Below are 114,353 nucleotides of genomic sequence, written 5' to 3' on the forward strand. Positions count from 1 at the left end.
TACGGCCATCCAGACATGCCTGACGATGAAGGTGCTGTTCGGTATGGCGCTCCGACAGACGACCGGGTTCGTCGAGAGCCTGTTGCGTTTGATCGGTTTGAACTGGGCGGTGCCCGACTTCAGCACGCTATTGCGCCGCCAGATAACACTGGCCGTGAACATCCCGTATCGTGGCTCTCACGACCCATTGCACCGGCTGATCCCCTCTCGGGACATCACTTCGTGATGCCCTGCCGGGCAGTGGACAGCACCGGTATCAAGGTCGAGGGTGAAGGAGAGTGGAACGCAGGCAAGCATGGTGGGCCCAAGCGGCGGGTTTGGCGCAAGATACATCTTGGGATCGACGAACAAACGCTGGAGGTTCGGGCCGTGGAGATCACCGGGCGCCACATCGGTGATGCGCCGGTGCTGCCAGATCTTCTGAACCAGATCCCGACGAACGAGACGATCAGCAGCGTCACCGCAGACGGCGCCTATGATACTCGCAAATGCCACGATGCCATCGCTGACCGCGGCGCCCATGCCGTCATCCCACCCCGCAAAAACGCCAAGCCGTGGAAGGCCGTCACCGCGGGTGCCGTGGCCAGAAACGAGGCCCTGAGAGCTTCGAAATACCTCGGCCGCGCAATCTGGCGAAACTGGAGTGGTTACCACCGCCGGAGCCGCGTCGTGTCCACCCTCTCGGGATCATGCTTTGCATAACCCTGCCGGGCAGCGGATGCATTGCGTTAAACTGCTGGGGCAGCGCCTCATGGCACGGGACTTTGACCGGCAGGTCGCGGAAGTCCAAATCCGCATCGCCGTCATGAACGGCTATACGGCGCTCGGCATACCCATTACCGAGGCCGTGGGATAAGCCCGTCCAGGGAAAGGGGAACTCTGTCTATCAGTGGATTTGTGCAACAGAGTCACGCCACGAACTTCCCGGCTCCAAACTCCGCGATTAGATCTCTTTGATTAGTATCTTTCCAAAGCTTCAAGTGTCGCAGGGCGCCTAGTATACTCAAAATAGTATTTTGGGAAAGCTTGGAGCGTAGCTCAACGGTGACAAAGAGTGTCGACCAATAGTCAGGCAGGCGGCTCTCAGCTTCGAGGTAGCTGAACCGTTTGCCACTGGAAAAAATGATGTTACGGTGTGTTAACACCCGCCCCGAAACCAACCAAAAATCTACATTTTCAATTGGCTTCGGAATCACTGCCTGATGTCAACCTTAAAAATATACATTTTTTAGGTTTTTGTTGTTTTTTATATATGTTTACACCCCAAAAAACTACATTTTGAGATTTTGTTTCCGCTAGAACGGGATTTCATCGTCGTCGATGTTGTGCGAGGGGCCGCTGTTGCCGCCGCCAAAGCCGCCGCCCTGTTGCGCGCCGCTGTCGTAGCCTCCGCCACCGCCGCCACCATAGCCGCCATCCTGGCCTCCGCCATAACCGCCGCCGCCGCCACCTGCGCCGCCGCCTTCGCCACGTCCGTCAAGCATGGTCAATGTCGAGCCAAAGCCCTGCAGGACCACCTCGGTGGAGTAACGGTCATTGCCGCTTTGGTCCTGCCATTTCCGGGTTTGCAGCTGGCCCTCGATATAGACCTTAGAGCCTTTGCGCAGATATTGCTCGGCGACGCGAACAAGACCTTCGTTGAAGATCGCGACCGAGTGCCATTCGGTGCGCTCGCGGCGCTCGCCGGTGTTGCGATCTTTCCAGTTTTCCGAGGTGGCAATGCGCAGATTGCAGACCTTGCCGCCATTTTGGAATGTGCGAACTTCCGGGTCGCGTCCCAGGTTGCCGATGAGGATGACTTTGTTGACTGAGCCGGCCATAGGGGGTCCGTCCTTATTCTTGTCTTTGGTTATGGTCGTGCGGGACAGGGCGGGATTCAGCCGAATCCCAACCGCTGGATTTTGGCCACAGTACAGACCTGTGCGCTGCGAGGAAAGCTCTCCTCTGATTGCATCGGTCTTGCGCTTTGGGGCAGGGTGGTTGGGGGTGCGAGGTCGACCTTCTGCCCGGACACCGGCGTAGATTTGCTGGTGGCCAGCGGCTGTGTGAACCTGTTTGCTTTCATTTGATGCAAATCCGGCTATAGTCCTGCCAGAATTCAGCTGCGGCACGGGGTGAGGGGCGGAATGCGGTCACTGAGAAGTGGGATTATTGGCGGTTTTATTGGGCTGGGAGCCTTTTGCGCGACATCTGTGCAGGCGGATATGTTCAGCACCAAAAGCAGACGCGATCTGTTTTCGGCCCATACCCGTTTGCTGGATACGCGTGCTTCCCAACAATATGAGGATTCCGCCCGTTTGCGGCCCGACGTCATTCCGAACGTATCCTCGGTTAGCCCGCGTTACACCGGAAAGTACCGTGGCGAATACCTGACCATGGCGCGGGAAGCGGCGCGCAAACATGGGGTGCCCGAGGATCTGTTCCTGCGTCTGGTGCAACAGGAAAGCAACTGGAACCCAAATGCGGAATCGCACAAAGGCGCCTTGGGGTTGGCGCAGTTAATGCCGGCGACTGCGCGCCGTCTTGGTGTGGATCCGACTATTCCCAAACAGAACCTAGAAGGTGGCGCCCGCTACCTGTCCAAACAGTTCCGCAAGTTTGGCTCCTGGCGCCTGGCGCTGGCCGCCTATAATGCGGGGCCACAGGCGGTGCGTAAATATGGTGGCGTGCCCCCCTATGAAGAAACTCAGAACTACGTGGCCAAAATCTGGGGGAGCTGATCCGCCGTTGCGCGGTGGCAAGTTCCTGGAGATAGGCCGCAGGGGTGAAGCGTTCCCACTTGTAAGTATCTATTTTAAATTTGAAAACTTGGTTTGGATCCAGGGGCCTGCGCCCTGGGATAGGCTCAGACTCTGAAACTTGCTGGTTGCGTTAATGAATTGTCAAACTCTCTTAATGCCACGTTAACTTCTCCGCTTTGCCATTAATCAGCCTTAATTTTTGATGAATTTGCCGGTGATTTCAGGAGGAATTCACGTGACAAGCAGAAGCTTTGACGATCGGCTCGAACGCATTCAATGGACACCCGGAGCGGTGCCATCACAAGACGTGATTGATAGCGTGCTGGGGGGACAGCGTGGCCTGGCCAAGGCCCGCAGCGTCGGAGCCACTCTGCTTGGCGCGATTTCAGGAATTTGCATTGGTTTTGGCGTCAAGGGGATGACACTTGTTGGCTCTCCCTGGGGGCCGGATACGGGGCTGGCTGGCATGATTGGGGGCGGTTTGTCCCTGACAGCTCTGGCGGTCTCGATGGCCCTGGCGATCTATGTTGCGCTGCGCAGCCATAGACACCCTTGGCTGATGCAATTTGCCTCAATGAACCTCCTGATGATCGTGGTCCTGCTGCTGAGTTGACCACACTGGCCTTGTGCGGGCGCTGATATCTCATCTGCTGTGGGAGTGGGGGGAGAGGGTTCCTGATTTTTTTAATCAGGAATTGCGCTACATCAAGGTTCTCATTATGGGTTTCGGGGATTACAGGCACAGCCGTTTTTCCCGGAGCCCATGATGCAGTTTCCAATCTCACCCCGAATGACACTGTCCAGCCTTTGCGCCGCTTTGGCCCTGTGCATTGGCGCGACAGCACAGTCAGATCCGCTGACACTTGAGCGCCTAGGAGATTCCCTGTTTCACGACGAAAACCTGTCGATGAATCGCAGCCAGTCCTGCGCCAGCTGTCACGATCCCGAGCAGGGGTTCAGCGATCCGCGGCGCTCAGCGGATGGGGCCTTCTCGCTGGGGGATGATGCTGAGTCGCTGGGCAACCGAAATGCGCCAACGGCTTCATATGCTGCCTTTGTTCCGCCGTTTCATCAAAACGCAAATGGCGAATGGATTGGTGGGCTGTTTTGGGACGGACGGGCAAACAGTCTCGAAGATCAGGCGGGTGGGCCGCCCTTGAACCCGGTCGAGATGGGCATTCCAAACAAGGCAGTCTTGTTGCAACGCCTGCGCGAAAACCCGGACTATGTGGAACGTTTTGCAGCGCTGTTCTCGGAGACTGTGCTGCAGGAGGAAGAGGCTGCGTTTACGGCGATGACACAGGCGATTGCGGCGTTTGAACGGGGCGAGCAGTTTGCCCCCTTCAGCAGCAAATATGACCGTTATCTCGCAGGGACGGCAGAATTGACCCGGGAAGAGGAGCTGGGGCGCACGTTGTTTTTCTCGGAACAGTTCACCAATTGTAACCTTTGCCACCAGCTGCGTACAAGCCAGATGGATCCACAAGAAACCTTTAGCGATTACAGTTTCCACAATATCGGGGTGCCGCGAAATCCTGCAACCGTCGCCGAGGCTGGCATGCCGTCCGATTTTGTCGATGATGGCCTATTGGCCAACCCACAGGTGACTGATCCGGCCCAACGCGGCAAATTTCGCACGCCGACCCTGCGCAATGTCGCGGTGACTGGCCCCTATATGCACAATGGGGTTTTTCAGGATCTGCGCACTGTGGTGCTGTTTTACAACCGGTACAACAGCAAGGCAGAAACCGCGCAGATCAATCCCGAAACCGGTAGGCCCTGGGGGGCGGCTCCAGTGCCTGGTACGCTGTCTGTTCCCGAACTCACCCATGGGCCAGCACTTGAGGCGCGTCGCGTCGATGCATTGGTGGCTTTCCTCAAGACCCTGACGGATGAACGCTACGAAGATCTATTGGAAGCGGCGCACTAAGGCGCAGCAGCCACCCCGTTCCTGCGAGGAACGGGGTGGCCCCAGGGTCTATTCTGCGGCCAGTTTGATCACGGGCTGCATACGTTCCAGAACCTCATCGCTCAGATGGCACTTGATCTGGTGACCTGCTTCCAGGGTCCGTGTCGGCGGCACTTCTTGGTCACATAGCCCGCCAGCAACCTCGCCCTTCCAACGGCAGCGGGTCTGGAACGGGCAGCCAGAGGGCGGATCCATTGCCGAGGGAATATCTCCCTCCAGAACGATATGTTCCTTTTCGATGGAGGTATCCGCAATCGGAACCGCGCTCAGCAGCGCTTCGGTATAGGGGTGATAGGGCGGCGAGAAGACCTGATCAGTATCGCCCAGCTCAACCACATGGCCAAGATACATCACCATGACCCGATCGCTGAGATAGCGCACAATGGACAGGTCATGGCTGATGAACAGCAGAGTGGTTTTCTCCGTCCGTTGGATCTCCATTAGCAGATCCGTCACCGCGGCTTGAACGGACACATCCAAGGCCGAGACCGGCTCATCGGCAACAACGATCCGCGCCCCTCCCGAGAAGGCCCGGGCAATGCCCACGCGCTGTTTTTGCCCGCCCGAGAGCTGGCGCGGCATGCGTTCTGCAAAGGCGCGCGGCAGTTTCACCAGATCCAGCAGCTCCAGCATACGCTGCTTGCGATCCTGATCCGTGTCGCCAATGTCAAAGATTTCCAACGCCCGAATGATCTGCCGTCCCACTGTCATTGAGGGATTCAGCGTATCAAAGGGGTTTTGAAACACCATCTGCACATCCGAAACCGTCTGTGTATTGCGGGCCTCAATGGCGGTTTGCTCGATGTTTTTGCCATCTAGCAGGATCTCGCCCTCGGTCGCGGTTTCCAATCCCATCAGCACCTTGGCAAAGGTGGATTTACCGCAGCCGGATTCGCCAACAATGGCCAGAGTTTCGGACTCTCTGGCTTCAAAACTCAGCGTTTCGTTGGCCTTGACCACCTTTTTGACTCCGCCTCCAAACAGGGCATTGGCCGCCACCTCATAGTATTTCTTCAGGTTGTCGATCTTCAGGACCACCTCACCCGGTTTGGTCTTTTCTGTCTGATCGCCAACAACAATCGGCGCGTTCCAATCAATTTCCTGATAGCGCAGGCAGCGGGTGGCATGGCGGTCATTGCCCGCCACATCTGCCATCTGGATCTGGCCTTGATCACAGCGGCCGGCTTCAAAATAATCACATCGCGGACCAAAGTTGCAGCCAGGTGGGCGCTCATGCGGCAGCGGAAAGTTGCCGGGGATCGCCACCAATGGATGCGCGTTCTTATCGGCACCTGGCAGCGGGATCGAGCGAAACAGCGCCTGGGTATAGGGGTGTTGCATCTCGTCAAAGACATCAGCGATAGAACCGCGCTCCACCGCTTCGCCGGAATACATCACACAGAGCCGGTCACAGGTTTCCAGGATCAGCCCCAAGTTATGGCTGATAAACAGCATTGAGGTGCCGTATTTCTTGCCCAGATCCCGAACCAGCTCCACCACTGCCGCCTCAACTGTCACATCCAGCGCGGTGGTCGGCTCATCCAGGATCAACAGCGAAGGCTTTGACATCAAGGCCATGGCAATGACAATCCGCTGTTGCTGCCCGCCCGAGAGCTGGTGCGGATAGGAGTTCAACATCCGCTCAGGGTCCGGCAGCCGCACATCCGTAACCACCTCCAGCGCGCGCGCATGGGCTTCCTTCTCCGAGACCCCCTCGTGGATCATCGGCACTTCCATCAACTGGCGTCCGATTTTCATCGCCGGGTTGAGGCTGGCCATGGGCTCTTGGTAGATCATCGCGATCTCATTGCCACGAATGTCGCGCAATTCCTCGCGGCTCATCTCGGCCAGATCGCGGCCCTTGAACTTGATCGACCCGCCAACGATGCGGCCGTTCTTGCCTAGATCCTGCATCACCCCCAGCGCCACGGTGGATTTGCCACAGCCGGACTCTCCCACCAGCCCGACGGCCTCACCGGGCTGCACCGAGACGGAAAAATCCATCACCGCCGGGATTTCCCTTAGCCGGGTGAAAAAGGAAATCGACAGTTTATCGATCTCAAGCACCGGTCCATCATAGTCTGACAGTTTGTTCATTACATGTGTCTCCCTGCCGAAACCAACAGAGCTTTCGCCCTTTCATTTGGCCTCAAATATCCCGGGGGTCCGGGGGCTGGCCCCCGGTCGCCCTGGTGTGGATTAATCCTTCAGGCTCTCTTCGCGCAGCCCATCCGCCAATAGGTTCAGCCCCAAAACCATGCTCAAGAGTGCAAAGGCCGGCGGCAGGGCGGGGTGCAGATAGATCGCCAAGAGCTTGCGCCCCTCATTGATGGTCGAGCCCCAATCCGGGCTTTCGGGGGGCAGGCCGAGGCCAAAGAACCCGAGTGTTCCCAAAAGGATGGTGGTGTAGCCGATGCGCAGGCAGAAATCGACGATCAGCGGCCCGCGCGCATTGGGCAGCACCTCCCAGAGCATGATATACCAGGGGCGCTCCCCGCGGGTCTGGGCGGCGGCGACATAGTCGCGTGTCTTGATATCCATCGCGAGCCCGCGCACGATCCGAAACACCGTTGGCGAATTCACAAAGACCACAGAGACAAAAACCACCAGGATGCCGCCAGGGATGTCGATCCTGTCCAGCACAGCTGGCAAAAGATTCACTTTTGAGCCGGGCTCGTTCACCACCATCAGATAGAGGATCAGCATCGGCAAGAGCACTGCGGCAAGCCAAAGATAGTTTTTGGCAGGCTGGGTGCGATAGCGCGCATTGATCAACACGTAGAAAAAGATCAGCGGAAAGGCGAACAGGACAATGGCCATATATTGCGGCAGCCCGGTCTGCACGATTTCCGGGGTCACCAGCAGGTAAAACAGCAAGATCACTGGAAAGGCCAGGATCAGGTTGGCCAGGAAAGACAGGAAGGTGTCGAGCTTTCCGCCAAAGTACCCGGCAGGCAGGCCCAGTGTGATACCAACCATAAAGGCAAACAGGGTCGCCAGCGGCGCAATCTTGACCACCTCCCAGGCGCCTTTCACCATGCGGCTAAAGACATCGCGGGCCAGGTTGTCGCCGCCGAGCAGATACCATTGAAAGTCGCCCTCTTGCGGATTTCGCAGCGCGGTGCCCGGCACCTTGTTCTTTAGCCCCGAGACCTGCGCCAACGGATCATGAGTGATAATCAGATCAAAGGCGCCAAAGATGCCGGTGAAAACCCAAAACATCACCAGGCCAAAACCGATCATGCCAATGGGGCTGTCAAACAGCTTGCCATAAAGCCCCAGGCGTCTTTTGTAGCGGATCGAGAGGGTAAACAGCAACACCAGGGCAATCCAGACCGGGAGAAACTGCTGGGCAATGGCGCCTACAATGCCAGCCCCTGTGCCCATAATCAGTCCGAGAACCAGATAAGACAAAAGCAGCGCAGTTGTGGCCATCAGCGCGGCCTTGACCGCCAGGGTTGCCAGGTCGCGCGGACCAGAGCTGAGGCTGGCGCCGCCAGCCGTTACATTGATGGCGCGGTCTTCCGGCAGCACTATGCTGAGCAGTACCCAGACCGCAACCGAAGCAGCCAGCAGTCCGAGGGCTAAGAAAAGAAAAGGGTCGAGGAAGGCGATTTTGCCGGTCCAGCTGAGGGGATCCATGTCAGTCTCCTTCCGTTACGAGATGCGAATGCGTGGGTTAAGAAAGACATAGCCGATGTCAGATATCAGCTGGGTCACGAGGACGACAAAGACCGAAACAACCGAGATCGCCAGCAGCAATTCAATGTCGTTATTGCCTGCGGCCTGCACAAGTATCCATCCGAAGCCTTTGTAGTTAAACAAAGTTTCCACGATGACCACGCCGTTGAGAAGCCAGGGGAACTGCAACATTATGACGGTGAATGGGGCAATCAGCGCATTGCGCAACGCATGCTTTAGAACGATCTTAGGGAAGCTCACCCCTTTGAGCCGGGCCGTGCGGATGTATTGCGCTGTCATCACTTCGGTCATCGAGGCACGTGTCATGCGGGCGATATAGCCCATGCCATAGAGCGCGATTGTCAAAACCGGCAGAAAAAAGTTTTCAAAGGTCGGGTTCTCCGTGGCGGCAGTGGCCGAGCCCTTGAACCATTTCAACCCGACAGTGGAAGAGGTAAAGATCGCGATAAAGACCACACCCGAGACATATTCCGGGGTGGCGGTGGTCAGGATGGAGACCGTTGACAGGCTGCGATCAGTCACCGAACCCTCGCGCATACCGGCCAAGACACCAATGATCAGTGCCGAGGGCACCATCAGCAGCAGCACCCATCCCATCAGCCGCAGCGTATTGCCCAGGCGTTCCCAGACAACATCGGAGACATCTTTTTGCAGAACGGTTGAATGCCCCCAATCGCCCTGCAGAATGCCACAGAAGCGCGGGAATTCTCCGGCCTCAGTCTCCGTCACGACGCCGACAATGCATCGGCCTGTAACCCCGTCGTCGCTGTCATAGGTCCAGCCGGGAAGTACCCCCAGCCATTGACCATATTTCACAGCCATCGGCTGGCTGTACCCGTTTTTGTCGAGCCAGCTGGCCACCGCCTCGTCGGTCATCCGGAAGTTGCCCTGCGTTTTGGCGAGCTTTTCCAGGTTAGGGTAGAGGTTGGTGAGCGAGAAAACGATGAACGTCAGGCATAGCGCCGTCAGGATCATCACGCCTGAGCGGCGTAGAATGAACAATCCCATAGGGTTCCCTGTTGGTCTGGCGTAAAAACCGGCGCGGCCATTTCGGCGCAGCCTTGGTGGTTTTGGCTACCCCGAGCCGCCCTGTTGTTTGGCGGCTCGGGGAAAGGGATATGTTGGCGCGGCAGGTTCTAGGCCGACCAACCCCATTTGTAGTGGTGATGTTCAAAGGTGACATGCATATCGGCATTGGCAACACCTTCACGCATGTGGCGATACAGCGAACGCCAGTAAGGCTGGATGGTGACGCCCTCTTCCTGAACAATCATCTCCATCTTCTTCATCACTTCGCGACGTTTGTCGGCATCGGCAATGGAGAGCGCCTGGGTCAGCAGAGTGTCAAACTCTTCATTGGCCCAGCCAAATTCGTTCCAGGCCTCGCCCGAACGATAGGCCAGCGCATGGACCTGAACGCCAAGCGGGCGCGGGTTCCAGTTGGTGGAGCTGAAAGGATATTTTGACCAGTCATTCCAGAAGGTAGATCCGGGCAGAACTGTCCGCTTTACCTTGAAACCGGCATCGCGCAGCTGAGCGGCAACGGCATCGGTGGTGTTCTTGCGCCAGTCATCGTCGATCGAGATGATTTCATGTTCGAAATCCATCATCCCGGCTTCTTCCATCAGGGCGCGGGCACCAGCAGGGTCGAACTTCTGCGGTGGCAGTTCGGCATATTCGGGGTGGATTGGCCCGACATGGTGGTTTTCGGCGGCCTGACCCCGGTTGCCATAGCCAAGCTCGAGACAGACCGAATTGTCCACGGCCATCTGGATGGCCTGACGCACCCGTTTGTCGGCATAGGGACGCTTGCCGTCAACTTCGGCCAGCTGGTTGGGGCGCACCACAACTGTCGCCATGGTGACAACTTCGGACTTGTTATAGCCAAGGGCATCCATCACATCGATGAACTCACCGACCGATTCATAGAGCATGTCGACTTCATCGGATTCCAGCGCCGCGAGCCAAGAGGAAGGGTCGGTGCCAAAATCGGTATATTCGATACGATCCAGCGCGGGTGTGCCATAGACGGCGTCCCCCCACCATGTATGGTCCGCATTGCGCTCCAGTACGGCCTTGACGCCGACTTCCAGTTCACTCAGCAGATAGGGGCCGGTGCCGATGTTTTTGGTAAAATCTTCGGTCTGGAAACTGGAGTGCATGATCGCAGCGGGATAATCGGCCATGCCGGCGATCAGCGAAATATCCGGGCCAGGCAGGTTCAGGCGTACGGTGTGGTCATCGACCACTTCGATGCCGCCCTCAATGGCGACATTTGTTTCAGGATCGACCAGCGTGCCAAAACGGCCTGCCATCGAGTTGCCCTCTAGCCCTTTGTCGCACCAGCCCGTGATGTTGCGTGCAACGTCTTCGGCGGTGAAGGCGTCGCCATTGTTCCAGGTGACACCCTTACGCAAATTAAGGGTATAGACCGTGGCGTCGTCATTCACCTCCCAGCTTTCCAGCAGCATGCCCCGGATTGTACCGTCGTTGTTGTATTCAACGAGGTATTCATTGGTGCCGCGAGTCTGGTTGGCCATCTGTGACCAGTCATAGGTGCGCGGATCCTTCAGAGGGCGAACTTCCATCTGCACCCGCAGCGTGCCGCCGGGTTTCATTTCGGTAGCTGCTTGGGCCGCTGGTGCGGTCAGGCCAAGAAGCCCATAGGCAGCGGCGGCACTCACACCCAGCCCCGTGGCGCGGGTCAGGAATTCACGGCGGTCTAGTTTGCCTTCGAAAACTTCGCGAGCATGCATTTTTGCAGCCCAATGTGGAGTCACATCTGTCTTGGATTCGTGGGTCATTCGGGTCTCCCTTTGGTGCACCGCTGGAGAGATCTTCTCCATTTGGACATTGCCAATGTGTTTCTGAAACGTGGCACAGAAACGGTGCGGTTTTGGCTTGTTGCCTTTTGATGAGCTCATTCGGCCCTAGATCAGGGGAGAGGTCAATGCACAGAATCGGCGATGAGGGAGGTAAAAGCGACATTTTTGGTGTCGGCTTTGAATTATTTGCTCCACTTGGGAGGCGATACTGGGCACAAGTGCCCAGTTCTCTGACCTGCCGAGAGGGCCTGTCTGGCGAGTCGTGGAAATGAGTCGCATGCCGCAGGACGGTCATCTAGGCCAAAAAATCACCACTGGGAAAGAGCTGCTGCCAGCTGCGTCATAACGCGACCCAATTGCGGGTGGCCAGGATGGCGATTGTGAGCGTTCAATGCCGCTTGCGCGACATTTTCCGCAGGGAACTCGGCGTTTGGCCGGTGTGCTGGTTGATGAACCGGGTGAAATAAGCAGGGCTGCCAAACCCGATCTGCTCTGCAATATCGCGCATGGTCAAATCCGAGAAGGCCAAGAGGCCGCGCGCTGCATATAGCTGGCGTTCAGTCAGCAAGGCGGCGGCAGTTTTGCCAGTTTCTGATTTGCAGACACGGGTCAGATGGGTCGGGGTCACATTCAAGGCTGCGGCGTGATCTGCCATTGTGATACGGGCATCAAAATACTCACTGACCCTCTGGCAGTAGGATTGCGACAGGCGCCGTGCAGCTGATGGCCGTTCAGGCGGCAGCGGTCCAGAGGGCGGCAGGCGCCGCAGCTGAATGCTGATCAACTCACTATAGGACTGCAGGGCTCTGCGCCACAGCGCCGGGTGGCCGTTTTGTTCTTGCACCATAGCCTCAAGCAGCGCGTTCAGCCGTGCCTGTTCGCGCGCATCAGAAATCTTTAGATGCAGGGGTTTGTCAGGGGTGGCGACGGGTGCTGAAACGGGAATTTTCAGCGCCTGACCCAGGCATTGGCGCCCGAACTCAACGGACCAAAGCGAGCGCGCCGGGAAAAATAAAGCGCTATGGGCGCTGAAGCCGCGCTGGTTGCCATCCATCAACATCCGGCCCTGACCCCGGGTGACCCAAATCAGCAGATGTTCCCCGCGGTCATGGGCAAGCTCCGTTTGCCAGGCGCCATAGGGCACCAGCTGCGACAGTGGGACAACCTGTATTTCTTCGCTAGGACTTGGATCAAAGGGCATATAGTGAGGATAACTTCGCTAACTGGTTCAAATTTTAACAAGCAGGCCATGAATTTTTGATTCGGGCAAGTTCTGCGGATAATTGTCTTTGCGTATAGGGGGTTGGATTTGATCCGGGGGCAGAGGTTTAGGCCGGACCGCTGAGGTTACAGATCACCTGATTCTACAACCTCCCACTGCTTCATTCGGGCGCGAAACCAGCTGCGTTGGCGTTTGGCATAGCGGCGGGTCGCAATGGCCGCCTGTTCGCGCGCCTCCTCCAATGTCAGCTCCCCACAGATGTAGCCCATCAGTTCGGGCACACCAATGGCTTTGCACGCGGGCAGGGCGGGGTCATAGAGGTCTCGCATCTCTTCCACCTCCTCCAATGCGCCCTGTTCGATCATCAAATCAAAGCGTTGACGGATGCGGGGTTCCAGCCATTCTTTGGGGCTGTGCATGACCAAGGCGTTGCAACTGCCAAGTGGCAGAACGGGGGGCGGGGTATCGTCCTGCCACTCGGCCAGGGAGCGCCCCGTCGCCTGCAGCACTTCCCAGGCCCGCTGGACCCTGGCGCGATTATTCAGATCTATGCGTTTGGCGGTCTGCGAATCAAGTTGGCTCAGAAGGCTATCAAGCGTCAGGGAATCACCAAGGCTGCGAATCTTGTCGGGGGTTGGCGGGATCTCGGCCAGACCTTCGGTGAGCGCAGAGAAGTAGAGCCCGGTTCCACCGACGATAATGGGGCGCTCGGACCCGGCCAAAAGGGGTTTGACCTGGCGCAGCCAGTGGCCTGCGGAATACTGCTCATCATAGCGGATATGACCATAGAGATGGTGCGGCAGGCTTTGTTCCTCGCTGATCGAGGGGCGAGCTGTGACCACACGCCAACAGTCGTAAATCTGACTGGCATCTGCATTGACGATCACACCGCCTTGTTTTTCCGCGATTTTCACCGCCAGGCTAGACTTTCCCGAAGCCGTGGGGCCGGCCAAAAGCACGGGTTTGTCCGGGTCAAGATCGGGCAACATCATGAGAGGTCCATCCAGCAGTTTGCGAGTTTATGCCAATAGCAGGCCGGGGCGAGGCCCAGGCCAGGTCAGGAACAGGTCAGAAACAGATGGGAAAGCGCGCTAGCCGCATTGAATCTCGTTGCATTTTGCTCCATTTTGCCGCGCAAACTAACCCCCTCATATGCCGGAGCGCAACATGCCCCTTGATCTCGAAACGCTGGATACTGCTCCAGACGCTACCTATAACCGTGTCATGCTGAAAATCTCCGGCGAGGCGCTGATGGGCGATCAGGGGTTTGGCCTGAATCCTCCCACAGTTCAGCGCATCGCCCGCGAAGTCAAAACCGTGCATGACATGGGCGTCGAGATCTGCATGGTGATTGGCGGCGGCAATATTTTTCGCGGATTGTCTGGCGCAGCCCAGGGGATGGAGCGCACCACGGCTGACTACATGGGGATGCTGGCAACCGTCATGAATGCCCTGGCCATGCAAAGCGCTTTGGAAGATCTGGGCGTCTTCTGTCGGGTGATCTCGGCCATTCCGATGGATCAGGTCTGCGAGCCCTACATCCGCCGCCGCGCCGTGCGCCACCTCGAGAAAAAGCGGGTCTGCATCTTTGCCGCCGGAACCGGAAACCCCTATTTCACCACCGATACCGCAGCCACCCTGCGGGCCAATGAAATGGGCTGCGAAGCGATCTTTAAGGGCACCAAAGTTGACGGCGTCTATGACAAAGACCCGGTGAAATTTGACGATGCCAAACGCTATGACACCGTCAGCTTTGACGATGTGCTGGCAAAACGTCTCGGGGTGATGGATGCTTCGGCTATTGCCTTGGCGCGGGACAACAATCTTCCCATCATCGTGTTCTCCCTCGATGAGCCCGGCGGGTTCCGGGGCATCCTGGCGGGCGAGGGAACCTACACCAAGGTTCAGGGCTAGTAGGCTGTCTTTTGCGACGGCTGAACATCTTTGCGCCCTGCGGGAAGAGTTTTGGATGTCATACTGCTGATACGTTGCATCGCTAGCCTAAGGATAGGCATCATTCACAGGACGTGAAACCCGGAAGAATTCTTCCCTTTCGGGGGTGCTATGGTCCCCCCTGGACCCAATAGATATCTGCGCGTGATGGCTCGCCATCGCGCGCAATTTCGTTTCTGGGATGGCGCCAAGCTCGGGTTCAGGGCTGTGGTTTCAAACCATTGCGCCACAGAAATCCCTGTCATGATCGCTATACATTGACGGGCCAATGGCTTATGAGCGGATCAAAGACTGTCTCAAGTCAGCGGAGAGAATAGAATGTCTGACGATTTCGAACTGGATACCGACGATCTGAAACGCCGCATGGATGGCGCGATGGCGAATCTGAAAACCGAATTTGCCTCGTTGCGCACCGGCCGCGCGTCGGGTTCTATGCTGGAACCGGTCATGGTCGAAGCCTATGGCTCGATGACGCCAATCAACCAGGTTGGCACCGTGAACGTCCCTGAACCCCGCATGGTTACCATTAATGTCTGGGATAAGGGCCTGGTTGGCCCGGTGGAAAAAGCCATCCGTAACTCGGGTCTGGGCATCAATCCTCAGCTGAATGGCACCATCATCATGCTGCCAATCCCGGAGCTGAACGAAGAACGCCGCCGGGAGCTGGGCAAGGTCGCCGGACAATATGCTGAACATTGCCGGGTCTCGATCCGCAATGTGCGCCGTGACGGTATGGATCAGATCAAAAAGGCCAAGGCCGACGGCATGTCCGAGGACGATCAGAAGTTCTGGGAATCCGAAGTCCAAGATCTCACGGATGCGATGATCAAAGCTGTTGATGACGCGCTTGAGCACAAGCAGGCAGAAATCATGCAGGTTTGATCCGCTAGATGCCCCGTGTTTCCAAGACCAGTGCCAGTACCTCGCCCTCAGAAGAGCCCAGTTCTTCTGGACCACGGCATGTTGCCATCATCATGGATGGCAATGGTCGATGGGCCCAAGCACGTGGTCGGCCGCGACTGTTTGGGCATCATGCCGGCGCGCGACGGGTGCGAGAGATTGTTGAATGCTGCCCACAGTATGGGGTGAAATACCTGACGATTTTTGCCTTTTCGACAGAGAACTGGAAACGGACTCAGGTTGAAATCTCCGGGTTGATGAGCCTGTTTCGCCGCTACATTTCAAAAGAAATGAAAGCCCTGGCCGCGCGCAATGTCCGGGTCCGCTTTATTGGTGATCGCCTGCGGCTTGATGCCAAACTGGTCCAGCTGATGGATGAGCTGGAGCGGGAAACCGAGGTGAATGACGGCATTCATCTGACCATTGCCTTGAACTATGGCGGTCGGGATGAAGTTGCCCGTGCCACCAAACGACTGGCCCAGGATGTGGCTACGGGGCGTTTGCACCCCGAAGACGTGAATGAAGAGACCCTGCCGCGGTATTTGGACACCCATGTTTTGCCTGACCCAGATCTGGTGATCCGCACCAGCGGCGAAGCCCGGATTTCCAATTTTCTGCTGTGGCAGTCCGCCTATGCGGAATACGAGTTTATTGACACGCTATGGCCTGATTTTTCCTCTGAGGAACTGGGGCGGCTCTGCCAAAAGTACGGGGCCAGAGATCGCCGCTTTGGCGCTGTGTCCTCATGACGGGTCCCAAGGCAGCTGGCCCCGGTGGGCAGGGACGTTGGGGGGATTTGACGCCTCGGATCCTCTCTGCTCTGGTCATGGTTGCAGTGGCGCTTGCGGCGATCTGGGCCGGAGGGCTGATCTTTGCCTTGGTGATTGCACTGTGTTGTGGCGGGATGGCTTGGGAGCTTTCCCAGATGCTGGCCCCGCGCCGCTCTGGACTTGCGCTGCAACTGGGGGCGGCGACTGCAGTCGCAGTTTTTGTGGCCGGAGTGCTGCCTATGTCTTTGGGCCTGGCCTTGCTGCTGGTGCCGGTTGTACAGGGCTGGCTGCAGGTCGCTCCAACGGCAAAGACACGGTTTGCGGTCTTTGCTCTGTGGATTGTACTGGCGGGATATAGCTTCATCTGGGTGCGAAGCAGTCTGGGTGCGGATTGGTTGATCTGGTTGGCGGTGGTGGTGGTGGCCACGGATGTGGCGGGCTACTTTGCCGGGAAAACCATAGGCGGGCCGAAATTCTGGCCGCGTATCAGCCCCAAGAAGACCTGGTCGGGCACATCGGCCGGTTGGGTCGCGGCAGCTCTGGTTGGAGCGGCCTCTGCGCCAATTTTTGACATGGGCTTTAGCCTGGTGATTGCCTCTGTGCTGGTCTCGATGGCCAGCCAGGCGGGGGATGTGGCTGAAAGCGCGCTGAAGCGCCAGACTGGGGTCAAGGATTCCAGCGGGCTGATCCCTGGACATGGTGGGCTTCTGGACCGCTTTGACGGGATGCTGGGTGCTGCGGCCATGTTTTTGTTTCTCTTCACCTTTCTGGGGTAGCCTGAGAGGGCGAAAATGCAAAAAATCTCTATTTTTGGAGCCACAGGCTCGATCGGTCAAAGCACTATTGATTTGATCCGGCGGGATTTGAGTTCCTATGACGTGGTGGCCCTGACAGGCGGGCGAAATATTGCCCGGCTGGCGGCTGATGCCATTGAGCTGGGTGCCGATCTGGCCGTTACCGCCTATGAGGAGGCGCTTCCGGAACTGCGCCAGGCGCTGGCTGGCAGCGGGGTCGAGGCGAGCGCGGGGCAGGCGGCTTTGATCGAAGCCGCGGCGCGGCCTGCGGATTGGATCATGTCTGCCATTGTCGGGGTTGCTGGGCTTGCGCCGGGGCTCAAAGCGCTGGAACAGGGCACGACGCTGGCGCTCGCCAATAAGGAGTCGCTGGTCTGCGCCGGGAGGCTCCTGTTGGATACCGCCAAGCAGTACGGCGCACGCCTGCTGCCCGTCGATAGCGAACATTCGGCGGTGTTTCAGGGGCTGGTGGGCGAAGACATCTCGGCTGTTGAACGTATTGTTATCACAGCCTCGGGGGGCGCCTTTCGGGATTGGCCGCTGGAGAACCTAAAAACGGCCACCTTGGCCCAGGCTTCCGCGCATCCCAATTGGGATATGGGGCAACGCATTACCATCGACAGCGCATCGATGTTCAATAAGGCCTTGGAAGTTATTGAAACTCGTGAATACTTTGGAGTGGAGCCAGAGCAGATCGAGGTTCTGGTTCATCCTGAATCCCTGGTGCATGCGCTGGTTGGGTTTCGGGATGGGGCTTTGATGGCACATCTGGGGGCTCCGGATATGCGCCATGCAATTGGTTATGCGCTACATTGGCCCGAGCGGCGGGATCTGCCTGTCGCGCGGCTGGATCTGGCCCAGATCGGCCAGCTGAATTTTTCCACGCCCGATCTGATCCGCTATCCGGCACTGTCGCAAGCAAGCGGTGTGATGCAGCGCGGCGGGCTGATGGGGGCGGTGTTCAACGCTGCCAAGGAACGCGCGTTGGATCATTTTATTGCCGGTGACATCGGTTTCACCGATATGGCCGAGATCACGGCACGGGTTCTGGAACGGGTTGAGACGCAAAGCGGCCTTATTGATTCCGCAATGACCCTTGATAACGTCACACAGATTGACCACATCGCCCGCAAGTCTGCGGATGTGGCCGCAGCTCAAACCATAGGGTAACGCTTTGGACCTCCTCTCCCTTCTCCCGCAAATCAGCGGGCTGTTCTATACCATTGTCAGCTTTGTGGTGGCGCTTTCGGTCATCGTCGCGGTGCATGAATATGGCCATTATATTGTGGGGCGCTGGTCTGGCATCCACGCCGAGGTCTTTTCGCTGGGATTTGGTCCGGTACTGTGGAGCCGTCACGATAAACATGGCACCAAGTGGCAAATTGCGGCGCTACCGTTTGGGGGATATGTCAAATTCCTTGGCGATGCTGATGCGGCCTCCGGCAAAGACCTGGATGTGATCGAAGCGGCTGCAGCAGATCCGGTGCAACTGCGCCGGACCATGCACGGGGCGCCGCTTTGGGCGCGCGCTGCGACCGTTGCTGCGGGACCGGTGTTCAATTTTGTCATGTCGATTGCCGTCTTTGCCTCTTTGGCTCTGTACTTTGGTATGGTCCGCACCCCCTTGACGATTGGGTCTTTGGTGCCTGTTCCCGGGGTGGAAAACACGCTGCGCCCGGGGGATGAGCTGCTTGAAGTTGGCGGCATTGTGCTTCCGGAACTCGGCGATACGGCGGGCTGGACGGCGTTTCGCGAGGCCCTGCCTGTAACCCCCAGTTTAGACTATCTGGTCCGTCGCGACGGTGTTGAGCACAGCCTCGTAGATACCCATTTTGCCCCGGCCTATGTGTCGTCTGTGACACCGCGCAGTGCCGCTGCGGATGCTGGGGTTCTGACGGGGGATTTCATCACTGCTGTAGATGGTGAACCTGTTTTTGCTTTTGGGCAGTTGGTTGCCAAGGTCGCAGAAACCAAGGGGGCTGAGCTCTCTCTTGAGATTATGCGCGACGGGACCAAGCTGGAGATGACCTTGTCGCCGCGCCATGTGGACCTGCCAAACCCCGAAGGTGGGTTCACCAGCCGCTGGCTGATCGGGATTGGTGGTGGTAGCCTGATAGACTATCAGACGGAACCTGCCAGCATTGGCCATGCGCTCAGCACGGGGACAGAACAAGTCTGGACTGTGATCCGCTCATCGATTTCTGGGCTGACACATATTATCAGCGGGGCCATCAGCACCTGTAACCTGTCAGGTCCGATCGGCATCGCCAAGGCGTCCAGCGACACGGCGAGCCAGGGGGCTGCCAGCTTCATCCGCTTTATTGCGGTCCTGTCGACGGCCATTGGTCTGCTTAACCTGTTTCCCATCCCGGCGCTGGATGGCGGCCATCTGGTGTTTTACGCCTATGAGGCGGTTGTTGGTCGCCCGCCCAGTGATCGCGCAATTCAGATCCTGATGACCGCAGGTATTGTGATGATCCTGTCTTTGATGGTCTTTTCGCTGAGCAACGATATTTTCTGCTAAGGGCAGACCTAAACCGACTGCCCCATAGCCCGCCCTCTGATCCTGAGGGCGGGCTTTTGCTTTTGTCATGGCTGGGGCTTTGCCGCTTTGGCGATGCCCAAGTTCTGCCCTTGTCTCGCGATGCCCAACTGATGCCACATTCGCCAGTTAATGAATTGGTAATCTGCATTAACGCGCAGGATCGGACAGGGTCCCATGCCAGGACTTAAGTTTTTGCTCCGCTTCTGTGCTCTTTGTCCTGGGGGATCAAACCATGCAAAGCTACATGATGGCGCCGAATGAAACCGAAAACGGATTTGCACTTTTGCTACGCCTGAACTGGGATCGTGCGCTTGCAGCGGGCTTCATTCTGCTCTCGCTTTGGCTGGGCAGTTGGCTGGCCGCTTTGTAATCTCATCATAAGTCTAAATTTTTTAGTCAAGACGGCGCGCGGGTTCCTGCCTGCGTGTTTTTTTGTGGGTTTTGACAACCGCCCTCAAACCCGCTACGCACTGTGTTAAGCTGCTATTAATTTCGGGTAAACACTGATGGTCTGGGGCAAGAACGTGGGCATATCCTGCGGTAAGCGCGAAAAGCGTACCAATATTTTGTATCGGGGCGTATCTGTCGTCGCTCTGACGGTTACTTTCGGATTTGGGCTGTCACCCAATTTTGCCGAAGCTCAAAACTACCGCTTTAATCGGGTGCAGGTAGAGGGCAACCAACGTATTCAAAGCTCAACAATCGTTGCCTATACGGGCATTGAACGGGGCAAGACGGTATCGGCTGGCAAGTTGAACGATGCCTATCAGAACATCATCGACAGCGGTGTATTTGAATCGGTTGATCTGGTCCCCAAGGGGAACACCCTGGTTATCAAAGTGACCGAATTCCCGACCATCAATAAGATCAACTTTGAAGGCAACCGTCGGATTAAGGATGAGAATCTCTCTGGGATTATCGAATCGTCCCCACGACGGGTGTTCGATCCTGCGGTGGCCGAACGTGACGCCGCCGCCATTGCCGAAGCCTATGGCGTGCAGGGCCGACTTGCCTCTCGGGTGACGCCGCGGATCATCCGCCGCAGCGACAACCGCGTTGATCTGGTGTTTGAAATCTCCGAAGGGGATACCACCGAGGTGGAACGCGTTTCCTTCCTGGGCAACCAAGTCTATTCCGACCGCAGGCTGCGCAGGGTTCTGGAGACAAAGCAGGCAGGCTTTTTGCGGGCCTTTATCAACAAAGACACTTTGATCGAGGATCGCGTCGAGTTTGACAAGCAGATCCTGCGTGATTTCTACCTGTCGCGCGGCTATGTCGATTTCCGGGTCAATAGTGCCAATGCTGAAGTCACTCGGGAGCGGGATGCGGTTTTTCTGGTTGTTGATGTTACCGAAGGCCAGCAGTTCTCTTTTGGCGACATCACAGTCACCAGCGAAGTTTCCGAAGCGGATGCAGATGTCTTCCGGCAGGCCCTCAAATCCAAGCCGGGGGTGATTTATTCGCCGACAATCGTAGAGACCGAGATTGAGCGCATGGAAACGCTGGCTCTGCGTTTGGGCATCGATTTCCTGCGGATCGAACCTCGGGTGACACGGAATGATCGCGACCTTACTCTTGATCTCGACTATGTGCTCACACGCGGCCCACGTGTTTTTGTTGAGCGTATCGATATTGAGGGCAACACAACCACTCTGGACCGGGTGATCCGCCAGAAATTCCGCACCGTCGAAGGCGATCCTTTCAACCCGCGTGAAATCCGGCGTACAGCCGAACGAATTCGCGCGCTTGGCTTCTTCTCGGAAGCGGATGTCGATGTGCGTGAAGGTAGTTCGCCGAGCCTCGTTGTTGTGGACGTTGATGTCGAAGAACAGCCAACAGGTTCTTTGAGCCTGGGTGGGTCATACTCGATTGATTCCGGTTTGGGGCTCTCCATTGGCTTGACGGAGAACAATTTCCTGGGACGTGGCCAGCGGCTTTCCTTTGCTATCGCAACTGCGACAGAAGAAGACGAATATGTCTTGGGGTTTGTTGAACCTCATCTTCTGGGGCGGGACCTTCGCTTCAGCTTAGATCTTGGTGTTGCAGAGTCGGATTCGAGTTTTTCTCAATACGACACTAAGCGGGCTTTCGTCACTCCGGCCCTCACCTTCAACCTGAGTGAGAGCACTGCGCTTCAGCTGAGCTATTCGTGGCAGAGTTCCGAGATGATTGCTCGGGCTGATGTGTCAGATACCAGCATAGTTCCAACCAATGTCTATGCATCTGCCTCACCGACCGTTGTAAATGAGATTTCCCAGGGCGAGCGCAGCAGTAGTATTGTCGGGTTTAAGTATACCTATGACAGCCGTCTGATCGGACTTGATCCAAATGCGGGTTTCTTGTTTGAATTTGGCGCTGACTATGCGGGTCTCGGTGGCGACAACGAATATGTAAAAACCACCACCAAGTTTGTTGCCCAAAAGATGGTTTTCAACGAAGAGGTCACCCTGCGGGCGACTCTGGAAACCGGAGCTTTGCACTGGCTTGGCAGTAACAACAGCAGATCTTTGGATCGGTTTATCCTATCTCCGTCGATCATGCGTGGCTTTGAACCTGGCGGCATTGGCCCACGGGACCAGAGCGCCTACCCTGGTGGCAGCACCGGAAGCTATGATGATTTCCTGGGGGGCAATCTGTTTGCCGTTGCACGTTTTGATGCTGAGTTCCCGCTGGGGCTGCCAGAAGAGCTTGGGCTCCGAGGCGGGGTTTTTTACGACATCGGCAACCTTTGGGGGCTTAACGATGTGGACACATCTGGCAGCTCGAACATTGTCGGCCGAGATGGTTCATTCCGCCATGTTGTCGGCTTCTCGTTGCTTTGGACTACCGGGCTTGGCCCGCTACGGTTCAACTTTTCAAAGGCGCTACGCAAAGAAGACTTTGATAAGGAACAAAGCTTCGATCTGACCCTACAGGCACGGTTCTAAACCTGTGATCGGGAGTTTGGCAAAATCTCTGCCGTTTCAAAAACCACCAGCGCTGGCCTTCGGGCTGGCGCTTGTTACCCTGATCACCGGAACATTGCCGACGCTCGCCCAGCAATCACTGCCGATGACAGGGTTTGAGATGGGGCGGGACGTTCAGCTGGGAACGCCTCAAAGCGGTCTTTTGACGATCCAGCCCGACCGGCTTTTCTCGGAAAGCCTATTTGGCAAGCGCGTCACCCGTGAAATCGAAGCCGAAGGGGCGGTCTTGACTGTTGAGAACCGTAATATCGAAGCCGAGTTACGGACCGAAGAACAGGAATTGACCGAGCGGCGCAGTCAGATGGAAGCCGAGGCCTTTCGGGCTCTTGCAGATGCCTTTGACCGCAAGGTTCAGGAGACGCGCAATACTCAAGAACAAAAGCTTCGTGAGATCACGCAGTTGGGAGAGGATGCGCGGCGCGAGTTTTTCGCCGCTTCCTTGCCTGTGCTCGAGGGGATTATGCGGGAAACCGGGGCCGGGGCGATCCTGGATCACTCTACGGTTTTCCTAAGCGCAGATGTCGTGGATATCACTGAACTTGCCATCAGCCGGATCGACAGGGTGCTTGGCGACGGGCTGGGGCAGGCGGGTGCAGACGACCAATAGGCTGTCGAAAGCTTGCTCAAAACGGGCCTAGTTGATAGGGACGTTTCAAACCATTCAAAGACAGGAAGAATGCCATGACCGCTGAGCTGCAGAGCGCCGATATCCACCTGATCCAGCGGATCCTGCCGCACCGCTACCCCTTTCTCTTGGTCGATAAAGTCGTCGATATTGATGGTATGAAATCGGCACGCGGCATCAAGAATGTGACCATGAACGAGCCGCATTTTCAGGGGCATTTCCCTGGGACGCCAATCATGCCAGGGGTCACAATTGTCGAAGCCATGGCGCAGACCGCAGGTGTCATGTTGGGGGTGGCCCTTGATATGGCCGATCGGGACCTGCTGATCTATTTCATGAATATCGACAAGTGCAAATTCCGTCGCAAGGTCATCCCCGGAGATGTTCTGGAGATGAATGTGGAAGTCCTGCGCGGCAAGCCAGGTGGTAAAATCTTTAAATTCAAAGGGGTTGCCACGGTAGAGGGTGAAGCTGCGGCCGAGGCCGAGTTTACGGCCATGGTGGATATTCAAAAGGATTGAATATGATGAGCCAGATTCATCCCAGCGCGGTGATTGAAGAGGGCGCCAAGATTGGCGAGGGATGCGAGATCGGTCCCTTTTGCCATATTGGCCCCGAGGTTGTTCTGGGAGACCGCGTGACGCTTAAGTCTCATGTGGTTGTCACCGGGGACTGCGAAATTGGCGATGACACGGTGGTCTTTTCCTTTGCCGTGCTTGGCGAGATCCCTCAGGATCTCAAGTTCCAGGGCGAAAAAAGCCGTACTGTCATTGGCAAGCGCAATCGCATTCGGGAACATGTCACGGTCAATGCCGGCACCGAAGGTGGGGGCGGTGTGACCCGTATCGGTGACGATGGGCTGTTTATGGCGGGCTGTCATATTGCCCATGATGCTATTGTTGGTGACCGGGTCATAGTGGTGAATTCCGCAGCCGTGGCCGGCCATTGCGTGCTCGAAGACGATGTGATCATCGGCGGGCTCTCTGGTATTCATCAATGGGTGCGTATCGGCCGCGGTGCCATCATTGGCGCGGTGACCATGGTGACCAATGACGTTATCCCCTATGGGCTGGTGCAGGCGCCACGCGGTGGGCTGGACGGTCTTAATCTTGTTGGGCTCAAACGCCGGGGTGTCACCCGCTCAGATATCACCGCCCTGCGAGCGGCCTTTCAGATGTTGGCCCAGGGAGAGGGGACGTTTCAGGAACGGGCCCGCCGGTTGGGCGAGGAGACCGAGAGTGCCTATGTGGAAGAAATTGTCTCTTTTATCACGGGTCAAACAGATCGCTCTTTTTTGACCCCCGGAGGATGACCCTATGCTCGCAGTGATTGCCGGGACCGGGCTGTTGCCAAAAGAAGTTTCTGATCGCCAAACCAAACGGCCTCTGATCTGTGCGATGGAGGGCTCGGAGCCCGATTGCGTGGATGCTGAAATCTCGTTTCGCATTGAACATTTAGGCAGTTTTCTGGCGCGGTTGCAGGCGGCCGGGGTGACAGAGGTTTGCCTGGCCGGGGCGGTTAGTCGCCCAGCCATTGACCCCACCGCGATTGATGCGGCGACTATGCCCATGGTTCCGGTGATCCAAGCGGCGTTGGGGGCTGGGGATGATGGCGCGCTGCGCGCAGTCATGGGGCTAATCGAGCAGGCAGGGTTCACCCTGCGCGCCGCACATGAGGTTGCCCCTGAACTGCTGATGCAAGAGGGGGTGCCGACCCAGGTACAGCCCGGCGCCCTGGACAAGGCAGATGCGGATCGCGGTGCTGCAGTGGTTGCGGCCATGTCGGCTGCAGATATTGGTCAATGCTGCGCCATTCGTGCGCGCCAGGCCATTGCCGTGGAGGGCGCTTTTGGCACCAATTGGCTTTTGCAAAGCCTCAACCAACGCCCCGACGGGCAGGGCGGGCTGTTGTTCAAAGCGCCCAAACCGGGACAGGACAGACGGGCAGATCTGCCTGCCATCGGCCCAAGGACCGTTGAACTGGCTGCCAAGGCCGGACTGTCAGGCATTGTGCTGGAGGCCGGAGGAGTCATTGTGCTGGAGCAGGAAAAGGTGATTGCAGCCTGTGATCGCCTGGGCCTGTTTCTCTGGCTGCGCGCCTCGTGAGCCTGAAGGTCTTTATTCTGGCCGGAGAGCCCTCCGGGGACCGGCTGGGGGGGGCTTTGATGGCAGGGCTCAACACCCTGAACCCGGATGTGACTTTTGACGGGATTGGTGGCGCACTCATGCAGGCGCAGGGGCTGCGCTCTCGCTTTCCGATGGAAGAGCTGTCGGTGATGGGGCTGGCAGAGGTTCTGCCAAAGTACCGCCATCTCAAGCGTCGCATCCGCGAAACGGCTGAGGCGGTGATTGCCCAGAAACCCGACGTGTTGATCACCATCGATAGTCCAGATTTTTCACTGCGGGTCGCTGCCCTCGTTAAGGCGGGCAGCGATATTCGCACCGTCCACTACGTGGCGCCCTCGGTCTGGGCCTGGCGGCCCAAGCGGGCGGTGAAGATGGCCAAGAGCATTGATCAGGTTCTGGCCTTGCTTCCCTTTGAGCCTCCTCTGATGCAGGCGGCGGGGATGGATTGCGATTTTGTCGGTCATCCGGTTGTGGCAGAGCCCCTGGCCACCGAGACAGAGATCCGCGATTTCCGACAAGAGTTTAACCTGGGGGATCAGCCGCTGGTTCTGGCGCTGCCAGGATCACGACGGTCCGAGGTCACGCGACTTGGCCCCGTTTTTGGCGAGGCCTTGCAGGCCTTTGCCCATTTCCACCCCGGTTATCGGGTGGTTGTACCCTGTGCCGCTCCGGTGGCGGATCTGGTACGGTCGCAGGCCGAAGATTGGCCCGAGGATACCCTGTTTCTGGACCCAGCCGCCTATGACGCAGAGCGCTACGCGGCAATCAAACGCGCGGCCTTTGCGGGGCCAAGCCTAGCGCTTGCTGCCTCCGGGACGGTCTCGCTGGAATTGGCGGCGGCAGCAACGCCGATGGTCATTGCCTATCGATTCCAGTGGCTCACCTGGCAGGTGATGAAACGCATGGCGCTGGTGGATACGGTGACGCTGGTCAACCTGGTCAGCGAGACCCGCGTGGTGCCGGAATGTCTGGGGCCCGATTGCACCGCAGAAAATATTGCCGCCAAGTTGGATGAGCTGGCCCAAGCGCCAGAGCTGCAAAACGCGGCTATGGCGGTCACCATGCAACGCCTGGGACTGGGGGGCGAAGATCCTGGCTTGCGGGCCGCCAGGGCGGTTTTGAACCGCCTCTAGCACACGTTTCTGTAGTGCCCATGGGGCGGAGCTTAGTAGCCGCGCCAGATCCAGCCGCCGCCAAAGATGCGGCTGCTGTCGGAGTCGTAGAACACACAGGCCTGCCCGGGCGAAACCCCTTCTTCCGGTGTCAGAAGTTCCACTTCGGCGGTTGTGGCACTGAGCGGGCGAATTATTGCCTCGCGCGGGGGGCGGGTGGAGCGCACCTTGACCATGACAGTCCACTCGTCTCGACTCTCAAAGGGGTCATCCCCCAGCCAGTTGATTTCGCGAACTGGTATCGTGCGGGTCGCCAGCAGCTCTTTTGGACCCACAATCACCTGTTTTTTGTCCACATCCAAACGCACCACATAGAGCGGCTCGGTCAGGCCGCCGATGCCCAGACCGCGACGTTGGCCGATCGTATAGTGAATGACGCCGGTATGCGTTCCCAGCACGCGGCCATCTGCATGTACGATTTCTCCGGGCTCAGCTGCGCCTGGACGCAATTTCTCGATAACGGAGGTATAGTTTCCATCTGGGACAAAACAAATGTCCTGGCTGTCGGGTTTATCGGCCACCGCAAGCCCATATTGCGCTGCCATCTCGCGGGTTGCGTCCTTGGAGGGCAGATGGCCCAGAGGGAATCGCAGATAGTCGAGCTGCTCAGGCGTGGTGGAAAACAGGAAATAGCTCTGGTCGCGGTTTGCATCCTCGGCGCTGTGCAACTCGGCGCCCTGTGCACCCATTTTGCGCTGGATGTAATGGCCGGTTGCCATGCAATCGGCCTCCAGGTCGCGGGCGGTTTCCAAAAGATCCTTGAATTTCACCCGCTCATTGCAGCGAATACAGGGCACAGGTGTCGCGCCTGCCAGATAGCTATCGGCGAACTCATCAATCACCGCGTCTTTGAAGATGTTTTCATAATCAAGCACATAATGCGGGAAGCCGCGTTCTTCGGCCACGCGGCGGGCATCATGGATATCAATGCCGGCACAGCAGGCACCTTTTTTCGCCAGTGCAGCCCCGTGATCATAGAGCTGCAGCGTGACACCGATCACATCATAGCCCTGATCGGCGAGATAGGCCGCAACAACGGAACTGTCGACGCCCCCGGACATCGCCACCACCACGCGGGTTTCAGCGGGCGGTTTGGCAAAGCCAAGGGAGTTCAGTGGAGTATCTGTATCCAGTGCCATCAGGCAATTCCTTAGATCAAGGGGGCAAGCATCGCAGAATATATGAAAATCCTACAGACTCTCAAGGGGGCAGGTTCATGGCTCATTAAGTAGACTGCGCATTAGCTGTTGCTGAGCAAAGAAATGATGCACCGAACAAGGGAAAAGGCATGTTCCTGAAGAAAGTCGAAGGTCCGCGCGCTGTAACACTGCCTGATGGCAGTACGATGACGCGTGCTGACTTGCCACCAGAAGACACCCGCCGTTGGGTGGCCTCCCGCAAGGCAGCGGTCGTGCGTGGCGTTCTCTATGGCTTGATTCCCCAGACCGAAGCCCTGCGCCGCTATGGGCTGAGCGAGGAGGAGTTCCGCAGCTGGATTTCGGCGGTGGCGGACCATGGCGAAGAGGCGCTGAAAACCACCCGACTAAAAGAATACCGTAAACACTGAAGCCATTTTAAACTGAAGACTTGAGTCAAAGTTGATAATTAACGATTATGGTAACGGGCCATTAACCTTTTTCCATCAGGGTTAACGCAACCTAAGGGAAACAGTTACAGGCGGAGACTTTCACATGCGTATTCTTCTGGTCGAGGACGATCCAACAACAGCAAAAAGCATCGAGTTGATGCTGACCCATGCCAACCTCAACGTCTATTCGACGGATCTGGGCGAGGAAGGGATCGATCTGGCGAAGCTATATGACTACGACCTGATCCTGCTGGATCTCGGCCTGCCGGATATGAATGGTCACGAAGTCCTGCGCCAACTGCGCATGGCCCGTATCGAAACGCCGATCCTCATTCTGTCCGGTGCGGACGATACGGACAATAAAATCAAAGGTTTCGGCTTTGGAGCGGATGACTATCTGACCAAACCTTTCCATCGCGAAGAGCTGGTGGCCCGGATCCACGCGATCATTCGCCGCTCCAAAGGTCACTCCCAGTCGATCATCAAAACCGGCAAGATTGCCGTTAACCTGGATGCAAAGACCGTTGAGGTCGACAGCAAGACTGTTCACCTGACTGGTAAAGAATATCAAATGCTGGAACTCTTGAGCCTGCGTAAGGGGACGACCCTGACCAAGGAGATGTTCCTGAACCATCTTTATGGTGGCATGGATGAACCCGAACTGAAAATCATTGACGTTTTCATCTGCAAACTGCGCAAAAAACTCAGCACTGCAACGGGCGGCGACAACTACATCGAAACCGTTTGGGGCCGGGGCTATGTTTTGCGGGACCCGCAGGATGATCAGATGTCCGGTGGTCATCGCATGGCCGTAGGCGCCTGAGACGACGCAGTCTGATCGCAGCGGTTGCAGTCCCAAATAGCCTGGGGCAGGTCAAAGTGTAGATCTGCCCGGCTTTGTGAATGTCCGGATAGTGAAATTTAGGTTAATGCTGCGCGCGTGTGCAGCACAGAAGAACCCGCTTTTGGCGGGTTTTTTGCTGTTTTGACCGGGCGGCCTGTGTTGAGGCGCTTTCCTGTGTCACGGTCACTAGACGCGACGGGATACCCGATTTATCACCTAGGGCATACTAGGACGATGGGTGCCGCGCGTGACACAGAACCAAACACATGATCCCTCAGGGCTTTCTCAGGAGCAGGCGAAGGTAGAGCTTTTGCAGCTGCAGGCTCAGCTCATCGCGGCCGATCAGGCCTACCATCAGGATGATACTCCAATCTTGAGCGACGCCGATTACGATGCTGCGAAACGACGCTACCAAGCGCTGGTCACGGCCTTTCCCAGGCTGCAGGAGATCGCAACCCAGCTGGACACTGTGGGCGCACCGGTCGGCTCGGGCTTTGGCAAGATCCAGCATGTGGTGCCGATGCTATCCCTTGGCAACGCCTTTGATGACGGGGATGTGGCGGATTTTGACCGAAGCATCCGCAGCTACCTGGGCTTGGATGCCAACCAGCCGCTCGCCTATACCGCCGAACCCAAGATCGACGGGCTGTCGCTCTCGCTTCGCTACGAAAAGGGGGTCTTGATACAGGCTGCGACGCGCGGAGATGGGGCAACGGGTGAGAATGTCACCGCCAATGCCCGCACGATCGCCGATATCCCGCAGCAGCTTCAGGGCGCACCGGAGGTTCTGGAAGTGCGTGGCGAAGTCTATATGAGCCACGAAGATTTTGCTGCGCTCAACGCCCGCTACATGGAACGCGGTGGCAAGACCTTTGCCAATCCGCGCAATGCGGCAGCAGGGTCGTTGCGACAGCTTGATGCGGAAATCACCCGGGAACGACCTTTGCGATTCTTTGCCTATAGCTGGGGAGACCTATCTGCTCCTTTGGGGAATACGCAAAGCGAGGCCATCGAGCGGCTGCATGAATTGGGCTTTCAGACCAACCCGCTGACACAGAGCTGCGCCTCGGTGGCGGAGATGATTGCGCATTACCGTCATATTGAGGCACAGCGCGCCACTTTGGGCTATGATATCGATGGTGTGGTCTACAAGGTGGACGCGCTGGCGCTGCAAGCGCGTCTTGGTTTTCGCTCGACAACGCCACGTTGGGCTATCGCCCATAAGTTCCCGGCTGAACTGGCCTGGACTCACCTTGAGGCCATCGACATTCAGGTGGGGCGCACCGGCGCACTCAGCCCTGTTGCCCGTCTCACTCCGGTGACGGTAGGCGGGGTGGTGGTCTCCAACGCCACCTTGCACAATGAGGACTACATACGGGGGCGCGACAATAAGGGCGAAGAGATCCGCGATGGCAAGGATATTCGCGTTGGCGATTGGGTTCAGATCTATCGTGCCGGGGATGTTATTCCCAAGGTGGCCGACGTTGATTTGACAAAACGCACCGGAGAAGACGTGCCATTTGATTTCCCTGAGACCTGTCCCGAATGTGGGTCTCCGGCGGTGCGCGAAGAGGGTGATGCGGTCCGCCGTTGCACGGGCGGCATTATCTGCCCCGCGCAAGCTATTGAAAAACTAAAGCATTTTGTCTCCCGCAAGGCCTTTGATATCGAAGGTCTCGGCGCCAAGCAGCTGGAGATGTTCTATGGTGATCCTGATCTACCCATTCGCACGCCGGTGGACATCTACACCTTGGAAGAACGCGATGCCGGCCAGTTGGCAAAGTTGAAAAACCGCTCCGGTTGGGGCGATCAAAGCGCTGCCAATCTCTTTGCCGCGATCACGGAGAAACGCAATATTGCTTTGGGGCGGATGATCTTTGCGCTTGGCATTCGCCATGTAGGAGAGGTCGCTGCCAAGGATTTGGCACTGCATTTTGGCAGCTGGGATGAGCTAGCAAAGGCGCTTGATCTGGCACGCCCGGCAGCACTTGCTCATCGCTCTGCGGATATGGCAGAGGATCAGGAGCGCGCCGAGGCCAACCGTGAGGGGCGGCGCGCCAAAATCAAGGAAACCCGCGAGGCTGTGCTGTCCCGCCTTGAATTGCATCTCGCGGCGCGCGAAGCCTGGGAAGATCTGGTTGGCATCGATGGCATTGGCGCGACTGTTGGTCTGTCGCTTTCGGATGCTCTGGCCAATGCCCAGGAACGGGCGGTCTTTGATGATCTGGTGGGGCATTTGAATATTTCGGCTCCGGCTGCCCCAACGCAGGAAAGTCCGGTGGCTGGGCTGACCGTTGTTTTTACCGGCAAGCTAGAGAAGATGACACGGGACGAAGCCAAAGCGCGGGCGGAAGCCCTGGGCGCCAAGGTCTCGGGCTCGGTTTCAAAAAAGACCGATATTTTGGTTGCCGGGCCGGGGGCTGGCTCAAAGGAGAAGAAGGCGCAGGATTTGGGCATTCGCATCCTGGATGAGGACGGTTGGCTGGCGGAGATTGCGCCAAAATGAGCGGCCGCCCGGAGATCCTGTTTCCGCTCTTTGCCGATGCAGAGACCCTGAAGGGGGTGGGGCCAAAGACCGCGCAAAACCTGGCGCAGATCGGGTTGGAAACCCCGCGGGACCTTGCGTTTTCGCTGCCGCATTCGATTCTGGACCGCCGTCGCCGGTCCTCGATCAAGGGGCTAGATCTGCCGGCCATCGCCACCGTTGAGGTTGAGGTGGGGAGCCACAAGCAAGCCCGCAATCGGGGCGGCGCCTATCGGATCAATGTGACGGACCAAGAGGTTGAATTTCAACTGGTTTTCTTTCATGGGCGGAGCCGCTACCTGGAGGCCCAATGCCCAGAAGGTTCGCGGCGTCTGGTGTCCGGCAAGGTCGAATTGTTCGACGGTATTGCCCAAATGGTACATCCGGAACACATGGTGCCCCTGGCCGAGGCTGCGGATATCCCGGAGTTTGAGCCGGTTTACCCGCTGACCCATGGGGTGACCCAGAAAACCATGACCAAGGCGGTGCGCAGTGCCTTGGACCGGCTGCCGGACCTGGAAGAATGGATCGACCCGGAGCAGGTCAAGCGCGAGGGCTGGCCCGACTGGAAGGATGCACTGATTGCAGCGCATCACCCGGAGGGGTTGGAGGATCTATCGGCTGAGGCCCCGATCCGGACCCGGCTTGCCTATGATGAGCTTTTTGCGCATCAGCTGACCCTGGCGTTGGCGCGGCAGGCCGAGCGCAAATCACGCGGTATTGTCAGCCGGGCAACCGGGCGTTTGCAGGGGCCGGTGCTGGCCTCGCTGCCCTATCGTCCCACCGCTGCGCAGGCCCGTGCGATCGCGGAAATATCTGCGGATATGGCCTCAGATCGCAAGATGAACAGATTGCTGCAAGGTGATGTAGGGTCAGGAAAAACTCTGGTTGCCTTTATGGCGCTCTTGGTCGCGGTTGAAGCCGGCGGCCAGGGGGTGATGATGGCTCCAACCGGGATCCTGGCCCAGCAACATTTTGAAGGGCTGCGGCCGCTGGCGGAGGAGGCCGGGGTGGTGCTCGAATTGCTGACGGGCCGCGACAAGGGGGCTGAGCGACGGGCCAAATTGGCGGCTCTGGAGGCGGGGGATATTCAGATCCTGGTCGGCACCCATGCGGTGTTTCAACAGGATGTGCAGTTTCACCAGCTGCATCTGGCGATTGTTGATGAACAGCATCGCTTTGGGGTGCGCCAGCGCATGGAACTGGCGGAAAAGGGCAAGGGGGCGGATGTTTTGGTGATGACGGCGACGCCAATCCCGCGCTCGCTGGCTCTGGCGCAATATGGCGATATGGATGTATCGGTGCTGGATGAAAAACCGCCCGGGCGCAAACCGGTAAAAACCGCGGTGCTGAGCACCGAGCGGATGGAGCAGGTTGTTGATCATCTGCGCGGGGCCATCACTGAGGGACGCCAATGCTATTGGGTGTGCCCGCTGGTGGGCGAATCCGAAGTCATGGATCTGATCGCCGCCGAGGAACGTTTCAAACATCTGCGGGCAATTCTGGGCGAGAGCCTGGTTGGCCTGGTGCATGGTCAGATGCCGCCGGCAGAAAAAGACGCGGCCATGCAGGCCTTTCAGCGGGGAGAGACCAAGGTTCTGGTGGCCACCACGGTGATCGAGGTCGGGGTCAACGTGCCCAATGCCTCGATCATGGTTATAGAACGCGCCGAGATCTTTGGTCTGGCACAGTTACACCAGCTGCGCGGCCGGGTGGGGCGCGGCAGTGCGGAATCGACCTGTCTGCTCATGTACCAGCCCCCTCTGAGCGAAGGTGGACGCCGACGGCTGGAGGTGCTGCGCGAAAGCGAAGATGGATTTAAGATCTCGGAAACCGATCTGCAGATGCGTGGCGCAGGCGATGTGATTGGGACGGCGCAATCAGGTTTACCGCAATTCCGTATCGCAGACCTAGAGCGGCAGGCCGCCTTGATGGCCGTGGCCCAAAGCGATGCCCGATCGCTCTTGGCGATGGACCCGGAGCTGTCGAGCGCGCGGGGCCGCGCGGCGCGTGTTCTTTTGTGGCTTATGAAGCAGGATCAAGCTATTCGTTTGATTTCAGTCGGTTAGGCCAATTTTTCCTGAATTTCCTCTCGCAAGTTCTGAAAAAGTTCGCAAATGTTCTCAAAAAGTTCTTTACAGGGCTGGCGCAAAATGAGAACAAAAGAGCAACAAGAGGCCGACGGAGAGCGGCGAGGTTAAAGCCTGAACCCTGACAGAGAGTAGTGGAGACAAATCTGATGATGACCCAGTTGAAGACAACCCTACACAATGCCCAACCGACCCTTCTTCAGGATGCGCTTGGCGCCGCTGCGCTGGCCGTCATGCTGGTTGTTGCGCTTCATCTGCCGGGGTTCCTGTAATCGCGCAACCGTGATCCCACGATCTCTTTTTTCAACCCCTTGAATACCTATTTCTAGTTTCTGCCTGCTGTCTTTATGTCAGATGCGCTGACATCCACCCCGGTGTCATTGGATCCCCGCCTGACTTTATCCACCCGGTTGCGCCTATCAACCGGGATGCGCTCTGATCCCCGCATAAAGACGCATTTCCTGCCGCCACCATCTGCCCGGATGTGTGGCGGCTTTTTTTGTGCCACAGCCTAGGAGGTGATCCCCATGCGGACACCGCCCCAATGGCGTGCCCCAACAAAGACCGGAGCCGACAGGTCCTTCATCATCACAAATTTGCCGCCGCCCATGTCCCGGCGGTAAACCTGCATCAGGAAGGGTTCGGAATTGCGACCCGCCTTGAGCCCCACCCGATCATCAAAGATCCGCCGATTTCGACAATTGGCGGTGTTCCACTCAGGATCACTGCCCTGCGGGTGGGAGAATTTTTTGTTATGGGTCGGCAAATAGCCATTGGTGTCGATCGCTGCACAAAACACCACACGCGGGTCAAAATCGAGGGCTGCCTCCAAAATCGGGGGCAACGTGGCATCTGTGAGGGACAGGAAGGAGGTGGTGTATTGCTCGGGGTTGCTGCCCGGGATCAGTTTGTAATTCTTGTCAAAAAGAGCGCTGGAGGAGATTTTTCCAGCCTCCAGAGCTCTTTCAAAAATGGTTCCAACCTTTTGGCTCAGCTCGGTGACATAGGAAATCAGCTTTTTATCCGTGGATTGCCCGCCAAGGGCAACGGTCCCCTGCACCAATTGTTCCGAAGAGGAAATCAGATTCTCAACCCGCGTATGGGTGTCGTGAATGCCTGTAGTGGTCTGCTCGACAGATTTTCCGATGCGGTTGATATTGGGGGCAAAGCTGTTCACCGCCTTTTTGACCACCGCCGCCTTGTCGAGGATGCGGGCGGTCTGGGCGTTTACCTCGGTTGCCTTTTCTTCAATACTCACCAGTGAACTATCCGTTTCCCGGGCCTGGCCCAGGATTTTTTCGGCAGATTGTGAAATGTCGACGGTTTCATCGTGAAGCAGAGTGACCCATTTCGACAGGTTTTCGATATTCATGCCAATTTCCTGCGCAGCACTTTGGGTGCGTTTTGAAAGGTCATTGATTGCTTCGGCCACCACGGCAAAACCGCGCCCAGCGTCTCCGGCCCGGCTGGCCTCGATCTTGGCATTGATGGCCAAGATATTTACCTGGGCGGCAATATTGGTGATCATTTCGTTGTTTTTGCGAACGGCTTCAACTGTCCCGCCGATTTGATCGGTGCGTTCTTCCAGATCGTTGACCCATTCAGCAACGGCCTGGCTGCGTCCGCTGTTGTCGCGGACAAATTTGACCGAGGTCTGGACCGATTTCAGTGTCTCCTCGGTGGTTACCGATACCGTCTGAATGGTGTCCAGAACTTGCCCATTAGAGGTGACTACCTGATCTGCCTGGCGGGTGAGATCCCTGAGGGCAGAGAGCTGACCCTGAGATTGTTGATCCATCTCGTCCAAAAAGCCCGCAATATCGACAATCTCATATCCCAGTTGCGAGGAGAGCTGGGTCAGATGGTTGAGTTGCAGGTTCTGGGCTGCGGTCTCTTGCGAGAGCGCGGTTTCATTGGCGATCATGGCTGCTGGATGTGTCGCTGCCGCTGCCGTGGACTGGGTGTGTGACTGCATGATTTGGGCCTGTTTTGAATCAACAAGCCCGTTATATTTGATTAAAATAAAGGTGAGGTTAAGCGCAGTTTTTCTGCAAAGCCGCTTCGAACGCCTCCAAAGATGCCTCGAGGCAGAGCAGAATAGAGGCGTGGCGGTTTTTGAATTCGCGTGCTGGAATAAGGACTTCCAAATCGGCAAAGGGGGTATTGGGGGCGGCTGCGCCCTGCTGGAGCATGGCTTTCAGCTCATCCCGGGCGGTTTTGACCTCGGCAAAAGAGCGGCCAATGATGTTTTGTCCCACCACCGAGGCCGAAGCCTGCCCCAGAGCGCAGGCCTTGACGTCCTGGCCAAAATCGCTGATCCGCCCCTCGGCCAGTTTGAGGTCCACGGTAACGGTCGATCCACAGAGCGGCGCGCGTTTTTTTGCCGTGGCATCCGGGGCTTCCAGCCGGTCGAGATAGGGAATATCTGCGGCCAGCGCCAAAATGCGGGAGGAATAGAGCTTGATGAGATCGGATTCGCTGGACATCTGTGGCCTTGGGCTTTCCCTTGGAGTTTCTTCCCCATACATAGGCACGCATATCCCAGATGCAAAAGGTTTTTGACATGTCCTTTGATCCCAACAGCCTGACCTTTGACCCGGCCGGTCTGATCCCCTGTATTGCGCAGGATGAAGAGAGCGGTGAAGTTCTGATGATGGCCTGGATGAATGCCGAAAGCGTTGCAAAAACGCTGGAGACCGGCAAGGTGACCTATTGGTCGCGTTCGCGACAGGCTTTTTGGGTCAAGGGCGAAAGCTCGGGCCATGTGCAAAGCCTGGTGGATTTGCGCTTGGACTGTGACAGGGATTGCCTGTTGGCCCTGGTGCGCCAGGTGGGGCCGGCTTGCCACACCAACCGTCGCAGCTGTTTTTACACAGCTATTCGCGGGGGGGGAGAGCAGGAATTGATGTCCCCGATGGTGTGAGGCCCGCAGCGAGAAGGGCGAGAAGGGAAGGGGGCGGCGCTGCAGCGCCGCTGCCTCCGGCGGGAATATTTATGGAAAAGTGAATGTGAGCTGTTGCGCAGATCAGGCCTGTGTGTGGCCTGAGTTCAAACCGGATCAGTCCAGTCCGACAAGGGCGCGGATATCTGCAGGGGATGCGCCATCCTCTCTGTATTTGGCAATCGCCCGGGCATCATCGCGTTTGGCGAGCCGTTTGCCTGTTTCATCGCGGATCAGGCCGTGGTGGTGATAGGTTGGCTGCGACCAGTAGGTCTTGATCTCCCCGTCAAGCAGCCAGCCGATCAGGCATTGTATGATGGTGGCCTCCAGTAGATCCGCGCCGCGGACAACATGGGTGACGCCCTGTTGCTGATCGTCGACGACGACTGCCAGGTGATATGATGCGCCCATGTTCTGGCGTGCCACCACAAAATCCCCAATGTTTTTAAGAATATCCTGCATAGAGAAGGTGTAGTGACCCGCCGGGCTATTGGCTCTTGGACCTGTTTCACAAAAGCAGGCGGCGCGGGGGGCTTCTCCGCCTGTTGGGGAGAAATGGCCGCCTGCGTGCAGCGGGGTCAGGGCTTTGTGCACATCCAGCCGCAGCGTGACGTCTTGAGGTCGCGGTCCTGAGGGACTGCGGCGAGGCCGGCAGGTGCCAGGGTAAATGAGACCATCGGGGCCAAGCTGCGGCTGGCCTTCTTGCGGGGCGGATTGTGCCTCTTTGATATCGCGCCGGGTGCAGGTGCAGCTGTAGAGCAGTCCTTTCCGCCAGAGCACATCCAGGGCGGTATCGTAGTCCGCCTGGCATTGGCTTTGCTTTCGTACCGGCGTTTGCCAGCTGATGCCAAGCCAGGCCAGATCTTCATAGATCTGTTCTTCCCAGGTGGCGCGTGATCTGCTTTGGTCCAGATCATCTATACGCAGCAGGAATTTGCCGCCCCGGGCCTGGGCCATGTCGTGGCCCAACAGCGCGGAATAGGCGTGGCCCAGATGCAGCGGACCAGTGGGCGAGGGGGCAAAGCGGGTGATGAAGGTCACAGGAACTGCCCCCTTGGTTTGATTCAGGCGAAGCTTTCCAGCCAGTTGGCCCAGGCTGCTTTGGCACGATCCGTATAGGCCTTGTAGCGGTCCTTGCGGCCGCGACGACCGCCTTTTAGGCCCTCAACCGGTTGGAACAGACCAAAGTTCACGTTCATCGGCTGAAAGGTCTTGGCCTCGGCGCCACCAGTGATGTGATGGATCAGCGCCCCCATGGCACTGTCCTGGGGTACCTGGGGTAGCTCAAGCCCGAGGATCTCAGCGGCGGCCATACGGCCTGCCAGCAGTCCCATGGCCGCGCTTTCCACATAGCCTTCAACCCCGGTGATCTGGCCGGCAAACCGCAGATGCGGCTTGGATTTCAGCCGCATCTGATCGTCCAGCAGGGTGGGGGAGTTGATGAAGGTATTGCGGTGGATACCGCCAAGCCGGGCAAAGCTGGCCTGTTCCAGCCCTGGGATCATTTTCAGAACCTCAGTCTGGGCGCCATATTTCATTTTGGTCTGGAAGCCGACAATATTGAACAGAGTGCCAAGCGCATTGTCTCGGCGTAGCTGCACCACGGCATAGGCCTTTTCCTCTGGCTTGTGCGGATTGGTCAGGCCCACGGGTTTCATCGGGCCAAAGCGCAGGGTCTCGCGACCGCGTTCTGCCATGACCTCGATCGGCAGGCATCCGTCGAAATATCCCGCTGTTTCGCCCTCGTGGAATTCGGTCTTGTCAGCCGTCAAGAGCGCGTCGATGAAAGCCTCATATTGGTCTTTGGTCATCGGGCAGTTGAGATAGGCGGTGCGTTCTTCTTCAGTTTCACCCTTGTCATAGCGCGACTGCATCCAGGCCTGCGACATGTCGATGCTGTCAGTATAGATGATTGGCGCTATGGCATCAAAGAAGGCCAGTGCCTCAGCTCCGGTCTCTGCCTGAATGGCCTGGCCAAGGGTGCCAGAGGTCAAAGGTCCGGTGGCAAAGATCCAATGGCCGTCCGCGGGCAGGGCGGTGATTTCCTCATAGGAGACTGAGATATTGGGGTGCGCCTTCAGCTTGGCCGTCACCGTCTCGGCAAAGGGGTCGCGGTCCACGGCCAGGGCGCCGCCGGCGGGCAGGCGGTGCTCTTCGGCGGTGGCCATGATGAGGCCATTGGCGGCGCGCATCTCCCAATGGAGCAGGCCGACGGCGTTTTGCTCGTCATCGTCGGACCGGAAGGAATTGGAGCAGACCATCTCGCCCAGATTGCCGGTCTGATGGGCAAAGGTTTCCACTTTGGGCCGCATCTCGTGGATCACCACGTTGACGCCCATGTTCGCAGCCTGCCAGGCCGCCTCGGACCCGGCCATGCCGCCGCCCACAATATGCAATGTCTCTGTCATGAGGGGCAAATAGGGCAGACCGGGCCGTTAAGCAATATTGTGCAGGCGCAAATGTGGCAGCAAAGGGGCGGAATGGGGCAAAGATGTCAGAGGCAGTTTGCCGGACCCTCATCGGCGCGGAGGCTGATGGTCAATGGTCGGAAATCGCAGGGTGGGACACAGTTGTATCAATACCGGGGTATCGTTTCTGTCCTGCGTACAATCGGGCAGAAACAGGGGCCGTATATCCCAAAGTATGGGTCTATGATCTAAAGGAGAGGGGAATTTGGGGCCGCTGAGCGGGAATGTCGACCGGGGAGAGAGATTCCCGGCTGGAGGGACCTTCCGCTTCAGCGGCCCAAATTGTGACGGGGTCAGAACATCTGTCGTAACCCGTGCCCAATCTTTGCCACGATCTTGCCCAGATTAAAAGGCCTGATATAGAAACAATAATTCCTGAATGGTAAACAAAGCCTAAAATTTTCTGACAAATTGTTATTATTCCCAGTCAGGGCGCCTTTTTTCGATAAAGGCCTGCATGCCTTCGACTGTGTCGGGCTGCATCAGGTTGGTGACAATCACCTCACTGGTATAGGCATAGGCCTCTTCGATTGGCATCTCCAGCTGCTGGTAATAGGCCTCTTTGCCGACCTTCACGGCTGCGCCGAGTTTTGAGGCAATCGTGTCGGCCAGGGCGCGGGTCTCGGACTCCAGTTGTTCTGCAGGGACCGCACGGTTGATTAGCCCCAGTTCCGCAGCGCGCGTTGCGGACATGAACTCACCAGTGGTGAGCAGCTCAAAGGCGTGTTTGCGCGGGATGTTACGCGACAGGGCAACCATAGGGGTGGAGCAGAACAGACCTATGTTGACGCCATTGACGCCAAAGCGGCAGTCATCAGAGGCAACCGCCAGATCACAAGAGGCCACCAACTGGCAGCCCGCAGCAGTGGCGATGCCATGAACCTGGGCAATGACGGGCTGTGGCAGGCGCTGCAGCCCCAGCATCACAGAGGTGCAGCGGGCAAAGAGCCCTTCGAAATAGGATTTTCCTTTGTCCTCGGCCTCTCGCCCGGCTGTCATCTGGCGAATATCGTGACCGGCGCAAAAGGCCTTGCCATTGCCAGAAAGGATCACCGCTTTGATGCTGCGATCTTCTTTTAGGGCGTCAATCTGTTCTTGCAGCGCCGCCAGCATCTCGTCCGACAGGGCGTTTAGCCGCTCGGGTGCATTCATTTGCAGATGGGCCACTGCATTTTTGTCGTGACGTTCCAGAATTGACATCTTGCTCTCCCTTGATGTTCCGGGTGAACACTAGGGCGCAACGAGGGAGAGGAAAAGCATGGGTTTGGCATTTGATGTCGCAGGGCTAGAGGCCTATATGGAGGCAATCTTTCCACAGGTCGCAAATGACTTCGCTATTGATGCTCTGTCGATGGGGGGCATCACCATGCGCCTAAAAGTGGCAGAGCGTCATCTGCGGCCTGGTGGGACAGTTTCTGGGCCGTCGATGTTTTCGCTGGCGGATGTCACCGTCTACGCGCTGGTGTTGTCGCGGCTGGGGCCCAAGGCGCTGGCAGTGACCACCAATTGTTCGCTGGATTTTATGCGCAAGCCCGAGGCCGGGCGCGACATTATCGCCAAGGGACAGCTGCTGAAACTGGGGCGCAGCCTTGCGGTGGGGGATGTTCATATGGTCTCAGCAGGATCAGACAAGCTAGTGGCGCGCTCCACTATGACTTATTCAATCCCGCCAGAGCGTTAAGCAATTGCGCGCGCCAGAGGCTGGCCAACCTTGACCAGCGTCTCGCGCCCCTGAGCGCTATTGGCCACAAGATCCTCGCTAAAGGAAATTTGGTCGGGTTGAAACACCACAACGACGGTGGAGCCGCCAAATTTGAAGTAGCCCTTTTCCTGCATCTTGCTGACCGCGCCTGTTGAGGTGGTGTTGATGATAGATCCAACCCCAAAGGCGCCGACTTCGCTAAAGCAGTAGGTTCCGATTTTCTCGTTTTTGATTAGGGTGTTGCAGCGCTTGTTTTCGCCAAAAACATCTGGCCCTGCGCCCAGGGCAATCGGGTTGACCGAGTGCAAGGCGCCGGGGATGTCCTGACTAGACAGAATCTGACCACCTGCGGGGAAATGGTAGCGGTGATAATCTGCCGGGCAAAGCCGTACGATCGCCAATGCACCACCCAAGAATTGCTCCGAGAGCCCGGGCAGCATTGAGGTGATCGACATCGGATGGCCTTTGACTGGCACAAAGACATCCCTGTCCAGCTTGGGAAAGACCAGAACCCGGCCATCCGCCGGAGAGACAACCTCGTCCGGATCATCTGAATAGGGGCGCGCTTCGGGTTTCAGGTGACGGGCAAAGAAATCATTAAACGAGCTGAAATCAGCGGCGGGTCTCTGGGCTTCAGCCATATCAATGGACAGCTCATCAATCACCGCCTTGATCTTGCCGCGCGACAGAGCGCTGTCATACCACAGGCCAAACAATCGGCTCATCAGGGGGGAGCGAAACAGCAGCCGCTCCACCAGGCTGGAACTGGTGTCCTGATAGGCCCAGCGGATCCATTTTTCACCGAGGATGACTTCGTCAAAAACCTGACCTGTGTCCCGGTTGACCACTTGAATGGGGGTGTTTTGCATGGGGTCCGCCTTGCTTTGCCTTACCCCTCGCCGCCTAACAGAGGCAAGTACCGGGCCTCAAGGGGATTTTGGCGCGGCAGGCCTGCCCTAAGGCGGGTGCCTGAATGTGAGTATAGATTTTGGCAATAATTATCATTCCCGTTATCTGTTTGTCCAATGGGGGTGAGCTGTGCAAGCGTCTCCCAATAGAAGCCAGGGGGCAGAGACGCAGGGCGTTTTCCACCCCGAGAGAGCAAAACGGAACCGACAAAGGAATGAACCATGACCACACGTAGAACGCTTTTGAAAACCACACTGGCCGCCGGCTTTGCCTTGGTTGCCAGCCTCTCTACTGCCAGCTTTGCAATGGCCGAAGAGCTGGGAAAGATCAAAGAAGACGGCGTAATCCGTATCGCCATGAGCGGCGCTTACCCTCCCTTTAACTTTGTCAATGACAGCAACGAAGTGGTCGGTTTTGATCCTGCTGTGGGCGCCGAGATCGCCAAGCGTATGGGCGTTGAAGTTGAAATCGTCACCACCGCCTGGGATGGCATCATTGGTGGCTTGCTGGCCAACAAATACGATGCCATCGTCGGCTCCATGTCGATAACTGAGGAACGCCAGCAAGTGGTTGATTTTGTTGGGCCCTATTACACCACCAAACGCGCCATCTTTGCCAAACCCGGCGGCATCACTTCGGCGGCCGCTTTGGGCGAAGCCAAGGTTGGTTTGACACTGGGCGAAACCCATGAGGCCTGGGCCCGTGAAATGGGCTATGACGTGCGCACCTATAAAGGCCTGCCCGAACTGCTGTTGGAGCTGGAGCACGGTCGCGTTGACGTCATCGTCAATGACTCGATTGCGGCCATCCTGGCGATGAAAGAAACCGGTCAAGACTATGTCATGATTACCGATTTTGAGACCGAAGAATTCGGCGCTGGTATCGCTATTCGCAAGGGCAACCCAGAGCTGGCTGCGGCCATGCAGGGCGCGCTGGACGCGATGATGGAAGATGGCACCTATCTTGAGATTGCCAATAAATGGGTTGGCGGCGACATTCGCTAAACCCCTCAAGACGCAGCCCCGCTCAGGTTTCTCTGCGACACACCAGGGCGGGGCTGTTTAAAGCGCGGCGGCTTTGCCCTATCAGCGGGGCAGCAAAACAAGCGCGGTTCGAGGAGACAGACGACAGTGGACTATGCCCTGATGCAGCGGGTCTTTCCCTTCTTTTTAGAGGCGGCCTGGATAACCATATTGCTGTCGGTGCTCACCGCCATTCTGGGCCTGACCTGCGCCATGTTGGGAACCGCAGCGCGATTGTCGCGCTTCCGGGTTCTGCGTTTCCTTGGGGCGGCCTATGTCAGTGTGTTCCGGGGCACCCCGGCGCTGATCCAGCTGTTTATTCTTTACTTTGGTGGCCCGCAGATCGGCATCCAGCTGGATGCCTTTGAGGCCGGTGTCATTGGCTTGGGGATCAATGTCGGCGCCTATATGACCGAAACCATGCGCGGCGCCATCATTTCCGTCGACAAGGGGCAGGGCGAGGCGGCCCGAACCCTGGGGATGAGCAAGTGGCAAGCGATGCGCAATGTGATCCTGCCGCAGGCGATGCGCCTGATGATCCGCCCGCTTGGGGTGAACCTCAATACGCTGATTAAAAGCACCGCATTGGTCGCCGCCATTTCCGTGGTTGAGCTGACCTACACCGCGCAGCGCTACATTGGCTCCACCTATAAACCCTTCGAGATGTTCCTGATTGCAGGGCTTTTGTACATGATCATCATCTATGTTGTGGGACTGGGCGTGACCTGGGCCGACCGCAAAGCCCGCCTGAACTGATCGGGGAAAGGACACGCCATGGGACTAGATTTTAGCGTCATTCCAAAATACCTCGATATCGTCCTTCTGGGCGCGCTTTGGACCATTGCCATCACCCTGGGGGCGGCCATTGTCAGCTTCTTTGGGGGCATTCTGCTAGCGGTGATCGCGCTCTATGCGCATCCTGTGGTGCGCTGGCCGTTTCGGGTCTTTTCCTTCCTGTTTCTGGGCACGCCGCTGCTGCTGCAGCTGTTTCTGATCTATTTTGGCCTGGTACAGATCGGCATTGATGTGCCGGCCTTTGTGGCTGGGGTGATCGGATTGGGGTTGCATTTTGCCGTCTATAACTCTGAGCTGTTTCAGGCCAGCATTCTGGCCGTCGACAAAGGCCAGATCGAGGCCGCCCGCACCCTGGGCCTGTCGCGGATGCAGGCGCTGCGCAAGGTGGTGGTGCCACAGGCGGTGCGCGATGTGATCCCGCCGATTGGCAACAATATGATCGCGCTGCTGAAAGATTCCGCGCTGGTCTCGGTTATCGGTGTCTCTGAACTGACCCTGTCGGCGCAACGTGCCATTGGCAGCACCTATCGTCCCTTTGAATTCTACGTCCTGGTGGCGGCCATCTACTACATTATCAACCTCGGCATGGAGGCGGTTCTGCGCCGCGTGGAACGCCGCATTCAGGCCTCGAAATGACCGGGCAGGAGAGAAACATGAGCGCCCAGAAACCTTTCATCGACATTCGTCACGCCAAGAAAAGCTTTGGCACCCTGGAAGTGCTGAAAGACATCAACCTGCAGGTGGACCGCGGCCAGATCGTTGCCATCATCGGCCCCTCTGGGTCCGGCAAAAGCACCCTGCTGAGGGCGATCAATGATCTGGACCCGCTGACGGGGGGCGAGATCTGGCTGGAGGATAAACAGATCAATATGGATCTGCCGCACCGCCAGTATGAACGCCATATCAATGAGGTGCGTCAGGAGATTGGTATGGTTTTCCAGCACTTCAACCTGTTTCCTCACCTAAAGGTGCGTGAAAACGTGACCCTGGCGCCCAAGATGCTCAAAGGTCTGTCCGATGCTGAGGCCAACGCCCTGGCAGAGGAGCAGCTGACCAAGGTCGGCATGATCGAGCGGATTGATTATTACCCCTCGCAGCTCTCGGGCGGACAGAAACAGCGGGTTGCCATTGCACGCGCTCTGGCGATGAAGCCCAAGGTGATGCTGTTTGACGAGGCCACCTCGGCTCTGGACCCGGAACTGGTGGAAGAAGTCAATCTGGTGATGAAACAGCTCGCCGAAGAACATATGACCATGATTATCGTCACCCATGAAATGGGCTTTGCCGAAAGCGTCTGTGATCGGGTCTTGTTTATGGATCAGGGCGTGGTGGTCGAAGAGGGCCCGCCAGAGGTGATCTTTCGCAATCCCAAGAGCGAGCGGACCCAGAATTTTCTGCGCAAGCACCTGGCCGGGCAGCAGGCCTAGCTGTAGCTGCGGTCCTCGATCGGGGTCTCGTCGATTGCCGCGATCAAACGATCCAGCAGGATCTGCTCGGCCCGGTTCTTGGTCGCGTTTTCGCTCCAGACCAAGTAAACGTCGATGGGGGGCAGGTCCTCAAACGGGGGGACCTGCCAGAGCTGCCCATCGCGCACATCCCGGGCGGCGACGTGGATGGGAAGGGGGCCGACACCTAGCCCAGAGACGATCATCCGGCGAACCTCTTCCAGATGGCTCGAGACACCAGTGATTTTCTGGCCCAAAGCGGCCTGCGCCCGCATCACGGTAATGGGTTTCAAAACATCCTGCAGTCGATCGGTTTCAAAACTAACCGAGGAATGCCCCTCCAGGTCGGCAGTGGTCAGGTCGTCCCGGCCAAACAGCGGGTGCGGTGGGCCGCAGAACAGGCCAAAATACTCGCGAAACACCCGTCGATATTCCAGGTTGGGGTTGTGATCCCCGACCAGACAAATGGCAAAGGAGGCGCGTTTTGCCGCCACTTCGGCAATGGCTTTGGAGCTGGATAAGATGTCAATCTTGAGCGTGGCCAGCGGGTGTGCGTGATGAAAACCGGTCAGGGCCTGATCTATCAAGGGGCTGACAACATGGCTTGCCATGGCGATATGCACATGTCCACGGACATCATCGGTCATTTCGCGCATCAGCGTCGATAAGCGCAGCACCGACCCATTGATTTCGACCGCCTCGCGATACAGCAGGCGCCCAGCTTCGGTTAGGGCATAATGCCCAGGCGAGCGGTTGATCAGCTTGCGGCCAACCCGATCCTCTAGGCGTTTTAATGCAGTAGAAACAGAGGGTTGCTTCAGTCTCAATTGGCTGGCCGCATCGGTGACGGAGTGGCTTTCAGCGAGCACCACAAAGGTCCGCAACAGGTTCCAGTCCAGCTCGCGGGCGATCCGCTCTGGGGCGTAGTGGGGGTCATCCTCCCGCATAGCTCACCTCTATATCAGGAATTCCAATTATCTATTTGATCTATAGTAGCGGCTCTCGCATGGTTCCTACAAGCCCGCATTCCGGCCATTTGCAGTATCCGCGCAGCCAGACTGCGCAGCGGTGTTTGAGCTGGGCAACACAGCGGGAGGGAGTTGGAAAGCAAAGAATGAGCAATCTGTTTTATCAGGCGCAGGGGCGCAGGCCGGTGTTGGATCAGGCGCGCGGCGTCTATATGTGGGACAAGGACGGCAAGCGCTATCTGGATGGGTCCTCTGGTGCGATGGTCTGCAATATCGGTCATTCCAACGCCGAGGTGCTGACCGCAATGCGCCGCCAGATGGAAAAATCCACCTTTGGCTATCGGCTGCATTTTGAAACAGAGGCGTCAGAGCAGCTGGCGCAGAAACTCGCAGGCCTGATGCCAGGGGATCTGAACCGGGTTTTCTTTGTGTCTGGTGGGTCCGAGGCTGTTGAGAGCGCCATCAAATTGGCCCGGCAATATGCTCTTGCCAGTGATCAGGCCAGCCGCTGGAAGGTCATTTCGCGCAGCCCCAGCTATCATGGTTGCACGCTGGGGGCCCTGGCGGTGACCGGTTACACGCCGCTGACCACCCCTTTTGAACCGATGATGCGGGCGATGCCCAAGACTCCTGCTCCGCGCGCCTATCTGGATGGTTTGGACGCCAGCGACCCGGCCACGGGCCATCATTATGCCGATATGTTGGAGGCGCAGATCCTCGCCGAAGGCGCCGACACCGTACTGGCCTTTCTGGTCGAGCCAATCGGAGGCGCCTCGACCGGCGCGCTGGTGCCACCGGCGGGCTATATGGAGCGGGTCCGGGAGATTTGTAGCCGCCATGGCATCCTGTTGATCATGGACGAAGTGATGACCGGCGCCGGACGCACTGGCAGCTTTCTTGGCTCGGACCATTGGCAGGCACAGCCAGATATTGTGGTCATGTCCAAGGGCTTGGGGGCCGGCTATGTGCCCTTGGGGGCGGTCATCGCAGATGAGCGCCTGGTCGCACCGGTGTTGGCGCAGGGTGGCTTTGCCCATGGGTTCACCTATGCGGGCAATCCCCTTGCCTGTGCGGCAGGGCTTGCCGTGGTGAATGTTATTGAAATGAATGGGTTATGTGCCAATGCTGTCCAGATGGGGGAAGTGCTTCTGGCACGGCTTTCTGACCTGATGCAGAAATATGAACTGATCGGCGATGTGCGGGGCAAGGGGCTGCTCACGGCTTTTGAGTTTATGGCAGATCGCCACAGCAAGGCTCCGCTTCCGGCCAGTTTGAACGCCCATCAGCGCTTTGTTGATCTGGCCTATTCCAAGGGTTTGATTGTTTACTCGCGGCGCACACGAGATGGAACCGAAGGAGACCACATCCTTGTGTGTCCACCTTTGATTGTGAACTCGGATCATATTGACGAAATTATTGAAGGTCTGGATGCCAGCCTGGCGCGATTCAGCCAGGACATTCACGGCGAACTGAAAGCAGGCTGACCCATGAGCAAAATTTTGATTACCTGTGCTGTCACCGGGTCGATCCACACCCCGTCAATGTCGCCATATCTGCCCGTTACGCCTACGGAAATCTGTGACCAGGCACGGGGGGCGGCAGAGGCCGGGGCAGCCATCCTGCATCTGCATGCGCGCAACCCGCAGACGGGGCAGCCCTCGGCGGGGGAAGAGGATTTTATGAGCTATCTGCCGCAGTTGAAGCAATCTTGTGATGCGGTGCTCAACCTTTCCACCGGGGGCAGCGCCGTGATGACCCTGGACGAACGTCTGGCCGCGCCCAAACGGGTCGCGCCTGAGATGTGCAGCCTCAATATGGGCAGCATGAACTTTGCGCTCTACCCGGCGGCGGCGCGGATTTCCGAATGGAAACACGGTTGGGAACAACCCTTTCTGGAGAATTCGGATGATCTGGTGTTTAAGAACACACCGCGCGATATCGCCCGCATCCTCACCGAGCTGGGGGTGGAGCGCGGGGCCCGGTTTGAGTTTGAATGCTACGATGTTGGGCATCTCTATATGCTCAAGCATTTTGTGGATCGCGGATTGGTGCAAAAGCCTCTGTTTATCCAGTTCGTGTTTGGGGTGCTGGGCGGCATGGGGACCGATCCGGAAAACCTGATGCATATGAAGGTGATCGCCGACAAACTGTTTGGCGATGACTATATGTTTTCGGTTCTGGCCGCCGGGCGTCAACAGATGCCTCTGATCACCATGGCTGCTGCCATGGGCGGGCATGTGCGGGTTGGGCTGGAAGATAGTCTGATGATTTCGCGCGGCGTTCTGGCCAAGGATAACGCAGAGCAGGTGCGCAAGATCCGCCGTATCGTCGAGGAGTTGGGCCGCGAAGTCGCAAGCCCGGCTGAGGCTCGCGAGATGCTGGGTCTCAAGGGCGCTGACCGCACTGAAATTTAAAAAAACAAGGCAGGACAGTGAGATGAAAGCATTTCTTGATGCGCGCCAATGGCAGCATGACCCAAAGCACTTTATGGCCAATGGTCGGGCACAACCAAATCCCGAGCAGCCCAAGCGTATCGAGGTGCTGCAGCAGGGCGCCTTGGCGGCGGGCTGCGTCTTTACCGAACCGCGCGACGCCGGGCTGGGTCCGATCGCAGCGGTTCACACGGCCGAGTATCTGACCTTTCTCAGGAATATTTATCGCCGCTGGCAGTATATCCAGGATGCCGGCGAAGAGGTGATCCCCAATATTCATCCCGCCAACCGCAGCGACAGCTACCCGAAATCTGCCACCGGCCAGTCCGGGTATCACCAGGCGGATACGGCCTGCCCAATCGCCAAGGGCACTTGGGAGGCGGCCTATTGGTCCGCGCAATCCGCCATCGCGGGTGCGGATTCTCTGCGCAAAGACGGTCAGTCTGCCTATGTTCTGGCGCGTCCGCCTGGGCACCATGCCTTTGCTGATTTGGCCGGGGGGTTTTGTTTTCTCAACAACTCCGGCATCGCGGCGCAACGCTTGGCTGCGGCAGGGATGCGTCCAGCGATTGTGGATGTCGATGTGCATCACGGCAATGGCACTCAGGGCATGTTCTACGACCGCGACGATGTCTTGACGGTATCTCTTCATGCCGACCCGGACCGGTTTTATCCGTTCTTTTGGGGTCATGCGCAGGAGCGCGGCGCAGGTGCGGGGCTGGGGTACAACCTTAACCTGCCACTGGCGCGTGGCACCGAGGATGACGCCTTCCTAAAGGCGCTGGATGTTGCGCTGGAACGGGTGACGCTGTTTGGCGCGGATGTGGTGGTGGTGGCCTTGGGCTTGGACGCCGCGATTGATGATCCGTTTCAGGGGCTCGCAGTCACGAAGCAGGGCTTTTCCCGCATCGGCGTGGCTTTTGCGCAGCTTGGCTTGCCGGTGCTTTTTGTGCAGGAAGGCGGCTATCTGAGCGACAGTCTGGGGGAAAACCTGACCCGTTGCCTCACCGGCTTTCAGGACGCCACCTGACCTGCCGTCCGCCCAAAACCTGAGCCAAAGAAAGTACGCGCCATGACGACCGCTCTCTCTGTCAACACCTTTACCTACCTGCAGTCCCTGCGGCAGGCTTTGCACCAAATGCCCGAGATCTCTGGCGAGGAGGAGAAGACCGCCGCCCGGATCACGCAGGAGCTGGAGCAGGCTGGGGCGGATAGGATCTGGACCGGGTTGGGCGGGCATGGCGTGGCGGCAGAATTCACCGGCGCGCAGCCAGGCCCAACGGTGATGATCCGCTGCGAGCTGGATGCACTGCCCATTCAAGAGATCTCACAGCAGGCTTACCGTTCGCGTATTGAAGGCAAGGGGCATCTTTGTGGCCACGATGGCCATATGGTCATGGTGCTTGGTGTTGCATTGGCCATGAAAAAACGGCCCCCGTGCGGCCGGGTGATCCTGCTGTTTCAACCTGCCGAAGAGACCGGTGCCGGCGCCTTCTCTGTGATCAAAGACCCACGCTGGCCCGAGCTGCGCCCGGATTTTGCCTTTGCCTATCACAACGTGCCCGGGCGCCCCCTGGGGGAGATCGGTCTGTGCAATGGGGTGAGCAACTGTGCCTCGCGGGGGATGAAAATTCGCTTTACCGGCAAGACGTCGCATGCGGCAGCCCCAGAAGACGGGGTTTCCCCCGCCACAGTCCTCGCGGATCTCATGCGCAGCTTACCCGCTCTGGGAGCGGGGGGTGACATGGGGGCAAATTTTGCGCTGGCCACGCTGACCCATGCTCAGCTGGGAGAGGCAACCTTTGGCATTGCGCCGGGGGCGGGTGAATTGCGCATGACCCTGCGCAGCCAGACCGATACCCGCATGGATCAGCTGGTTGGCGAGGCGGAGCAGCAATTGCAGGCCGCGCTTTTGCGAGCGGCGGAGCATCTGGGAGAAATCTCTGCTGATGTGACCTGGCACGACATCTTTCTTGCCACGGTGAATGAGGGCAGCGCCGTCGGCGTCGCCCGCAAAGCCGCGGATCAATTGGGTCTGCAATGCACAAACATGGATCAGCCCATGCGCTGGTCCGAAGATTTTGGTCGTTTTGGGCTGGACGGGGCAAAATCCGCAATGGTGTTCATTGGCTCGGGCGAGGCGCAGCCACAGTTGCACAACCCGAATTTTGACTTCCCCGATGCCTTGATACCAGTTGGAGTGACATTGCTGGTTGAAATTTTGCAACAGATTCTTGGGCAGTCTGCCCCGGCTGTTGTTCAAACTGCCGTTGGGTTGGATTGACCGCAATGCCCCTGCCCGTAACCGAAAGCGCTTGGTGTGAGATCTCGCAGGGGCAAATCGCGCAAAATCTGCGCCACACCCTGGCGCGGTTGCCGGACCAAACCCGGCTCTGTGCGGTGGTCAAGGCGGATGCCTATGGGCATGGCATTGAAAACGTGGTGCCTCTGGTCATTGGCCAAGGGGTGAGCCATATCGGCATTTCCTCCAACGCTGAAGCCCGTACCGTGCGCGCTGCGGGCTTTACCGGCAGTATTCTGAGGCTGCGGACAGCCACCCCCGACGAAGTGGAGGGGGCTTTGCAATATCGCGTAGAGGAATTGGTGGGGTCAGAGGAAGGCGTGCTGGCGATCCTGGACCGGGTGGGGCAACGGCGGTTGCCGCCGCTGCACATATCGCTGAACGCGGATGGCATGTCCCGCGACGGGCTGGAGCTGTCAACGCCTGCAGGGCGCGGTGCCTGTGCCAGAATACTGGAACTGGCAGATGGACATATTGTTGGCCTATGTACCCATTTTCCTTCCAACCACCCGGATGAGCTCGGCGAGAATATCGCCAGATTTCAACAGGATTTGGCCTGGGTCTTTGCCCATAGCTCTTTGCAACGGCAGGAGGTCCTGACCCATGCCGGCAGCACCTTGACCTTGGCAGCCGGACTGGATCCGCAGGTGGATATGATGCGCTGTGGTGCAATCTTATTTGGAATTGCGGCGCCAAGCCACGTGTTTCATCCCGCGCTGACGCTGAAATCTCGGGTGATCAGTATCGGCTCTTACCCCAAAGGCAGCACCATCGGCTATGATCGCACAACGGTGTTGCGCCGGGACCGGCTTCTGGCCAGCGTCGCTCTGGGCTATGCCAATGGCTATTCTCGTCAGCTGTCCCAGGGGGCAGAGGTGCTCATCCGGGGGCAGAGCTGCCCAGTGATGGGGGCGATTTCGATGAATACCATTGTGGCTGATGTGAGCGCCCTCCCAGAGGTCGCCATTGGCGATGAGGTGGTTGCCTTTGGGCGTCAGGCCGAGCAAGAGATCCTCTCAGAGGCGATGGAACGGCAGAGCGGCACCATTATGGCTGATCTGTTGACCGATTGGGGGCAGCGCAACCCGCGCATTCTCTGCGATTTTGCCGCTCAGAATCCCTAGGTGCGCGATTCAGGGCCGTCAGGTTTTGAGACTGAGGCTCTAGGCCTTCTCGCCCGACAGCTCGGCACCACGGAGCAGTTCCCGCACGGCTATGTCTTCGGTCTCAAAGGCTGCTTTGAACACATCAACGGCTTTCCAGGGGTCGGCATCGCCACACATAAAGACATCAAAAGCACCATATCCGATCTCCGGCCAGGTGTGCACGGTCATATGGCTCTCGGCCAGGACGGCGACACCAGACACTCCTTGGGGTGAGAATTTATGAGTGTGGATGTGCATCAGGGAAGCGCCGCACAGCTCTGCTGCTTTGCAAAAGGCCGCTTGAATGCGGGGCTCGCTGTCGAGCCCTGTGGCTTCCATTACCTCGATGATCAGATGGGTGCCGGCAAAGACCCGGTTGTCACGGCGGATGAAGTGATCGGTGCGATCGGCCTGAACCATAGCCTCCAAAGCTGCAGCGGAGGCCCGGAGCGGGCGCTCGGCCCCGGTTGTCCCGGGCTTTGATCGCACGTCGGGCTGCCTATCGTCGGTGTCACTCACGGTGTGGTCCTGCGACTTCCAGAAATTTGAATGGTTTCATCAAACGCGGGGCTCTTGGACATGCGGAAGGTTGGACGGGATGGGGGCATGAGGTTTGAATGAAGGATTTGGGCATAAATTCGTGGCCCTGCCTAGCATGTGCCATTGACGCGCCGCAAGGGAGCTGCTGGGGCTGTGCGGCCAGGCTATGCCAACCGCAGCGCGGTGCGGCTCCGTGGAATGGGCATAAAAAAGGCCGGGGACAAGCCCCGGCCACCAGTTGGTTCCGTTGCCCAGGGGATCAAGGGCGCCAGAACGGAAGAGTTCCTTGATAATGGGCCTCCTGACGGGAGATCCCAATGTCTTTTAGCTGGTCTGCGCTGAGATGGCGCAGCTCCTTTCGCGTCTTGTGGCGGATGGACCATTTGGTGACGAGGACTGCAAAGGCGACAGCTGCCTGTGCCAGCACTGGCAGGGCAGGGCGGCTGTTCAGGTAGGAGGTGTTTGAAAGGCTCGAAGTTGCAGATGTGGTCATGGTCGTGATCCTATATTGTGTTGATACAATCCCAGTTGTCTGTTACAAGAAAATTGATACAATGGCTGAACGTGACTGTCTAAGGATGGATTGTAATGGGTACAATTTGGGCGCCGGATCTCGATGGGAAAACGGGACCAAAATATCAACGGGTGGCAGATACGATCCGCGCCGCGGTAGATGATGGGGTCTTAAAGACTGGCACAAAGCTACCGCCGGTGCGGGAGCTGGCCTATCAGCTCGAGATCACACCGGGCACTGTGGCGCGCGCCTATACATTGCTGACGGACGAAGGGTTGCTGCAGGCAGAGGTGGGGCGGGGGACCTTTGTGGCGGAAAAGCAGACCCGTGTCCTGGATGATGTCTGGTCGCGGGAACTGCACCTGCAGGAAGCCAAGGATCCCCATCACGTCAGCCTGTTTAGCCCGCGAATTGTGGATGTGGGTCAGGTCGCTGCGCTTCGTGAGGCGATGGATCGTGTGGCCAAGGGCGATCCGTTATTGTTTTTGAACTATCCAACGCGGGATGCCTATTACCCGGTGAGACAGGCCGTTTTGCAATGGCTGGAGGGGCAGGCATTGGGGCCATTGGGGGAATCGGATGTTGTTTTGACCCACGGGGGCCAAAATGGCATCCTCACCGTGTTGCAGACTGTGCTGCGCGACCCGCAGCCGGTGATTTTGGTTGAGGACCTCTCTTATGCAGGGTTTCGGCGCGCCGCTGAACTCCTGAGGGCCAAAGTGGTGGGGGTGGCCATGGATGACCATGGCATTGTACCAGACTCACTCGAGCTTGCGATCCGAAAATCAGGTGCCCAGGTTCTTTGTACCAGTCCGGAAGTGCACAATCCGACATGCCTATTCACCCCTCTGGAACGGCGGCAGGAAATCGTCAAAATCGCCCGTCGCCATGGGGTCCAGATCGTAGAGGATGACTGCTATCGTATGGGGGAGGCCAAAGCGCCGAGCTATCGCGCCTTGGCGCCGGACATGACCTGGCATGTGTTTTCGATTTCAAAAAACCTGACGCCCGCGCTGCGGGTTGGCTTTGCCCTGGCGCCCACGGGGCGGTCGCAGGATCTGCGTCGGGCGGCTGAATACAGCTATTTTGGCCTGGCGCAGCCCCTGGCGGAAATCACCCGCATTTTGTTGTCAGACCCCCGCACCAAGCAGTTGGCCCTAGAGGTGCGCCGGGAGATGGCGAAGTACATTCGGGTTGCTGTGAATGCACTGGGCGGGTTTGAGCTGGTCTGGAATGACGAAGTGCCGTTTTTGTGGTTGAAACTGCCCGCAGGCTGGCGATCAGCCGCCTTTACCCGCGCTGCAGAGGCGAAGGGGGTTCAGATCCGTTCGGCGGATGAATTTGCCCTGCGTGATGGGCGCGCGCCTAATGCGGTGCGCATCTGCGTCAACGGACATGTCAGCCTGAAACGGTTCGAAGAGGCCATGCTGCGGCTGCGCGCGCTCCTGGATAATCCGCCAGAACAGATCAGTGTCTGACGGTCTGGACTATGCTTCGCTTTGATAATGCTCGGCAATTTTGGCGATCTCGTCAGCCTTGTCGAGCCCATTGATGACTTTGCGCGCATTGACAAAATCGGTGCTCTTGCGATTGACGAACTGTTCCAGTGTTCGTCCTGTGAAGGTCCCGGTTTTCATCCCATGCCCTAGCACAAACAGGGCGACATCCGGCTGCATGGCGAGATCCGGATCCCCGATCAGATCCAACCCCAAAATGCCCCCATACATCCGATAGTTATTCTCCCAGGTCAGCTGCACATAGCCGCGACCATAGTAGGGGTAATAGCGGAGGTTTTTCTTGCGCCAGGATTCTGACAACCAAAAGGCCTCCCGGACCGGTTTGAAAGTATGCGCTGTCTCCCATTGGGTAGTAGCAAGCCCATAGGCGATCTGAGTGCTGAGGGGCAGGCCAATGAATTTGAACATCGCGGCAATCTGAGCCTGCACCTCTTCTTCTGTAGAACTGGGGCTGGCCAATATCGCAGTCAGCTCCTTCTTTTGGGCCTTCATATAGTTGAGGACATCTTCCGAGACTATGGCGGGGTTGCCGTGTCCGATATCGGAGACCAGCTCAGCAAAGGCATTGCGCGTTTTAGGGCCATGGAGCCCATCCACTTCCCCGATCGGGTAGCCACAGATGGCAAGCCCGCGTTGAACGGCCGACAGCTTGGTTTTATTGAGATCCGCCAGAGCGGTTCCTGGATCAATTTTGTCCAATGGCTTAAGGTCCAGCATGCAATGTTCCTATCGTGTTAAATCAGTTTCAGCGGTTATCTTTCGTTTTTGGAGAATGTGACGGGGGTAATATCGCATAGGTTGCGTTGATTTTCAAATCTGAGCGTCAAATTTGTGGGGTATTGTAATACCTATTTGATAAGCTTATGAAATTGCTCAATTTAAACTTTGTTCCGCGTGTTGACCCGACGCGTGCTAAGCCTTAGACCCCTCACATCAAATCGGACGTTGGACCTTTGTCCTGCGTCATCACGACAAACAGGATTGACCTGCCATGAAAACCTTCTCTGCTACACCAGCAGATATCGACAAGAAATGGATCATCATCGACGCCGAAGGCGTGGTGCTGGGCCGTCTTGCTTCGATCATTGCCATGCGCCTGCGCGGTAAGCACAAAGCAACATTCACTCCGCATATGGACATGGGTGACAACGTCATCGTGATCAATGCTGAAAAGATCCAGATGACCGGCAAGAAGCGCGAAGAGCACTTCTACTGGCACACCGGCCACCCAGGTGGCATCAAGTCCCGCACCAAGCAGGAAATCCTGGAAGGCAAGCACCCCGAGCGTGTTGTCTATCAGGCGGTCAAGCGCATGCTGCCAGGCAACCGCCTGTCGCGTCAGCAGATGACCAACCTGCGCATCTACGCTGGCACCGAGCACGGCCACGAGGCTCAGTCGCCCGAAGTTCTGGACGTAAAGTCCATGAACAAGAAAAACACCCGGAGCTGATATAGATGTCTGATCAGATCAACACTCTCGAAGAGCTGGCAGCTGCAACCGGTGTGGAAGCAGTCGCTGAAGAAATCATCTCCCGTGAGCCCGTCCGTGACGAGCTGGGTCGTTCCTATGCCACTGGTAAGCGTAAAGACGCTGTTGCCCGTGTCTGGATCAAACCAGGTTCCGGTAAGGTCGAAGTGAACGGCAAAGAGATGAGCAAGTACTTTGCCCGTCCGGTTCTGCAGATGATCCTGCGCCAGCCGTTCACCGTTGCCGGTGTCGAAGACCAGTTTGACGTCTACGCGACTGTCAAAGGTGGCGGCCTGTCCGGTCAGGCCGGCGCGGTTAAGCACGGTGTTTCCAAAGCTCTGCAGCTTTATGATCCCGCTCTGCGCGGTGCTCTGAAAGCCGCTGGCTTCCTGACACGCGACAGCCGTGTTGTAGAACGTAAGAAGTTTGGCCGCCGTAAAGCGCGTCGTTCCTTCCAGTTCTCCAAGCGCTAATTCTACCGCTTTTCCAGATTTGGGGGGTCGCCTTTGGGCGGCCCTCTTTTTGTTTCTATTGCGTAAAACACGACCAGCAATTCAGGGAAATTTGTTCAGTGCCCTCGGGAATACAAACATAGGAAACTATTGTGTGAACGTCCCGGTAGAAATTACCACAGATTCTAAAGACCGGCACGCCTATGAGGCCTGACCCCCTTTTGTGAGAGCAAGGAAGCCGTCGCAATTGGCACGGCTGATTTCTCCAAACTCCCGCTTTATCACCCTGATTTGAACCCGGTTCTGAATCGTATTGCTTGCACCCATTGCGGTCATGAGTTCACCAAGGTTTTTTTACCGATGAGGCAGCCGCTCTGGTCGCGACACGAACAAGCGACAAGCAGAAGGTTGGACACAATATTGAGGTCCTGCGGGCGATCTCTGCGGACGGGGTTGAAAACGTGCGCTGCCACGTCCAAGGTGGTCAGTGGCTGGCCATAGGGTTTGGCAATGGAGTACTGCTGATGGCGGCGGGTGAATTTGGCTTTCCCCCCATTGGGCTTGATCTACGCGCGGACAATGTCGAACGACTGAAAACCTTTGGCATCGAGGCGCATTGCAAGGCTCTCGATGATTTGAAGCTTGAGGAAAATGCGATGTCATCAGCATGATGGATGTTGTGGAACATGTTCCATTCTCAAAGCCTTTTCGAAAATCGCCAATTGCACATCTGGCGCCAGGGGCCAATGTCTCGGTCGGTTCCTTTTGTTCCATCTCGGAGGGAACCCTGCAAATTTCCAGAAAAAGCGCTTTGAAGACGAGGTGATTGCAGCGCTTCAGAAGTTGGCCTGGTGGAACCTGCCTGAGGCATTGATCAAGGAAATGGTGCCACTCTTGTCGATGGCGCCGAATACAGCTCTGATTGAGGGTTTGAAATCCATCGTCGCGGATCTGGTTGTTTTTGAGGATGAAACCGCGGCCTAAGGGCTGGAACACAGCCTGGAGTGTGAAAAAAAGACCCAAGTTTTCTTGGGTCTTTTTGTGGTCTGGTCATGCTGCAAAGGCGTGGTCAGATGTCCCTGTCGATCAGTCCCAGGCCACGCAGATAAATGCCGATGCCCGTTTCCAGCAGATCTTCGGGTGGAAACGGGGATGTGGCTCCGGGGGTGTTTCGGGCATAGAGCTCAACGACACCGTGGCTCATCGCCAGAATATGGGCTGAAAACATCGAGGCCGGCGGGCGTCGGTCTTCGGGGATATGTTTGCTCAGGTCTTCGGCGGCGCGCTCCAAGATATTGCGGGCACGATAGGCGGCATTGGCCAATTCCGGGGTGCGATTGCTGGAGATGCCGCTCTCGAACATGGCGATGTAATGGCCGGGATGTTTGCGTGCAAAGGCCAGATAGGCGCGGCCTGTGGCCTCAAAGGCAGCCAGGGCCGAGGGCTGGTATTTATCATAGGCGTGCTGCATCAGATCGGCAAACATCAAGAAGCCCTGACGTGCCGCCTCGGCGATCAAATCTTCCCGGCCCTCAAAATGGCGATAGACGGCTGCTGGGGTAACGCCGGCCTGCTTGGCCGCCTCCGACAGAGTAAAGCCGGTGGGGCCTTTCGTCTCGATCAGACGCAATGCGGCCTCAACCAAAGCCTGGCGCAGGTTGCCGTGATGGTAGCCGCGTTTAGGCATCCCAGTTGTCCGGCCCGATACAGATCATGTCATTCAAAGGGCCGATGGCCTTTCCATCTTTGTTTTTATAGTCAACGGCATGCAGGACTGTTCGGATTGCCGCCAGTCGGGCCCGGCGCTTGTCATCAGAGCGGATCACCACCCAAGGCGCATGGTCTCCGTGGGTCTTGCTGAGGGTCTCTTCGATAGCCTGGGAGTAGTCATCCCATTTCTCCAGACCTTTGACGTCAATCGGGCTGAGCTTCCATTGCTTGAGCGGATCTGCCTCGCGCGCCAAAAAGCGGCGCAGCTGTTCGGGGCGGCTGACATTCAGCCAGAATTTGAACAGCAAGATCCCATCATCCACCAGGGCTTCTTCAAAACTTGGCACCTGTCGAAAGAAGCGGTCGCGCTGCTCTGGGGTGCAAAACCCAAAAACATGCTCGACAACACCACGGTTGTACCAGCTGCGATCAAAAAAGGTGATCTCGCCACCTGAGGGCAGGTGATCAATGTAGCGCTGAAAATACCATTGGCTTTGCTCAGGCTCACTTGGTTTGGACAGGGCCACCACGCGGGCGCCGCGCGGGTTCAGGTTTTCGCGAAACCGCTTGATCGTGCCACCCTTGCCAGCCGCATCACGCCCTTCAAAGACAATGGCAATGCGCGCGCCACTCTCTTTGACCCAGGCTTGCAATTTGACCAGTTCGATTTGCAGAGCTTTGATTTGTTTTTCATAATCCTTGCGCCCCATCCGTTCAGAATAGGGAAAGCCGCGGGCCAGGATGTCACTCTTGCCACTCTCTTTGATGCTCTGCGTAACCTCATTCGGAGCTTTGTTTTCAAAAAAGCTGCTGATGGCACCGTCAAATGGCAGTTTCATGGCTAAATCCTTCTGTCCTCACCCCTTTATAGGGCCAAGACGGTGCAAATGTGAATCGCTTTTACTCAGGTGCTCGCGTCACAGTGAACCAGGGGCGTCAGATCAGGTGCGGCAGCAGGCGCCTCTAGGCAGCCTGTTGCCCTGTGTCATTGTCTTCAGGCCCGCAGATCCGTCGTTTCGACCCCGATCCGGTCAATCTCGTAGGGGGTCGTCTCATAGATCTCGTTGATCCAGTTGCCATAGAGCAGATGGGCATGACTGCGCCAGCGGTTCTGTGGCACCCTTGTGGGATCATCATCGGGGTAATAGTTCAGTGGCACATTGATTTCGGTGCCAGAGGCGACGTCGCGGTCGTACTCCTGCTTGAGCGTGTCGCTGTCATATTCAAAGTGGTTGAAAATATAGAGCGCACGGTGGTCAGGATCCTCGATCAGGCAGGGGCCGGTTTCATCGCTGCCCAGCATTGTGCTCAGACCAGGGCAGGCCTCCACTTCCTCTTGGCGAATTTCTGTCCAGCGGGAGACGGGAACAACGCAATCATCAGAAAATCCACGCAGATAGGGCGAGGCCGGCGTCATGTTCTGATGGCGAAAACAGCCAAAGGCCTTGTGATCCAGCATATGCTTTTTCACACCGTTGAAGTAGTTGATCATGGCCATCCCCCCCCAGCAGACGCCAAAGGTGGAATGGACATTGGTCTGGGTCCAGTCAAAGACCTCGCAGAGCTCATCCCAATAGGTGACCTCCTCAAAAGGCAGGTGCTCGATCGGGGCGCCGGTGATCAGCAAGCCGTCGAATTTCTGATCCTTAACCTCTTGGAAGGATTGGTAGAACTCAGCCATATGTTCAGCCGCTGTATTGCGCGTCTGATGCTCGGTCATGCGGATCAGAGTGAGATCAATCTGCAAAGGTGTGGCGCCAATCAGACGGGCAAACTGGTTCTCCGTCTGGATCTTTTTGGGCATCAGATTGAGCAAGCCGATGCGCAGTGGCCGAATATCCTGGCGCGCTGCCTGATCCGGCGACATGACCATGACGCCTTCGTTCGTCAGAACGTCATAGGCCGGCAGGTCAGAAGGGATCTTAATAGGCATGGGGTTTTCCTGTTTATCGGATGATAGTGCGGTATAGCGGAAACTGACACATAGTCGTCTTAGCTGCGGGCCTCAAGGGCTCTGCCGATCAACTGATTGAAATCGGCCTCGCTCTGGACGCTGGAAACCTGATCTGCGGTCACGGTGACGCCCCATTTTTTAGCCATTTCCGCATAGCGGGGCTGGCGATGGGCCAGGGCTTGGGAATAGGTCCAGCGGATAAAGTCATCAGGATCAACATCCTGCTCTGATACGCCCATTTGGTTGAGATAGTCTTCCCAGGCCTGCGCCAGAAACTCGGGCTGGTATGACATCGGCTTGGGGGCGCGATCAAACCGTCGGATCAATTCTTCGGTATGGGCGGCGTCGCCCTTGATCCAGACCATCAGGCACTGGGCCGAGAGTTCGCGCAGCACGGTATCATTGGGGTCTGCGGCATCCACCCATTCACAGATCGATCCGCCAGTGTCGCAGATGAAATTGGGATAGCCATAGAGCCGCTTGGAGCGATCAGCAAAATAGGCGGTATCCATCAGCGCGTGAATTTCGGCGGTGCGAAACTGATCCTGACGTCGGCGGTACTCGTCGATCGCCAGCCCGCCCTTGCGGCTATCCCCAGGCTTGCCCAGGTAGGAGGAAACCGGTGTGAGGTTTTCAAAGGTGATATTGGAGCCGATATAGATCGAATCTGAGAGCAGGAGGTCCCGTAGAAAGGGGTTCTTCATCGCCTCTGCCTTGGCGTTATCGGCAATATATTCGCCCATGTAGCGGGTGCCGATGCGATAATCGATTGAGTAATGAAACCAACTGCCCGCGCCGCGCAGAATATTGCTGACATAGGTTTTGCCAAGGCCAGACATGCCAAAGAACAAGACCCGTTTTTGTGGCGCGTCGAGCCACTCCTGTGCGGAAGAATAGAGCATAGGCGTTCCAGATTGTTTTGGTTTCACGCCTTGCTAGTGCTCTGGACTGGTCTGGTCAATTCCCACGCGGAAATTGCTGCCCTGGCTGTCGGGAATTTCTGGCCTAGCCCCCCAATAAAATAAGCCCCCGCCACATGGGCGAGGGCTTGTTGGAGGTTCTGATCGGGCAGTAAACGAAATTGGCCTAGAAGTAGTAGCCAACCTTGATGCCAAAGCTCACAGCGTCGCTGCCGGTGAAGCTGGCGCGCGCCACATCTGGCGTGCCGGTTTCTGCGAAGGCATCGCCAAGTTTGGTGTAGCGTATTCCGCCGGAAACCTTGAACTTGTCTTGAGTGTATTGCAGGCCAATGGCGATGCTCTCAAAACCATTGGTCGGGGCGAGCGGAGAGACAAGATTGTCATCACTGGCCTCTTCATATTCCAATAGAATGGAACCGGACCAGTTTTTATTGAAACGACGGGCCACCCCAAGGCTGAAGGTTGTGGAATCTTCCAGGTCAATTAGATCGACCCCCGCAAGGGTGGGTCTCAGCTTGGTTTCGCTATGATCCGCCCAGCGAATGCCGCCCATCAACAGGGTATTGGGGGCGATACCAGTCTGGAAGTCCAGGTTCACCGATTGGGGCGTTTTGGTTGTGGTTGTCGTTGTGATCGCCGGGTTGAGATTCTCGGTTGTTCTGAATTCATGTTCGATTTCAGAGTTATACGTTAGCGCGACCCGGAGGGCGATATCTGGAATCTCATAGGCAGCACCCGCAACCCAGCCCAGAGCGCGGTCTCTTTCAATCCGGACAGAATAGCCAGACAGCCCAGCCGGAGGAGCGCCACCATAGGCGGCCCCATTCAGGGTAATATTGCCTTCGACTTGCTGCCAGCGCAGGCCACCATGGATACTGAAGCGGTCGTTGAATTTGTAGCGCAGCAAGCCAGTGATCGCATCTGATTCAGCAAAGGCCTGGGTACCGCCCAGCAGGGCAGACCCTGGGGTCAAAGGATTGGCATTTGCTGCCGGATAGCTGATGTCAGAGCCCCAGGGTTGATCATAGATCATGGCAAAGGACAGCCGGTCGTTGATATCGAGCTTGAACCCTGCACCAGCCTGATTGAACGCCTGCGCCACATTCCCGCTGGGGGTGCGCGCGGGATTGAACGCTGCAACGTCGCGGCCATTGAGGTTGGGGTCTGCGCGACCAATTGAAAATTCGGCGTAATTTCCTTTTTCGAATAGTATGTCTATGGATTGGCCTGTTCGATCCAACCCTCCCGCCTGGGCAGCACTAGAGAGTGCTGCCAATGCCAAAGGCACAGCAACGTAGTTTTTCATGTATTCCTCCCAAAGACAGGCCTTTTGGCCTCTTTTCCAGAGGTTAGGGGGAAGATGTATTTCGGATCAATGTTAACCAGACGGCAACTTTGTGCGCATTGGGCTCACGTTTTGGCGAATTTCCGTGATTTCTCAGCTCTCAAGTTCAGCAGATTCGCCGCGCAAATCACTGCGGCGCCAATAAAAATCCACAGATCTAAGTCTTCACCATATATAAGCATTCCCAAAACTGCGATCAGAGGGAGGCGCACAAAGTCGATCGGCACTACGGAGGTCGCAGGGGCAAGGGACAGTGCTGTGGTGAGGCAGAAATGAGCGCTAAGGCCCGCCAGGCCAATCACGACCACCCAGGGTAAAACCCGAGCATCTGGCAGCGCAATGTCGCCGTCCCAGCCTGCCATGATCAATCCCATGACCAGTTGCATTGAGGTCAACCAGAAAAGGATCGAAGCGATGCCTTCATAACGGGTCAGTCGTTTGGTGATAATGACTGTCAATGCAAAGAAAATCGCGCAGCTGGCCGCTGTGATGATCCCGGCATTGAAGGTGTCCGGAGAGGGGCGGGCAACCATCAGGATGCCTACAAACCCAAAAACCACCGACAAGGCCCGGATCAGCGTCAGCCGCTCGCCCAGCAACAGCGGAGACAATACAACCACCCAAATCGGTGAGGTGAATTCCAGCGCAAAGACCTGCGCCAGTGGGATCAGCGTCACCGCAAAGAACCAAAGATTTTGGCCGGTGAAATGGGCCAGATTGCGCAGAAGGTGGGTGCCAAGCCGTTCAGTTTTCACCTGGCCCCAGTGTTTTGTAAAGGTGATCAACAGGGCCACGATGATCAGCCCGACAAGGCTGCGATAGCTCATGATTTCAAAGGTATCGAGGCTGTGCCCCGCTTCACGGCCGGCAATCGCCATGGAGGAAAACGACAGGATGGCTCCAGTCATCCAAAGCGCTGCCTTACCTACCTCGCCCCTTTGATGCGACATCCCGTACCTTCCCTCATGTCCAGGCGGCAAGAAGGTGGTAAATCAACGAGAAGGTCAAGCCAAAGGGACGATATCAAGAGGCTAATTGGCTCTCCGACAGCGCCAGGCTTTGGCTGGCCTCTAGATAGTCCGATACGATTTGTTCAGGACCAAAACCGCGATTGGTCAGCAATCCTGCGTTGCTGTCGACCAATTGCTCATCGGTTGTGACGTTTGCATTGTATTTGGGTGGTAAGAGGGGCTCCCGGACATGGCCTAGATCAGCCGGAAGCCTGACCGCGCCACCGGGCTTTCCTGCGTCCTCGAGTTGAACCTTGATAAAGCGGACCCGATCGCCATAGCTGCGCTCAAAATAGTGCTGCAAGCCATCCCTCTCTAAGTGTACCAAATTGCAACGCCATTCACTCCCAGTGGTTCATGGATGGCTGTGCCCCCAGGTTGGCCTCTATTAATTTGGCCAACCAGCCTGTGCCAGACCGACCTACAGTGAGAGTGAAAATCCTCTGTGTCACATCGGCCTTCACTGGTTCCTTCAGCCATTCCAAAATTGGTTTCCGATTTCGCGGCGGAGGGCTGCACCAAAGCCAACTTGGAAGAATGAACAGTTTCTTGGTTTTCAAAAAGAACCGAGTCAAATTCAGCCTGTCAGGGGTGCGCAACTGGTGCAATGACTGGCACGCGAAAAAAACATCCCGGTCGGGATACCGACCGGGCTGCAAATCTCAGCTTTCAGCAACGACAGTTTGCTGCATTATTCCCATTCGATGGTGCCTGGGGGCTTCGAGGTGATGTCATAGGTACAGCGGTTGATGCCTTTGACTTCGTTAATGATCCGGGTCGCGGTTTCGCCTAGGAATTCATGGCTGAAGGGGTAGTAATCCGCTGTCATCCCATCCACCGATGTCACCGCGCGCAGGGCACAGGCAAAATCATAGGTGCGGCCATCGCCCATTACGCCAACGGTGCGCACGGGAAGAATGGCAACAAAGGCCTGCCAGATCTCATCATAGAGACCATGCTTGCGAATCTGGTCGATATAGACGGCATCGGCCTCGCGCAGGATCTCCAGCTTTTCGCGGGTGATCTCACCAGGGCAACGGATCGCAAGGCCAGGGCCAGGGAAGGGGTGACGCCCAATGAAACTCGCCGGCAGCCCAAGTTCACGTCCCAAAGCGCGGACTTCGTCCTTGAACAGCTCCCGCAGCGGTTCAACCAGTTTGAGCCCCATCTTTTCGGGCAGGCCGCCCACATTGTGATGGCTTTTGATCGTCACCGAGGGGCCGCCAGAAAAGCTAACAGATTCAATCACATCTGGGTAAAGTGTGCCCTGGGCCAGGAACTCGGCACCCTCAATGCTATTGGCGTGTTTCTGGAACACATCAATGAACAGCTTGCCGATGATCTTGCGCTTGGTCTCTGGGTCGCTTTGACCTTCCAGCTCGCCCAGGAACAGGTCCTGTTCATCAGCGTGAATGAACTGCATGTTGTAGTTGTCGCGGAACATAGTGACGACTTCGTCGGCCTCACCTTTCCGCAACAACCCATGGTCAACAAAGACACAGGTCAGCTGGTCGCCAATGGCCTCGTGCAGCAGCACGGCTGTAACCGAACTGTCGACGCCGCCGGACAACCCGCAGATGACCTGTTTGTCGCCGACCTGCTCGCGGATGGCGGCAATCGCCTGCTCGCGGTAGGCACCCATAGTCCAATCGCCGCTAAAGCCGGCCAGACGGACAAAGTTTTCATAGAGCTTGGCGCCATTGGGGGTGTGATGCACCTCTGGATGGAACTGCACCGCATAGAAGTTCCGCGCTACATCGGCGGTGATCGCATAGGGGGCATTGGGGGAGGTTCCATAAACCTCAAACCCTGGGGCGATTTCACTTACGTGGTCACCGTGACTCATCCAGACCTGTTCGCGGTCTTCGTCATCCTGGAACCAGCCTTGCAGCAGGGGCAGGGAGGCGACGGAGGGTTTGACATAGGCGCGACCAAATTCGGCTGTGCCATGGCCGCTTTCGACCTTGCCGCCAAGCTGATGCATCATCACTTGCTGGCCGTAGCAGATCCCGAGGATCGGCACGCCATAGTCAAAAATCTCTTGTGGGACGCGGGGGCTGCCGTCGCGAGTCACACTGTCTGGGCCACCGGAAAAGATCACGGCCTTGGGCGCCATCTGGCGCACAAATTCCATTGTGACATTCTGGTAGGGGTGGATTTCGCAATAGACATTCAGCTCACGCAGGCGGCGCGCAATCAGCTGCGTTACCTGGCTGCCAAAGTCTATGATTAGGAGGCGGTCATGGGATGTCTGGCTCATATCTACGCGCATAGGCCGGGATGGCTCAGGTTTCAAGTCCCATTCCGTGCCGCGGTGTATTCGGCAGTCTAGAGCACGCCTTGTACGCGCCTAGGGGGAGGGGATGGAGAGCGGAATTAATTGCAGGTTGAAACCAGGAAAGTCGCGCCTGGTTTATGGGGAAAAGTAACGGTTTTTGCCCATGGATTATGGAGCGTTCTCACGGCAAGCGGCCTCCATGAAATTCTTAGTTCCGTACCTGGTTCCGCGCGGCAGTGTTCAGTTCGCGCTCCATTATCTTCTTTGGATGATCTTTATCATCTCCCTCTATCTCCTGCAGAAGTTCTTCTTTGATGGGGGATTGGAATATGGCTATGTGCAGCCCCTGCGGACGGTCTTTGTGATCGCCAGCCCCTGCTTGATCATCGGTTTGACCCTGGTCGCAAAACTGGAGGCTCAAAAGGACGAAATTTCTCGGTTGTCGCGAACGGATGTGCTTACGGGGTTGCTCAATCGTGGAGCAATGGACGCGGTGCTCGCCAACGAACTCCCAAACCTACCCGGTTGCCTGTTGCTGATTGATATCGATCACTTCAAATCGGTGAATGATGACTTTGGACATGCGGCCGGTGATGAATGTCTGCGCGCCGCGGCTCGGTTTTTGCGCCGGGTCCTGCCAGAGGATGCTGAACTGGCCCGTTGGGGCGGTGAAGAGTTTGTTGTCTTGGTACGGCACCAGCAGGTGTCAGAGGTTGCGCCTTTTGCCAATAGGTTGGCCAAGGGGGTCTCTCTTCCGATTACAGGGCGTAACCGACCCATCAGAATCACCTTTTCTATCGGTGTGGCAAATCTCAGCGAAGTTGGCCCCGTCGATGCGCTTCTCAAGCTGGCGGATACGCGGCTTTATCTCGCTAAATCCTGGGGGCGGGCGCAGTGGGTTGGCCCGGAAGCCGAGCCCTTGGAGCCCTGACCTTACTCGTCAGCCTTGGAGAAGGCCGAATTCAGCCCATTTGGACAGGGTAAATGTCGCTTTCCAACCGGATAGGCCGTTATCCTTCGGCGGAGCGCTTGGGAGCCGGGCTAGATATCTGACAACGAAACTCCTTCAAGAGGACAGACCATGGCTGAAGCAGCACCACGTCGTCGGAGCCGGGGTGGCGGGGGAGCCGCCCGTCGCGCAGAACGTACAAGCATCAAGATCGAGACCGCCAAGTACATCGAGCGCAATATTCCCAACTTCGAAGTTCTGTCCGAAGAGGCCTTGGAGATCATCGAGACCAACGCGGATATCATCCTCGAAGAGGTGGGGGTCAATTTTGTAGATAACCCGGCGGCCTTGCAGCGCTGGCGCGATGCCGGTGCCGATGTCCAGGGCGAGCGCGTGCGCATCCCGCGTGGCTTGGCGCGTGAGCTGTGCAAAACAGCCCCTTCCGAATTCACTCAGCATGCGCGCAACCCTGAAAAGTCAGTGGTTGTTGGTGGCAAGAACATGGTTCTGGCGCCTGTCTATGGCCCTCCGTTTGTGCGTGATGCCAAGGGCGGTCGGCGTTATGCTACGATGGAAGACTTCAATAAATTCGTAAAGCTGGCCTATATGTCCAAGTGGCTGCACCACTCGGGTGGCACCATTTGCGAGCCAACAGATATTCCGGTGAACAAACGCCACCTGGATATGCTGCTGGCCCATATGACCCTGTCGGACAAGCCCTTTATGGGATCGGTGACCGAGCCAAGCCGGGCGCAGGATTCGGTTGATATGTGCGAAATCCTGTTCGGCAAAGAATTCGTGCAGAACAACACCGTGATGACCTCGCTGACCAATATCAATTCGCCAATGACTTTTGACGATGTGATGATGGGCTCCCTGGAGATCTATGCCGCCAATAACCAGGCCTGCATCATCTCGCCCTTTATCGTGGGCGGAGCCATGGCACCGGTCTCGATCGCGGGCACCTTGACCCAGGTTCTGGCCGAAGTCATGGCGGGCGTTGCCTATAGCCAGCTGGTGCGTCCAGGCGCACCTGCGATCTTTGGCGCGATGGTGACATCTATCGATATGAACTCGGGCGCGCCGACCTTTGGCACCCCGGAGGCCTCGCATATTACTTATGGCGCTGGCCAGTTGGCGCGCCGCATGAACCTGCCGTTCCGTTCATCTGGGTCTTTCTGTGGCTCCAAGATCCCGGACGCCCAGGCCGCCTATGAAACTGCAAACTCGCTCAACATGGGGTTGCTTTCTGGCGTGAACTTCATGCTGCATTCCTGCGGCTGGCTCGAAGGTGGTCTGGTGGCGGATTTTGAAAAATTCGTTATGGATGCCGATCAGCTGGGCGTTCTGCATGGCCTGGCCAAGGGCGTGGATATGAGCGAAGACGCCCAGGCAATGGATGCCATTCGTGAGGTCGGTCCAGGTGGGCACTACCTGGGCTGCGACCATACCCAGAACAACTTCAAAACCGCCTTCTGGAAATCGGACCTTCTGGACTACAAACCCTTTGAAACCTGGGAAGAAGAGGGCGCTCGCGACACCTATTCTCTGGCAACCAACCGGGTCGATTACCTGCTGTCAAACTATCAGGCACCTCCGCTTGATCCAGAAATCAAGCAGGCCCTGGAAGCCTTTGTTGCAGAGAAAAAAGCGGCCTCGCCGGACACTTTCATGTAGATTTGATGGTGTCATAAAAGAGCCAAATACTCCCGTATAGGGTGAATGGATGCGGGCGGTGACAGTTATGGTCATCGCCCGTTTTCGTTTTGATCCGTTTCGGCCCCAGCGGCGATACTTCCTTGTGCCTGGGGGCGGGTGTTCGGTGGGGCCAACAAGGCCGCCTCGCCAACCAGGGCGACCAAGATTTCCACATGGCAGATGAGGCTATAGCTGGAATCTCTGCTTAGACGCTGCTGGTTTATCTCGGACTCAGAGTCCAAAAGCCACACGATGGCGGCTGCGGGTCTGGGGGGTTTTCCATAGTCCATAATCCGGCTTAGATCCCGGCTGCGGCTGTAGGTTGCGGCGCCAATACGTGCGGTTCTTACCAGAAGTCTGGGACGCCGAAGGCTTTTCAAACGGCTGAGGAGATCCTGCATTTGGCTGTTCCTTTTTTCTGCGTGTGAGATTGTCCTTAACACAACTATTACGGGTGTTGCCTGCAGGTACTTTTCGCCGTGCGGTCTATTGTTTGTTGATTGATCAATTTTTGGAAACAATGATGGATAACTCAAAGTTCTGTTCAAAATCAGACAGGTAAACTCTCCATCCCTGTGGGAAACCTTGGGGGCGGAATGTGGACGAATGCCTGGCTGACGACCGGAGATCTTCATCCATGCAGCGACACTCGGCACAGCCTTTCCCGGAATGGGTCCCACCTGAAGTTCAGCGATATCTGGAGCACACAGAAGGCGGCTACTCGATCCGCCAACTTGCAAGGGGTTTGAAATGCCATCCTTCGACGGTGCTGCGGCAAATACGTCGGGTGGAAAACCGCAGAGATGACCCATTGATCGACTGCGTGCTGTGCGATTTGGCGGCTGTTTGTTTTAATGGCCAAGGGACGTCAAAACACCAGGGTATTGCCGATGCAGCCCTGTTGAATGCGGCCGCATTAGAGATCCTAGCCCGGCTTTGTCAAAGTGGTGCGGTGCTGGCCGTCGCTGAGGGTATGGAAAAAGCCGTGGTGGTAAAGGAGGGCGAAACCGCCCTGGATAAGCTTGTCGTTGAACAGGAACTTGCGGGACATCTGGCCTTGCTGGGATGGATCAGCTGTACCCGTACAGGCCGGTTGCGCCGGTATCACATCACCCCCATGGGCCGTTCCGTTTGCAATCGTTTGATGGCGGAGCGCGAGAACAAGGCCCGGGCAAATCTGGAGCAAGGGTTCGGGGAAACCCAAAGCAAGTTTTGTCATGGCCGAGGTAAAAGAGCCAAAGAGCGCCGCACCCGCTATGGTCTTGGAGAAACCCCGCTGGATATGTTGGCGCGTCTTCAGGACAAAAGTGGTGAGCCGTTTTTGCCCCGGGAGCTGGTGGAGGCAGGAAAGCGCCTGCGCGAAGACTTTGAGCTCGCACAGGTTGGCGACCATTTGGCGCAAAGCCGCGCCTATTTTGCCGCTTCAGATCGCTGTGGTGCTATAGCTCCCCCAAAACAGAGCGCGGCCTCTGTGGCGGCAAAGCAGCGGGCGACCCAGGCGCTCGAGGTGCTGGGGTCGGGGCTCAACGATATAGCCCTACGCTGCTGTTGCCACCTGGAGGGGCTGGAAGCGGCGGAGCGTCAGCTTGGATGGTCGGCGCGCTCGGGTAAGATTGTTCTGCGCATTGCATTGGCGCAACTCAGGACATTCTACGACGAAATGGATGAAAGCCATGGAGGGGCGCGCAGCAACCAGATGATCGGTTAAAGTGCCGACTCTTGAACAAGCCCCTGCAAAAGGCGAGAGGTGCGCTTGGGTGCTGCGCATTCTCATAATTTAAGATTGAATTATCTTAGCGATTTGATAGGGGAATTTTATGAGTTTCACCCTTCGCCAACTTGGATATTTCAAAGCTCTGTGTGAGCACCGCAATTTTGGTCGCGCAGCCGAAGCCTGCCACGTGTCGCAGCCTGCGCTGTCGGTGCAGGTGAAAGCACTAGAAGATCTGATGGGAGGGATTCTGGTCGAGCGCCGGGCCAGGGATGTGGTTCTGACCCCGCTGGGGCGCGAGGTCTTGGCGCAGAGTGAAGCGATCCTCATGGCGGCCGCGCAGTTGGACCGGCTTGCACGGGATCAAAACAGTGGCCGCAAGAGCCTGTCTCTTGGGGTTATTCCCACCATCGCGCCCTATTTGCTGCCGGGCTTGCTGGCGGATCTGCGTGCCCATGATCTTCAGCTGAACATTCAGGTGCGGGAGGCCAGAACCGAGCGCCTGCTGGAGGCACTGCAAAGCGGCGCGCTGGATGCCGCCATCATGGCCCTGCCCAGCGGTGGATCCGGCCTGGTCGAGGCTGAACTGTTTGAGGATCATTTCTTGCTGGCAGGCTCTGCCAACCGACTGGCCCAGGTCAATGCTGGGCATCCCAGGGTAGAGCCTTCGGATTTGCAACCCGATCAATTGATGCTGCTAGAAGATGGGCACTGCCTGACCGATCAGGCATTGGAGGTCTGCGGCGTGGCGCGCTCGGCAGCGGGGATCAACATGGGGGCGGGGTCGCTGGCGACCCTGTCGCGGCTTGTAGCTGCCGGCTTTGGCCTGACCTTGATGCCGGAGCTTGCCCTTGCTGCCGAATGCACTGCTGCGCAGGGGCTCTGTGTGCAGCGCTTTAGCGCACCACAGCCTAAACGTCGGATCGGGCTGGTCCGCCGGGCCAGCACGGCCGAGGCAGATTGGTTTCAGGAATTGGCCCGGGTGGCGCGGCAAACGGGACTGGGTATTCTAGAGGTAGCCCAAAACGACTACGGGCCCGCCACTGGCGAGCCCGAGCCTTAAGAGAACTTGCAACACCGCGGGTTTTAGGCCGCTGCAGTTTCTTTTGCCGCCTGCAGATGCTTCATCACATTCTCTGGCGAGGAAACGCCATAGGGGTCTTCGCCGTGGTTGTCGCACAGGCCGGGCTCTTCGAACCAAGCTTCAACAACGCCATCGTTGACGATGGCGGCATAGCGCCAGGAGCGCGCGCCAAAGCCGAGGTTGTCCTTGGCCACCAGCATGCCCATTTTGCGGGTGAACTCGCCGGAGCCGTCAGGAATAACACCGACGTTTTCCAGGTTCTGCGATTCGGCCCATTTGTTCATCACAAAGCTGTCGTTCACGGACATGCAGTAGATGCCGTCGATGCCTTCGGCCTGGAAATCGGCAAAGCCTTTTTCAAAGCCAGGCAGCTGGTAGGTCGAGCAGGTAGGAGTGAAGGCGCCGGGCAGGGAGAACAGGACAACGCGCTTGCCTGCAAAGTAATCCGCAGTGGTTTTGTCTTCCCAGCGGAAGGGGTTTGTGCCACCCACAGCTTCGTCGCGTACGCGGGTTTTAAAGGTCACGTCGGGCAGTTTTACGCCAGCTTTCATCTTACAACTCCATGGATGATGAACCAGTTTGGCAGCCGTTTATAATAGTTCTAAATTGAGCGCAACCACCCTCGGACCCTGTTATGAAACTGTCGTAAAGGGATAGGGGAAAGAATTGAAAATACGCACATATTTTGAAATTTTGCGCCGAAAATTGGCGCAAATGGACCCCATCAAATCTGCAATGATTTCTGAACGAAATAGGAGTAAGACCGAGTGTTATGCGTCCCCTGCATTGCCGATATCTCAATGTCGCGGTGACGCCAAGGAATGAACGTGCTAAGTCACCTATGAACACAGGCCAGAAGCGGACCCACCATGCGTGATCTCAAAATTCCCGAGCAACGGCATCCCGAAAAGGCAAATCGCCCGGACAATGCCCAGCCAAAGAAACCCAGCTGGATTCGGGTGAAGGCCCCCGGCGGCAAGGGCTATGCGGAAACCCATAAGATCATGCGCGACAATGGGCTGGTCACTGTCTGCGAAGAAGCAGGCTGCCCCAACGTGGGGGAATGCTGGAGCCAGGGTCACGCCACCATGATGATCATGGGCGAGGTCTGCACGCGCGCCTGTACCTTCTGCAACATCGCTACCGGCAAACCGCCCGAGGATCTGGATGCCTTTGAGCCGGGCCGCGTTGCCCATGCCGTGCAGAAGCTGGGATTGAACCACGTTGTGATCACCTCAGTCGACCGCGATGATATTTCAGATGGCGGCGCCGAGCATTTTGCCCAGACCATCCGCGCGGTGCGCCACCGCAGCCCCAAGACCACCATTGAGATCCTGACGCCGGATTTCATCAAATGTGATATGGCGGTGATTGAGCAGATCATCGAGGCGCGCCCCGATGTGTTCAATCACAATCTGGAAACGGTGCCTGGTCTGTATCCCGAGGTGCGCCCCGGTGCGCGCTATTTCCACTCCCTGCGTCTGTTGCAACGGGTGAAAGAGCTGGATCCGTCGATGTTCACCAAATCCGGCATCATGGTTGGTCTGGGTGAGGATGAACAGGCCGTGCGCCAGGTGATGGACGACATGCGCGCTGCGGATATTGATTTCCTCACCATTGGCCAGTACCTGCAGCCGACGCCGAAACACCACGCTGTGGATCGCTTTGTGACCCCCGATGAGTTCAAATCTTATGAGAAGGCCGCCTATGGCAAGGGGTTCCATATGGTTTCAGCCACACCGCTCACACGTTCATCCTATCATGCGGGCGATGACTTTGCCCGCCTGCGTGACGCGCGCAATGCCAAGCTGGGCCTGGCCTAACCAATCTTGGGTCTGCGATGGGCCCCCTATTTCGTGGAGTATTCCTAAGATAGGGGGCCTTTTCGTTTTTTAATCTGCGTTGCCCCGGTCGCGTGGATATTGTCGCATATCCGCGAAGGATGGCAGCCAGGCTTCGCGGCGCAGGCACCAGAGCTCATAGCTGGGGATCAGCCGGTCTGGCTGATCCAAAATACCCAGGTGCAGCTCGATCTCGCCTGGGCTGCAGGAATAGACGGAGGACCCGCACCGAGGGCAGAAGTGACGGCCCTGATAGCTGTTGGTCTCCCCCTGCACGGTTACGACCTGCTCCTGAAAAACGGCAGAGGCATGAAACAGGGCACCATGGTGTTTGCGGCAATCCCGACAATGGCACAGGCCCACCCGGTCAGGCGCGCCCTGCGCCAAGAGCGTGACAGCGCCACAGAGGCAGCTTCCTGAATGATCCGTCATCCGGCTTTCTCCAGTTCGGGCGCGGGCAAGAGGTTTGACTGCGGGGCTTTAGGCCTCGTCGGTAAAACGGACCTTGCCGATATGGGGCAGGTTGCGATTGCGCTGTGCAAAATCGATGCCATAGCCCACAACAAATTCATCCGGGATTTCAAATCCGATCCAGTCGGAGCGGAAGTCCACCTCGCGCCGCGATGGTTTGTCCAACAAGGCGATGGATTTTAGCCGCGCCGGTTTGCGGCTCTCCAGCAGTTTGGTGACATGGTTCAGGGTGTGGCCGGTATCAACGATATCTTCCACAACCAGCACGTCTCGCCCTTCAATAGCGCCACGCAAGTCTTTGAGAATACGGACTTCTCGGCTGCTTTCCATGCCGTCACCATAAGAGGAGGCCTCGAGAAAATCGACCTCAATCGGCAGGTCCAGCTCGCGCACCAGGTCGGCAATAAAGACAAAGCTACCGCGCAACAGGCCAACAACAACCAGTTTATCCGTATCGCCAAATTCCTGTGCGATTTCATCGCAAAGCTCTTCGATACGTGCTGCAATGGTTTTGGCTGAAATCATCACATCGATGACATATGGACGCTGTGGCATGCCTGACCCCTTGAAATTCCCGCGCGTTCATAGGACATGACGCGGCACGATCATAGCAAGAAAATAGATGCCGCCCATGCCAGTTCACTCAGAAAACCGCTCAATGCCTTATTCCGCGCAGCAGATGTACGGGCTTGTGGCGGATGTGGCGCAATATCCCAAATTTCTGCCTTGGTGCGCCGCTGCCCGTATTCGCAGTCGCAGCCCGCAGGGCGCCGCTGAGGTGATGGAGGCGGATCTGGTAATCTCGTTCAAGGTGTTTCGCGAGCGTTTTGGCAGCCGGGTGACGCTTTATGCGGATGAGATGAAGATCGATACCGAATATCTGGACGGTCCCTTTCGCCACATGAAATCCAACTGGAGCTTTGCCCCGCGCGAGGACGGCACCTGTGACGTCAAATTCCATGTGGATTTTGAGTTCAAAAATGCGGTGTTGCAGGGCATCATCGGGGTTGTCTTTAACGAGGCGATGCAGCGTATTGTAAAAGCATTCGAGCGCCGCGCGGCTGAGCTTTATGGCTAGGCTGCCCTGAACACAGGAAGCCTGAACGATGAGCAGTACTTTCACGGGCCAGCTGGCCGCTTTTGCGACATCTGAGATCGAGCCCAGCAGCTTGGCCCGGCAAATGGCACGATTGTCGGCTCTGGATTGGCTGGCTTGTGGCATTGCCGGGGGCGAGGAACCTGTCGCTCAGATCCTGCGGCGGCAAGCGCTGTCAGAGGCCGGGGCGGCGCAGGCGAGCCTGTTTGGCGGAACGCGGGTGCCCGCGCGTATGGCGGCGCTGGCCAATGGTACGATCTCTCACGCGCTGGACTATGACGATACGCATTTTGCCCATATCGGCCATCCCTCGGTGGCAGTGTTTTCTGCGGCTTTTGCCCTTGGGGAGGCCGGTAACTTGGGGCTGGCAAAGGTCATAGAGGCGGCTTTGTTTGGCATGGAGCTCTCTATTCGGGTGGGGCTCTGGCTGGGGCGGTCGCATTACCAAACGGGGTTTCATCAAACGGCCACAGCCGGGGCCTTTGGGGCGACGGCTGCTGCGGGGCGCCTTCTGGGGCTGACATCGCTGCAGATGGAAAAGGCACTGGGGCTCTGCGCCACCCGCGCGGCGGGGTTGAAGGCGCAGTTTGGCACCATGGGCAAACCCTATAACGCAGGCCTTGCCGCCACCGCCGGGGTCGAAGTGGCCCAGCTGGTTGCAGCGGGATTCGAGGCAAACCCCGAGGCCCTAGAGGGGGCTCTGGGGTTTGGCGGCACCCATCACGGCGAGGGCAATAGGGATGCAGCCCTGCAGGATCTGGGGCGGGACTGGCTGTTCGAAGAGATCAGCCACAAGTTCCACGCCTGTTGTCACGGGCTGCATGCCGCGCTTGAAGCCGCCCGCGCGTTGGATTTGGCCGCGCCTGAGATCGCCAGTCTGACGGTGCGCACGCATCCGCGTTGGATGACCGTATGTAATCAGATGGCGCCAGAGACAGGTCTCGGGGCCAAATTCTCCTACCGGACGGTCTTGGCGCTGCAGGCGCTTGGCAAAGATACCGCACGGCTGGACAGCTATAGCGATGGGCTGTGCCTTGATCCTCGTCTTATTGCTTTGCGTGAATTGATCCATGTGCAGGCTGACGAAGCCCTGACTGAGACGCAGGCCCATGTGGCGCTGGTGCGCCGGGATGGCAAACGTCTGGAGGCCAGCCATGACCTGCAGGCTCCGGTGGCCTATGAGATCCGCGAGGCGCGGCTTATGGCCAAAGCGCAGGCTCTGTTGGGAGCGGACCGCTGTGCCGAGCTGTGGTCGGTTCTTCAGGGAGCTGGGTCTGCAGGGGATCTCGCCGCGCACCTGTGATCTCACTTGGGGCGGTGAGGACAAAAATACGGGCTTCCCGAAATGTAGGAAGCCCGTCGATGCGTCGTTCTGCATCTCTGCCTTTTGAGTGGTGGCATCTGGATGGAGCGCCCCCGTCACAAAAAGGGGGGGGGCGACACCTGAATTAGCTGGTCATATCGTAGGCACGTTCGCCATGGACAGAGATATCCAACCCGTTGGTTTCAGTTTCAGCATCAACGCGCAGGGATGTGAAGGCGCCGACGAGTTTGATCAGGGCGATGGTGACAACGGTGGTAAAGATCCCAACCAGTGCCAGGGCGCCCAGTTGCGCAAGCCAGCTGCCTTCGCCAAAGACGGCGATCATCACGGTGCCAAAGATGCCGCCAACGCCGTGTACGGCAAAGACATCCAGGGTGTCGTCGATTTTCAGCTTGTTGCGGACCAAGTTCACCAGCTCCTGACACAGAATGCCAGCGATACCGCCGATGATCAGTGCTTCAACGGGGCCAACAAAGCCGCTGGCCGGGGTGATCGAGGCGAGGCCTGCGATGGTGCCGGTGACCAGACCCACAACCGAGGCCTTGCCGTATTTGATCTTTTCCCACAGCGCCCAGGTCAGCGAAGCGGCGGCGGCTGACAGATGAGTGACGGTGATGGCCATGGCTGCACCGCCATCAGCGGCCAACTGCGAACCACCATTAAAGCCAAACCAGCCAACCCAGAGCATCGCGGCGCCAATGACGACATAGCCTGGGTTATGGGGGGGGGTGGTACGGTTTTTGCGTGGCCCAAGGAAGATCGCGATGATCAGCGCTGCCAGACCGGCGGTTTCATGCACCACGATGCCACCGGCAAAATCCTTAACGCCGATTTCGCCAAAGATGCCGCCATCTGCCATGATGCCGCCGCCCCAGATCCAATGCACAACTGGCGCATAGCACAGCAGCATCCACAGGCCAGAAAAGGTCAGCACAAAGGCAAAGCCAACGCGTTCAACATAGGCGCCGACAATCAGCGCCGGGGTAATGATGGCAAAGGTCATCTGGAAGGCAAAGAACAGAACCTCGGGCAGGGTGCCGCTGAGACTATCTGCGGTGACCCCATTGAGGAACATCTTGTCGAGACCGCCCCAATAGCCGCTTTCACCGGGACCAAAGGCAATGGTGTAGCCAAAAGCGAGCCAGAGAATGCTCATCAAACAGGCAATTGCGTAGCATTGCATAAAGACGCTGAGCACATTTCGTGCACGCACCAAGCCGCCGTAAAACAGGGCAAGCCCTGGCAACGTCATAAACAGCACCAGGGCCGTTGCTACAATGATCCAAGCTGTATCAGCTCCATTCATGGGGTCGTCCTTCCATCCCGCTTGCGTGGTTGGAAGGTCACAGACCCGATCTGGAGTGAGGAAAAAAGCGTCACGAGGCGCAAAAGCGCCAAAAACATGGGCTTTTGCGAAATTGATGAAAAAAGAGGCGATCCTTAGGGGGCTTTGCCTAATCCGCGCTCAATTTGAGAAAGGGCCGTGTGAAGCAGCAAAAGCGCATGGATCAGGCTGGCGGCACGGACATTTTCGCGCCCCAACGCACCGAACTCCAGGGTTTCCACTAGGCAGTCCTGCCCCTCTCGGGCCAGGCCAAAACAGACGCGGCCTTCGGGTTTGTGGTCAGAGCCTCCGGGCCCTGCAATGCCGGTGATCGATACCGCCAGGTCAACCCCTGCCTGGTGCAACGCACCTTCGCACATCTCGCGGGCCACTTCTTCGCTGACCGCGCCAAAGGCGGCTAAGGTTGCTTCGCTGACGCCCAGCATCTCCTGTTTGGCGCGGTTGGAATAGGTGACAAACCCACGGTCCAGCACGGCGGAGGAGCCGGGGATATCCGTCAGCGCGGCGGCGACCATGCCACCGGTGCAGCTTTCTGCGGTTGCGATGCTGAGCCCCAGCCGGGTGGCTTGGGCAATGAGTGCAGCAACATCCGGGTGGGCGTCACTGGTGTTCTGAGGGGAGGATTCGTTCATAGGCCCAAAACTCCGTGACTGAACCCGGCAAGGGCAATAACGCCAAGGGCCGCCAGGAACCCGGCAATGACATCATCCATCATCACCCCGACAGGGCCTTCTTTGCGATCGGCCCAACCCACAGGGCCTGGTTTCCAGATATCAAAGAGGCGAAACAGCACAAAGGCCGCAATCCAGCCGGGCCAGAGCGCGGTGATCTCGATCCCCTTGGACCAGGCCGGATAGGAAATCGCCCAGATCGCCAGCCATTGGCCCGCAACCTCATCTACTACAATCTCTGAGGGGTCGTGATTGGCCTTGCCTCTGGTCATCTCAGCGGTGGCCCAGATGCCAAGAACAGTGCAGATCACGGTGGCAATGGCCAGCAGGGGAAAGCCCCCGAGCTGGTGCAACCCGTAAGCAAGGGGCAGGGCTGCCAGCGAGCCCCAGGTGCCGGGGGCGGGGCGCAGATAGCCAGTGCCGCCGACGGTCGCAATCATCGCAGCCAGGGTCATGGTTTCACCAGGGCAGCGGTGGCCAATGAGGCAATACCTTCGCTGCGACCGGTAAAGCCCAGCCGCTCTGATGTTGTTGCCTTGATCGAAACTCGCGTGGCGTCAATTTGCAGAATGCGGGCCATTTCTGCCTGCATGGCGGCAGCGTGGGGGCCAATTTTGGGATATTCACAGACTAGAGTGCAATCCACATTGGAGATCTGAAACCCCATCTCACGCGCCAGATCAGCGGCATGGGCCAGGAAGATCTCGCTGGCAGCCCCCTTCCATTGCGGGTCCGACGGCGGGAAATGCTGACCGATATCCCCCCGCGCCAGGGCGCCATAGATCGCATCTGTCACCGCATGCATGCCAACATCGGCATCCGAATGGCCCTGAAGACTGCGATCATGGGGGATTTCCACACCACAGAGGATGACGCTGTCTCCGGGTCCAAAGCGATGCACATCATAGCCATTGCCCAGTCTGATATCGGGTCTGATATCCATATTGTCTTCCGTTTCTAAAATTCTGGCGGCGCGGGCAAAATCCTCGGGCCGGGTGATTTTGATATTGTCCGGGTCTCCGGCGATGATTGCAACCTCCAGCCCGGCATCGCGCGCCACCTCGACATCGTCCGCGGCTCCGCCGGGGTGGCTGGCATGGGCCTGCAGGATTGCCCCTAGCTGAAAGCCCTGTGGTGTTTGCGCGCCAAAAAGCCCGTTTCGGTCTCGCGTCCCCGTGACCTGTCCTTCGGCTCCAGTCCAGAGTGCATCTGTCACCGCCAAGGCCGGGGCGGCGGCTGGCCCATGGTCTAGTGCGGCAATAACGGCAGCGATCAGCCCCTGACTGGTACAGGGGCGGGCGGCATCATGGATAAGAACCTTGGTGATCTCTTCCTCGCCGGGCCTAGCTGTGCACGACTGATTGTGCTGTTGCAGGGCCTTCAGCCCGTTTTGAACCGAAATCGCCCGTTCTGCGCCGCCTGAGGTCAGTAAGAGATCAGATTCGCCGGTAAAACTGTCCCAGGCGCTGGGGTCCTCTGGCGAGAGTACCAGAACAATGGTCTCGATCCCGGCATCCCGAAAGGCCTTTAACGTCCAGTCTATAACGCGTTTGCCTTTTAGGGGGCGCCATTGTTTGGGCAGGCCACCGCCCGCGCGGGTGCCGCGTCCAGCCGCAACGATCAAAGCAGCAGTCCTCATAAAGCAGCAGTCCTCATAAAGCCCTCTCAATTCTGGCGTTTTGGCGCCAAGCCTAGCCTAGGCAGTTGTTTAAGATCTGCCAGTTCAAGAGGCAATCACCCCGGGTAAGCTGCTTAAAATTTAGGCAGTGACCTGCGGATCTGCCCTTGCAGGGGGCGGATTCATTGTCCAATACCGAGGGCTTCGGTTACAAACCAGTCATTCGCACAAGGATTAAGCAGTTGTCCTTCACCCTCGGAACCACCTCTTTGACCCCTCCTATCGCTCTGGCCCCCATGGCCGGAATCACCGATCGACCGTTTCGGGATCTGGTGCGCTCCTTTGGCGTTGGGCTGATGGTCAGCGAAATGGTCGCCAGCCAGGAAATGGTGCAGTCCAAGCCAGGGGTGCGCGAACGCGCCGAGCTGAGCGCAGATGTTGAGAATACCTCGGTGCAGATTGCCGGGCGCGAAGCCAGCTGGATGGCAGAGGCCGCTCGCCAAGTGGCGGACCGGGGTGCCAGGGTGATCGACATCAACATGGGCTGTCCGGCGAAGAAAGTCACCAATGGCTATTCGGGATCGGCCCTGCTGAAAACGCCGGATCATGCCCTGTCGCTGATCGAGGCGGTGGTCGAGGCGGTGGATATTCCGGTGACATTGAAAACCCGTCTTGGCTGGGATGACGATTGCTTGAATGCCGCTTCGGTGGCGGCGCGCGCTGAAGCCGCAGGAATTCAAATGGTCACCATTCACGGCCGCACCCGTTGCCAGTTCTACAAGGGGCAGGCCGATTGGGCCGCAATCCGTGCGGTGAAGGAGGCAGTGGATCTGCCCGTATTGGCCAATGGCGACATTGTCGACAGCCAGACCGCTTCGCAGGCGCTGGCGCTGTCTGGCGCCGATGGGGTGATGATCGGTCGTGGTATTCAAGGCCGACCCTGGCTGCTGGCCCAGGTGGCCAGTGATCTGTGGGGGAGCGCGGCGCCAGTTGTCCCTCAAGGGGGAGAGCTAATTGAAATGGTTTCAACACATTATGATGCAATGCTGAGATTCTACGGGGTAGATCTAGGGCTGCGGGTCGCCCGCAAGCATCTGGGGTGGTACATGGATGAGGCCGGAACTCCGGCGGCTCTCCGACGGGAGGTTTTGACCCAAAAAACTCCAGCCGAGGTTCTGCGCCTGTTGCCCCTGGCTTTGACCACATCTGATCGAGCCGCTTCTGACTTGGAGGGAGCTGCATGATTTCGGACACCGCACTCTGGGCCTCGCTTCCAATTCCGGCCTTTTTAATCGGCCCGGACAACCGAATTCTGGACGCTAATTCCGCTGCTGAGGGTTTTTTGAACACCTCGCGCCGGGGGCTGCTGAACCAGCCCGTCTGGGAGCAGATCGCCATGGATGCCCCCATTGAAGCCTCCTTTGAGCGGGCGCGCAGTCAGGGTACACCGCTTTTTGTGAACGATATTGATGTCGGATCGCGCGGTCGCGCGCCTCTGCAATGTGGGGTGCAGATCGCTCCTGTTCAGGGGCAAGAGGGACAGATGCTTCTGATGCTCTCTCCGCGTGAATTGGCGGCGCGGATGACCCAGAACCATTCGGCCAAATCTGCGGCGCAATCAGCCATCGGCATGGCTGAAATGCTGGCCCATGAGATTAAGAATCCCCTGGCGGGCATCACCGGTGCAGCGCAGCTGCTGAGCATGAACCTGTCCGGGGAAGACCTTGAACTCACGGATCTTATCGTCAGTGAAAGCCGGCGCATTGTGAAGCTATTGGATCAGGTTGAGCAATTTGGAAACCTGAGCGAGCCGCAGTTCAAGGCGGTGAACCTGCATGATGTGCTGGATCGGGCCCGGCGTTCGGCCCTCTTGGGGTTTGGCGCGCATATGACCATCACCGAGGATTATGACCCCTCTTTGCCGCTGGCCTGGGGGGATGCTGATCAGCTTTTGCAGGTGGTGTTGAACCTGCTCAAGAACGCCTCCGAGGCCGCAAGCCCGTCAGGTGGCACCATCCGCATTCGCAGCTATTATGAACATTCCTTTCGCATGCGCCGCAGCGATGGGACAGGGAAATTGCTGCCCCTACAGATTGAAATCATCGATGATGGGCCGGGTCTGCCGGAAGCGATCCGGGAAGATGTTTTTGACCCCTTTGTTTCGGGCCGCGAAAACGGCACCGGCCTGGGGCTCGCCTTGGTGAGCAAGATTATCGCTGAACACAATGGCTGGATATCAGTGGACTCGGTGCCGGGACGCACCGTGTTCCGGCTGTCGCTGTCCAGAATTCCCAAAGAAGCAGAACCGCAGGAGATTTAACCCATGGACGGCACCGTTCTTGTTGCAGATGACGACCGCACTATTCGCACCGTGTTGACGCAGGCACTGACACGGGCGGGGTGCCGGGTACATGCGACCTCTTCTTTGACGACCCTGATGCGCTGGGTCTCCGAAGGGAAGGGCGATGTGGTGATTTCTGATGTGGTAATGCCGGATGGCAATGGATTGGAAATGCTGCCTAAAATCGCGGAGGACCGGCCGGGGTTGCCGGTTATCGTGATCTCGGCGCAAAATACCATCATGACGGCGATCAAAGCCGCCGAGGCCGAGGCCTATGACTACCTGCCCAAGCCTTTTGACCTGCCGGAACTGATGAAGCGCACCGCCAAGGCGCTGACTGAAACTCACCGCTCTCCGAACCCTTCTGCCGCGGCGGAACAGGAGCGGCCCGAGGATCTGCCTCTGGTCGGGCGGACCGAGGTCATGCAATCGCTGTATCGGCTGATTGCGCGGGTGATGAATACGGATATGCCGCTGATGATCACGGGCGAGAGCGGTACTGGGAAATCGTTGATTGCCCGCGCGGTGCATGATTTCTCCGATCGTCGAACTCTGCCTTTTGTAACCGCTTCGGAAAGGGATCTGATGGCCCTGGAAGGGCCGAGCAAGCTGTTGTCTGAAGTAAAGGGCGGCACATTGTTGATTGATGAGCTGGTGGATCTGCCGGATGAGGCCCAGGCGCGACTGGTCCGGATGATGGATGCGCCGGGTGCCCATGCGCCTCGGATCATGGCAACCAGCCAAAAGGACCCCGCGGCGGCAATGGAAGAGGGTGCGCTGCGCCAGGACCTTTACTATCGGATTTCCGGCACTGAACTGCGGGTGCCCAGCCTGCGCGAAAGGGTCGAGGATATCGCACTTTTGTCAGAACATTTTCTGGTTAAGGCGGAAAACGATGGCGCGCCGCATCGCCGATTCAGCGCGGAATCCATTGAAATAATGCGCCATTGTGCCTGGCCGGGGAATGTGCGCCAACTGGAAAACCTGGTGCGGCGTCTGGCCCTGACGGCACGCAGCGAGGAGATTTCTCGTTCAGAAGTCGCTGCGGCCCTGGGGCCGCAGACTGAGGTCGGCCCGGTTATTGGCGGGACTGTGAACGAAAAGCTGGCGGATTCGGTTGCCCGCCATTTGCAACGCTATTTTGATCTGCATGGCGATATCCTGCCTCCGCCTGGGCTCTATGCGCGAATCCTGCGCGAAGTCGAGGCGCCCTTGATCGAGATTGCACTGACGGCAACCGGTGGAAACCAGGCAAAATGTGCTGATCTTTTGGGGATCAACCGAAATACGCTGCGAAAGAAAATCACCGATCTGGATATAGAGGTGACACGCCGCCGCAAACTGATGTAATATCGTCACACGACTGTGGTAGTCTCCGATTAATGCTGGTAGCAACCACGAGATATGGCGGTTGGCCGGGGTGGCCACACATCAGAATGAGGGTGTTGCGTGGCTCAAAAGTCACAATTTTGGATGAGGCCAAGCTTGTTTTTTGCCTTGGACCGGTGGCGTAAAACGCGCCAGGCCCGAAATATTGGCACCCTTGGCATGGTCTTGCTTGGCCCGGTCTTGGCGCTTTTGACCTTCCTCATCTTTGGGCCCCTGGGGCATGGCGCCTCTTCGCGGCCGCTGCGTCTGATTCTGCTCGCGGATATGGTCTATATCATGGCGATTGCAGGGCTGGTGCTGACCCAGATCGTGCGCCTGTTTGCGGCACGGCGGTCGAAATCGGCGGGATCTCGCCTGCACCTGCGGTTGATTGGGGCCTTTGGGTTTCTGGCTTTGGGGCCAACGGTGATTGTCGCGGTCTTTGCGGTGCTGACAGTGAACGTCGGCCTGGAAGGGTGGTTTTCTCAGCGGGTGCGCGAGGTGATTGGCAGTTCGCTTTCTGCGGCGGAGGCCTATCAGGAGGAGCAGCGTCGAGATATCACCACCGATGCTCAGGCGCTTGCCCGGTTTTTGGATCAAAGCCGCAGCCGCAGCTATTTCATCAATGATGCTGAATTGCGGCAGGTGCTCACCCAGGGGCAGTTGCAAATCCAACGCGGGCTTCGGGAAGCCTATGTGATTGATGGCATAGGGCGCATTCGGGCACGTGGCGAGCGGTCTTATGAGTTTGATTTTGAACGTCCAAACGCCGAAGATCTGGCGCGTGCCAGCTCTGAGGGTCTGAGCGTCATCCAGGACTGGGACAACAACGAGTTCCGCGCCCTTGTTCGGCTCAATGCCTTTGTGGATCGCTTTCTCTATATCAGCCGGGATGTCGATGGCACTTTGCTGAACCTGCTCGATGAGACCAAAGAAACCGCCCTTTTGTATCAGCAGTTGGAAAACGAACGAGGCCGGGTCCTGTTTGAATTTGGCCTGCTTTACATTGGCTTTGCGCTGATCCTGGTCTTGGCAGCCATGTGGCTGGGGATTTGGTTTGCCGAGCGACTGTCGCGCCCGGTTGGCCGCCTTACGGTCGCCGCCCAGCGGGTCGGCGGTGGGGATCTGAACGTCAAGGTTCCCGAAGAAGACAGCGGCGACGAGATTTCCCAACTGGGCCATTACTTCAACCAGATGACTCACGAACTGCGGGCACAGCGCGCCACCTTGTTGGAGAATACCAATCAGATCGAACGGCGTCGCCGTTTGTTTGATTCCGTGCTTTCCTCGGTCACGTCGGGCGTCGTCGGTCTGGATGACGAAGGCAAGATTACCTTTGTGAACCGTTCTGCCGAACGCTTGCTGGACTGGCACGAAGACCAGCAAAGCCTGGCGCTTTCAGTTGCGATCCCGGAATTTGGGCCACTGTTTGACATATTGGTTGAGAGCGGTGGCGAGGCAGAGCAGGGCGAGGTGAAAGTGACCCGGCAAGGGCGTTTAGAAAACCTGCTGGTCCGCATGTCTCGGCGACGCGGGGACGATGGCAAGTTGGAAGGCTATGTTTTGGCCTTTGATGACGTGACCGATCTGGTCAGCGCCCAGCGTATGGCGGCCTGGGGGGATGTGGCCCGACGGATTGCCCATGAAATCAAGAACCCTCTGACCCCGATCCAGCTGAGCGCCGAGCGTATCAAGCGTAAGTTTGCACCAATGCTGGGTGAGGAAAATAGCGACAAACTGCAGTCGATGACGGATGTGATTGTACGTCAAACGAATGACTTACGTCGGATCGTCAATGAATTTTCCAAATTCGCCCGTATGCCAGAGCCTGAAACCCACGAAGAAGATCTGGTGTCTTTGGTGCGCGATGCGGTGACGTTGCAACAGACCGGCCAGCCGGATGTTACTATTTCAGCAGAGCTTCCACAGGACCCATTGTGGGCGGACCTGGATTCAACCATGATCGGGCAGGCGCTGACCAATCTGATCAAGAACGCAGGCGAAGCCATTGAAACGCTTGCAAAGAAACAACCCGATACAGCTGTGGACCCGCAAATTCGCATCTCCCTGCAAGAGATGCCGACTGGCGGCTACGAGATCAGGATTGCCGACAATGGCATTGGTTTGCCCGAGGATCGAGCCCGGTTGTTTGAACCCTATGTGACCACCCGAAATGAGGGCACAGGCCTGGGGCTTCCGATCGTGAAAAAGATTATCGAGGAACATGGCGGCAGCCTCACGCTTGAGGATGCGCCGATATTTGAAGGGCACCAGCATTGTGGTGCCATGGCAGTTATACGTCTGCCCGCAGCTGCCAGCGCGGAGCAGAGGAACCGGAATACAGTGAAAGCAGGTCTGACATGAGTGACATTCTGATTGTTGATGATGAACGTGACATTCGCGAGTTGATTTCTGACATTCTCGAGGATGAAGGCTATTCCACCCGCAAGGCCGGAAGTTCGGATGAATGTATGTCCCAGCTCGACCAGGAACTGCCAGCGCTGCTGATCCTTGATATCTGGCTCAAGGACAGCCAGATGGATGGCATCGATATCCTGAAAACGGTCAAGCGGGATAACCCCGAGGTTCCTGTGGTGATTATCTCGGGTCATGGCAATATTGAAATCGCTGTGGCTGCGATCAAGCAGGGCGCCTATGACTTTATTGAAAAGCCCTTTAACATTGATCAGTTGATGGTGGTCATCCGCCGCGCCATGGAGGCCTCGCAGCTGCGCCGCGAAAACACCGATCTGCGCCGCAAGGAAAGCGGTGGCTCGGAAATGGTGGGCTCATCAGCCTCCTTCCGCGGCTTGGTCGGCCAACTGGATAAGGTCACCAAATCCAATGGTCGCGTGATGCTGAGCGGGCCGGCCGGCAGCGGCAAAGAGATCGCCGCGCGCTATATCCATTTGAATTCTGCCCGCGCCGGTGCTCCCTTTGTCACCGTGAGCTGTGCTGGAATCGAACCGGACCGGATGGAAGAAGTGCTGTTTGGACGCGAAAGCAGTGAGCGGGGCGTGGAGCCAGGGCTGCTGGAGCAGGCCCATGGGGGGGTGATCTTCTTTGACGAAGTGGCAGACATGCCCCTGGGCACCCAATCCAAGATCCTCCGGGTGTTGGTCGATCAGCAATTTCAACGTGTTGGCGGCAATGACAATGTGCGGGTCGACCTGCGTGTGATCTCTGCCACCAACAAGGATCTGGAAGCAGAGATTTCGGCCGATCGGTTCCGTCAGGAGCTTTATCACCGGCTGAATGTGGTGCCGATCAATGTGCCCTCCTTGGCGGATCGGCGTGAAGATATTCCTCAGTTGGCGGAGTATTTCATTGCGCAGTTCCATGAAAGCCAGGGGTTGCCGCTGCGGGACCTGGCGGATGAAGCCGTTGCATTGATGCAAACGATGACCTGGCCCGGCAATGTGCGGCAGTTGAAAAACATGGTTGAGCGGGTGCTGATCCTGGGGGATGGCACTGGGCCGATTGAGGCCAAGGATCTGCCGCGCGAAGAGGAAAAAATCGCCGAAGAGGGCCGCGTGGTTCTTTCCGGCGCGCTGGCAACCCTGCCGTTGCGCGAAGCCCGTGAGGCTTTTGAACGGGAATACCTGCTGACCCAGATCAACCGTTTTGGCGGCAATATCAGCCGCACCGCCTCCTTTGTTGGCATGGAACGGTCGGCCTTGCACCGGAAATTGAAGTCGCTGGGTGTTGTCACGTCCAACAAGACCGGGGCGCGGATTGCCCATGTGGAAAAGGAAGAAGAAGAGGTTTGAGGCAGGCTGCCTCAGCCCCTTTTACCCTGCGGCCGAACTGTTGGTGACGGCAAAGCTCTCTCATGTGGCCCCAATGGGGGCCATGTCTGTCTGCCGCAGGACACTTCGAGATTTAAGGACGGATAAAAGGCCTTATAGCGGAGGCAGGATAACCGTGTTGCCATTGCTTTGCTGAACTGCGCAGGCGTTTTCGGACAAGCACGCCCCGCGTCGAGTGGAGCCTGGCAGGGATTGTAGTGCTGCGATCTGCTCTTTGCTGCAGCGTGGCAGTTCAAGACGACGATAGCCTTTTTGAGCCATGCAGCGCTGCTCCAGCTGGCTGCGCAGCCCTTGGTTCACATCCACAGTATAGGTGCCGCCATCGACCCAGTAGCCAGGCGTGGTCCAGCAGTGACCATTGTTGCAATGCTGACGTCCTGGGTAATAGACGGGCGGGCGATGGCGGATTTGATTGGCCACGGGGGCCTGTTTGAGCGCCGCGACCTTGCAGGTCAGTGTATCGCTATTGGTGCGCGTCTGGTCCTTGCCTTTGTCGTAATAGACAGGCAGCGGCCCACAGGCGGCAAGCCCAAGAAGAGCAATGGAAATCACGCTGGTTACAGACGGCCTAAACATACAGCAAGATTGTCCCAATTTTCGAGGAGTTACAATTGATTTGACCCCCTTGATGGCTTCTGGCATTCAAATCTGGCGAAATAGCGCCCAAGGGACAGTGGCATGAAAGTTATCATCTGTGGTGCAGGCCAGGTTGGCTGGCAGATTGCGCGTCATCTCTCTGCGGAGCAAAACGATGTCACCGTTGTCGACAGCAACCCAGAGCTGGTGCGTCGGGCGACCGATACGCTGGATGTTCAGGGCGTTGCAGGCTTTGCCTCTTATCCGGATGTGCTGGACCGGGCCGGGGCACGGGACGCGGATATGATCATTGCCGCCACCCATTCGGATGAGGTCAATATGGTGACCTGCCAGGTGGCCCATTCGGTGTTCTCGATCCAGCGTAAGATTGCCCGTCTGCGCGCGCGCAGCTACCTGACGGCGATCTATTCAGATCTGTATCGCCGCGAGCATCTGCCGATTGATGTGGTGATCAGCCCAGAGCGTGAAGTGGCTGCTGCTGCGATGCAGCGCCTTTCTGCTCCGGCGGCCTTTGATACCGAAATTTTCATGGAAGGCGGCGCCCAGCTTCTGGGCATTCAGATCGACGAAGAATGCCCGGTGGTGAACACTCCGCTGCGTCAACTCACGGATCTGTTTTCCACCCTGCGGGCTATCGTGGTCGGGGTCCGCCGCGAAGGCACCCTGTTTGCCCCGGAACCGGGTGATCAGCTGTTTGTTGGGGACAGTTGCTATGTCTTTGCCCATGTAGAGGATGTGGACCGGACCATCGAAGTCTTTGGCAAAGTTGAAAAACGCCAGGACCGGGTGGTGATTGTCGGGGGGGGGAACGTCGGACTCGAGGTGGCCAAGGCGCTGGAAAGCGGCGCCAGCCGCATTCGTGCCAAGATGATCGAAAAAAGCCGCAAATGCGCTGAACATGCCGCAGAAGCTCTGGAACGAACCATTGTGCTCAATGGGGATGGGTTGGACCGTTCGTTGATGATCGAGGCGGGCATCGATCGCGCCGATGCCATGTTGGCGGTGACAGATGATGACAAAACCAACATGTTGGCCGCTGTGCGGGCCAAGGCCGAGGGCTGCCCCTTTGTAATTGCGCTGATCAATGACCCAACCCTATTGCCGCTGTTGTCACCGCTTGGCATTGACGCCTTCATCAACCCGCGAGCCACCACGGTGAGCTCTATCCTGCGCCATATCCGCTACGGCCGGGTGCGTCAGGTCTACAGTATCGGTGATGCCGAGGCCGAAGTGATTGAGGCCGAAGTGATGAGCACCTCCCCGATGGCAGGGAAGGCGATCCGCGATATCGACTTCCCCGAAGGTGTTTTGGTTGGAGCGGTGCGCAAAGGGGGAGAAGTGCTGCGCCCAACCGGGGGCATGAAGATCGATACCGGCGATGTAATCGCTCTCTTTGCCATGGCGGATGACGTGCCCGAGGTGGAACGTCTGATGCAGGTCTCTATCGACTACTTCTAGGATGGGGCGCCGCAACAAGACTCCCAACCGGCTTTTGCGCCTGCCGTTGTTCCTGTTGATCTGGAGCATTGCCTCCCTGGCGATGTGGATCCCGGCAGCCCATGCCCTGGTTCTGGATGATCACCCCACCTCGCGGGCGTTTTTCTATACCGGCGTTCTGGGGCTGTTCATGATCACCCTGGCGGGGCTGTCGCTGGGCAACCGGGTGCCCCGCTATGGCATGCCGGGACAGCTTTTGTCGCTGTTGGCGACCTTTGTGATCCTGCCGTTGTTTTTGGCCCTGCCGGTGCAGGACTCCCTGCGCAACACCAGCTTTTTGAATGCCTATTTTGATATGGTCAGTGCGGTGACCACCACGGGCGCTGACATCTATCAAGATCCGGACCGTTCGCCCGCCAGCGTGCATCTGTGGCGGGCCCTTGTGGCCTGGCTTGGTGGGTTGCTGATGTGGATCTCGGCCTCAGCCGTGTTGGCGCCCCTGTCGCTGGGCGGGTTTGAGGTGACCGCTCGGGGCGAGCCGGGGGGCGGCACTGTTGCGGCCTCACAGATCCAGGATGCCGACCCCAAAAAACGCCTGATCGAGATCGCCCGCACCCTTGCCCCGGTCTATGGCGGGCTCACGGTGGTTTTGTGGATCTTACTCATGATCACCGGCGAGGCCCCTCTGGTTGGTCTGGGACATGCCATGTCGGTCCTAGCCACCTCTGGCATCTCGGCTGTGGGGGGCGTTGAAAATGCCTCTGGCGGCATCGGGGGCGAAATGGTGATGTTCCTTTTTATGTTCTTTGCCCTGTCCCGGCTGACCTTCTCGGATGACACGGTCACGGTGGGCTCGGGGCGACTGGACAAGGATCCTGAGTTTCGCACCGGCTTGCTGATTGTCCTGGGTATGCCGCTTTTGCTGATCCTGTGGCACTGGTTCAAGACCTTTGAGGTTGGGGCCCATAATGACCCGGTGCAGGCGCTCAGATCTTTCTGGGGCAGTTTGTTCACGGTTATGTCTTTTTTGTCCACCACCGGTTTTGAAAGCGCCGATTGGGAAACAACGCGGGAGTGGTCGGGGTTGCAGACGCCGGGCATGATCCTTTTGGGGCTTTCGGTGATTGGCGGCGGGGTCGCCACCACGGCTGGTGGCGTCAAACTACTGCGCGTCTTTGCACTTTACCTCAACGGGATGCGGGAAATGGAACGGCTGGTACATCCCTCGTCGGTGAGCGGCGAAGGCAGCGGCAATAAGCGGCTACAAAGCAATGGGGCCTTTGTGGCTTGGGTGTTCTTTATGCTCTTTGCCCTGTCGTTGTCGCTGATCTCGATCGCGCTCTCGGCCGTGGGCAGCGATTTTGAACAGTCGCTGATCCTGGCCATCGCATCGCTGTCAACCACGGGGCCCTTGACCGAGATCGCAGGCGATGCCCCGATCGTGCTGACCAGCCTGGCGCCTGTGGCCAAGCTGATCCTCTGCTTTGCCATGGTCCTGGGGCGGCTCGAGACCCTGGCGATTATCGCACTTTTGTCTCCAAATTTCTGGCGCAGCTAGGAAAAGGTGGCTAACCTTACTGTGTAAGAGGCGTTTTTCGGCTGGAAACTGTCAAAATCTGCGTTCATAGTCGAAGGTAATAAGGCGCGCTGGTCCGCAACGCGCTGCAAGAACAAAGGCGAGAGATAAGAATATGGCTTCGGACAGACAGAACTTGCAGGATGCATTCCTCAATCACGTTCGCAAAACCAAGGTTCCAGTAACGATTTTTCTGATTAACGGAGTCAAATTGCAGGGGGTCATCACTTGGTTTGACAACTTCTGCGTCTTGTTGCGCCGTGATGGCCAGTCGCAGCTGGTGTATAAACACGCGATTTCCACCATTATGCCGGCCCAGCCGATCAGCCTGTATGAAGGCGAAGACGCCTCTTGATGGAACACGACAGGATCCGCACCCGCGCTTGGGTGCTACATCCGGACATTAAATCTGATCAGGGGCGACGCCCCGCCGAACCCGCTTTGGCGGAAGGTGTGGCCTTGGCCGAGGCGCTGCCTGATCTTGACGTAGTTGGCTCGACTGTCGTGCGCCTGCCCAAGGCTCATGCGGGGATGTTGTTTGGCTCTGGGAAAATTGAAGAGCTGAAAGAGCTATTGCACAGCAACGAAGTTGATCTGGTTTTGATTGATGGGCCGGTGTCTCCGGTGCAGCAACGGAATCTGGAAAAAGCCTGGAAGGTCAAAATTCTGGACCGCACCGGGTTGATCCTAGAGATCTTCTCGGATCGCGCACGCACCCGTGAGGGTGTGCTGCAGGTCGAGATGGCGGCGCTCAGCTATCAGCGCACCCGCCTGGTTAGGGCCTGGACCCACTTGGAACGTCAGCGTGGTGGATTGGGGTTTGTCGGCGGACCCGGCGAAACCCAGATCGAGGCGGACAGACGGGCCATTGATGATCAATTGGTCAACCTGCGTCGGCAATTGGCCAAGGTGGTGAAAACCCGCAGCCTGCACCGGGCCGCTCGGGCCAAGATTCCCTTTCCGATTGTCGCATTGGTGGGCTATACCAATGCCGGAAAATCGACACTTTTCAACCGGTTGACCGGGGCCGAAGTGATGGCAAAAGATATGCTTTTTGCCACCCTGGATCCGACCATGCGCCGGGTAGAAATACCTGATGGTCCTGAGATCATTCTCTCCGACACGGTTGGTTTCATCTCGGATCTACCGACCGAACTGGTGGCCGCCTTCCGGGCGACGCTGGAAGAGGTGCTGGCCGCAGATGTGATCCTGCATGTCCGCGACATCAGCCATGAGGACAGCCAGAACCAGGCCAATGATGTTGCGGCTATTTTGTCCACCCTTGGGGTGGATGAAAACCGGGCTCAGATAGAGGTTTGGAATAAACTGGATCAATTGCCCGATGACATCGCTGAGGCCCGACGGGCGCGGGCGGCGCGCGAAGAGGGAATTCACGCGATTTCCGCCCTGACCGGCGAGGGGATCGAGGCGCTGCTTCAGGATGTCTCTAAGAAGCTGGAAGGCGTCCGCCACATAGAAGAGTTCACGCTCTCTTTTGCCCAGGGCAAAGAGCGGGCCTGGCTGTTTCAACAGGATGTGGTGATCAGCGAGGAGCAGGGCGATGAGGGCTTTGAGCTCACGGTGCGCTGGACGGAGAAGCAAAAGGCGCAGTTCAACGCGCTCTAGATTGGTGGTCTGTTGCTGATCTGGTGAATTTCAAAGGAGCGCAGGTTCGTCTTGCGCTCTTTTTGTTTGTCAGGGCTTAGCCAGTTTTTTCCCGTCCATCGCGGGACAGCACATAGGCGGTGGCAATGGGGCCGATGAGTTCAAACCCTGCGGTGGTGCCGATGGCCAATGCGGTGATCTGATCGCCGAATTGCGACAGCTGTTCTGAGGCTGCTAGCGCCATGCCAATAGCAACCCCTGCCTGAGGCAGCATGGCGGCGCCGTAGAGCTTTCTTTCAGATCGGGGCGCCTGTGCGACAGTGCCACCGATCCAGCCGCCAATAACACGCCCCAGAATGCGCAACAGCGCATAGACAAAGCCGGCACCACCGCCCAGTACCAGTGCCTTTGTATCCAGGGAAGCTCCGGCCAGCACAAAGAAGATAATGAGAAAAGGCCATTCAAAACTGCGCACCTCGTGAAAGGCGCGGCTGTGGTGGCGCGCATGGTTTACGATGGTGGCGCCCACGGTCATGCCGGCTATCAGGTACGACAGCCCGAGCGTCAGAGACAGGCCTGCGGTCAGGAAAATCAGGCCTAAGGCTTCTATCCTGAGGGGCTCGCCGTCGGAAAACCGCCCGATGAGCGCGGCACCGGGCCAGCCAATTGCAAGGCCCAGGGCAAGCGAGCCGCCGAGCTCATAGGCGGCGGTGAGCAGGGGGGCTTCCTCCCCTGCGGCCGAGCCAAACATGCGCAGCGCCAACATTGACAGGCTAAAGGCCAAGAGCCCCCAGGCATCGTCAATGGCGACCAGCCCCTTCAGCCGCCTGGTAAAGCCCGTGTCTTGCCCCGACTGGTCAATCACATCATAGGTTGCAGCCGGATCTGTTGCTGTGGAGAGGGCACCCAGGACCAGCGCCATGGTCAGAGGCAGGCCAAACCCCCACAAACCCAGGGTCACCACGGCCTGTGTGAGTAAAACCACCGAGAGCGAGACAATAATCACCACCCGCCCGTGTTCACGCAGGCCGTCCAAAGACAGAGAGCTGCCCAGCAACAGGGCCACCGCAGTCAATGCCACAATCGCCACAAGTGGGTAAAGATCGGTGATGGCCGTGGGCAGCAGGTCAAATCCGGAGTGCCCAACCAATAGGCCAAAGCCCAGCAAAAGCGTCACCCGAGGCAGTCGCAGTCTTTGCCCGATGCGATCAGCGGCCAGTCCGACAAAAAACAGCAGGCCAAGAACAATGAGTGGCGTGGCGAGGTCCTGCATCCTGCATCAGTTCCTTGGCGTGATGGTGGTGACCCCAACAGCCGCCGCACGGGCCAGCTCTTCGTCCAGTGACATCGGCACATATTCCCCGCGCCGCCAGAGCTGGGCCATGTCGTCGTAATAGCGCGACAGGAAATGTCCCGATTGCCCGGTTGCCAGAATGAACAAGGAGCTGTCGGGATCGGCAAAATCATAGACGCCGCGATAGCCTGCCGCGTGGATATTGTGGAAGGGGTTGGGATCCTGCCCCGAGGTCAGACCGCGCTGCAGGGTGTTGTCGCCACCGCTGGTGGATTGGCGGATGTTCACAAAGAAGCGCAGCACCGGTACGCTGCCCAGGGTCTCATGGTCCTGGGTGGCCTGATGTGCATCGCCCCAGCGCAGAGACTCCAGCGCAGTGCCATAGCGCTCTTCGATCCAGATCAGAGCATCATCCAGCGCCAGACGGGCCATATCGGAGCAGCTTTCCTGTGGCGCGCTCTGGCGCACGTCGCACCAGCTGCTTGCCCCCCCAACATCGCGGTAGACCCGTTCGATGAACAGGGGATCCACCTGGGTGTATGCTTCGGCGAGGGGACCCAGATCATCAGCGATCAGCCGTGATTGCAGGGCCCGCAGCCAGGCAGCATAGATCAGGGGTTCGGGCAGATGCTCGTTCATCTCCCCGTTCCATTCCGACAACAGCGACAGCGCGACCTGGCGTTGGCGCTCGCGGCTGCCTTCCTCGGCAGCGCTGCTGGTGAACCACAGATCAGCGCCGATCAATGGCAGGAGTGAGCGCGCCGTGTAGGAAACGGTATCAAGCTGGGCTTCCATGAAACTGTCGCGGGTATGGACCTCGCGCCCCTGCATCAGTCGGCGCCAACGGTTGATCCGCTGGGTGTCCCCCCAGGTGTAGGAAACATGATTGGGGAAGGGGCGTTCAAGGATCTTGTTGTTGGTATTGCCGAGGATGCCGCCACGGGGGCTGACAAATGCGGGATTGGCGGCATAGGGCGCACGGCCAATCCATCGGTTCACCCGCTGCCAGCCCTGGCTGGGCAGGCGGCCCTGGCTGTGATGGCGGGCATCGCGCGCCGGAAAGGCGCCAATGGTTTTTTGCGCGATCGTCTGCCGGTCCGCCAGTACGAGGTTCTGAGAGGGCGCAACAAAGCCTTCGCCCGCTGCGATGGCCTCAGCCACATTGGCGCTGCGCATCAGCTCAATTGCGGCCGTTAGGCTGGTGTCTTGCGGATCCAGCGCCGTCCAGCCGAGGCTGACAACATGCCCCGGAGGAGTAATTGCCGAGAGACCAAAAAGCGATCCGGGCAGGATCGGTCCGTTTTCGCTCCACCTGAGGGACAGGGTCACGGGCGGTGCATCCTTGATCTTGATGATCGAGGGGCGGCCAGTGAATTTCCGATAGCCCTGGGGGGTGAGGTATTCTTCGGGATTGTCGGGATTGAGTTTTTCGATGAACAGATCCTGATCATCCAGAAACGAGGCAGTGATGCCCCAGCCCAATTGCTCTGAGCGGCCAGACAGAATTGCCGGAATGCCGGGGATTGTGCCGCCGATGACGCCGCCTGTGGCCAGTTCCATGCGGGCCAGATACCAACTGCCCGGAGCAGTGAGTTGCAGATGGGGGTCATTGGCCAGCAGGCTGCCCCCTGCGGCTGAGCGGTTCGGAGCGGCAGCCCAGGCATTGGAGGCGCCTCCAAAGCCGCGGGCGGTTACGGGAAACAGGCTGTCTTTGGCGGGCAGCGACTGCGCTTCGGCATAGCGGGGCAACTCCGGGAACAGGCTGGCATATTCGGGCAGGGCGGTGATGCCTTTACCAGGGGAGTCGGGCAGAATATCCTGGAGGCGCGCCGGGTCAGAAAGCGCCAGCGAGGTTTGCGCCCGCAAGATCTCATCCTGCAGATGGTTTGACGCACGCAGCGCCATGAGCTTCATCACGGCGATACTATCGGCCGGCTGCCAGGGCGACATTGGCATATTGAAGAGGAACATTTCCGGCGCGCCGCGCCCCAGAGCCTCCTCATTGATTTCCTGGATACGGGCATTCACCCCGGCGGAATAGGCCTTGAGCGATTGCAAAGCCTCTGCTGATTGGACTGCAACCGATTGCTGGGACAGGCCATAGAGATCCAGACGCCGCACAAAGAGATCGGTGTCGAGCGTGCGGCTGCCAAAGACCTCGGAGAGGCGGCCCTGAGCGGTGCGGCGCAGCACCGCCATCTGCCACAACCGATCCTGCGCATGGGCATAGCCCAAGCCAAAATAGACGTCCTCATCGCTGGCCCCATAGCTGCCAAAAATATGTGGGACATTGGCATTGTCGCGAATGATACTCACCGGCGCCGACAGCCCTGGAAGCGAGATTTCCTTGTCATACTCGGGTAGGGACTGTGCGGCCAGATAATAGGCCAGTCCGCTGGCAACCAGTGTCAGGAGAATCAGAGTCGCTGCCAGCCGAAACAGCCAGTGGAAAAGACGTGCTATCAAGAGCCAGTTTCCTAATATTTTATGGCATTGGCGCCCCGCATGTGATTGCACCCTGCGGGACCGATGGTACTGTGGCGCCAACATAAGCCAGTTCGGAACAGGGGAAAAGCAAATGGCAAAAATCGCGTTTTTGGGGTTGGGGGTCATGGGCTACCCAATGGCAGGACATCTGAAATCCGCAGGTCATGAGGTCTGTGTCTACAACCGCACAACCGCGAAAGCAGAGCGTTGGGCTCAGGCGCATGGCGGCAGTTTTGCAGCCACCCCGCGAGAGGCCGTTCAGGGGGCGGATTTTGTCATGGCCTGTGTCGGCAATGATGACGATTTGCGCGGGATCTGTCTGGGGGAAGATGGGGCTTTTGCCGGCATGGCTGCGGGCAGCGTTTTTGTGGATCACACAACGGTTTCGGCCAAGGTCACCTGCGAGCTATATGACGCCTCCGGTGCCAATGGGATCAGTTTTGTCGATGCGCCGATCTCGGGTGGGCAGGCCGGTGCAGAGAACGGCGTTTTGTCGGTGATGTGTGGTGGCGATCCGGAGGCCTATGAACGCGCCGCGCCTATCATCGACGCCTATGCGCGGATCTGCCGTCGCATTGGCGACAGTGGCGCGGGCCAGATGACCAAGATGTGCAATCAGATTGCAATTGCCGGCTTGGTTCAGGGGCTCAGCGAAGCACTGCATTTTGCCGAGAAGGCGGGCCTGGATGGGCGCGCGGTGGTTGAGGTGATCAGCCAGGGCGCCGCTGGCAGCTGGCAGATGGCCAACCGTTATGAGACCATGCTGGATGATCAGTTCGAACACGGATTTGCCGTGGACTGGATGCGCAAAGATCTGGGTATCTGCCTGGATGCGGCTGATCAAACGGGTGCCAGCCTGCCTGTCACCGCTCTGGTGGACCAGTTCTACAAGGATGTGCAAAAGCTGGGCGGTGGACGCTGGGACACGTCCTCTTTGCTCAAGCGTCTGCGGGCGATGGATTGATCCCTGAGCTGCTTTGCTCTAGCCGCCCTTAGCCTGGGGGGCCTGTGACGCAGAGCATGAGAAACAGAAAGGCCGTGCAAGATAATTTGCACGGCCTCTTTTTAGGCGACCCTTCGAGGGGCGTCTTTGGAAAGATCCCCTCTTAGGGGATGATGCGGGTGTATTTTGTGCCTTCCAGTGTCGCGCCAATGCGCAACCCGGCCTGACCAAACACCGCCGCCAGCACCGGAGAGGTCAGAGTGTTTGTATCAGCCGTGATGTTATTGCCGTCATCGCGCAGAACATATTCCAGATCCGCTCCAGCAGCCCAGCCCGAAGAACGACGGAAACTGCTGAGCGCATCCTGGGTCATGAAGAATAGAACATGGGCATATTGCTGGGCGCCAATCTGCAGCCCGGCATTGCCTTTGACGGTTGAATAATAATCCACGGTGGCGCCATTGATCAAAAGCGCCCCACGGCCATAGGCCCCGCCAACGATGAAGCCGGCCTCGGTTACCAGCGGCATCACCAGCATACCTGTGGATTTTGCCGCCAGGGTCTGCGTGTTGGGGTAAAGACTGTACATTTGATTCAGAGTTGAATCCACGCGGGCGTCGATTGTGGCACCATTGTTGGTGCCAATGCCATTTCCGCAAGCGGCCGTGACGCCTGCACCGGCCAAAAGGCTAAGGGTGAAGCCACGACGTGACATGCGGTAAAAAGATGTGCTGCTCATATATCCAGTTGCCTGTCCTGGAGCTCAAAGCGGAGAAATGAAGGGGAGTGTTCCTACCCTCACGCCGGCCCCGAGCGGTGTCAAGTTGAAGGCCGGTTTTCCGGCTCTGCCTGCATATATAGGCCTTTTCTGGCCAGGTGTCATCACTTGGCCAGGCAGAAGCTCATCAAATGGGCGGCATATTGCTCTTTTCTAGGCGCGCTTATACGGGTCCGGCCGAGCTGAGTGGCGCCTAAGCGCGGCTAGCCGTTTAGGATCCGGGCCGTTTGCGGTGCAAAATAGCTCAGAATTCCGTCACAACCGGCCCGCTTAAAGGCCAGTAGGCTTTCGAGCATGACCTGTTCGCCGTCGATCCAGCCATTCTGCGCCGCCGCCTGGATCATCGCGTATTCGCCAGAGACCTGATAGGCAAAAGTGGGGGTGCCAAAGGTGGATTTCACCCGGTGGCAGATATCCAGATAGGCGATCCCCGGCTTGACCATCACCATATCCGCGCCTTCTTGCAGGTCGCGTTCGATCAGACGCATGGCCTCATCACTGTTTCCGGGATCCATCTGATAGGTCTTCTTGTCACCCTGCAGCGCGCCCGAGGCCCCAACCGCATCGCGAAACGGCCCGTAATAGCCCGACGCGTATTTCGCCGAATAGGATAGGATCGCAACATTGCGATGACCGGCCGCTTCCAAGGCGCTGCGCATGGCACCAATCCGCCCGTCCATCATATCCGACGGGCCGATGATATCAGCGCCCGCTTCGGCCTGAGCCAGCGTCATCTTGACCAGAGCGTCGACGGTTTCATCATTGAGGATCTCGCCGTCAACAACATAGCCGTCGTGACCATTGATATTGTAGGGGTCCAGGGCGACATCGGTCATCACCGAGATATCTGGCGCGACGGCTTTGATAGCGCGGATGGCCTGGTTGCATAGATTGTCCGGGTTCCAGGCTTCGGCACAGTCTTCGGTCTTGAGGGCCGCATCGGTATAGGGAAACAGGCAGATCGCAGGAATGCCCAGCGCCTGCGCTTCGACCGCGGCCTCTGCAATTTTATCAACAGAGCGGCGCACGACCCCAGGCATCGAGCTCACAGGCTCCTCAATCCCCTCTCCATCACGCACAAAGACCGGCCAGATCAGATCATCTGTTGTCAGGGTGTTTTCACGCACCAAAGCCCGCATCGCGGGGCTGACCCGGGTACGGCGCAGGCGGGCGGCGGGAAAGGAGGCGACGGTCGGCTTCATCTGGAACTCATCTGTTTGGTTGTTCGGGGCCTCTGACGTCGCATGGAAGCCCGGTTGCTGGCAAGTGGCACAATCGCCGCGCTTTTTGCAATCTGCTGTGGTCACAGATGCCGCAGGGGCTTGTTTAACCCTATGCGACAGAGGATACAGGGCCGCGGATGACAGGATGCAGGGCTATGGGGCTGCAATCCAAAATCTGCACCAAAAGACTGCTTTGGTCGGTTCTGCGATCCCTGCGCAAAGAGAGGCGTAAACGTTTTGAATTTGTTTGAAACCCTGTCCGAGATGATTGATCTGCGGTCCTTTTCCAATCTTTGGTATTGGATTGCCCTTGCGGTTTTGTGGTCCACGCTGAGCCATCGGATTCTTGGCGTTCCCTTTGACATGGTCGGGCGGGCTCGAAAATACGGTGGGCAATCGGCACAGGATCTAGAAGACCTGGTGCGGATCAATGTAAACCGGATGACCTTTGTGGTGAATTCCGCCGGGGTCTGGCTGTTGGGGCTGGCCTGTTTTGTCCTGTCGGTTCTGGCGACCCTTGGGTTCATACTGCATGTCGAAATTGCCCAAGCGGTGTTTTTGCTGGTCTTTCCGCTGGCGCTAGTGGTGCTGCTCAACCTGGTTACGGCGGATAAGATCCTTCGGAAGCAAGCCCAGGGTGAAGATCTGTATAGGGCAATGACAACCTGTCGGTTTTTGATTCAGTTGTTGGGAATGATCTGTATTTTTGTAACCGCTTTGTGGGGCATGTATCAAAACCTGCATATCGGCCCGCTGGGCGGCTAATGATAGCTGCAACGCGCGGGGTGGTGGCGTTTGGGACGTCTCCCGGAGCGTTCAGCTAACAGGGGCCTTGCCCCATTACGATCCGCAGGCAGTTTTTACCGGACTCAATGCCGCCAGAGTGGCTTGGGGAACAGATGTTGAGAGGAGAGGCGCGATATGGCGCAACGAGCGATTACCATGGGCGGCGCGCCCGAAGGCTTTGATGCCCGGCTGATCCTGAATGAGTTGGAAAAATCCGGCCAGCCCGTTTTGCATATCGCTCGCGATGACAAGCGCATGGAAGCGATGCGGGCTGCGCTGGCCTTTTTTGCGCCCGACATACCGGTGATGGTGTTTCCAGGCTGGGATTGTTTGCCCTATGACCGGGTCTCGCCCAATGCAGATGTGGCGGCTGCGCGGATGGCCTGTTTGGCGGCGCTGGTGCATCAGATGCCAAAGCAGTTCATTCTGCTCACCACTCTCAACGCCGCCAGCCAGCGGGTGCCTGCCCGCGCTGTGCTGCGCGACGCGGCCTTTTCCGCGCGGGTGGATCAGCGGGTGGATGAAAAATCCCTGCGCGAATTCCTGGTGCGCATGGGGTTTGTGCAAAGCCCCACCGTGATGGAGCCCGGCGACTATGCCATTCGGGGCGGCATCATCGATATCTTCCCGCCCGGCGACAGCGGCCCGGTGCGGCTGGATTTCTTTGGCGATGTGCTGGACGGCATCCGCCGTTTTGATCCGGCCAGCCAACGCACTACCCAAAAGCTGGATCTGATCGAATTGGCCCCGGTCTCGGAGGTGATCCTGGATGAAGCCGCTATCACTCGCTTTCGCCAGAACTACCGGATCGAATTTGGGGCGGCAGGCGCGGACGATCCGCTCTATGAGGCCGTGAGCGCCGGGCGCAAGCATCAGGGTATTGAACATTGGCTGCCGTTCTTTCACGAAAGACTGGAAACGCTGTTTGACTATATGCCCGAGTCCACGGTCACGATTGATGATCAGGTCACCCCGGCGCGTTTGGCGCGTTGGGACAGCATCGAAGACCAATATGAGACCCGCAAGATTGCCATGAGCCAGAAGGGGCGCATGGATACCGTCTACAAACCCACCCCGCCGGGGCTGCTCTATCTGGATGATGCCGCTTGGGAGGCAGCCGTTGCCCCCCAGCGTCGTATCCAGCTGCACCCTTTGGCGCAGGCTTCTGGGCCGGGCGTAGTGGATGCTGGGGGGCGCATTGGGCGCAATTTTTCCCCCGAGCGACAGCAGGAAAATGTTAGCCTTTTTGGGGCCTTGGCGGATCATATTAAGATACGACTGCATCATGGGCCGGTGGTTGTCGCCTCCTATTCTGAGGGGGCACGCGAACGTCTGACCGGGTTGATCGAAGACGAAGGGCTGGCCGAGGTCATCCCGGTGATGGATGGCACGCGGATCGGAAAATCCGGGCTGCATCTGGCGGTTTGGGCGCTGGAGCACGGGTTTCAGACCGACGATTTGACGGTGATTTCTGAGCAGGATGTTCTGGGGGATCGCCTGATCCGGGCGCCGAAAAAACGCCGCAAGGCCGAGAACTTCCTGACCGAGACACAATCGCTCAGCCCCGGTGACCTGGTGGTGCATGTGGATCACGGCATTGGCCGCTACAAGGGGATGGAAGTCGTCTCAGCTGCTGGTGCCGCCCATGAATGCCTGCTGCTGGAATATGCTGAGCAATCCAAGCTCTATCTGCCGGTAGAGAACATCGAGCTCTTGTCGAAATACGGCCATGACGAAGGGCTGTTGGACCGTCTGGGCGGCGGCGCCTGGCAGGCGAAGAAGGCCAAGCTCAAAGAGCGTATCCGCGAAATGGCGGATAAACTCATCCGGATCGCAGCAGAACGCGCCCTACGCCGTGCCCCTGCAATGGATCCGCCACCGCATGCCTGGGAGGAGTTCTCGGCTCGCTTCCCCTATCAGGAAACCGATGATCAGTTGCGGGCCATTCAGGAGGTCATGGCGGATCTGACCTCTGGACAGCCGATGGACCGGTTGATCTGCGGCGATGTGGGTTTTGGCAAAACCGAAGTCGCCATGCGGGCGGCCTTTGTGGCGGCCATGTCGGGCGTGCAGGTGGCTGTGGTGGCCCCGACCACGCTACTGGCGCGTCAACATGCGGCCTCCTTTGCAGAACGCTTTCGGGGATTTCCGTTAGAAGTCAGACAGTTGTCGCGCTTTGTTTCGGCAAAAGACGCCGCCAAGACCCGCGAAGGCATGGCCAAGGGCACGATTGATATCGTCATTGGGACTCATGCACTGCTGGCCAAAAATATCCGGTTCAGTAACCTCGGCCTGTTGATCATTGATGAGGAGCAGCATTTTGGTGTCGGTCACAAGGAACGGCTGAAACAGCTGCGCTCGGATATCCATGTGCTGACCCTGACCGCAACACCGATCCCGCGTACGCTGCAGCTCAGCCTGACGGGCGTACGCGATTTGTCGATCATCGGCACCCCGCCGGTGGACCGTCTGGCGATCCGTACCTACGTCAGTGAATTTGACGCCGTCACCCTGCGCGAGGCGCTATTGCGGGAACATTATCGCGGTGGGCAAAGCTTTTACGTGGTGCCGCGCATCTCGGACCTCCCCGAGATCGAGGCCTTCCTGAAAGAGCAATTGCCAGAGCTTACCTATGTGGTCGCCCATGGGCAGATGCCCCCGGGAGAGCTGGATGACCGGATGAACGCCTTTTATGATGGCAAATATGATGTTCTGTTGGCGACGACGATTGTTGAAAGCGGTCTCGATATTCCTACCGCCAATACCATGGTGGTTCATCGGGCCGATATGTTTGGCCTGTCGCAGCTCTACCAGATCCGGGGCCGTGTGGGCCGCTCCAAGACCCGCGCCTATGCCTATCTGACCACCAAGCCGCGCCAGCGCCTGACGCCGGCGGCAGAAAAGCGTCTGCGGGTGCTCGGCTCGCTGGATACGCTAGGGGCCGGGTTTACTCTGGCCAGCCAGGATCTGGATATTCGGGGCGCCGGCAATCTGCTGGGGGAGGAACAATCCGGTCAGATGCGCGATGTCGGCTATGAGCTCTATCAGTCGATGCTGGAGGAGGCGATTGCCAAGATCCGCTCCGGTGAGCTGGAGGGCCTGAGCGATGGTGACGCGCAATGGGCTCCGCAGATCAATCTCGGTGTGCCGGTGCTGATCCCGGATGCCTATGTACCGGATCTGGATGTGCGCCTTGGTCTTTACCGTCGCCTGTCCTCATTGACGACCAAGGTAGAGTTGGAAGGTTTTGCCGCGGAGCTGATCGATCGGTTTGGGAAATTACCTAAAGAGGTCAATACCTTGATGCTCGTTGTTCGCATCAAAGCAATGTGTAAACGGGCCGGAATTGCCAAACTGGACGCAGGCCCGAAGGGCGCGACAATTCAGTTCCACAACGACAAATTTGCCTCGCCCCAAGGGCTGGTTGACTTCATTCAGGGCCAGAATGGCCTGGCTAAGGTCAAGGACAACAAGATCGTGGTGCGTCGTGACTGGAAGAAAGACAGTGACAAGATCAAAGGTGCCTTTGCCATTGCACGCGATCTGGCTGAGCGCCTGATTGCTGAGCGCAAGAAAGCAAAGGCCAAGTAAACACTGATGAAGAAGCCCGGTCAGGTTGATCGGGCTTCGGGGTTAGCTGCCACAGCAGCTTTGCGGTTGCATGGCGACCTGGGCGCAGCCGCAGGAGGCAAAGACACCATCGGAGCGCGCCTGGGCGAGGTCGAGCTTTTGCTTGATGTGCTGGATCTCAACTGCTTCGCCACGCGCATTCAGGCAGTCGTACAAGCCTTTGAGGCTCCAAACATTATCCGGATGCACGGAGGCGCGGGACAGGGTGTCATCCAGGCCTAGATCTGCGCGGTAAACCGCTTCAGCCTCTGCTACGTGCCCCTGTTCCAATAAGAGCGCGCCCAGCGCGTGGCGGGTGGGCTGCATCCAGCCCCAGGGCTCGTCATAGGGCAGATTGTCATCCAGGTCGACAGAGCGGCGCAGATGCTCATAGGCCAGCGCGTAGTTCTCTTTGCGATATTCAATCTCGCCGCGCAGCATTTCGCGGGCGATTTCCAACAGATCCACCACGCGGTTGTTGTGCATCAGGCGGCTGTCAGGCACCCGGGCCTTAGCCGCGAGAAAGCGTTGTTCCTCCGCTTCGGCCTCAGCCACCTGGCCGGTAGCTGCATAGCCAATGGCGCGGGCATAATGGGTGGTCGCGGTCAGGGTGCAATACAGGTCACGATCTTCGGGAAGTTCCAGCTCGATGCAGTCCTGCCAGCGGCCAAAACGGATCAGGATATGGGGATGCATCGCCATATAGGATTCAAAATAATCCGCCATTGGTGGGCTCTCAATACGGAGCATCTCTTCCGGTGTGGTCTCCCACAACCCGGCGTTGGCACGCAGAGCGGGCTCCATTTGTCCAAGGAAAAGAGCGCCATAGATCACGAAGTGATAGTCGTGCTGGCGATATCCTGTGTAGATGTTATAGGCCCCTTCGCGGGCGTAATATTTCAGATCCGCCTGGACTGCTTCCTCATTCCACAAAACCACGTCGTGATAGTTGCCACATAGGACGTCAATATGTGTGGGCATATGCACCAGATGCCCCGCATCCGGCACCAGCCGGCGCAACACATCGGCGGCCTTTAGCGCTTTCTCCGGGCTGGGCGACATCTCCATCAGATGCACATAGAGGTGCAAAAGGCCCGGGTGTTGCATGGCGCCGGGAGAGGCCGCCATTGCGGCTTCGAGCACCTGTTGCGCCTCTTGCGTTGCGGCGCCTTTCGCAGGAAGGCCGGATTTCAGATCCCACATCTTCCAGGGAGTAAGGTTCAGCAGGCTTTCGACATAGACCGTGCGCAAATCCAGATGGGTGTTGCACCTGGCAAAGGCCCTGCGCATGGCATCGGCGAAATCAAAATCCCAGGCATGCATGTCTTGCACCAGGTCGCGTTGGGGGTAGCGGGCCTGTAGCGCGTTGATCAACAGGGTCTCTGCCGTTGTGCAGCCTGCTAGGTGTGCGAGAGCCGCCTGACTGGCCTCATAGGCCGCAGCCAGGGCCGAGGCGCGCCCCTCTTGGTCGTGCAATTCCCAGGGCATATTGTAGTTGGGTCCAGAGGCATAAGCGAGCCCCCAATGGGCCATGGCGCAGGTGTCATCATGGCTGAGCGCTTGTTTGAAACAGGCAATTGCCTCTTGATGGTTATAGCCATAGGTCCAGATCAATCCCCGATCAAACCACAGTTGCGTCAGGGGTGAATGGGTCGTGATAGGACAGGAGTAGTTGCCCAGATCATACGGATATTCCATAAAAAACCTCTCCAAGATTTCTGGAGAGGTTAGAAGCTCGCAGGGCAAGCGGCAAGCGGTCACGTGACGCTGCTTGCGGCAATGCTGAGGCTAGGCCAGCATCCGGGCTTCAACCCGTGCGATATGGAGCATAACCAGATACCCGCCGGTGGACATCACCAGGATGCCAAGCGTGATTGGCAAAAGAGTGCCATCAAACAACAGCCCGATCGGCGCTGCGATGACGGCGGCAAAGACGGTGGAGATCGCCCCAATGACTGAAGCCGCCATGCCGGCGATATGCCCCATGGGCTCCATCGCCATGGCGTTAAGATTGCCCAGCGTGGTGCCGGCCATAAAAAAGACGGTGGTTTGCCAGGCGACAAAGCAGCCAAAAGCCAGGGTCCCGGGCAGGGAAATGGTTTCGAGTGCGAGCATGAGGCTGGAGAGCAGGATCTGAAAACCCAGTGACCATGTCACGATGCGGCGCATCCCAATGCGCACCACAACGGCGGCATTCAGCAGGCTGGCGCTGCCAGAGATCAAGGCGACAAGGCTGAACCAGAAGGGAAAGCTATCGGCACGATCAAAGATCGTGCCATAGATCTGCTGTACCATGGTCAGCATGGTGAAAAGTATCGCCAGGCACAGGGTTTGCACCACGATAGACAGGCGTACGGTGGGATGCTGGGCCATTTCTTTGACCGCGGCCAACATCAAAGGCGCTCTAAAGGGCCGACGATTTTCACGGGCCAGGGGTTCTGGCAGGCGCAGCATGGTCCACAGGGAGATGATCACAGCAAACAGCGCAAAGGCGGCAAAAATGCCCCGCCAGCCCACCAGAATGATGACAAACTGGCCAAGCATCGGGGCAATTGCCGGAACTAGGGTAAAAATCAGCATGGCAATGGACATCATGCGGGCCATTTCACGGCCGGAATAGAGATCGCGGACGATTGCAATTGCCACAACCCGAGGGCCGGCTGCGCCCAACCCCATTGTCACCCGCGCAAAAAGGACCAGCTCCAGCGAGGTAGAGGCCCAGGCGATACCAGCGGAGAGAATGTAAACCACAGCTCCGACGATGATCACGGGCTTGCGGCCAAAGGCATCAGACAGCGGGCCGGTAAAGAAGGTGCCAATGCCCATGCCCAGCACAAAGGACGTGAGGATCAATTGTGCGCGATTGACGTCATCAGGGCTGAGGTTTGCGCCGATTTCCGGCAGAGCCGGCAGCATGGCATCGATGGAAAAGGCAACCGTGGCCATCATCATCGCAACCAGAGAAATGAATTCGGCCTTGGACATGGCCTGGGCGTTTTTCGACGTCATAGGGATCCTCGCAAGAGACAACGGGGATCAAGGAAAGGGTGTTTCCAGTCCGGGTCTCGTATCCTTGCGGCTATCATGCGGTTCCGCCAGACGCCATGGCTCAAAACGCACAGAGCTATGTGCATTGTTGTTTTGTGTAGTATGTCGAGCAGACAGCTCTTGTGCAGCGGGGCTTCCAAGAGGGGCCGTGGCCCGCATGACTTGGCTCCACACCGGCCGGCGAGCCCCGTCTAAGCCTCGCTGCCCGGGTTCTGGGGGGAGTGACCCGATGGCTTATGGGTCGTCTTACCTTGGTGGGGTTGGTCATCTCTATTTGCTGCTGAACCTTCATCGTCAGGCTTGTGATGACCAAGCCGTGCAAAAAGCCATTCGTTGTGCTCCTGCCGCTTGAGCAGCTGGACCTTGGCAAATTCATGGATTGCCAGGGCAAAGACACCTAGGCCGCCAAAGATCAGAAATGTCGTGGCCAGTTTGCCGGCAACGGTGACTGGCACCAGATTGCCATAGCCCACGGTCGAGATAGTGACGACGGTGAAGAAATAGGAATCAACCCAGCTCCAGCCTTCGATGATGTGAAAGAAAACCGTGCTGCTACTGATGACGACAAGGAGGGCCACAAAGATGGTGATATTTCTGAGTTGCTTCATGAATCACTCGCAGGCGTTTGAAGTTGCTCCATTATATCTGCAATCACCTGTTTCCACATCCCAGGTTGCTGGGCACCAGGAACCGCATGTTGGTTGGCGATGATAAAGGTCGGCACAGAGGAGACGCCCATTTTACGGGAATGGGAATCCCGGTTGCGAATGTCTTCGACGTCACTGTCTCCGGATAAAAGCTGCCGGGTTACCTCGCCCTGCATGCCGATGCTTTCAGAAATCTCGACCAGAACATCCCGATCGCCAATATCACGGGCCTGGGCAAAATAGGCATCAAACAGGGCATCGACCATGGCGCTTTGCTTGCCTTCGATCCCGGCCCAATGGATCATGCGATGGGCGTCGATGGTATTTGGTGTGCGCTTCATGCCTTCAAAATCAATGCTCAAACCGGCTTTTTCAGCATGTTCCACTACAGGTGCATAGGCCTTGACCGCGCCTTCCTTGCCACCAAACTTGGCTTCCAGATAGGCGCGGCGATCCATGCCTGCGCGAGGCATATCGGGGTTCAGCTGAAACGGGTGCCATTCAATGACAAAGGGATGATCAGGAATTTCAGCCAGGGCTTTGTCCAGGTGGGTTTTGCCGATGTAGCACCAGGGGCAGATCGGATCGGAAATGATGTCCAGCTTTACGGAGGGCAGATCGGCGGTCATGGGCTATCCTTTGAAATAGGCGGGCAGGGCGCGGCGCAGCAATTTGCCGTTTGCGCCGCTTGGCAGCATGTCGAGATGCACATAGGCACGGGGTTGTTTGTAGCGGGCCAGATGGGCGGCGGCAAAAGCTTCAAGCTCGGCGGCGGTCAGGACCTCTGGGCCGGTGTAAAAAGCGACAATGATATGGCTGTCGGTTTTCACTTCGACGGAAGCCACTCCGACCTGGGTAATGCCAGGATGGGCCGCGAGCTGCGTTTCGACCTCGATCGGTGAGACCCGGAAGCCACCGGCATTCATCATGTCGTCAGCCCGTCCCAGATAGCTGATCTGGCCATCCACTGCCATGGCGCCCTGATCTCCGGTCAAAAACCATCCGTCTTGCATGCGGGCAGCGCTTTCTTCGGCGGCGTTAATATAGCCCAGCATCAAGCCTGGATCGCTTTGGTGAATGGCTATGGTGCCTTCCTGGCCCTGAGGCACGGGGCCATCTGGCCCGAGAATAGCGACCCTGCGCCCTTTTTGCGGCTGCCCCAGGGCCTCGCCACGGGCGGGATGCGCCGGGCTGGAGGAAATGAAGGTGGAACATTCCGACATGCCATATGCTTCAAAAAGCTCTGTTCCGGTCTGGTCTCTCCAGGCCCTGTGCAGATGGGAGGAAAGTTTCTCCCCAGCACAGAGCCCGTGACGCAGGGTGGGCAGGGAAATCGCAGTCTTGACCTTTAGAAGCTTGCGATAAACGCCTGGTGCGGATGCAAAAATTGTTGCCTTATTTTGGCGCAGCAGGGTCGGCAGAACGGCCGGGTCAGTGCCCGGTTCGGGGATCAAGGCGGTGGCGCCGATGGTCCAGGGATCCATCAATCCGGTGCCCAGAGTCAAGGTCCAGTTAAAGGCTCCGGCATGCAACAGGCGGTCGGTCGGTTTGAGATCATACCACCCCTCGATCATCATCTGGCGGGCCCAGATCGCCCGATGGGCATGGGCCACCGCTCGGGGCTTGCCGCTGGTGCCCGAGGTATAGACCGCATAGGCCATCCGGTCCGGATCGCCCATTTCATAGGCGCAGGGCGGCAGCAGATACATGGATTGCAGATCGCTTAGCAAGATCTGGTTATCATGGGGCGCACAGGCCACCTGCGGATCCCGCAGCACCGCCGCAGGGGCCAGATCACCGATCATCTTTGCCGTTTCTTCTTCGGTCAGCTGGGACGAGGTCGGCACCGGCACCAGGCCGGCGGCGATTGCCCCCAGGTAGGCAATGGGGAAATCAACAGTATTGCCAAGGCGCATCAATACAATCTGTCCCGGAACCAGGCCAGCCCGCAGCAATCCGGTACCTGTGCCCCGCACCGCGGCTTCCAGCTGGCCAAAATGCCAGACCTGAGATGTCGCGGCACCAACAACTTCCAGGGCTGGCTTGTCCGGCTGAGCCGCCGCGTGACGCAGAACAAAGGCCGCCAGATTAAAGGGCGAGGGGCAGGGCGCAAAGGCCCCTTGATCAAAGAGAGACAGCATCTGCATTGGCTAACGCGACAAGTGCTACGTTGCAAGCACCCACCGGGCGTCATATAGAGGCCATATGACAGGACAAGACCCAAAATCTCTGATCACCATTGCCCGCGCCAATGGTGAGGAGCGCGAAGCAGAACCTCTGGATCTGGGCGCCCGTGTACGTGAGCTGCGCAAGGCCCGCGACTGGACGCTGGAACATGCCGCCAATCAGGCAGGGTTGGCCCGCTCAACTCTGTCAAAAATCGAAAATGGCCAGATGTCACCGACCTATGAAGCCCTGAAGAAGCTTGCGGTTGGTCTGGAGATTTCGGTGCCGCAGCTGTTCACCCCGCCACAACGGGATCAGGTCAATGGGCGCATGACCGTGACCAAGATGAACGAGGGCTCGGCCCAAGCTACGGCCACCTATGAGCACGAGCTGCTGGCCGAAGGGCTGCGCCGTAAGCAGATGTTGCCCTACCGGGCGCGGGTGCGCGCGCGGTCTATGGATGAGTTCGACGGCTGGGTGCGCCACGACGGTGAAGAGTTCATGTATGTGCTCACCGGTGTAGTGACGTTGTTTACCGAATTCTATGAACCGGTAGAAATGCGTCGCGGCGACAGTGCCTATTATGACGCTGCGATGGGCCATAATGTGGTGTCGACCAGCCAAGAGGATGCAACCATTCTCTGGGTGACCTCACTCAGCTGAGGCTTTGACAGAAACCATACGCAGAGTGTGAAAGCCTCGGACTCCTGTTCCAAGGCCATATTGGTCTGACATTTCGGGTGTTAAAGCTGCCTAAGCCAGATCAGCCTCGAGTTCGGCATGCAGGCTTTCGATAAAGAGAAAGTCTTTCACCTCTTCGCGGGCCTCGCGGAGGGTGAGCTGATGTGTATCTGCAAGGTAGCTCACAAATCCCTCTTGGTCGCGCTCCAGACTTGGGGCTGTTTCGCGCTTCAGATGTGGAAACCGCTGCTTGGCTCGGGGGTAGATAGCCTCCCAGCACAGCGGGGGAGGACAAAGTCGCACTATTGGTTCCCCTCTTGATACAAAGATTACTCGTACGGGGGCATTATACCAAAACTGCGCAAAAAAAGAACGCCAGAGTCACTTTTGGCAGCACAGGCGGCAGGGCGCGGCGCCTTAGATGCCGCGATGTCGCCCGTAAAAGGTTATCGCTAAAGGCTTAATCTCAGGGCTGACTTTGCTGATACCACCAGACATCCGGCATAAAACCTGTCCGGTCCCCATAGATTGGCAGGGTTTCGGGGAACTTCAGTTCGCGCGCATGGGCGATACGCCCTTTGTCAAAAGACCAAAAGGGAATCACATAGCGCCCGGCCGTCAGCACACGGTCCAAAGCCCGGGTAGCGGCCAGAAAATCTTCTGGGGCTTCTACGCTGAGCATCCTGTCGATCATGGCATCAACCGCAGGTGAGGTGACCCCCATCAGGTTGCGACTGCCCTGCTGCCCGGCGCTGGCGGACCCCCAGTAGAGCTTCTGTTCGTTGCCGGGACTAAGCGAAAGCTCACGGCGAATGCGGGTCAGGTCAAAGTCGAAACTGCTTTGACGCTCATAAAATTGCGCATTGTCGACGGGTTCAGGCGTCAGGGTGATCCCTAGCCGCTCCAGCGCCCGGGCATAGATCTCTACCACAGTCTTCATTTCGCTGTCGCCCTGGCGCAGCAGGACGTTGAAAGCCACCGCTTCCCCAGAGGCGTCTCGCAGGGCGCCATCGGTCACCTTCAGGCCGGCCTCTTCCAGCAGCGCCATTGCTTTGCGCAGGTTCTTGCGATTGCGCTTGGTGCCGTCACTTTGCGGTAATTGATAGCCCTCAAGCGTCCCGGGTGCCAGCTCCCCGGCAAAGTCCATCAGGTTTCGCGACACCTGTCCAGTGGCCGGGCCGGGTCGCATTCCGAGGGTGGAATTGGAAAAATAGGAGGTGATGCGAGGCTGGGCGCTGCCGGTGATGGTTTCGTTGATGTATTCAAAGTTGAATGCAAGCAGCAGCGCCTCGCGCACCCGCCAGTCGTCAAGCGGCGCACGGCGGGTGTTGAGGGCAAGCCCCGTCATGCCGGTGGGCCGTTTATGGGGGATCTCGCTTTTTACCACCCTGCCATCGGCTACCGCGGCAAACCCATAGGCACTGGCCCATTTGTCGGCGTTGAATTCACGGTAGCTGCTCAGCTCGCCCGCCTTGAAGGCTTCGAACAAAACGGTTTGGTCGCCAAAGAAATCGATGCGCAGCTCATCAAAATTCTGGGTGCCACGACGAAAGGGCAAATCCTTGCCCCAATAGTTGGGGTTACGCTTTAGGGTAATCTGGCGACCTGCCTCAAAACTGTCGACCACATAGGCTCCGGTTCCAATCGGGGCCTCGGTCAGGCCAGAGGCGGCAAAATCTTTGTCCTGCCATTGTGATTTTTGCAAAATCGGGCGCAGTCCTGCAATCAGAGCGAGTTCTCGGTCCGGGGTGTTGAAACTGATGCGCAGGCTTTGCGGACCGGTCTGGCGGATCTCGGCGATCTTGCTCCAAAAGCCCCGGTAGCGCAGGTGCCCCTTGGTGCCCAGCGTCTGATAGGACCAGATGACGTCTTCGATGGTGACCGGGCTGCCGTCTGAGAACCGCGCCTCGGGTCTGAGGGTGAATTCGACCCAGGATCGGTCCTCAGGCACTTCAACTGATTCGGCCAAGAGCCCGTAAAGAGAGAAGGCTTCGTCCCAGGATCGTCCCATCAGACTTTCATACCCCCAGAATCTCAGCTGCCAGGGCGGGGTGCCTTTTTGAGCAAAAGGATTAAGGGTATCAAAACCGCCAGTGTTCCCTACCACCAGTTTGCCGCCCTTGGGCGCATCGGGGTTTGCGTAGGGTAGTGCCACAAAATCATGTGGTAGAGCGGGGGTTCCATACATAGCTATGCCATGGGATGATTCTGCGACTGCAAGATCGGTGCTGCAAAACAGCAGAATTCCAGAGGTTGCAACTTTGAGTTTTTGGAAAAAATCTGAAGTCACTTTGGCAACAATCCCCTATATCCCTTATTTTCTTGGCTCTATACCTCATGGGCTCAGCAGCGTCATTTAAAACTTTTAGCTTGGATGAACAGGCGGAATTGCTTATAAAGGGGTCACTGCTCGATAGGTTTCTTGCCTGTATGAAACCTGCCTCAATAACTTCACGCCCGCTTCGCGCGGGCGTTTTTTTTGGGCAATAGCCAAAATCCAGCTGATTTTTGGGCAGTTTAGGATTTTAAGGCGTTTTATTGATCTCATTGGATTTTCTGCCGACGGCCCCGACTCCGGGCTATTGGCTACGTAGTCCTACGCGTTTCCTTTGTCGCAGCTGCATGGCAAGAAGGGGGCAGATACTGTCAGGGTTCAAGGAAGGAACAACAGATGACGCTCCAGGGAAAAACCGCTGTGATCACCGGATCAAACTCGGGCATTGGTCTTGGGATTGCGCGCGAATTGGCGCGGGCTGGGGCGGATGTGGTGTTGAACTCTTTTACCAACCGGGAGGAGGATCACGCGCTCGCGGCTCAGATCGCAACCGAGTTTGGCGTGACAGCCCGCTACATCCAGGCTGATATGTCCAAAGGCGAGGCCTGCCGTAGCTTGATCGGGGAGGCTGGGCGTTGTGATATCCTGGTGAACAATGCAGGCATTCAGCACGTCGCCCCCGTGGATGAGTTCCCGGCTGAGACCTGGGATGCCATCCTGGCCATCAACCTCAGCTCGGCCTTTCATACCACGGCTGCGGCGCTGCCGATGATGCGGGCTGCTGGCTGGGGGCGGGTGGTCAATATTGCTTCTGCCCATGGGCTGACAGCCTCGCCGTTCAAATCTGCCTATGTCGCCGCCAAGCATGGGGTTGTCGGCTTGACCAAAACCGTCGCGCTGGAAACCGCAGAAGAGCCCATCACCTGCAACGCCATCTGCCCCGGCTATGTCCTTACCCCGCTGGTTGAGGCGCAGATCCCCGACACCATGGCAAAATATGACATGTCGCGCGAAGAGGTGATCAAGAAGGTGATGCTCGAGCGCCAGCCGTCACGGGAATTTGCCACTGTCGAGCAGTTGGGCGGATCGACAGTCTTTTTCTGTTCCGATGCGGCCGCACAGATTACAGGCACCACATTGAGCGTCGATGGCGGCTGGACGGCACTTTAAGACAGGCCAATAACACCCAGCCCCATCTGTTTAAAACCAAAGGGAAGGCCAGGAGCCTTCCCTTTTTTCTGCTGGGCGATAGAGAATTTCTAGGGCTTTGTTACACGCTCATGCACCCGTTTCATCCTCGGGCGGCGCGCTTGGATCTTTGGAATTTGGATAGACCAGCCCCGCTGAGATCACCAGTTTGGCCGCATCCTCAACACTCATCTCCAGTTCGATCACGTCATCCTGTGGGACAAAGAGCAAGAACCCCGAGGTCGGGTTTGGCGTGGTCGGAAGAAAGACGCTCATCATTGGGCTACTGGTTTTGGCATGGGCCGATACTTCGCCTTTGGCGGTGGTAGAAATAAAGCCAATGGCCCAAATCCCACGGCGTGGGTACTGGATCAGGCAGGCCTTTTCAAAACTGCGTTCGGACTGGGCAAAAACTGTTTCCGAGATCTGTTTGATGCCAGAATAGATGGTGCGCACCACTGGCATGCGCTCCACCAGGTTTTCGCCAAAACCGATCAAAGAGCGGCCAATAATACCCTTGGCGATCCAGCCGATGACCACTGTAAAGAGCAGAAAGAAGATCACCCCAACCCCACGCAGGTTGATGCCGATATACTGCTCTGGCGAGATGGTATGTGGAATCAGAGGCAGGACAACGGAATCGACCCAGCCCACGACGGTCCAGATCAACCATATGGTCAGGCCAACCGGCGCAATGACCACAATTCCGGTGAAAAACGACGAGCGCAGTCGCGCAAACAGGCCAGGGCGGTGGCGAATGGGGTCTTCGTCAAAGGGTGTGGTCATCAGATACTTATCAGGTCAGTGGAACAGGGGCGTCCGTTACGTTAACCAGAACCTAGGTACTGATCACGCAGGGGGCAATGCCCGAGTCGCAGGAAAATCCGTTAGGCAGTAAGCTCAGCCATTTCTTGGGCAATTTTGGCTGCGAGCCGCGCATTATTGCGCACCAAGGCGATATTTGCGGCCAGCGAACGCCCCTCGGTCAGCTCAAAGATGCGTTGCAGCAGAAAGGGCGTAACCGCCTTGCCGGAAATCCCCTGTGCATCGGCTTCGCTCTGGGCCTGGGCAATCACCGGAGCCAGGGTCTCCGCCGGGATTTCCGCATCACCTGGAATTGGGTTGGCAATCAATTGGCCACCGGGCAGACCCATGGCTGTGCGGGTGACCTGGGCACGGGCGATCTCTGCCGCACTGTCCATTCGCAAAGGCGCCATCAGTTCCGACTGGGCCGACCAAAAGGCCGGGAAACTGTCCTGACCGTAAGCGATGACCGGAACCCCTTGGGTTTCAAGGATTTCCAGGGTTTTAGGAATGTCCAGAATCGCCTTGGCGCCAGCCGCAACAACCGTCACCGGGGTCTGGGCCAACTCCAGCAGATCGGCTGAGATATCGAAGCTGGTTTCAGCGCCTTTGTGCACGCCGCCAATTCCGCCGGTGGCAAAGACGGAAATCCCGGCCAACTGTGCCGCGATCATGGTGGCCGCGACTGTG

105 protein-coding genes and 1 pseudogene (1 of these 106 running past the window's edge) are annotated in these 114,353 nt (G+C 57.7%); 59 read left to right on the forward strand and 47 right to left on the reverse strand.

Going from position 1 to position 114,353, the window contains the following annotated elements:
• Nucleotides 1-856, forward strand: a pseudogene (locus AN476_RS12275) (IS5 family transposase); the annotation flags it as partial.
• Nucleotides 857-1,295: 439 nt separating this feature from the next.
• On the opposite strand, the gene ssb reads toward AN476_RS12275, so the two are convergent.
• Complete coding sequence (gene ssb / locus AN476_RS12290; RefSeq protein WP_054461887.1) at nt 1,296-1,820, reverse strand: single-stranded DNA-binding protein; 525 nt, start codon at nt 1,818-1,820, stop codon at nt 1,296-1,298.
• Nucleotides 1,821-2,126: 306 nt separating this feature from the next.
• On the opposite strand from ssb, the gene AN476_RS12295 reads away from it, so the two are divergent.
• From AN476_RS12295 to AN476_RS12305, 3 genes are all read left to right on the forward strand, one after another.
• On the forward strand, nt 2,127-2,720 hold the full coding sequence (locus AN476_RS12295) for a lytic transglycosylase domain-containing protein (protein ID WP_054461888.1): 594 nt from the start codon (nt 2,127-2,129) through the stop codon (nt 2,718-2,720).
• A gap of 256 nt (nt 2,721-2,976) precedes the next feature.
• Nucleotides 2,977-3,354 (forward strand): hypothetical protein, encoded by a 378-nt coding sequence (locus tag AN476_RS12300; RefSeq protein WP_054461889.1) that lies wholly within the window; start codon nt 2,977-2,979, stop codon nt 3,352-3,354.
• 150 nt (nt 3,355-3,504) lie between these two features.
• Nucleotides 3,505-4,671 carry a cytochrome-c peroxidase gene (locus AN476_RS12305; protein WP_054461890.1) on the forward strand — a complete coding sequence of 389 codons (1,167 nt, stop codon included), beginning with the start codon at nt 3,505-3,507 and terminating at the stop codon, nt 4,669-4,671.
• Nucleotides 4,672-4,719: 48 nt separating this feature from the next.
• Here AN476_RS12305 and AN476_RS12310 read toward each other — a convergent pair whose 3' ends face one another.
• The 6 genes from AN476_RS12310 to miaA form a co-directional block, all read right to left on the reverse strand.
• Nucleotides 4,720-6,807: an ABC transporter ATP-binding protein gene (locus AN476_RS12310; RefSeq protein ID WP_054461891.1), complete on the reverse strand. Its 2,088-nt coding sequence runs from the start codon at nt 6,805-6,807 to the stop codon at nt 4,720-4,722.
• A 102-nt stretch (nt 6,808-6,909) separates the two neighbouring features.
• Entirely contained in the window at nt 6,910-8,352 is a 1,443-nt protein-coding gene (locus AN476_RS12315) for an ABC transporter permease (protein ID WP_054461892.1), read from the reverse strand.
• Nucleotides 8,353-8,367: 15 nt separating this feature from the next.
• Nucleotides 8,368-9,420 carry an ABC transporter permease gene (locus AN476_RS12320; protein ID WP_054461893.1) on the reverse strand — a complete coding sequence of 351 codons (1,053 nt, stop codon included), beginning with the start codon at nt 9,418-9,420 and terminating at the stop codon, nt 8,368-8,370.
• A gap of 128 nt (nt 9,421-9,548) precedes the next feature.
• Nucleotides 9,549-11,216: an ABC transporter substrate-binding protein gene (locus tag AN476_RS12325; protein WP_054461894.1), complete on the reverse strand. Its 1,668-nt coding sequence runs from the start codon at nt 11,214-11,216 to the stop codon at nt 9,549-9,551.
• A gap of 409 nt (nt 11,217-11,625) precedes the next feature.
• Nucleotides 11,626-12,438 carry a helix-turn-helix domain-containing protein gene (locus tag AN476_RS12330; protein ID WP_054461895.1) on the reverse strand — a complete coding sequence of 271 codons (813 nt, stop codon included), beginning with the start codon at nt 12,436-12,438 and terminating at the stop codon, nt 11,626-11,628.
• A gap of 146 nt (nt 12,439-12,584) precedes the next feature.
• On the reverse strand, nt 12,585-13,451 hold the full coding sequence (gene miaA / locus AN476_RS12335; protein WP_054461896.1) for a tRNA (adenosine(37)-N6)-dimethylallyltransferase MiaA: 867 nt from the start codon (nt 13,449-13,451) through the stop codon (nt 12,585-12,587).
• Between the two features lie 175 nt (nt 13,452-13,626).
• On the opposite strand from miaA, the gene pyrH reads away from it, so the two are divergent.
• From pyrH to lpxB, 13 genes are all read left to right on the forward strand, one after another.
• Nucleotides 13,627-14,373, forward strand: coding sequence for a UMP kinase (pyrH, locus tag AN476_RS12340; protein WP_054461983.1), 747 nt, complete (start codon nt 13,627-13,629; stop codon nt 14,371-14,373).
• 357 nt (nt 14,374-14,730) lie between these two features.
• Nucleotides 14,731-15,294: a ribosome recycling factor gene (gene frr, locus AN476_RS12345; RefSeq protein ID WP_054461897.1), complete on the forward strand. Its 564-nt coding sequence runs from the start codon at nt 14,731-14,733 to the stop codon at nt 15,292-15,294.
• 8 nt (nt 15,295-15,302) lie between these two features.
• Complete coding sequence (locus tag AN476_RS12350) at nt 15,303-16,061, forward strand: isoprenyl transferase (RefSeq protein WP_054461898.1); 759 nt, start codon at nt 15,303-15,305, stop codon at nt 16,059-16,061.
• Nucleotides 16,058-16,858: a phosphatidate cytidylyltransferase gene (locus AN476_RS12355; RefSeq protein WP_054461899.1), complete on the forward strand. Its 801-nt coding sequence runs from the start codon at nt 16,058-16,060 to the stop codon at nt 16,856-16,858. Before AN476_RS12350 ends, AN476_RS12355 begins: the two co-directional genes overlap by 4 nt.
• Before the next feature lie 15 nt (nt 16,859-16,873).
• Entirely contained in the window at nt 16,874-18,046 is a 1,173-nt protein-coding gene (gene dxr, locus AN476_RS12360; protein ID WP_054461900.1) for a 1-deoxy-D-xylulose-5-phosphate reductoisomerase, read from the forward strand.
• A gap of 4 nt (nt 18,047-18,050) precedes the next feature.
• On the forward strand, nt 18,051-19,400 hold the full coding sequence (gene rseP, locus AN476_RS12365; RefSeq protein ID WP_054461901.1) for an RIP metalloprotease RseP: 1,350 nt from the start codon (nt 18,051-18,053) through the stop codon (nt 19,398-19,400).
• A 253-nt stretch (nt 19,401-19,653) separates the two neighbouring features.
• The gene (locus AN476_RS23085) at nt 19,654-19,791 is read left to right on the forward strand and encodes a hypothetical protein (RefSeq protein ID WP_172684826.1); all 138 of its coding nucleotides are present in this window, start codon (nt 19,654-19,656) and stop codon (nt 19,789-19,791) included.
• Nucleotides 19,792-19,927: 136 nt separating this feature from the next.
• Nucleotides 19,928-22,348: an outer membrane protein assembly factor BamA gene (bamA, locus tag AN476_RS12370; RefSeq protein ID WP_054461902.1), complete on the forward strand. Its 2,421-nt coding sequence runs from the start codon at nt 19,928-19,930 to the stop codon at nt 22,346-22,348.
• A 16-nt stretch (nt 22,349-22,364) separates the two neighbouring features.
• Complete coding sequence (locus AN476_RS12375) at nt 22,365-22,994, forward strand: OmpH family outer membrane protein (RefSeq protein ID WP_371257347.1); 630 nt, start codon at nt 22,365-22,367, stop codon at nt 22,992-22,994.
• Nucleotides 22,995-23,068: 74 nt separating this feature from the next.
• The gene (gene fabZ, locus AN476_RS12380) at nt 23,069-23,533 is read left to right on the forward strand and encodes a 3-hydroxyacyl-ACP dehydratase FabZ (protein WP_054461903.1); all 465 of its coding nucleotides are present in this window, start codon (nt 23,069-23,071) and stop codon (nt 23,531-23,533) included.
• 5 nt (nt 23,534-23,538) lie between these two features.
• On the forward strand, nt 23,539-24,324 hold the full coding sequence (lpxA, locus tag AN476_RS12385) for an acyl-ACP--UDP-N-acetylglucosamine O-acyltransferase (RefSeq protein WP_054461985.1): 786 nt from the start codon (nt 23,539-23,541) through the stop codon (nt 24,322-24,324).
• Between the two features lie 4 nt (nt 24,325-24,328).
• Nucleotides 24,329-25,117: an LpxI family protein gene (locus AN476_RS12390; protein ID WP_054461904.1), complete on the forward strand. Its 789-nt coding sequence runs from the start codon at nt 24,329-24,331 to the stop codon at nt 25,115-25,117.
• On the forward strand, nt 25,114-26,271 hold the full coding sequence (gene lpxB / locus AN476_RS12395) for a lipid-A-disaccharide synthase (protein ID WP_054461905.1): 1,158 nt from the start codon (nt 25,114-25,116) through the stop codon (nt 26,269-26,271). Before AN476_RS12390 ends, lpxB begins: the two co-directional genes overlap by 4 nt.
• A 32-nt stretch (nt 26,272-26,303) precedes the next feature.
• Here lpxB and mnmA read toward each other — a convergent pair whose 3' ends face one another.
• A complete protein-coding gene (gene mnmA / locus AN476_RS12400; protein ID WP_054461906.1) occupies nt 26,304-27,449 on the reverse strand; it encodes a tRNA 2-thiouridine(34) synthase MnmA in 1,146 nt (381 codons plus the stop codon).
• A gap of 149 nt (nt 27,450-27,598) precedes the next feature.
• Here mnmA and AN476_RS12405 point away from each other — a divergent pair, with 149 nt between their 5' ends.
• The 5 genes from AN476_RS12405 to AN476_RS23485 all read left to right on the forward strand — a co-directional run bounded on the left by AN476_RS12405 (nt 27,599) and on the right by AN476_RS23485 (nt 33,628).
• Nucleotides 27,599-27,877: a DUF1153 domain-containing protein gene (locus AN476_RS12405; protein WP_054461907.1), complete on the forward strand. Its 279-nt coding sequence runs from the start codon at nt 27,599-27,601 to the stop codon at nt 27,875-27,877.
• 124 nt (nt 27,878-28,001) lie between these two features.
• Nucleotides 28,002-28,721 carry a response regulator transcription factor CtrA gene (ctrA, locus tag AN476_RS12410; protein ID WP_027240116.1) on the forward strand — a complete coding sequence of 240 codons (720 nt, stop codon included), beginning with the start codon at nt 28,002-28,004 and terminating at the stop codon, nt 28,719-28,721.
• A gap of 268 nt (nt 28,722-28,989) precedes the next feature.
• Complete coding sequence (gene ligA, locus AN476_RS12415) at nt 28,990-31,248, forward strand: NAD-dependent DNA ligase LigA (RefSeq protein WP_054461986.1); 2,259 nt, start codon at nt 28,990-28,992, stop codon at nt 31,246-31,248.
• Nucleotides 31,245-33,335, forward strand: coding sequence for an ATP-dependent DNA helicase RecG (gene recG, locus AN476_RS12420; protein WP_054461908.1), 2,091 nt, complete (start codon nt 31,245-31,247; stop codon nt 33,333-33,335). The genes ligA and recG overlap by 4 nt, the downstream gene beginning before the upstream one ends.
• A gap of 170 nt (nt 33,336-33,505) precedes the next feature.
• Nucleotides 33,506-33,628: a hypothetical protein gene (locus AN476_RS23485; RefSeq protein WP_256363949.1), complete on the forward strand. Its 123-nt coding sequence runs from the start codon at nt 33,506-33,508 to the stop codon at nt 33,626-33,628.
• Between the two features lie 239 nt (nt 33,629-33,867).
• On the opposite strand, the gene AN476_RS12425 is transcribed toward AN476_RS23485, so the two are convergent.
• Nucleotides 33,868-35,331, reverse strand: a complete 1,464-nt coding sequence (locus AN476_RS12425) for a methyl-accepting chemotaxis protein (protein ID WP_083464328.1) — start codon at nt 35,329-35,331, stop codon at nt 33,868-33,870.
• A 58-nt stretch (nt 35,332-35,389) separates the two neighbouring features.
• Nucleotides 35,390-35,842 (reverse strand): iron-sulfur cluster assembly scaffold protein, encoded by a 453-nt coding sequence (locus AN476_RS12430; RefSeq protein ID WP_054461909.1) that lies wholly within the window; start codon nt 35,840-35,842, stop codon nt 35,390-35,392.
• A gap of 59 nt (nt 35,843-35,901) precedes the next feature.
• Here AN476_RS12430 and hisI point away from each other — a divergent pair, with 59 nt between their 5' ends.
• Nucleotides 35,902-36,279 (forward strand): phosphoribosyl-AMP cyclohydrolase, encoded by a 378-nt coding sequence (gene hisI, locus AN476_RS12435; RefSeq protein ID WP_054461910.1) that lies wholly within the window; start codon nt 35,902-35,904, stop codon nt 36,277-36,279.
• A 135-nt stretch (nt 36,280-36,414) separates the two neighbouring features.
• On the opposite strand, the gene gluQRS is transcribed toward hisI, so the two are convergent.
• From gluQRS to AN476_RS12450, 3 genes are all read right to left on the reverse strand, one after another.
• A complete protein-coding gene (gene gluQRS / locus AN476_RS12440; RefSeq protein WP_054461911.1) occupies nt 36,415-37,338 on the reverse strand; it encodes a tRNA glutamyl-Q(34) synthetase GluQRS in 924 nt (307 codons plus the stop codon).
• Between the two features lie 23 nt (nt 37,339-37,361).
• Nucleotides 37,362-38,705 carry a methylenetetrahydrofolate--tRNA-(uracil(54)-C(5))-methyltransferase (FADH(2)-oxidizing) TrmFO gene (trmFO, locus tag AN476_RS12445; RefSeq protein ID WP_054461912.1) on the reverse strand — a complete coding sequence of 448 codons (1,344 nt, stop codon included), beginning with the start codon at nt 38,703-38,705 and terminating at the stop codon, nt 37,362-37,364.
• Nucleotides 38,706-39,182: 477 nt separating this feature from the next.
• On the reverse strand, nt 39,183-39,965 hold the full coding sequence (locus AN476_RS12450; protein ID WP_054461913.1) for an enoyl-CoA hydratase: 783 nt from the start codon (nt 39,963-39,965) through the stop codon (nt 39,183-39,185).
• A 58-nt stretch (nt 39,966-40,023) separates the two neighbouring features.
• On the opposite strand from AN476_RS12450, the gene AN476_RS12455 reads away from it, so the two are divergent.
• A complete protein-coding gene (locus tag AN476_RS12455) occupies nt 40,024-40,446 on the forward strand; it encodes a PaaI family thioesterase (protein ID WP_054461914.1) in 423 nt (140 codons plus the stop codon).
• On the opposite strand, the gene asd is transcribed toward AN476_RS12455, so the two are convergent.
• On the reverse strand, nt 40,443-41,336 hold the full coding sequence (gene asd, locus AN476_RS12460) for an archaetidylserine decarboxylase (RefSeq protein WP_054461915.1): 894 nt from the start codon (nt 41,334-41,336) through the stop codon (nt 40,443-40,445). The two genes, AN476_RS12455 and asd, sit on opposite strands and share 4 nt — an antisense overlap.
• Nucleotides 41,337-41,597: 261 nt before the next feature.
• Between asd and AN476_RS12465 the strand changes: the two genes are divergently transcribed.
• The 4 genes from AN476_RS12465 to AN476_RS12480 all read left to right on the forward strand — a co-directional run bounded on the left by AN476_RS12465 (nt 41,598) and on the right by AN476_RS12480 (nt 44,620).
• Nucleotides 41,598-42,380, forward strand: coding sequence for a transporter substrate-binding domain-containing protein (locus AN476_RS12465; RefSeq protein WP_054461916.1), 783 nt, complete (start codon nt 41,598-41,600; stop codon nt 42,378-42,380).
• Between the two features lie 126 nt (nt 42,381-42,506).
• Nucleotides 42,507-43,154, forward strand: coding sequence for an amino acid ABC transporter permease (locus tag AN476_RS12470; RefSeq protein ID WP_054461917.1), 648 nt, complete (start codon nt 42,507-42,509; stop codon nt 43,152-43,154).
• An 18-nt stretch (nt 43,155-43,172) separates the two neighbouring features.
• The gene (locus AN476_RS12475) at nt 43,173-43,829 is read left to right on the forward strand and encodes an amino acid ABC transporter permease (protein WP_054461918.1); all 657 of its coding nucleotides are present in this window, start codon (nt 43,173-43,175) and stop codon (nt 43,827-43,829) included.
• Between the two features lie 17 nt (nt 43,830-43,846).
• On the forward strand, nt 43,847-44,620 hold the full coding sequence (locus AN476_RS12480; protein ID WP_054461919.1) for an amino acid ABC transporter ATP-binding protein: 774 nt from the start codon (nt 43,847-43,849) through the stop codon (nt 44,618-44,620).
• Here AN476_RS12480 and AN476_RS12485 read toward each other — a convergent pair.
• Nucleotides 44,617-45,585, reverse strand: coding sequence for a LysR family transcriptional regulator (locus AN476_RS12485; protein WP_054461920.1), 969 nt, complete (start codon nt 45,583-45,585; stop codon nt 44,617-44,619). The genes AN476_RS12480 and AN476_RS12485 overlap by 4 nt on opposite strands.
• Nucleotides 45,586-45,752: 167 nt before the next feature.
• Between AN476_RS12485 and AN476_RS12490 the strand changes: the two genes are divergently transcribed.
• From AN476_RS12490 to alr, 5 genes are read left to right on the forward strand one after another with little or no spacing between them, the layout of a single operon-like run.
• Entirely contained in the window at nt 45,753-47,090 is a 1,338-nt protein-coding gene (locus tag AN476_RS12490; protein WP_054461921.1) for an aspartate aminotransferase family protein, read from the forward strand.
• A 3-nt stretch (nt 47,091-47,093) separates the two neighbouring features.
• Nucleotides 47,094-48,020 (forward strand): 3-keto-5-aminohexanoate cleavage protein, encoded by a 927-nt coding sequence (locus AN476_RS12495; protein ID WP_054461922.1) that lies wholly within the window; start codon nt 47,094-47,096, stop codon nt 48,018-48,020.
• Nucleotides 48,021-48,042: 22 nt separating this feature from the next.
• Nucleotides 48,043-49,068, forward strand: coding sequence for a histone deacetylase family protein (locus AN476_RS12500; RefSeq protein WP_054461923.1), 1,026 nt, complete (start codon nt 48,043-48,045; stop codon nt 49,066-49,068).
• A gap of 42 nt (nt 49,069-49,110) precedes the next feature.
• Complete coding sequence (locus tag AN476_RS12505; protein WP_054461924.1) at nt 49,111-50,322, forward strand: amidohydrolase; 1,212 nt, start codon at nt 49,111-49,113, stop codon at nt 50,320-50,322.
• A gap of 5 nt (nt 50,323-50,327) precedes the next feature.
• Nucleotides 50,328-51,464: an alanine racemase gene (alr, locus tag AN476_RS12510; RefSeq protein ID WP_054461925.1), complete on the forward strand. Its 1,137-nt coding sequence runs from the start codon at nt 50,328-50,330 to the stop codon at nt 51,462-51,464.
• Between the two features lie 39 nt (nt 51,465-51,503).
• On the opposite strand, the gene speD is transcribed toward alr, so the two are convergent.
• Nucleotides 51,504-51,905, reverse strand: a complete 402-nt coding sequence (gene speD / locus AN476_RS12515; RefSeq protein ID WP_083464329.1) for an adenosylmethionine decarboxylase — start codon at nt 51,903-51,905, stop codon at nt 51,504-51,506.
• 379 nt (nt 51,906-52,284) lie between these two features.
• On the reverse strand, nt 52,285-52,518 hold the full coding sequence (locus AN476_RS12520) for a DUF1127 domain-containing protein (RefSeq protein WP_054461927.1): 234 nt from the start codon (nt 52,516-52,518) through the stop codon (nt 52,285-52,287).
• A gap of 95 nt (nt 52,519-52,613) precedes the next feature.
• Between AN476_RS12520 and AN476_RS12525 the strand changes: the two genes are divergently transcribed.
• Nucleotides 52,614-54,017, forward strand: a complete 1,404-nt coding sequence (locus AN476_RS12525; protein WP_054461928.1) for a PLP-dependent aminotransferase family protein — start codon at nt 52,614-52,616, stop codon at nt 54,015-54,017.
• 9 nt (nt 54,018-54,026) lie between these two features.
• Here the strand turns inward: AN476_RS12525 and AN476_RS12530 are convergent, their stop codons facing one another.
• Nucleotides 54,027-54,773, reverse strand: a complete 747-nt coding sequence (locus tag AN476_RS12530; RefSeq protein WP_054461929.1) for a glycoside hydrolase family 19 protein — start codon at nt 54,771-54,773, stop codon at nt 54,027-54,029.
• 274 nt (nt 54,774-55,047) lie between these two features.
• Here AN476_RS12530 and rplM point away from each other — a divergent pair, with 274 nt between their 5' ends.
• The 4 genes from rplM (at nt 55,048) to AN476_RS12545 (ending at nt 56,960) form a co-directional block, all read left to right on the forward strand.
• Nucleotides 55,048-55,506, forward strand: coding sequence for a 50S ribosomal protein L13 (rplM, locus tag AN476_RS12535; RefSeq protein ID WP_054461930.1), 459 nt, complete (start codon nt 55,048-55,050; stop codon nt 55,504-55,506).
• A 5-nt stretch (nt 55,507-55,511) separates the two neighbouring features.
• Entirely contained in the window at nt 55,512-55,997 is a 486-nt protein-coding gene (rpsI, locus tag AN476_RS12540) for a 30S ribosomal protein S9 (protein WP_054461931.1), read from the forward strand.
• Between the two features lie 503 nt (nt 55,998-56,500).
• Nucleotides 56,501-56,647 (forward strand): hypothetical protein, encoded by a 147-nt coding sequence (locus AN476_RS22885; RefSeq protein ID WP_157063750.1) that lies wholly within the window; start codon nt 56,501-56,503, stop codon nt 56,645-56,647.
• Nucleotides 56,648-56,798: 151 nt separating this feature from the next.
• On the forward strand, nt 56,799-56,960 hold the full coding sequence (locus tag AN476_RS12545; protein WP_157063751.1) for a hypothetical protein: 162 nt from the start codon (nt 56,799-56,801) through the stop codon (nt 56,958-56,960).
• 85 nt (nt 56,961-57,045) lie between these two features.
• Here AN476_RS12545 and AN476_RS12550 read toward each other — a convergent pair whose 3' ends face one another.
• From AN476_RS12550 to guaA, 8 genes are all read right to left on the reverse strand, one after another.
• The gene (locus tag AN476_RS12550; protein WP_054461933.1) at nt 57,046-57,663 is read right to left on the reverse strand and encodes a TetR/AcrR family transcriptional regulator; all 618 of its coding nucleotides are present in this window, start codon (nt 57,661-57,663) and stop codon (nt 57,046-57,048) included.
• The gene (gene ppk2, locus AN476_RS12555; protein WP_054461934.1) at nt 57,656-58,525 is read right to left on the reverse strand and encodes a polyphosphate kinase 2; all 870 of its coding nucleotides are present in this window, start codon (nt 58,523-58,525) and stop codon (nt 57,656-57,658) included. The genes AN476_RS12550 and ppk2 overlap by 8 nt, the downstream gene beginning before the upstream one ends.
• Before the next feature lie 155 nt (nt 58,526-58,680).
• The gene (gene metA / locus AN476_RS12560; protein ID WP_054461935.1) at nt 58,681-59,619 is read right to left on the reverse strand and encodes a homoserine O-succinyltransferase; all 939 of its coding nucleotides are present in this window, start codon (nt 59,617-59,619) and stop codon (nt 58,681-58,683) included.
• A 59-nt stretch (nt 59,620-59,678) separates the two neighbouring features.
• A complete protein-coding gene (locus tag AN476_RS12565; protein WP_054461936.1) occupies nt 59,679-60,542 on the reverse strand; it encodes a hypothetical protein in 864 nt (287 codons plus the stop codon).
• A 184-nt stretch (nt 60,543-60,726) separates the two neighbouring features.
• On the reverse strand, nt 60,727-61,866 hold the full coding sequence (locus AN476_RS12570) for an OmpP1/FadL family transporter (protein ID WP_054461937.1): 1,140 nt from the start codon (nt 61,864-61,866) through the stop codon (nt 60,727-60,729).
• 104 nt (nt 61,867-61,970) lie between these two features.
• Entirely contained in the window at nt 61,971-62,855 is an 885-nt protein-coding gene (locus tag AN476_RS12575) for a DMT family transporter (RefSeq protein WP_253279894.1), read from the reverse strand.
• Between the two features lie 73 nt (nt 62,856-62,928).
• Nucleotides 62,929-63,219, reverse strand: coding sequence for a hypothetical protein (locus AN476_RS12580; RefSeq protein ID WP_054461939.1), 291 nt, complete (start codon nt 63,217-63,219; stop codon nt 62,929-62,931).
• 387 nt (nt 63,220-63,606) lie between these two features.
• On the reverse strand, nt 63,607-65,175 hold the full coding sequence (gene guaA, locus AN476_RS12585; protein WP_054461940.1) for a glutamine-hydrolyzing GMP synthase: 1,569 nt from the start codon (nt 65,173-65,175) through the stop codon (nt 63,607-63,609).
• Between the two features lie 217 nt (nt 65,176-65,392).
• On the opposite strand from guaA, the gene AN476_RS12590 reads away from it, so the two are divergent.
• Together AN476_RS12590 and AN476_RS12595 are read left to right on the forward strand one after the other, a co-directional pair.
• A complete protein-coding gene (locus AN476_RS12590) occupies nt 65,393-66,124 on the forward strand; it encodes a GGDEF domain-containing protein (protein WP_172684827.1) in 732 nt (243 codons plus the stop codon).
• 150 nt (nt 66,125-66,274) lie between these two features.
• Nucleotides 66,275-67,819 carry a trimethylamine methyltransferase family protein gene (locus AN476_RS12595; protein WP_054461942.1) on the forward strand — a complete coding sequence of 515 codons (1,545 nt, stop codon included), beginning with the start codon at nt 66,275-66,277 and terminating at the stop codon, nt 67,817-67,819.
• A gap of 71 nt (nt 67,820-67,890) precedes the next feature.
• On the opposite strand, the gene AN476_RS23565 is transcribed toward AN476_RS12595, so the two are convergent.
• Nucleotides 67,891-68,475, reverse strand: coding sequence for a DUF6477 family protein (locus AN476_RS23565; protein WP_371257349.1), 585 nt, complete (start codon nt 68,473-68,475; stop codon nt 67,891-67,893).
• Between the two features lie 2 nt (nt 68,476-68,477).
• Between AN476_RS23565 and AN476_RS12605 the strand changes: the two genes are divergently transcribed.
• Both AN476_RS12605 and AN476_RS12610 read left to right on the forward strand, forming a co-directional pair.
• Nucleotides 68,478-69,548 carry a DUF6456 domain-containing protein gene (locus tag AN476_RS12605; protein ID WP_054461943.1) on the forward strand — a complete coding sequence of 357 codons (1,071 nt, stop codon included), beginning with the start codon at nt 68,478-68,480 and terminating at the stop codon, nt 69,546-69,548.
• Between the two features lie 109 nt (nt 69,549-69,657).
• Nucleotides 69,658-70,614, forward strand: coding sequence for a hydrogen peroxide-inducible genes activator (locus tag AN476_RS12610; RefSeq protein ID WP_054461944.1), 957 nt, complete (start codon nt 69,658-69,660; stop codon nt 70,612-70,614).
• Nucleotides 70,615-70,637: 23 nt separating this feature from the next.
• Here the strand turns inward: AN476_RS12610 and AN476_RS12615 are convergent, their stop codons facing one another.
• A complete protein-coding gene (locus tag AN476_RS12615; protein ID WP_054461945.1) occupies nt 70,638-71,186 on the reverse strand; it encodes a peroxiredoxin in 549 nt (182 codons plus the stop codon).
• A gap of 318 nt (nt 71,187-71,504) precedes the next feature.
• Here AN476_RS12615 and lipA point away from each other — a divergent pair, with 318 nt between their 5' ends.
• Nucleotides 71,505-72,458: a lipoyl synthase gene (gene lipA / locus AN476_RS12620; RefSeq protein ID WP_009808460.1), complete on the forward strand. Its 954-nt coding sequence runs from the start codon at nt 71,505-71,507 to the stop codon at nt 72,456-72,458.
• A gap of 69 nt (nt 72,459-72,527) precedes the next feature.
• Here lipA and AN476_RS12625 read toward each other — a convergent pair whose 3' ends face one another.
• Both AN476_RS12625 and hpt read right to left on the reverse strand, forming a co-directional pair.
• On the reverse strand, nt 72,528-72,908 hold the full coding sequence (locus AN476_RS12625) for a GFA family protein (RefSeq protein ID WP_054461946.1): 381 nt from the start codon (nt 72,906-72,908) through the stop codon (nt 72,528-72,530).
• Nucleotides 72,909-72,956: 48 nt separating this feature from the next.
• Nucleotides 72,957-73,502, reverse strand: coding sequence for a hypoxanthine phosphoribosyltransferase (gene hpt / locus AN476_RS12630; RefSeq protein WP_054461947.1), 546 nt, complete (start codon nt 73,500-73,502; stop codon nt 72,957-72,959).
• A 76-nt stretch (nt 73,503-73,578) separates the two neighbouring features.
• Here hpt and AN476_RS12635 point away from each other — a divergent pair, with 76 nt between their 5' ends.
• Nucleotides 73,579-74,025: a type II toxin-antitoxin system RatA family toxin gene (locus AN476_RS12635; RefSeq protein ID WP_054461988.1), complete on the forward strand. Its 447-nt coding sequence runs from the start codon at nt 73,579-73,581 to the stop codon at nt 74,023-74,025.
• 28 nt (nt 74,026-74,053) lie between these two features.
• On the forward strand, nt 74,054-75,346 hold the full coding sequence (locus tag AN476_RS12640) for an MmgE/PrpD family protein (protein WP_054461948.1): 1,293 nt from the start codon (nt 74,054-74,056) through the stop codon (nt 75,344-75,346).
• Between the two features lie 145 nt (nt 75,347-75,491).
• Here the strand turns inward: AN476_RS12640 and AN476_RS12645 are convergent, their stop codons facing one another.
• From AN476_RS12645 to AN476_RS12660, 4 genes are all read right to left on the reverse strand, one after another.
• A complete protein-coding gene (locus tag AN476_RS12645; protein WP_054461949.1) occupies nt 75,492-76,673 on the reverse strand; it encodes an ammonium transporter in 1,182 nt (393 codons plus the stop codon).
• 134 nt (nt 76,674-76,807) lie between these two features.
• Nucleotides 76,808-77,344, reverse strand: a complete 537-nt coding sequence (locus AN476_RS12650; protein WP_054461950.1) for a CinA family protein — start codon at nt 77,342-77,344, stop codon at nt 76,808-76,810.
• On the reverse strand, nt 77,341-77,838 hold the full coding sequence (locus AN476_RS12655) for a phosphatidylglycerophosphatase A (RefSeq protein ID WP_054461951.1): 498 nt from the start codon (nt 77,836-77,838) through the stop codon (nt 77,341-77,343). Before AN476_RS12655 ends, AN476_RS12650 begins: the two co-directional genes overlap by 4 nt.
• Nucleotides 77,835-79,022, reverse strand: coding sequence for a bifunctional 2-C-methyl-D-erythritol 4-phosphate cytidylyltransferase/2-C-methyl-D-erythritol 2,4-cyclodiphosphate synthase (locus AN476_RS12660; RefSeq protein ID WP_054461952.1), 1,188 nt, complete (start codon nt 79,020-79,022; stop codon nt 77,835-77,837). Before AN476_RS12660 ends, AN476_RS12655 begins: the two co-directional genes overlap by 4 nt.
• A gap of 221 nt (nt 79,023-79,243) precedes the next feature.
• On the opposite strand from AN476_RS12660, the gene dusB reads away from it, so the two are divergent.
• The 5 genes from dusB to AN476_RS12685 all read left to right on the forward strand — a co-directional run bounded on the left by dusB (nt 79,244) and on the right by AN476_RS12685 (nt 86,480).
• Nucleotides 79,244-80,245, forward strand: coding sequence for a tRNA dihydrouridine synthase DusB (gene dusB, locus AN476_RS12665; protein ID WP_054461953.1), 1,002 nt, complete (start codon nt 79,244-79,246; stop codon nt 80,243-80,245).
• Nucleotides 80,242-81,321 (forward strand): nitrogen regulation protein NR(II), encoded by a 1,080-nt coding sequence (locus AN476_RS12670; protein WP_054461954.1) that lies wholly within the window; start codon nt 80,242-80,244, stop codon nt 81,319-81,321. The genes dusB and AN476_RS12670 overlap by 4 nt, the downstream gene beginning before the upstream one ends.
• Before the next feature lie 3 nt (nt 81,322-81,324).
• Nucleotides 81,325-82,692: a sigma-54-dependent Fis family transcriptional regulator gene (locus AN476_RS12675; RefSeq protein WP_054461955.1), complete on the forward strand. Its 1,368-nt coding sequence runs from the start codon at nt 81,325-81,327 to the stop codon at nt 82,690-82,692.
• 198 nt (nt 82,693-82,890) lie between these two features.
• Nucleotides 82,891-85,074, forward strand: coding sequence for an ATP-binding protein (locus tag AN476_RS12680; RefSeq protein WP_371257350.1), 2,184 nt, complete (start codon nt 82,891-82,893; stop codon nt 85,072-85,074).
• Entirely contained in the window at nt 85,071-86,480 is a 1,410-nt protein-coding gene (locus tag AN476_RS12685) for a sigma-54 dependent transcriptional regulator (protein WP_054461957.1), read from the forward strand. Before AN476_RS12680 ends, AN476_RS12685 begins: the two co-directional genes overlap by 4 nt.
• Before the next feature lie 132 nt (nt 86,481-86,612).
• Here the strand turns inward: AN476_RS12685 and AN476_RS12690 are convergent, their stop codons facing one another.
• Entirely contained in the window at nt 86,613-87,095 is a 483-nt protein-coding gene (locus tag AN476_RS12690; protein ID WP_054461958.1) for a hypothetical protein, read from the reverse strand.
• Nucleotides 87,096-87,197: 102 nt separating this feature from the next.
• Here AN476_RS12690 and trkA point away from each other — a divergent pair, with 102 nt between their 5' ends.
• From trkA to hflX, 4 genes are all read left to right on the forward strand, one after another.
• Entirely contained in the window at nt 87,198-88,574 is a 1,377-nt protein-coding gene (trkA, locus tag AN476_RS12695; RefSeq protein ID WP_054461959.1) for a Trk system potassium transporter TrkA, read from the forward strand.
• A 1-nt stretch (nt 88,575) separates the two neighbouring features.
• Nucleotides 88,576-90,111 (forward strand): TrkH family potassium uptake protein, encoded by a 1,536-nt coding sequence (locus AN476_RS12700; protein ID WP_054461960.1) that lies wholly within the window; start codon nt 88,576-88,578, stop codon nt 90,109-90,111.
• A 133-nt stretch (nt 90,112-90,244) separates the two neighbouring features.
• Entirely contained in the window at nt 90,245-90,484 is a 240-nt protein-coding gene (gene hfq, locus AN476_RS12705; RefSeq protein ID WP_008204623.1) for an RNA chaperone Hfq, read from the forward strand.
• Nucleotides 90,484-91,755 (forward strand): GTPase HflX, encoded by a 1,272-nt coding sequence (gene hflX, locus AN476_RS12710; RefSeq protein ID WP_054461961.1) that lies wholly within the window; start codon nt 90,484-90,486, stop codon nt 91,753-91,755. The genes hfq and hflX overlap by 1 nt, the downstream gene beginning before the upstream one ends.
• Before the next feature lie 76 nt (nt 91,756-91,831).
• On the opposite strand, the gene AN476_RS12715 is transcribed toward hflX, so the two are convergent.
• The gene (locus tag AN476_RS12715; protein WP_054461962.1) at nt 91,832-93,007 is read right to left on the reverse strand and encodes a cation:proton antiporter; all 1,176 of its coding nucleotides are present in this window, start codon (nt 93,005-93,007) and stop codon (nt 91,832-91,834) included.
• Nucleotides 93,008-93,013: 6 nt separating this feature from the next.
• On the reverse strand, nt 93,014-95,491 hold the full coding sequence (locus AN476_RS12720; protein WP_054461989.1) for a penicillin acylase family protein: 2,478 nt from the start codon (nt 95,489-95,491) through the stop codon (nt 93,014-93,016).
• A 115-nt stretch (nt 95,492-95,606) separates the two neighbouring features.
• Between AN476_RS12720 and AN476_RS12725 the strand changes: the two genes are divergently transcribed.
• Complete coding sequence (locus tag AN476_RS12725) at nt 95,607-96,479, forward strand: NAD(P)-dependent oxidoreductase (protein ID WP_054461963.1); 873 nt, start codon at nt 95,607-95,609, stop codon at nt 96,477-96,479.
• Nucleotides 96,480-96,621: 142 nt separating this feature from the next.
• On the opposite strand, the gene AN476_RS12730 is transcribed toward AN476_RS12725, so the two are convergent.
• Both AN476_RS12730 and hemB read right to left on the reverse strand, forming a co-directional pair.
• Nucleotides 96,622-97,197, reverse strand: coding sequence for a YSC84-related protein (locus AN476_RS12730; protein WP_054461964.1), 576 nt, complete (start codon nt 97,195-97,197; stop codon nt 96,622-96,624).
• 242 nt (nt 97,198-97,439) lie between these two features.
• The gene (gene hemB, locus AN476_RS12735; RefSeq protein ID WP_054461965.1) at nt 97,440-98,438 is read right to left on the reverse strand and encodes a porphobilinogen synthase; all 999 of its coding nucleotides are present in this window, start codon (nt 98,436-98,438) and stop codon (nt 97,440-97,442) included.
• 258 nt (nt 98,439-98,696) lie between these two features.
• Here hemB and AN476_RS12740 point away from each other — a divergent pair, with 258 nt between their 5' ends.
• Both AN476_RS12740 and mfd read left to right on the forward strand, forming a co-directional pair.
• Nucleotides 98,697-99,224, forward strand: a complete 528-nt coding sequence (locus AN476_RS12740; RefSeq protein WP_054461966.1) for a hypothetical protein — start codon at nt 98,697-98,699, stop codon at nt 99,222-99,224.
• A 156-nt stretch (nt 99,225-99,380) separates the two neighbouring features.
• Nucleotides 99,381-102,836, forward strand: a complete 3,456-nt coding sequence (gene mfd, locus AN476_RS12745; RefSeq protein WP_054461967.1) for a transcription-repair coupling factor — start codon at nt 99,381-99,383, stop codon at nt 102,834-102,836.
• Between the two features lie 42 nt (nt 102,837-102,878).
• On the opposite strand, the gene AN476_RS12750 is transcribed toward mfd, so the two are convergent.
• From AN476_RS12750 to AN476_RS12770, 5 genes are all read right to left on the reverse strand, one after another.
• Nucleotides 102,879-104,552, reverse strand: coding sequence for a hypothetical protein (locus tag AN476_RS12750; protein ID WP_054461968.1), 1,674 nt, complete (start codon nt 104,550-104,552; stop codon nt 102,879-102,881).
• 90 nt (nt 104,553-104,642) lie between these two features.
• A complete protein-coding gene (locus tag AN476_RS12755) occupies nt 104,643-105,863 on the reverse strand; it encodes a multidrug effflux MFS transporter (protein ID WP_054461969.1) in 1,221 nt (406 codons plus the stop codon).
• Between the two features lie 230 nt (nt 105,864-106,093).
• Nucleotides 106,094-106,510, reverse strand: a complete 417-nt coding sequence (locus AN476_RS12760) for a potassium channel family protein (protein WP_054461970.1) — start codon at nt 106,508-106,510, stop codon at nt 106,094-106,096.
• A complete protein-coding gene (locus AN476_RS12765) occupies nt 106,507-107,178 on the reverse strand; it encodes a DsbA family oxidoreductase (protein ID WP_054461971.1) in 672 nt (223 codons plus the stop codon). The genes AN476_RS12760 and AN476_RS12765 overlap by 4 nt, the downstream gene beginning before the upstream one ends.
• A 3-nt stretch (nt 107,179-107,181) precedes the next feature.
• Entirely contained in the window at nt 107,182-108,690 is a 1,509-nt protein-coding gene (locus tag AN476_RS12770) for a class I adenylate-forming enzyme family protein (protein ID WP_054461990.1), read from the reverse strand.
• 64 nt (nt 108,691-108,754) lie between these two features.
• On the opposite strand from AN476_RS12770, the gene AN476_RS12775 reads away from it, so the two are divergent.
• Nucleotides 108,755-109,378, forward strand: coding sequence for a helix-turn-helix domain-containing protein (locus tag AN476_RS12775; RefSeq protein ID WP_054461972.1), 624 nt, complete (start codon nt 108,755-108,757; stop codon nt 109,376-109,378).
• Nucleotides 109,379-109,862: 484 nt separating this feature from the next.
• On the opposite strand, the gene AN476_RS12785 is transcribed toward AN476_RS12775, so the two are convergent.
• Complete coding sequence (locus AN476_RS12785; protein ID WP_054461974.1) at nt 109,863-111,686, reverse strand: extracellular solute-binding protein; 1,824 nt, start codon at nt 111,684-111,686, stop codon at nt 109,863-109,865.
• A 381-nt stretch (nt 111,687-112,067) separates the two neighbouring features.
• Between AN476_RS12785 and AN476_RS12790 the strand changes: the two genes are divergently transcribed.
• Nucleotides 112,068-112,841, forward strand: coding sequence for a 3-hydroxybutyrate dehydrogenase (locus AN476_RS12790; RefSeq protein ID WP_054461975.1), 774 nt, complete (start codon nt 112,068-112,070; stop codon nt 112,839-112,841).
• Between the two features lie 108 nt (nt 112,842-112,949).
• Here the strand turns inward: AN476_RS12790 and AN476_RS12795 are convergent, their stop codons facing one another.
• Nucleotides 112,950-113,645, reverse strand: a complete 696-nt coding sequence (locus tag AN476_RS12795; RefSeq protein ID WP_054461976.1) for a DUF502 domain-containing protein — start codon at nt 113,643-113,645, stop codon at nt 112,950-112,952.
• A 101-nt stretch (nt 113,646-113,746) separates the two neighbouring features.
• Nucleotides 113,747-114,353, reverse strand: partial view of a pseudouridine-5'-phosphate glycosidase gene (locus AN476_RS12800; RefSeq protein WP_054461977.1) — the 3' portion only. 308 nt of this gene lie beyond the right edge of the window; only the last 607 of its 915 coding nucleotides appear in the window; its start codon lies beyond the right edge, outside the window; the stop codon is at nt 113,747-113,749.

The organism is Phaeobacter sp. 11ANDIMAR09 (genome assembly GCF_001294455.1).
Taxonomy (GTDB): Bacteria; Pseudomonadota; Alphaproteobacteria; order Rhodobacterales; family Rhodobacteraceae; genus Pseudophaeobacter.

What these genes read in the sequence shown, in the direction of transcription:
- ssb (WP_054461887.1), bottom strand. Translation starts at nt 1,820, where the DNA reads ATGGCCGGCTCAGTCAACAAAGTCATCCTCATCGGCAACCTGGGACGC.
- AN476_RS12295 (WP_054461888.1), top strand. Translation starts at nt 2,127, where the DNA reads ATGCGGTCACTGAGAAGTGGGATTATTGGCGGTTTTATTGGGCTGGGA.
- AN476_RS12305 (WP_054461890.1), top strand. Translation starts at nt 3,505, where the DNA reads ATGATGCAGTTTCCAATCTCACCCCGAATGACACTGTCCAGCCTTTGC.
- AN476_RS12310 (WP_054461891.1), bottom strand. Translation starts at nt 6,807, where the DNA reads ATGAACAAACTGTCAGACTATGATGGACCGGTGCTTGAGATCGATAAA.
- AN476_RS12315 (WP_054461892.1), bottom strand. Translation starts at nt 8,352, where the DNA reads ATGGATCCCCTCAGCTGGACCGGCAAAATCGCCTTCCTCGACCCTTTT.
- AN476_RS12320 (WP_054461893.1), bottom strand. Translation starts at nt 9,420, where the DNA reads ATGGGATTGTTCATTCTACGCCGCTCAGGCGTGATGATCCTGACGGCG.
- AN476_RS12325 (WP_054461894.1), bottom strand. Translation starts at nt 11,216, where the DNA reads ATGACCCACGAATCCAAGACAGATGTGACTCCACATTGGGCTGCAAAA.
- AN476_RS12330 (WP_054461895.1), bottom strand. Translation starts at nt 12,438, where the DNA reads ATGCCCTTTGATCCAAGTCCTAGCGAAGAAATACAGGTTGTCCCACTG.
- miaA (WP_054461896.1), bottom strand. Translation starts at nt 13,451, where the DNA reads ATGATGTTGCCCGATCTTGACCCGGACAAACCCGTGCTTTTGGCCGGC.
- pyrH (WP_054461983.1), top strand. Translation starts at nt 13,627, where the DNA reads ATGCCCCTTGATCTCGAAACGCTGGATACTGCTCCAGACGCTACCTAT.
- frr (WP_054461897.1), top strand. Translation starts at nt 14,731, where the DNA reads ATGTCTGACGATTTCGAACTGGATACCGACGATCTGAAACGCCGCATG.
- AN476_RS12350 (WP_054461898.1), top strand. Translation starts at nt 15,303, where the DNA reads ATGCCCCGTGTTTCCAAGACCAGTGCCAGTACCTCGCCCTCAGAAGAG.
- AN476_RS12355 (WP_054461899.1), top strand. Translation starts at nt 16,058, where the DNA reads ATGACGGGTCCCAAGGCAGCTGGCCCCGGTGGGCAGGGACGTTGGGGG.
- dxr (WP_054461900.1), top strand. Translation starts at nt 16,874, where the DNA reads ATGCAAAAAATCTCTATTTTTGGAGCCACAGGCTCGATCGGTCAAAGC.
- AN476_RS23085 (WP_172684826.1), top strand. Translation starts at nt 19,654, where the DNA reads ATGCAAAGCTACATGATGGCGCCGAATGAAACCGAAAACGGATTTGCA.
- bamA (WP_054461902.1), top strand. Translation starts at nt 19,928, where the DNA reads ATGGTCTGGGGCAAGAACGTGGGCATATCCTGCGGTAAGCGCGAAAAG.
- fabZ (WP_054461903.1), top strand. Translation starts at nt 23,069, where the DNA reads ATGACCGCTGAGCTGCAGAGCGCCGATATCCACCTGATCCAGCGGATC.
- lpxA (WP_054461985.1), top strand. Translation starts at nt 23,539, where the DNA reads ATGAGCCAGATTCATCCCAGCGCGGTGATTGAAGAGGGCGCCAAGATT.
- AN476_RS12390 (WP_054461904.1), top strand. Translation starts at nt 24,329, where the DNA reads ATGCTCGCAGTGATTGCCGGGACCGGGCTGTTGCCAAAAGAAGTTTCT.
- mnmA (WP_054461906.1), bottom strand. Translation starts at nt 27,449, where the DNA reads ATGGCACTGGATACAGATACTCCACTGAACTCCCTTGGCTTTGCCAAA.
- AN476_RS12405 (WP_054461907.1), top strand. Translation starts at nt 27,599, where the DNA reads ATGTTCCTGAAGAAAGTCGAAGGTCCGCGCGCTGTAACACTGCCTGAT.
- ctrA (WP_027240116.1), top strand. Translation starts at nt 28,002, where the DNA reads ATGCGTATTCTTCTGGTCGAGGACGATCCAACAACAGCAAAAAGCATC.
- recG (WP_054461908.1), top strand. Translation starts at nt 31,245, where the DNA reads ATGAGCGGCCGCCCGGAGATCCTGTTTCCGCTCTTTGCCGATGCAGAG.
- AN476_RS23485 (WP_256363949.1), top strand. Translation starts at nt 33,506, where the DNA reads ATGATGACCCAGTTGAAGACAACCCTACACAATGCCCAACCGACCCTT.
- AN476_RS12425 (WP_083464328.1), bottom strand. Translation starts at nt 35,331, where the DNA reads ATGCAGTCACACACCCAGTCCACGGCAGCGGCAGCGACACATCCAGCA.
- AN476_RS12430 (WP_054461909.1), bottom strand. Translation starts at nt 35,842, where the DNA reads ATGTCCAGCGAATCCGATCTCATCAAGCTCTATTCCTCCCGCATTTTG.
- hisI (WP_054461910.1), top strand. Translation starts at nt 35,902, where the DNA reads ATGCAAAAGGTTTTTGACATGTCCTTTGATCCCAACAGCCTGACCTTT.
- trmFO (WP_054461912.1), bottom strand. Translation starts at nt 38,705, where the DNA reads ATGACAGAGACATTGCATATTGTGGGCGGCGGCATGGCCGGGTCCGAG.
- AN476_RS12450 (WP_054461913.1), bottom strand. Translation starts at nt 39,965, where the DNA reads ATGTCAATTCTGGAACGTCACGACAAAAATGCAGTGGCCCATCTGCAA.
- AN476_RS12455 (WP_054461914.1), top strand. Translation starts at nt 40,024, where the DNA reads ATGGGTTTGGCATTTGATGTCGCAGGGCTAGAGGCCTATATGGAGGCA.
- asd (WP_054461915.1), bottom strand. Translation starts at nt 41,336, where the DNA reads ATGCAAAACACCCCCATTCAAGTGGTCAACCGGGACACAGGTCAGGTT.
- AN476_RS12465 (WP_054461916.1), top strand. Translation starts at nt 41,598, where the DNA reads ATGACCACACGTAGAACGCTTTTGAAAACCACACTGGCCGCCGGCTTT.
- AN476_RS12475 (WP_054461918.1), top strand. Translation starts at nt 43,173, where the DNA reads ATGGGACTAGATTTTAGCGTCATTCCAAAATACCTCGATATCGTCCTT.
- AN476_RS12480 (WP_054461919.1), top strand. Translation starts at nt 43,847, where the DNA reads ATGAGCGCCCAGAAACCTTTCATCGACATTCGTCACGCCAAGAAAAGC.
- AN476_RS12485 (WP_054461920.1), bottom strand. Translation starts at nt 45,585, where the DNA reads ATGCGGGAGGATGACCCCCACTACGCCCCAGAGCGGATCGCCCGCGAG.
- AN476_RS12490 (WP_054461921.1), top strand. Translation starts at nt 45,753, where the DNA reads ATGAGCAATCTGTTTTATCAGGCGCAGGGGCGCAGGCCGGTGTTGGAT.
- AN476_RS12495 (WP_054461922.1), top strand. Translation starts at nt 47,094, where the DNA reads ATGAGCAAAATTTTGATTACCTGTGCTGTCACCGGGTCGATCCACACC.
- AN476_RS12500 (WP_054461923.1), top strand. Translation starts at nt 48,043, where the DNA reads ATGAAAGCATTTCTTGATGCGCGCCAATGGCAGCATGACCCAAAGCAC.
- AN476_RS12505 (WP_054461924.1), top strand. Translation starts at nt 49,111, where the DNA reads ATGACGACCGCTCTCTCTGTCAACACCTTTACCTACCTGCAGTCCCTG.
- alr (WP_054461925.1), top strand. Translation starts at nt 50,328, where the DNA reads ATGCCCCTGCCCGTAACCGAAAGCGCTTGGTGTGAGATCTCGCAGGGG.
- speD (WP_083464329.1), bottom strand. Translation starts at nt 51,905, where the DNA reads ATGGTTCAGGCCGATCGCACCGATCACTTCATCCGCCGTGACAACCGG.
- AN476_RS12520 (WP_054461927.1), bottom strand. Translation starts at nt 52,518, where the DNA reads ATGACCACATCTGCAACTTCGAGCCTTTCAAACACCTCCTACCTGAAC.
- AN476_RS12525 (WP_054461928.1), top strand. Translation starts at nt 52,614, where the DNA reads ATGGGTACAATTTGGGCGCCGGATCTCGATGGGAAAACGGGACCAAAA.
- AN476_RS12530 (WP_054461929.1), bottom strand. Translation starts at nt 54,773, where the DNA reads ATGCTGGACCTTAAGCCATTGGACAAAATTGATCCAGGAACCGCTCTG.
- rplM (WP_054461930.1), top strand. Translation starts at nt 55,048, where the DNA reads ATGAAAACCTTCTCTGCTACACCAGCAGATATCGACAAGAAATGGATC.
- rpsI (WP_054461931.1), top strand. Translation starts at nt 55,512, where the DNA reads ATGTCTGATCAGATCAACACTCTCGAAGAGCTGGCAGCTGCAACCGGT.
- AN476_RS22885 (WP_157063750.1), top strand. Translation starts at nt 56,501, where the DNA reads ATGGCGGCGGGTGAATTTGGCTTTCCCCCCATTGGGCTTGATCTACGC.
- AN476_RS12550 (WP_054461933.1), bottom strand. Translation starts at nt 57,663, where the DNA reads ATGCCTAAACGCGGCTACCATCACGGCAACCTGCGCCAGGCTTTGGTT.
- ppk2 (WP_054461934.1), bottom strand. Translation starts at nt 58,525, where the DNA reads ATGAAACTGCCATTTGACGGTGCCATCAGCAGCTTTTTTGAAAACAAA.
- metA (WP_054461935.1), bottom strand. Translation starts at nt 59,619, where the DNA reads ATGCCTATTAAGATCCCTTCTGACCTGCCGGCCTATGACGTTCTGACG.
- AN476_RS12565 (WP_054461936.1), bottom strand. Translation starts at nt 60,542, where the DNA reads ATGCTCTATTCTTCCGCACAGGAGTGGCTCGACGCGCCACAAAAACGG.
- AN476_RS12570 (WP_054461937.1), bottom strand. Translation starts at nt 61,866, where the DNA reads ATGAAAAACTACGTTGCTGTGCCTTTGGCATTGGCAGCACTCTCTAGT.
- AN476_RS12575 (WP_253279894.1), bottom strand. Translation starts at nt 62,855, where the DNA reads ATGTCGCATCAAAGGGGCGAGGTAGGTAAGGCAGCGCTTTGGATGACT.
- guaA (WP_054461940.1), bottom strand. Translation starts at nt 65,175, where the DNA reads ATGAGCCAGACATCCCATGACCGCCTCCTAATCATAGACTTTGGCAGC.
- AN476_RS12590 (WP_172684827.1), top strand. Translation starts at nt 65,393, where the DNA reads ATGAAATTCTTAGTTCCGTACCTGGTTCCGCGCGGCAGTGTTCAGTTC.
- AN476_RS12595 (WP_054461942.1), top strand. Translation starts at nt 66,275, where the DNA reads ATGGCTGAAGCAGCACCACGTCGTCGGAGCCGGGGTGGCGGGGGAGCC.
- AN476_RS23565 (WP_371257349.1), bottom strand. Translation starts at nt 68,475, where the DNA reads ATGAAGATCTCCGGTCGTCAGCCAGGCATTCGTCCACATTCCGCCCCC.
- AN476_RS12605 (WP_054461943.1), top strand. Translation starts at nt 68,478, where the DNA reads ATGCAGCGACACTCGGCACAGCCTTTCCCGGAATGGGTCCCACCTGAA.
- AN476_RS12610 (WP_054461944.1), top strand. Translation starts at nt 69,658, where the DNA reads ATGAGTTTCACCCTTCGCCAACTTGGATATTTCAAAGCTCTGTGTGAG.
- AN476_RS12615 (WP_054461945.1), bottom strand. Translation starts at nt 71,186, where the DNA reads ATGAAAGCTGGCGTAAAACTGCCCGACGTGACCTTTAAAACCCGCGTA.
- lipA (WP_009808460.1), top strand. Translation starts at nt 71,505, where the DNA reads ATGCGTGATCTCAAAATTCCCGAGCAACGGCATCCCGAAAAGGCAAAT.
- AN476_RS12625 (WP_054461946.1), bottom strand. Translation starts at nt 72,908, where the DNA reads ATGACGGATCATTCAGGAAGCTGCCTCTGTGGCGCTGTCACGCTCTTG.
- hpt (WP_054461947.1), bottom strand. Translation starts at nt 73,502, where the DNA reads ATGCCACAGCGTCCATATGTCATCGATGTGATGATTTCAGCCAAAACC.
- AN476_RS12635 (WP_054461988.1), top strand. Translation starts at nt 73,579, where the DNA reads ATGCCAGTTCACTCAGAAAACCGCTCAATGCCTTATTCCGCGCAGCAG.
- AN476_RS12640 (WP_054461948.1), top strand. Translation starts at nt 74,054, where the DNA reads ATGAGCAGTACTTTCACGGGCCAGCTGGCCGCTTTTGCGACATCTGAG.
- AN476_RS12645 (WP_054461949.1), bottom strand. Translation starts at nt 76,673, where the DNA reads ATGAATGGAGCTGATACAGCTTGGATCATTGTAGCAACGGCCCTGGTG.
- AN476_RS12650 (WP_054461950.1), bottom strand. Translation starts at nt 77,344, where the DNA reads ATGAACGAATCCTCCCCTCAGAACACCAGTGACGCCCACCCGGATGTT.
- AN476_RS12655 (WP_054461951.1), bottom strand. Translation starts at nt 77,838, where the DNA reads ATGACCCTGGCTGCGATGATTGCGACCGTCGGCGGCACTGGCTATCTG.
- AN476_RS12660 (WP_054461952.1), bottom strand. Translation starts at nt 79,022, where the DNA reads ATGAGGACTGCTGCTTTGATCGTTGCGGCTGGACGCGGCACCCGCGCG.
- AN476_RS12670 (WP_054461954.1), top strand. Translation starts at nt 80,242, where the DNA reads ATGATTTCGGACACCGCACTCTGGGCCTCGCTTCCAATTCCGGCCTTT.
- AN476_RS12675 (WP_054461955.1), top strand. Translation starts at nt 81,325, where the DNA reads ATGGACGGCACCGTTCTTGTTGCAGATGACGACCGCACTATTCGCACC.
- AN476_RS12680 (WP_371257350.1), top strand. Translation starts at nt 82,891, where the DNA reads ATGGTCTTGCTTGGCCCGGTCTTGGCGCTTTTGACCTTCCTCATCTTT.
- AN476_RS12685 (WP_054461957.1), top strand. Translation starts at nt 85,071, where the DNA reads ATGAGTGACATTCTGATTGTTGATGATGAACGTGACATTCGCGAGTTG.
- AN476_RS12690 (WP_054461958.1), bottom strand. Translation starts at nt 87,095, where the DNA reads ATGTTTAGGCCGTCTGTAACCAGCGTGATTTCCATTGCTCTTCTTGGG.
- trkA (WP_054461959.1), top strand. Translation starts at nt 87,198, where the DNA reads ATGAAAGTTATCATCTGTGGTGCAGGCCAGGTTGGCTGGCAGATTGCG.
- AN476_RS12700 (WP_054461960.1), top strand. Translation starts at nt 88,576, where the DNA reads ATGGGGCGCCGCAACAAGACTCCCAACCGGCTTTTGCGCCTGCCGTTG.
- hfq (WP_008204623.1), top strand. Translation starts at nt 90,245, where the DNA reads ATGGCTTCGGACAGACAGAACTTGCAGGATGCATTCCTCAATCACGTT.
- hflX (WP_054461961.1), top strand. Translation starts at nt 90,484, where the DNA reads ATGGAACACGACAGGATCCGCACCCGCGCTTGGGTGCTACATCCGGAC.
- AN476_RS12715 (WP_054461962.1), bottom strand. Translation starts at nt 93,007, where the DNA reads ATGCAGGACCTCGCCACGCCACTCATTGTTCTTGGCCTGCTGTTTTTT.
- AN476_RS12725 (WP_054461963.1), top strand. Translation starts at nt 95,607, where the DNA reads ATGGCAAAAATCGCGTTTTTGGGGTTGGGGGTCATGGGCTACCCAATG.
- AN476_RS12730 (WP_054461964.1), bottom strand. Translation starts at nt 97,197, where the DNA reads ATGAGCAGCACATCTTTTTACCGCATGTCACGTCGTGGCTTCACCCTT.
- hemB (WP_054461965.1), bottom strand. Translation starts at nt 98,438, where the DNA reads ATGAAGCCGACCGTCGCCTCCTTTCCCGCCGCCCGCCTGCGCCGTACC.
- mfd (WP_054461967.1), top strand. Translation starts at nt 99,381, where the DNA reads ATGGCGCAACGAGCGATTACCATGGGCGGCGCGCCCGAAGGCTTTGAT.
- AN476_RS12750 (WP_054461968.1), bottom strand. Translation starts at nt 104,552, where the DNA reads ATGGAATATCCGTATGATCTGGGCAACTACTCCTGTCCTATCACGACC.
- AN476_RS12755 (WP_054461969.1), bottom strand. Translation starts at nt 105,863, where the DNA reads ATGACGTCGAAAAACGCCCAGGCCATGTCCAAGGCCGAATTCATTTCT.
- AN476_RS12760 (WP_054461970.1), bottom strand. Translation starts at nt 106,510, where the DNA reads ATGAAGCAACTCAGAAATATCACCATCTTTGTGGCCCTCCTTGTCGTC.
- AN476_RS12765 (WP_054461971.1), bottom strand. Translation starts at nt 107,178, where the DNA reads ATGACCGCCGATCTGCCCTCCGTAAAGCTGGACATCATTTCCGATCCG.
- AN476_RS12770 (WP_054461990.1), bottom strand. Translation starts at nt 108,690, where the DNA reads ATGCTGTCTCTCTTTGATCAAGGGGCCTTTGCGCCCTGCCCCTCGCCC.
- AN476_RS12775 (WP_054461972.1), top strand. Translation starts at nt 108,755, where the DNA reads ATGACAGGACAAGACCCAAAATCTCTGATCACCATTGCCCGCGCCAAT.
- AN476_RS12790 (WP_054461975.1), top strand. Translation starts at nt 112,068, where the DNA reads ATGACGCTCCAGGGAAAAACCGCTGTGATCACCGGATCAAACTCGGGC.
- AN476_RS12795 (WP_054461976.1), bottom strand. Translation starts at nt 113,645, where the DNA reads ATGACCACACCCTTTGACGAAGACCCCATTCGCCACCGCCCTGGCCTG.